A 115,343-nucleotide genomic window follows, 5' to 3' on the forward strand; every position below is an offset into this window, starting at 1 on the left:
ACGTCATACTTCTTCAGCACCGCCTGGATCTTCTCCCAGTAGCCGGCCGGCGGCGGCACGATGCCGCCAGTACCGAGGATCGGCTCGCCGATGAAGGCGGCGACGGTTTCGGGACCTTCGGCCAGGATCATCTCTTCCAGTCTGTCGGCGCAATGCTGCGAGAACTGCTCCTCGCTCATCGAGCGGTCGGCGCGGCGGAAATAGTAGGGCGCTTCGGTGTGCAGGACCGGCGCGCGCGGCAGGTCGAAGGCGTTATGGAACAGGTCGAGCCCGGTCAGTGATCCCGTCATCACGCCCGAACCGTGATAGCCGCGCCAGCGCGAGATGATCTTCTTCTTCTCCGGCCGCCCAAGCACGTTGTTGTAGTACCAGATCAGCTTGATGTTGGTCTCGTTGGCATCCGAACCCGAGAGGCCGAAATAGACCCTCGACATGCCCTTCGGCGCGCGGTCGATGATCATCTTGGCCAGCGTGATCGAGGCCTCGGTCCCGTGGCCGACATAGGCGTGGTAGTAGGCGAGGTTCTTCGCCTGGGTGGCGATCGCGTCGGCGATCTTCTGGCGGCCATAGCCGACATTGACGCAATAGAGACCGGCAAAGGCATCGATGCTCTTCCTGCCATTGTTGTCCCAGACGGTGACGCCTTCGCCGCCGGCCATGATGCGGGTCGGCGATTCACCCCGCGCATGCGTGCCCATATGGGTCGAAGGATGGAAGAAGTGGTCGCGATCCCAGGCATTGAGTTCGTTGGATTGGTCGAGCATTTTTTGACTCCTTGAGAGATGGCCGGACGGACTTATGCGACGTCCAGGCAGAGGTACTTCAGATCGGCGAAAGCTTCGAGCCCATGGCGCGAGCCTTCGCGGCCGATGCCGGATTGCTTGACGCCGCCGAAGGGGATCGGCGCTCCGGTGATCTTGACGCGGTTGATGGCGACCATGCCGTAGTCGAGCGCGCGGCCCATACGTTGCTGGCGGGCGCCATTCTCGGTAACGACATAGGCGACGAGGCCATATTCTGTGGCGTTGGCACGGGCGATCACCTCGTCCTCACTGTCGAACGGCGTGACTGCGGCGACCGGCCCAAAGGTTTCCTCGCGCATGATCAGCGCTTCGTCGCTGACATCGGCCAGCAACGTCGGCTGGTAGAACAGCGGCCCGGCCTGATGCCGCTTGCCGCCGGTGAGGCAGCGCGCGCCATGGGCGACGGCATCGGCGACCTGTTCCTCGACCTTGGTCACGGCGCGCTCATGCATCAGCGGTCCGATATCGATCTTTTCGACAAGCCCATTGCCGGTCCGCAGCGCCTCGATGCGCTCGGCAAAGGCGGCGCAGAAGCGATCGTAGATCGGGCGCTGGACATAGATGCGGTTGGCGGCAAGGCAGTCCTGGCCTGACGTTGCAAACTTGGCATCGATGGCAATGCTCACTGCGTTGTCGACATCGGCGTCGGCAAAGACGATCAGCGGCGCATGGCCGCCAAGCTCCATCACCAGCCGCTTCATCGTCGGAGCACACTGTGCGGCGATCAACCGGCCGATCTCCGTCGAGCCGGTAAAACTCATGGCGCGGACGCGCGGGTCTTCGCACATGCGCCCGACGATCGTCGCTGCCTTGCCGGTGATGACGTTGAAGACACCGGCGGGCAGGCCGGCGCGCTCGCCGAGTTCAGCCAGCGCCAGCGCCGACAGCGGCGTCTCCGAGGATGGGTGTGCGACGATGGTGCAGCCGGCGGCGAGTGCGGCGGCCGCCTTGCGGGTCAGCATCGCCGCCGGAAAATTCCAGGGCGTGACGACGCCGACAACGCCGAGCGGCTCGCGCCTCACCATCATCTCGGCATTCGGCAGATGGCTGGTGACGCTCTCGGCGTTAGGGCGCTTTGCCTCTTCGGCATACCATTCGACGAAGGAGGCGGCGTAGTCGATTTCGCCGAGCGATTCCTGCAGCGGCTTGCCCTGTTCCAGTGTCATCAGCAGGGCCAGATCATCCTTGGCTGCAATGATCAGCTCGAACCATTTTCGCAGAATTTTGGACCGCTCCTGCGGCAGCAACGAACGCCAAGCCGGAAAGGCACGTGCGGCGGCGTCGATTGCTTTGGTCGTCTGCCCGGCATCGAGCGCCGCGACAAATGCGACAGTGGTGCCGGTCGCCGGATCGGTAACCTCGAAACTCTTCGCCGCTCCGCTTGCCGTCCAGTGACCGTCGACATAGGCGAGCTCGCGCAGCAGCCGGCGGTCGGCGAGGCGGTCGAGCGCTTCGTGGCGATGCGAGCGGGCGAAATTCGCGGACATGGTCGAGGCCTCCCGGTTCGGACTGATGCGGGAAGACTATCGGCCAGAAGCAGACAGAGAGGCTGTTTGCATGGCTTGAAGGAGAGAGAGTCTCTCTATTGTGCCGTCCCGACAGACATTCTCTCCGGGCTTATGCCGACGCCGGCAGCAGGTCGGCTATCGGCAGCACGATTTCGTCCTTCACCGTCTTGGTGACGATGTAGGTGAAGTAGCGGTCGATGCCGATCTCGCGCTCCAGCAGGTCGTCGACCAGCCGCTGATAGGCGTCGATGTCGCGCGTCATCACCTTCAAGACATAGTCGACGCCGCCGCCCACCGACCAGCAGGCGACGATTTCGGGCATGTCGCGGATGACGCGTTCGAAGCGGTCGAAATCGGCCTGGCGATGGCTGGCCAGCGTCACCTCCATCAACACGGTGGCGACCGGCGCCACCACGCGCATGGCGATCCTGGCGTGGTAGCCCGAGACGATGCCTGCCTTCTCCAGCTTGCGCAGCCGCATCCAGCACGGCGTCGGCGACAGCCCGACCTGTTCGGCCAGCGCCAGCTTGGTGATGCGCCCGTCGCGCTGGATGGCGTCGAGTATCCTGAGGTCGACCGCGTCGAGTTTCGATGTCATCGGCGTCCGCTTTTTGTCGGCATCACCATGACGGCGCATTATTTCGATTGTCAATTGCACTGATTTCGATCTCTATTAAGTCATGACATCATGGCAACCCGACCCTGCGCTCATCCGCCGGCCAGCCTATCAAACGCTGGCCGACCAGTTCGCCCGCGCCATTCATGACGGGCGGCTGGCCAACGGCGCGCGGCTTCCAACGCATCGAAGGCTGGCAGACGATTTAAAACTGTCGGTGCAGACGGTCAGCCGCGCCTACGAAGAACTGATCCGGCGCGGCCTGATTTCGGGCGAGATCGGCCGTGGCAGCTTTGTCCAGACGCAGCGCCGCGACCCGGAGCCGCCCTATCTGCCGGAGCGCCTCGGCGAGGTCATCGATCTGTCAATCCTGAAGCCGGTCTGCGAGCCGATGCATTTGGAGCGGCTGAAGCAGGCGCTGGGCTGGCTGGCCGAAAACCTGCCATCCAGTTCGGCGTTGTCGTTCCGGCCCAACATGGTGTTCCCGCGTCACCGCGCGGTGGCTGTCGAATGGCTGAAACTGTGTGGGCTCGACACCTCCGCACAGAATATCAGCCTGACCAATGGCGCGACCGCCGGGATGACCGTGGCGCTGATGAGCGTTGCGCCGCCGGGATCGACTGTCGCCACCGAGGCCATCGGCCACCACACGCTGGTGCCGCTGGCGCGCTATCTCGGCTTCAACCTGGAAGGCCTGCCGATCGACGGCAATGGCCTGATCCCGGAGGCGTTGGACGAGGTCTGCCGGCTCACCGACATTCGCGCGGTATTCGTGCAACCGTCGGTGATCAACCCGACGGCGACGCTGATGGACGCTCGGCGGCGCGAAGAGATCGCCGCGGTCGCGCGCAAGCACGACATCGCCATCATCGAGAACGATGTGCTGGGTCCGCTGATCGAGGACCGGCCGCCGCCGGTCGCCGCCTTTGCGCCGGAGCGCACGCTCTACGTCACTTCCTTCACCAAGATCACCGTACCTGGCCTGCGCATCGGCTATCTCGCGGCGCCCGACCGCTATGTCGCCGCCGTTGCCAACCGGCATCTGGTGTCGAACTGGATGGCGACGCCGCTGGTGGCCGAGATCGCCACCAAATGGGTGACCGACGGCACGGCGATGGAACTCGTTCGCTGGCAGCGCGCGGCATTGCGCCGCCGCCAGGACATCGCAGCCGAGGTGCTGGGCGGGGTTGGTTATCGCGCCAGGCGCGACGGGCTGCATGTCTGGTTGCAACTGCCCGCGGACCGTGCCGAGGAAAGCTTCGTCGCCCAGGCCCGCCTGCAAGGCGTGGCGATCGCGCCCGGCACCTCCTTCCGCATCTCGGATGCGCCCTGGCATCCGGCGGTGCGCATCTCGCTCGGCTCGACCACCGAGGGGGAACTGCGCGCCGGCCTCGGCGTTGTCACCAAGTTGCTGCTTGGCGATCCGGAGCATCTGCTGCTCGCAATCTAAGCGGGAATTGCTCTGGAATCATGCAGTGCCGGAAATATTGTCATGATTTTATTTTCCCAATTGACATGATTTGGCGCGTTCCGCATCGTTAAGGGCACAGGCTTCTCCAGCAGGGGAAATTCATTTGTCCTCACCCATCATCAAGGTCGACGCCATTTCGAAGAGCTTCGGCTCGTTCAAGGTACTGGACGGCCTGTCGATGCAGGTCATGCCCGGCGAGAAGCTGGCGCTGATCGGCCCGTCCGGCTCGGGCAAGACGACGATCCTGCGAATCCTGATGACGCTGGAGAAGATCGACGGCGGCCATATCCAGATCGATGGCGAGCAGCTCTATCACATGGAGCGCAACGGCCAGCTGCTGCCCGCCGACGAGCGGCACCTGACCAAGATGCGGCAGAAGATCGGCATGGTCTTCCAGCTGTTCAATCTGTTTCCGCACAAATGCGTCATGGATAACGTCACGCTGGCGCCGATGCTGACCAAGGGCACGCCTCGCGCCGCCGCTGAAAAGCGGGCCATGGAACTGCTCGACATGGTCGGCATGGCCGACAAGGCGAAGTCGATGCCGGCGCAGCTGTCCGGCGGCCAGAAGCAGCGCGTGGCGATTGCCCGTGCGCTGGCATTGTCGCCGAAGATCATGCTGTTCGACGAGGTGACGTCGGCCCTCGATCCGGAGCTGGTCGAGGAGGTGATGAATGTCATGCGCAAGCTCGCCGCAGAGACCGACATGACCATGCTGCTGGTCACCCACGAGATGGGCTTTGCCCACGACTTCGCCGACCGCGTGCTGTTCTTCGACCGCGGCAAGATCGTCGAAGAGGGCAAACCAGACGAGATTTTCCGCCATCCAAAGCAGGAGCGCACGCAAGGCTTCCTGAAGAAGATCATCGCAGCCGGACATCGTGTCTGACCGCTTTGCGGGGCGGAAGACCGCCCCAGACAAAACCAAGAAGACAACAAGGAGTTGGGAACAATGAAGAAACTTGGCATTCTGGCCGGCGTCGCCGGTCTCGCACTGACGGCGGTGCTCGCCGCGTCGAGCACCGGTTCGGCCGATGACAGCAAGCTCGAGCAATTGAAGGCGCAGGGCTTTGCCCGCGTCGCGATCGCCAACGAGCCGCCCTATACGGCGGTCGCCGCCGACGGCAAAGTTTCGGGTGCGGCGCCCGACGTGGCGCGCGAGGTCTTCAAGCGTCTCGGTGTTGCCGACATCGTCGCTTCGATCTCCGAATATGGCGCGATGATCCCCGGCCTGCAGGCCGGCCGCTTCGACGTCGTCACCGCCGGCCTGTTCATGAAGCCGGAGCGTTGCGCGGCGGTCGTCTATTCCGAGCCGGTGCTGTGCGACGCCGAGGCGATGCTGGTGAAGAAGGGCAATCCGAAGGGCTTCAAGAGCTACGAGGACGTCGCCAAGGACACGTCAGCCACCATCGGCGCGCCCGGTGGCGGCACCGAGGAGAAGCTGGCGCTCAACGCCGGCGTGCCGCGCGAGCGCGTCATCGTCGTGCCGGACGGCCAGAGCGGCCTGAAGATGCTGCAGGACGGCCGCATCGACGCCTATTCGCTGCCCGTCCTGTCGATCAACGACCTCGTCAAGAAAGCCAACGATCCGAACCTCGAAGTCATCGCCCCGGTGGTCGGCGCGCCGGTCTATTGCGACGGCGCCGCCTTCAAGAAAGGCGATGAGGCCCTGCGCGACGCCTTCGATGTCGAGCTCGCCAAGCTGAAGAAATCCGGCGAGTTCGCCAAGATCATCGAGCCCTACGGCTTCTCGGCCGCAGCCGCGATGTCGACCACGCGGGACAAGCTCTGCGCGGCGAAATAGCGCCGTTTTGCCTTCTCCCTGTTCACGGGGAGAAGGTGGCCCGAAGGGCCGGATGAGGGGCGGCGCCAGGTTCTGAGAATTTAGCGCTGCCCCTCATCTGCCTGCCCGTCCTCCGCAGCAGCTGCGCTGCAGCTTCGGAGGGTGGACTGGCATCTTCTCTCCGTGAACGGGGAGAAGGAAGCTAACCGCCAACGTTGGAACCCGAATGACCCAGTGGTCCGGCTACCTCGGCCTGATATTGCAGGGAGCGCTTGTCACCATCGAGCTGACGCTGATGGGGTCGGTGCTCGCCCTGATCATGGCCTTCCTCGCCGGCATGGGCCGCGTGTCGCGCTTCTTTGCTCTGCGCTGGCTGGCAACCGTCTATATAGAATTCTTCCGCGGCACCTCGATCTTCGTGCAGCTGTTCTTTGCCTATTTCGTGTTGCCGTTGATCGGCCTCGAACTGACCCCGCTGCAGGCGGGTGTGCTGGCGCTGGGCCTCAATGTCGGCGCCTATGCGGCCGAGGTGGTACGCGGCGCCATCCAGTCGGTCGGCCGCGAACAATATGAGGCCTGCATCGCGCTCAACCTCGGCCGCTGGCAAGGCATGCGCCATGTCATCCTGCCGCAGGCGCTGCTGATCATGCTGCCGACCTTCGGCAACAATGCCATCGAACTGCTCAAGGCGACCTCCGTGGTGTCGCTGATCTCGCTCGCCGATCTCACCTTTCAGGCGCAGGTCGTGCGCTCGCAGACCGGTAACACGCTGGCGCCGTTCACCACCATCCTGATCATCTATTTCGCCCTGGCGCTGATCATCTCCTGGGGCGTGCGTTCATTGGAACGCCGCATGGCGCGCGGCCTCGACGGGGTGCGCGTCTGATGGATTGGGACTGGAACTTCGTCTGGGAGATCCTGCCGACGCTGATCCAGGGCGTGAAGATCACCATCCTGGCAACGCTGCTCGGCTCCGTGCTGGCCGCTGTCGTGGGTCTGGGCATCGCGCTAGCACGACGCTCGCCCAACAAGGCGCTGTCGCGCACCGTTGGTTGGGCGGCCGAATTCATCCGCGGCACGCCGCTTCTGGTGCAGCTCTATTTCATCTTCTACGTGCTGCCGGATTTCGGCATCCTGTTGCCGCCGCTGGTCGCCGGCGTTATCGGGCTCGGCCTGCACTACGGCACCTACACGGCGGAAGTCTATCGCGCCGGCATCGACAACGTGCCGCGCGGCCAGTGGGAGGCGGCCAAGGCCTGCAATCTGAGCGCCACGCAGACCTGGACCAACATCATCATTCCGCAAGCGATCCCACCGATGATCCCGGCGCTGGCCAATTATTTCATCGCGATGTTCAAGGAGACACCGCTGCTATCGGCAATCACCGTGCTGGAGCTGATGAACCAGGCAAAGAGCGTCGCCAACACCTACTATCGCTACATTGAGCCGATCACGCTGGTCGGCGCTTTCTTCCTCGTCATCAGCCTCTTCTCGGTCGTGCTGCTGCGCTGGCTGGAACATCGCTACGGCAAGATCGAAAGGTAATTCTCAAGATGAAACCGCTGCCCGAAATCAGGCTGATGCCGACAAGGCCGGCGCTCGATGCGCGCCCGCTGGAAAAGCGCGTCGGCCTGATCATCCTTGCCACCGACCACACCAGCGAACCGGATTTCCGCCGCATGGTGGCGAGCGAGCGCATCGGCGTCTATGTCGCGCGCATTCCCTACAAGAATCCGACGACGCCGGAAAACCTTCGCAAGATGCAGCCGGAGCTGGCGGCGGGCGCCGCGCTGATCCTGCCAGACGAGCCGCTCGACGCGATCTGCTACTCCTGCACCTCGGCCTCGGTGGTGATTGGCGACGCCGAGATCGAGGCGGCGATCCAGTCTGCCAAGCCGGGTGTTCCTGTGGTCACGCCGCCCATGGCAGGCGTGCGCGGGCTGAAGGCGCTGGGTGCCAAGAAGATCAGCATCCTCACCCCTTACACCGTAGAAACCTCCAGACCGATGGCGACGTATTTCGCCGAGCGCGGCTTTGAGATCGTCAGCTTCACCTGCCTCGGCTTCGAGGACGATCGCGAGATGGCGCGCATTGCGCCGGCAGCGATCGCCGACCTGGCTCGTGAGGCGACGAATGCGCAGGCCGATGCACTGTTCGTGTCCTGCACCGCATTGCGCGGAGCGCTCGCGGTTCCCGGGATGGAACAGGCGATCGACCGCCCGGTCGTCACCAGCAATCAGGCCAGCGCCTGGAATTGTTTGCGGTTGTGTGGCGACGGGACGTCGCATCCCGAATTTGGCCGTCTGATGACGCTGCCTTTGCCGCGCGATTGACGATCATGACGACAGTCACCCTTAACGATATTCGTGCCGCCCGGGAGCGAATTGCCGGCAAAATCGAACGCACGCCGACAGGGTTATCTCACAGCCTTTCCGAACGACTGGGCATCCCCGTCCACCTCAAGCTTGAACACCGCCAGACCACCGGCAGCTTCAAGCTGCGCGGCGCCTCGAATGCCATTGCTTCGCTGAGCGCCGAGGAGAAGGCGCGCGGCGTGGTCGCGGCGTCGACCGGCAATCATGGCCGTGCGTTGGCCCATGCCGCGAAGCTGGAAGGCATGCGCGCGGTGATCTGCATGTCGCGACTGGTGCCGGGCAACAAGCTCGACGAAATCCGTCGGCTTGGCGCGGATGTCCGCATCATCGGCAACAGTCAGGACGAGGCGCAGCAGGAGGTCGAACGGCTGGTGGCGCAGGAGGGACTGGTGATGCTGCCGCCCTTCGACCACCCGGCCATCATCGCCGGGCAAGGCACGCTCGGACTGAAGATGATCGAGCAGGTCCCGGACGCCGCTCTCGTCCTGGTGCAACTCTCAGGTGGTGGACTCGCCTCGGGCATCGCCGCCGCCGTCAAGGGCGTCAGCCCCGGGACAAAAATCATCGGCGTTTCGATGGCGCGTGGTGCTGCGATGAAGGCGAGCCTAGATGCCGGTCGCCCGGTCGAGGTGGAAGAACTGCCGACGCTGGCGGATTCGCTCGGCGGCGGCATCGGTCTCGACAACCGGCTGACCTTCGCCATGTGCCGCGATCTGCTCGACGACGTCATCCTGCTCAGCGAGGACGAGATCGCCGCCGGCATCCGCCATGCCTATGAACAGGAGCGCGAGATCGTCGAAGGCGCCGGCGCGGTCGGCATCGCCGCGCTGCTTGCCGGGAAGGTCAAGGCGACCGGGCCGGTGGTCGTTCTTCTCTCGGGCCGCAATATCGACATGAACACGCATCGCAAGATCGTCTGCGGTGACGCAATCGCGGAGCGCGCGGCATGAAAACTCTCCCACGCCGAATTCCCGCCCACCCCCCTCTGTCCTGCCGGACATCTCCCCCGCAAGGGGGGAGATCGGCAGCTTCGATGCGGTCGCTGTTCTTGCTGCGCTGGAGATTGGCGAAGGCAGGAGTGCAGTCCAATCTCCCCCCTTGCGGGGGAGATGGCCGGCAGGCCAGAGGGGGGTGTGACGGAACACTATCCTTCGTGGTGCGCGCTAGCACGGAGCGCGACACATGAGTCCGATGACCATCCTCACCGAGAAGGAACTGCGCACAATCGTGCCGCTCGATCTCGACGCGGTCGCCTGCGTCGAAAACGCTTTCCGCGCGCTCGCCACATTGCCGGTGGCGATGCCGCCGATCCTGCGGTTGGACATTCACGAGCAGCGCGGCGAGGTCGATGTGAAGTCGGCCTATGTGCCTGGAATAGACGGTTTCGCCGTTAAGATAAGCTCCGGCTTCTTCGACAATCCGAAGCTCGGTCTGCCCAGCGGGGGCGGCATGATGGTGTTGCTCTCGGCAAGAACCGGTGTGGTCGACGCGCTGCTGCTGGACAATGGCTATCTCACAGATGTCCGCACCGCTGCTGCCGGCGCCGTCGCGGCGAAGCATCTGTCGCGGCCGGATTCGTCCGTCGCCGCAATCTTCGGCGCCGGCGTGCAAGCCGGGCTGCAACTCGAAGCGCTCATGTTGGTGCGGACGATCGCCGAGGCACGTATCTGGGCGCGCGATGCGGTCAAGGCGGAGACGGCCGCAGGCGCGCTGCGCGAAAAGCTCGGCATTCTCGTGCGCGCCGAGCCGGATGCAGCCAAAGCAACCATCGGCGCCGACATCATCGTCACCACCACGCCGTCGACCGAGCCGCTGATCAAGGCCGGCTTTGTCGTTGCCGGGCAGCACATCACCGCTATGGGCTCGGATGCCGAACACAAGAACGAGATCGCGCCGGCGATCCTGCGCATGGCCGATCTCTATGTCGCCGACAGCGCCAAGCAGACACGGCGTCTGGGAGAACTGCATCACGCCATCGCATCGGGCGTGATGGGAGCCGATGCCGCGGTCACCGAACTCGGCCAGATCATCGCCGGCGAACGGCACGGAAGGCGCTCACCCAGCGACATCACCATCGCCGACCTCACCGGCACCGGCGTGCAGGATACGGCGATCGCCACGCTCGCTCGCAACCGGGCGCGGGCGGCCAATGCCGGAACCATTTTTGAAAGCTGATGCTGGCCAAAGCGTGATCCGGAAGTGGAACCCGGTTTTTCCCAGAGATCACGTTCAAACAAGAACGACGAGCCTGTTTCCAACAAAGTTGAAACAGGCTCCAGGCCCAACAAACGAGGACCAAGAACAATGCAGCCGAACCTAAAATTCTCGCGTGGCGAATTTGCGGATCGCCTCGCCAAGACGAGAAAAGCCATGGAGGGGAAAGGCGTCGATCTGCTTGTTATCAGCGACCCATCCAACATGGCCTGGCTGACCGGCTATGATGGCTGGTCGTTCTATGTGCATCAGGCGGTGATCGTGCCACCATCGGGCGAGCCGGTCTGGTACGGTCGCGGCCAGGATGCCAATGGCGCCAAGCGCACCGCCTATCTCGCGCATGACAACATCGTCGGCTATGCCGACCACTACGTGCAGTCGACCGAGCGCCACCCGATGGATTTTTTGGCCAGAGTGCTCAGTGATCGCGGCTGGGGCAAGCTGACCATCGGCGTCGAGATGGACAATTACTGGTTCTCGGCTGCCGCCTTCGCCGCGTTGCAGAAGCACCTGCCCAACGCCCGCTTCGTCGACGCGACAGCGCTGGTCAACTGGCAGCGCGCCGTGAAGAGTTCAACCGAGATCGACTATATGCGCAAGGCGGCTCGGATCGTCGAAGCCATGCACCAGCGCATCGTCGACAAGATCGAAGTAGGCATGCGCAAATGCGATCTGGTCGCCGAGATCTACGATGCCGGCACGCGCGGTGTCGATGGCATCGGCGGCGACTATCCGGCGATCGTGCCGCTGCTGCCGTCGGGCGCCGACGCCTCGGCGCCGCATCTCACCTGGGACGACCAGCCGATGAAGTCGGGCGAGGGCACCTTCTTCGAGATCGCCGGCTGCTACAACCGCTACCATTGCCCGCTGTCGCGCACCGTCTTTCTCGGCAAGCCGACACAGGAATTCCTCGATGCCGAGAAGGCGACACTGGAAGGCATGGAGGCGGGGCTGGCGGCGGCAAAGCCCGGCAATGCCTGTGAGGACATCGCCAACGCCTTTTTCGCCGTGTTGAAGAAATATGGCATCGTCAAGGACAACCGCACCGGCTATTCCATCGGTCTCTCCTATCCGCCGGATTGGGGCGAACGCACCATGAGCCTGCGCCCCGGCGACCGCACCGAACTCAAGCCTGGCATGACCTTCCATTTCATGACCGGTCTCTGGCTGGAGACCATGGGACTGGAAATCACCGAATCCATCCTGATCACCGAAACCAGTGTAGAGTGCCTCGCCAATGTACCGCGCAAACTGGTGGTGAAGAATTGAGCCCGATGCCTAGCCTTCGCCCATCCCCGATCGCCCCGACCGTCGATTTCGACAAGGACGGCGTGCAACATGGTTTCCTGCGCCTGCCCTACAGCCGCAACGACTCGGCGTGGGGCTCGGTGATGATCCCGATCTGCGTCATCCGCAACGGCAAGGGGCCGACTGCCCTGCTCACCGGCGGCAATCATGGCGACGAGTATGAGGGGCCGCTGGCGCTCTACGATCTCGCCCGCACGCTCGATCCCAAACAGGTCAGCGGCACGGTGATCATCGTGCCGGCGATGAACTATCCGGCCTTTCGCGCCGGCACCCGGACATCGCCGATCGACAAGGGCAATATGAACCGCAGCTTTCCCGGCCGTCCCGACGGCACGGTGACGGAAAAGATCGCCGACTATTTCCAGCGCGAATTGCTGCCCCGCGCCGACCTCGTCTTCGACTTCCACTCCGGTGGCAAGACACTGGATTTCGTGCCCTTCTGTGCCGCCCACACGGTGCCCGACAAGGTGCTGGAGCAGAAAGCCTTCGATGCGGTCGCGGCGTTCTCTGCCCCGTTCTCGATGCGCATGATCGAGATCGACTCCGTCGGCATGTACGACACGGCGGCGGAGGAAATGGGCAAGGTCTTCGTCAGCACCGAGCTTGGCGGCGGCGGCACCTCGCGCGCACAGACTGTGCGGATCGCGCGGCGCGGCATCAGCAATGTGCTGCGCCATGCCGGCATTGTTGATGGTGCGGTCGAGAAGGGCAGAACTCAGTGGCTCGACATGCCGTCAGGCGATTGTTTCTCCTTCGCCGAGGAGGACGGCATGATCGAAACCATGGTCGATCTCGGCGAGCCTGTGAAAGAAGGCTCGGTGCTGGCGCGCATCCATTCCACCGGCCGCACCGGCATCGCTCCGCAGGAAATCCGGGCAAAAATGTCCGGCATTCTGGCGGCGCGGCATTTCCCCGGCCTGGTCAAAGCCGGTGACTGCGCCGCCGTCCTGGCCGTTGTGGTTTCATCGTGATTCGCAGAGTACGCCGCGCGAATATCAGTCGGTCTGGATCCAGACCGACTTGGTCTCCAGATACTCGTGCAGATGCTCGATGCCGCCCTCGCGGCCATAACCCGACATCTTCGTGCCGCCGAACGGCACCGCCGGGTCGATGGCATGGTACATGTTGACCCAGACCGAGCCGGCCTTGACGCGGCGCGCAAGCTTGTGCGCGGTGCCCAGATGTGTTGTGAAGATGCCGGCGGCCAGGCCATAGGGCGTCGCATTGGCACGCGCCACCGCTTCGTCGAGCGAGTCGAAGGGCATCGCCGAAATGACCGGGCCGAAAATCTCCTCGCGCGCGATGGTCATCTGGTCCGACACGGCGCCGAAGACCGTCGGCGCAATGAAGTTGCCGCCATCGTAGAGCTCGCCGGTCAGCCGCGAGCCGCCGGCGACCAGTTCGGCGCCTTCGTCGCTGCCGGCCCTGATATAGCCCTCCACCTTGGCTGCCTGCTTGGCATTGATGAGCGGTCCGATTTCCGTCTCTGCCTCGATGCCATGGCCGATCCGCAGTCTGCCGGCGAAATCGGCGAGCCGGCGGACGAACTCGTCATGGATTTCGCGCGCCACGAACAGCCGCGAGCCTGCAATGCAGATCTGGCCCGAATGCACGAACACCGCCATCGCCGCGATCGGAACAGCCTTGTCGATGTCGGCGTCGCGGCAGACGATGATCGGCGACTTGCCGCCGAGTTCCAGCGAAACGCGCTTGAGGTTGGCCACGGCTGCCCGCGCAATGGCCTGGCCGGTCAGCGTCGATCCGGTGAAAACGATCTTGTTGACGTCTGGATGTTCGGCGAGCCGCGCACCGGCTTCGGCCCCGGTGCCGGTGACGACGTTGACGACGCCGTCGGGCACGCCGGCTTCCTGCATCAGTTGCGCGATCAGCAGCGGCGTCAGCGACGCATCCTCGGACGGTTTCAGCACGATGGTGCAGCCCGTCGCCAGCGCCGGCGCGATCTTCCAGATCGAGGCGGCGGTCGGCGCGTTCCAGGGAATGATCGCACCAACGACGCCCACCGGCTCGCGCCGGGTGAAGGTGACGATCTCGCCGGGAATCGAATTGTCGATCGTCTCGCCATGCAGCGCCGTCGCCATGCCGGCATAGAAGCGCAGCATGCCGATGACGCGGCGCCGGTTAGCGAGCGTGCGCGTGATCGGCAGCCCCATATCCAGCGTGTCGGAAACGCTGAGCTCTTCCCAATGCGTCTCGAAGAGATCGGCGATCCTGAGCAGCACGCACTGCCGCTCGTAGGGCGAGAATTTGGACCATGGGCCTTCGAAGGCCGCGCGCGCGGCGGCCACCGCCGAGTCGATATCGGCAGCCCCGCCGCGCGGCACTGTCGCCAGCACCTCGCCTGTTGCCGGATTGAGTGCCTGCATGCCGTGGCCGGACTGCGCCGCGACCCACTTGCCGCCAATGAACATCGGTCGGAATTCGCCATGGTACAACGCCGTGGCCTTCGCCTTCGGGTCGAAGTTCAGCGTCATCTCTTCCTCCTCGCAATTCCGTGGCGACTATTACTCCCGCCGCCGACCTCAAACAAGGAAAGCTAAAGGGCGCTCAGATAATCAGGTTGTGCGCGTGACTTCCGATCACGCGAGCAACAAGAAACAGACAGCCGCTAGAGCATGATCCCGAAAAGTGGGAACCGGCTTTCGGAAAAGATCGTGCTTCGACAAACGGCATCTAGAAAAATCATCCGGCATCTAGAAAAATCATCGCGAGTTGTCGGAGCGCGTCGCTGAAAGCTCAACGAGGCAAGCCGATCATTGCCCACGGCGACCGCGATGCCGGCATTGCAGACGAGAGCGCAACAGGTAGTCGCCCGCCGCCACCCAGCGCTCACCCGCGGCCGGATCGATCGTTGGCCGTTCCAGCCGGCTTCACCGTGACAGAGGTTTCGCGCGCCGCTTCGCTGCAATCGCTGTCGGATGACTGCTCGCGGAAGCAAGATCGGTCAGCGGCCTCGCGACTTGCAAACATTGGCAGTTGAGCCGCAACCGACGGTGCCTGCATCGATCGAGCACGCCGGTCCGTCACTCCGGAAGTCCGGCCTTTCGGAAGCCATCGACGAAATGGTCGAGCGTGGCCGTGTCGCGGAACGGCTCCGTCTCGACCCAGTGGCGGGTGGTGAAATGTGGGTTCGCGACAAGGAACAGGTCGACCTCGGCGCGCGCCTCGTCGATCCGGCCGAGTTGCGCAAGGCTTGCCGCAAGGAAACGGCGCGAGCTTGTCCGATACGTCTCGTCCCGGCGCGTCGTCTCGACGGCGGCTTCATAGTCGCGCGCCGCATATTGCGCCTGGCCGAGCGTCAGATAGTACCAGCTTGCCGGAAACGGGTTCAGCCGGAACGCCTTGCTGATATAGTCGAGGCCCTCCTCGACGCGCCCGGCCAGGACCGCGATGTCGGACAATGTCGCCCAGGCATCGGCCTCGTTCGGGTCGAGCTCGAACGCCTTGGCAAATCCCACATCCGCTTCGTCGAATCTGCGCTCATAGGCAAGCAGGTTAGCAAGCACCCAGTGGCAGCCGGCATCGTTGGGATCGATCGCCACAGCCTTGCGCGCCAGTTCCAGGGCAAGGCCGCGGGCAGGCTCAATGGGCTCTCCCCAATGCACCCATCCCATCCAGTGGTTCATGGCAAGCCAGCGATAGGCTTCGGCATAGTCCGGATCGAGCGCAAGCGCGCGCGTCAGCAACAGATGCGCTTCGCGCGCCGTCTCCGGCGAGACGTCGATCAGGTTGCGGGCTCGCACGCACAGATCGTAGGCCTCGAGATTTCGGGGCCGGTTGCGCGGCAGCGGCGCGCGCAGCCGGCCAAGCAGCGCCTCGACGATCTTGGCCGTCACCTCGTCCTGAACGGCGAAGATATCTTCCAGGCCGCGATCGAAGCGGTCTGCCCACAAATGCTCGCCGCTCAGCGCGTCGACCAGCTGGGCGTTGATGCGCACGCGCCCGGCGGCGCGTCTGGCGCTGCCCTCCAAGAGATAGCGCACGCCAAGTTCTCTGGCGACCTCGCGCACATCCACCGCCTTGCCCTTGTAGGCAAAGGTCGAGTTGCGCGCGATGACGAACAGGCCGCCGATCCTCGACAGGTCGGTGATCAGGTCTTCGGTCAACCCGTCGGCGAAGGCTTCCTGCTCGGGGTCGTTGCTGAAATTGGCAAAGGGCAGCACGGCTATCGACGGTTTGGCGGGCAGCGGCAAAGCCTGTCGCTTCTCGTCGCCGAGCTGTTCGATGGCGCCGGCGAAGCGATAGCCGACGCGCGGAACGGTCGATATCCATTCTCCGCCGTTCGTGGCCGGACCCAGCAGCTTGCGCAATTGCGCAATCTGGACGGTGAGGTTGCCTTCCTCAACGGCGGTGCCTGGCCATGCCGCATCCATCAACTCGGCCTTGGCCACGATCTCGCCGGGCCGGGCGACGAGCGCCGCCAGCAGCTGCAGTCCGCGGTGGCCGGCGGCGACGGGAACTTGGTCCCGAAGGAGCGTTCCCGCACCCGGATCAAGCACGAACGGACCAAAGGCAAAGCGCGATCCCTGCATAACGCGCATCTATAGAGCAATTCCAGGAAAGGTGTGAAGGCGGTTTTCCCACGGGAAAGCGCGGCGGAGCGCTTCACGGACGTATGGCGTCAAAACAAAGAGTTGAGCACCTCGCCGTTTCCATGAAACGGCGAGGTGCTCTAGCCAGTTTGGAACTTTTGAGAACTATTTGGCCGGGCTTAATTACGGCGCCGTCCGCATGCGGCAGAGTTCAACCTCTTGCAAGCCGAGGGCTGTCGCCCGTTAAACCGAATGGAGGTTGCCATGAACGATACCCTTGCTTCTGCTGGTGCAGCCTGGCCGGAAAAGGCGGTGTCGCCTCGCCCGCATCTGACGAGCCCGCGGGGCATGATCGCGGCCTGGCGCGAGCGGATACGCTTTCGCTGGGACCTCAAGCAGATGGCGGAGACCAATCCGCACCTGATCGACGATATCGGTCTGACCAGACGCCAGGTCGAGGCCGAAATCGTCAAACGCTTCTGGCAAGTGTGAGCTGATGTCGCGGATAAGACCCGCCCGCCTGTTTGGGCGTACCGCGGCGTTTTGCCGGCATTTGCACTTGCCGGAACGTGCCGATCCTGCTTCGAAGTCGGCATGAGCGCCGAAGACGCGACGTCACCGCCGGAGAACCACATCGCATGGGCCGCGATGGCCGGCATCATCGCGACAGTTACGGTGTTCGCCATAGCACAGGGGCTGACGTATCCGCTGCTCAGCTTCATCCTGGAACGGCAAGGGACGACACCGGGCCTTATCGGCCTCTCGGCCGCGATGACGCCTCTGGGTTTCATTATATCGTCGCTCTTCACGCCGGCGCTGGTCCGGCGGGTGGGCGCGGCGCGCTTTGCGGTTGTGTGTTCGATCCTGGCAGCAACCGTCCTGATCGCGATTGCCTGGACGCAGGATGTATGGGCCTGGATGCCGTTGCGCTTCCTGCTCGGCTTCTTTGCCAATCCGCTTTACGTGATCAGTGAAACCTGGCTGGTCTCGATCACACCCGCCGCACGCCGAGGCCGCATCATGGGCCTATACTCCTCCATCGTTTCCGCCGGCTTTGGCCTCGGCCCGCTGTCGCTAGGCTTGGTCGGCACGCAAGGATGGCCACCCTTCATCATCGGCAGCGCGGCCTTCCTTGTCTGCGGCCTGATCGTGCTTGCCGTCGCGCCACGCCTGCCCGACATGCCGCGTGAGGGCGAAGCGGTGTCGGTCGGCGGCTTCTTCGCGCTGGCGCCGCTGTCCTTGTTCGCAGTCTTCACGGCTGCCGCCTTCGAGCAAGTCCTGCTTTCGCTGTTCGCGGTCTATGGTGCCGCGCTCGGCAGCACTGAGCAGCGCATCGCTTCGCTCATCACCTGTTTCATCGCCGGCAATGCCGTGCTGCAGGTCGTGCTTGGGCGCGCCGCCGAACGGTTTGGCTCGAAGCCGATGATGCTGTTCTGTGTCCTGGCTTGCCTGGCCGGTTGTTTGCTGTTGCCGTTGCTCTTCGCTACATGGCTTGTCTGGCCGCTCTTCTTCGTCTGGGGCGGGGTCTCGTTCGGGATCTACACGCTGTCGCTGATCCAGCTCGGCGAGCGTTTCACCGGTCAAGCCTTGATCGCCGGCAATGCCGCCTTCGCGTTCGTATGGGGGGTAGGCGGCATCGTCGGCTCACCCGTGGCCGGGCTGGCGATGCAACTGACCGGACATCAGGGACTGCCATTGTCGCTTGGCCTGCTGTGCTGCGTGCTGGTGGTGTTTCTGCTGGCGGAGTTACGGCGGGTTGACCGCGTTCAGGCGTAAGGCGTGCCTGCCATTGCGGCCTTCAGGCCGATGCTGCCCTTGTCGACAATAGCGAGAAAGGCCGGACCCGCCTCGTCGCCGTCCTGGGTTTCTCGAAGCGTCCGATCCGCCTCGATGAACGCCACGGCCGCCAGGCGGGTGTCGGGGTCTGCAGCTTACGCCCGCCGCCTTCGGATAGTGCCACCATTAGGATATCCCAGCTCGTCGCGTTCGCTCTCGCTCGCGCCGACGTCGGCCCAGTCCGGACCAGCAATGTCTTCAGCTGCCATGTCTTCAAACCTCGATGTCAGGCGAAAACGCGGCCGCCGTAGAAACTCGGCGGCCGCCAATGGCGACGCTATATTCGCCCGAGAACAACCAGAATGATCACGATGATCAGCACCAGCCCGAGGCCACCGCCGCCATAGTAACCAGTGCCGTAGAACGGGCCGCCGCCGAGGCCGCTGAAGCCGCCGAGCAACGCGATGATCAGGATGATAATAAGAATGGTACCCAGGCCCATATGCCGTCTCCTTCGCTGCCGCGCCGTTCACGGCGCGGCTCGAAGAACTAAACTCCCAGCAAGCCTTCCTGTTCCCCGGCGATTTTCATCCGACGGCTAAGGAACGAAAGCCATCATGACGGCGTTTGCTGAGGTTCCGGCGCAAGCTGCGCGTGCATCGCGCGCCAGGCGGCGCGTAGAATTCAGAATTTACGCGGGATTGCCCTTTAGGCGGCCGGCCGCTCCTCCACCTGAACGCGCGGCAGGCGTGACGCCGGGCTTACGCTGGAAGGCGAGCTGAAACGTGTCGTCATCTGAAGCCGAATTGGTCGACGACGAGTTTTGGCCCCGCACCATTCCCAGTCGAGCTGAACCGGCAGCAGCTCACGTCGCCTTGCCGGCCGGCGCGCCTATGTCTTCCTCGGCAATATCGTCGAACGATGCGTAGTTCATGTTGTAGAGCCTGGCATAGAGGCCCTTGGCCGCCATCAGCTGCTCGTGATTTCCGCTCTCGACGATCTCGCCGTTCTGTAAGACGATGATGCGGTCGGCGCCGCGTATGGTCGCCAGCCGGTGCGCGATGACCAGCCCGGTGCGGCCTTCCAGCAGCGTGACCAGTGCCTTCTGGATCAGCATCTCGGTGTAGGAATCGATGCTCGCCGTCGCCTCGTCCAGCACCAGGATTTTCGCATCCGCCACCAGTGCGCGTGCAAAGCTGATCAGCTGGCGCTGGCCGAGGGACAGATTGCCGCCGCGCTGTTCGAGCTCGGTGTCGTAGCCGTCAGGCAAATGCTCGATGAAGTCGTGCGCGCCAACGGCTTGCGCGGCGCGCACAACCTCTTCGCTGGTAGCCGATGTCTTGTGGTAGCGGATGTTCTCCAGCACCGTGCCGGAAAACAGGAACGGCTCCTGCAGCACCATCGCCACCTGATCGCCGAGCGAATCCTGCGTCACGTCGCGCACATCGTGGCCGCCGACCCGCACCTCGCCCGACCAGACATCATAGAAGCGGTGCACCAGCGCCATGCAGCTCGACTTGCCCGAACCGGTCGGGCCGACAAGCGCAACCGTCTCGCCCGGATTGACGCGGAAGGAGATGTTTTTCAGCACCGGCTGGTTCTGCCGGTAGCCGAAGGTGACGTTCCTGAACTCGACCGAACCGTCCATGTCGCGCGTCAGCGTCACCGCGCCCTGTCTGTCGCTGACGTCGACCGGTACGTCGAGCACTTCGGAGATGCGTTGGCCCGACGCCATGGCGCGCTGCATGACCGAGTACTGCATGGTGAGCGAGCGGATCGGGTCGAAGAAGCGCTGGATATAGAACAGGAACGCCACCATGACGCCGATGTCGAGGCTGTGCGACAGCACCATCGAGCCGCCGACGACGATGACCGTCGCCATCGCAATGCCGGTCAGCGTGTCGACGATCGGCACCATCACCTGCGCATATTTGGCCGAGGTCAGGTGGGTCCTGAGATTGGCCAGCACCTTCTCGTCATAGAGGTCGAAATTGACATGCTGGCGTTCGAGACTCTGCACCGTGCGCACGCCATGGATGCCTTCCGCCAGCGCCCCATTGGCAATCGAGTTGGTCTCGTGCGCGGCCATGAAAGCGACCTTGGCGCGCGGCAACCAGAACAGGCGCACGACGAACAGCACCGGCATGGTCGACAGCGTCAACAGGCCGAGACGAAAATCGAGCCACAAAAGCACGCTGACGATGCCGAACAGAAGCACGATGTCGCCCACCGACATGACCGACGTCTCAAGGAATTCCTGCATCGAATTGACGTCGCCCTGCAGGCGCGACATCAGCCGGCCCACCTCGGTCTTGTCCATGAAGCTCAGCGAGACGCGCTGCAGATGGCTGAACATGGCGCGGCGCAAATCCGACAGCACATTCTCGGCCACCTTGCCGACGACACTTTCCTGGACATAGCTGGCGCCATAATTGATCAGGATGATCAGAGCGAAGGCGCCGATCGCCCAGTTCATCACCGAGCGGTCGGCCTTGCCCGCCGCCATGCCGTGGTCGATAGCGTAACGGATGACCAGCGGGATCGCCAATTGCGTCAGAGTGAACACCAAAACGGCGGCGACCGAGATGAAGATCCGGCCCTGATACGGTCTCACGAAGCTCCAGATGCGGCGCACGATGCGCGGATCGTAGACCTTGCCGAAGACCTCTTCCTCGTCGCGGTGCGAACCGACGACGGCCCTGGTGGGCCGCCGGCTGGTGTCTTCCTTCTGGTCGTCGTTCTGTGTCGACATCATGCGGCTCCCACCGCCACCGGCAAATCGTCGTCCGGCCGCAGCTGCAGGTCGTAAAGCGCGCGGTAGCGTCCACCCAGCGCCAGCAATTCCTGGTGCATGCCGCGCTCGGCGATGCGGCCATTCTCGACGAACAGGATCTGGTCGGCATGCATCAGCGAGCTCAGCCGGTGCGAGATGATCAGCGTCACGCGGTCCTTGGCGAAGCGCTTCATCGCGGTGCGGATTCGCTGCTCGGTGCCGGCGTCGACAGCCGCGGTGGAATCGTCGAAGACCAGCACCGAAGGCCGCAGCATCAGGGTGCGGGCGATGGTCAGGCGCTGCCGCTGGCCGCCGGAAAGCGATGAGCCGCGCTCGCCCACGACCGTGGTGTAGCCGGCCGGAAGCCCGATGATGTAATTGTGCAACTGGGCGTATTCAGCCGCCTGCCCGATGCGGGTCTCGCGCGCCCACGGATTTCCATAGGCGATGTTGTTTTCGATCGAGGTGGTGAACAGGAAGGCGTCCTGCTGCACGACGCCGACCGCCTTGCGCAACGATTGCAGCGTGACCTCGCGTATATCCTGCCCGTCGATGGTGATCGCGCCTGACGTCACATCGTAGAAGCGCGGGATCAGATGCGCGATGGTCGACTTGCCGCTGCCCGGCGGGCCGACAATGCCGACGGTCTCGCCGGACCGGGCCTCGAAGGAAATGCCCGACAGTGCCGGCCGGCCGCCGGCGCCCGCGTAGCGGAAGCCGACATTGTCGAAGCGCAGCAAGCCTTCGGTGACCACGAGATCCTTGGCATCAGGCGCATCCTCGATGTCAAGTTCGGCGTCAAGCAGTTCGAACAGCCTTGTGCCGCAGGTCGAGGCGCGGGCGAACGAGTTGACCATCAGCCCGAGCTGGCGCACCGGCATCTGCAGGATGGTCATGAAGGTGAGGAACTGCGCCAGCGTGCCGACGCTGATCTGGCCCGCGATCACCTTCTGGCCACCGAACCACAGCACCAGGCCCATGGCCGCCAGGAAGGAAAAATTCATGGCGCTGGTGTTAGAGACGCGGATGTCGACGCGCTGGTCGGCAAGCTCCAGCGCCGACTTCTTGGCGCGGTCGAATTTTTCCAGCTCATGCCGCTGCGCCGCAAAGGCGCGCACGACGCGGATTCCGCCGAGGTTCTCGTCCATCACCCGGCTCAGCACTGACAGCCGCTCCTGCAGCGTCAGCCAGGTGCTGCGCAGCCTGAGCTGTGTGACCGAGGAGCGCCAGGCGACGAACGGCACGAAACTCAGACTGAGCAGCCCGAGCTCGAGATCGGTGCTGATCAGGAGATAGGAGCCGACGCCGATCAGCACGCCGAGCAGCACCACGCGCAATATGCCGGTGGAAAAGAACATGCGCACGCCGTCGAGGTCGAGCAGGCCAAGCGTAATCAGGTCGCCGGTATGCACCCGGTCATGGAAGGAGAAGCTCAGCCGCTGGATCTTCTCGTAGAAGGCCAGGCGCAGCTCATAGCCGGTGCGGTGGCCAACGGCCTCGCCATAATAATTCTGCGCCATGGTGAAGAGGCCGCGCAGAATGCTGACGACGAGCAAGGTGATCGCCGTCGTCCACAGCGCCTGCTCAGCCGCCGCGCCGCCGCCTCCAGCCATCACGCCTTGCGCCTGGTCGATGGCGTGGCCCAGCAGGCGCGGGATGAACAGCTGCAGCGTCGCGGCGATGAAGGTCGAGGCGATGGTGATCGCAACCTGCCAGGGATGGCGCAACGTCATGCGCAGGATGCGCAGCAGCGTGCTGAGGCCCTTGCCCCAGGACGCCTCCGCCACATGGGCAAACGATTTGCCGCGCATCGCTGCGCCGCGGGTTGCATCCATTGCCAAGGAAAATACCCAATCCGATCCGGACATTAGCCCAGACGAATGAAAACAGACTCAGTTTCAGATACCGCGATGGTACGCCTCGATTTTGACCGTTCAAGGGCCAATGGCGGCATCGCACTGTGCCTGGAAGCGTGAACATTCTGCTCGGGCCCAGCCGGATTGCCTGTGGGACGGCCATGCGGTCACCATCTGATCGCGCGTTGGCTCCTGCATGCTTTACGAGGCCAATCTCTGTCAGTTGCTGGCTATCCGTCTATTTGTTTCTGTTTCTTTCCTATTTCTTCTCTATAAACTTTCCCCGCATGACGATGTGATGTCAGAATTTATTGTCGCTGAGGGGCGATAACGTGTCACGCATTTTTTCAGCCATTCGAGCCGCAACAATGCCGAGGCGCGTGCCATACGCGACTGGCTGATTTCCAATGGCTGGGACGGCTATTTTCTCGATCTGGACCCGGAGCGCGGCATTGTCGCCGGCCAGCGCTGGTAGCGCGCACTGCACGAGGCGGCCAATCGCTGCCAGGCGGTGCTGCCTGCGGTAGAAAGAAAATATCCACTATAGGTAGCCGACTTTGGTACACCTATGCTTCGGGCCCTGGCGCAAGTGGATCTCCCGTATGTAGCGACTACCCACCAGAATGGAGGCAAGGATATGGTCCATGACATACCCCTCAACTTAACCCGGGACGATTTCTCCGGAAGCCGTGTTGCCGCGAACCAGCTGCGAGCAAGCGCAGTGCCGGCAGGAGACGTACTGCGCTGCTTCAGATCGAGGGATATCTCGCAGCCCCTATGATTTCATTGCGGCTGACGGGCCGGCGGCGGACCGAATGACACAGGCAAGAGAGCCGTAGGGACGGGGAACAAGACAATGGACGACTACAAGGAACTCATCGAACAGGCAATTTCGGCCAATCGCAGGTATGATCTGAGGGAACTGCGAGAACTCTGCGAGCGGCTGGGGATGGCCCTGCCGGAGCCTTCGGACAGCGCGGGGGCGCTTGGCGCGGCGCTGATGAAAGAACTTCGGCGCAACCGCAGGTACGACCAGATACAGATGCTGGGTGAGACGTTCATCAAGGCCGGTTACTGCACGCCGCGTATCTGGACCATCTATGCGCAAGCCCTGGTCGACCGCGGCAATCAGGTGGCCGCAATCGGCATTCTGGGAAATCTTGCTTTGGAGGCCTCGGCCGAGGAGTTCGCCAAGGAAGCGTCGGAGATTCACGGCATACGCGGGAGGGCATGGAAGGACATTGCCTATGAGGCGATAGGACAAAAGCGCCTCGATGTAGCAAAGAGAGCATTAAAGAGCTCCTACGAGTGCTACTCGAAAGGATTGGAAACCAATCCCGACGATGTCGGAATGCTGGCATGGCACGGGACGCAGATCGTTGCCGTGGCACATCTCGCTGAAAGCCACGAGCTGCCCCATGATTTCGGCTCGAAGACCGAGCTTGCCAAAGATATTCTGAAACGCATGGCAGCTGACTACCGCGGCGACGGCAACGATGACCCGTGGATCCCCACAGCGGCAGGCGAGATGTGCGTAGCGCTTCAGGACTATGCAGGGGCGCGTGATTGGTATCAAAAGGCGATCGGGTCCGAGCGCACCGACAATTTTACCCTTGCCAGCGCGCATCGGCAGCTTTCGCAAATATGGCGCATTGGCGAGATCGAGGAAGGCGCCATAATCGGAGGCCTCGTTCTGGACGCTCTCGTGGAGATGGGGGGAGGCTTCCATTTGACGAAAGGCAATGCCGACCAGCTTCAGGCCCTGATCGGCACAACTCCCCCGGTCTCACTCGTGGCGCTACGATTTGCGATGAAGTCGGCTGAATCGATCGCGATGATTCGTTCCGGCTTTGCCCCCCTTGGCACGGGCTTCCTCGTCTCCGCGGCCGACATTGGGCTCGACCCCGCAATCGGGCAGGTCGTGATAACCAACGCTCACGTGGTCAGCGATCCATCGCAGAGCGGGGCCGCATTGCCGGGAGATGTTCAGGTCACGTTCCAGCTTCAGCCCGGCAACAAGGTTTACACGGTGGCGAAGATTGTGAAGTGTCTTTCCGTAGGAACTCACGATTGCAGCGTGTTGAAGCTCAACAACGACGTATCCGACATCGATCCTTTGGAAGTGGTGGATTTGCCGTTGGTGATGCCGCCCGATCCAACCGCGGTCGTTATTGGCCATCCGTTGGGGCAGGAAATTTCTTTTTCGTTCCTCGACGGCCGGCTTGTGGCGTTCGAGCCTCTGGCGGAAGCAAAGCCGCAGCGCATGCACTATCGATCGCCGACCGACAATGGCAGCTCAGGCAGCCCGGTGTTCAATCGCAATTGGAAAGTCGTGGGCATCCATCACAAATATGTCGAGAACGCATCGCCGCTAGACGGCAAGGCGGGGGTTTATTCTGCCAATGAAGGCATCTCCATGGGATCGATCTGCCGGGCTTTCAAAGCTGGCCTGGGATAAGCGATCCGGTTGTCATGCCGTTGCGCGAATCCTGCCTCGGTTTGTGTAGAACAAAGCGGCTCCATTGTGAGGAGACAATCCGGGCTTCACTCGGCACGTTACTCCACGAAATCGGGACGGACGTTGGCTGTCGTGGCGCTCGGTGGCGGTTCGACGCTGTGCTGAGCCTCAGTTGCGGCCAATATGATCGGCTGCGGGACCGAGCGCCGTGAGCAGCGCCTTGCCGCTTTCCAGCGTTGCATTCTGGTGCGGGGCGCGCAGGTTCAGCCAGCGTTTGTCGCCGGAGCGCACCGCCAGCACGGCCTTCGTTGCCGGGATCAGGCCTGCATCCTGGATCACCTTGCGGAACGCCCTGATCGCGGCGTCCGCTTCCGTGACGTCTTGGCCAGCGATCGTCGCGTCGTAGAGGTCGCGGATGGCCGCGGCGTTGAGATTGACGGTCGCGGAGATACAGCCCGCAGCACCACTGGCAAGCCCCTTGGTCAGTTGCGCCTCCGAGCTGGGGAACACCGCGACGTCGGGTGCGGCGGCAATCACCGCCGCCGTGTTGTTCCAGTCGCCGGCGCTATCCTTGTAGGCGACGACCGTCTCTGGAAACGCCGCGCTCAACCGGGCGGTCAGGGCAGGGCTTACCGGCACGCCGGAGTTCTGCGGGATGTGGTAGAGGATCATCTTCAGCGCCGGGTTGGCCACCCTTTCGATCAGCTCGCTGTAGTAGCGCGCCTGGCCATCGTCCCCGGCGGCCGTGTAGAAGAACGATGGCAGCACCATCACGGCGGCGCAGCCGAGGCCGACCGCGTGCTTCGACAGTTCGACGGTTTCGGGCAGTGCGGTGACGCCGGTGCCGGGCATCATGCGCCCCGGCGAAATGCCTGATGCAACCAGCCATTCCAGCGCCTGCATGCGCTCGTCGAGCGAGAGCGACAGTGCCTCGCCCGTGGTGCCGAACGGCGACAGCAAATGGGCGCCCTGGCCCAGCACCCATTTGGCATGTGAGATCCACAGGTCACGGGCAATGCGGCCATCGTTCTCGAACGGCGTCAGGATCGGGGCGATGGTTCCTTGCGGGCGGGGCATGTCGGTCCTTCCATCGGTGCTGGAAATCAGCTTGGCATAGAGCATACGTGCGATGCGATCTGCCAGAGGCGATCTCTTGGGCCACCGCGCCGGCCGTGGGAAAACTTGCGGGTCATTGCCGCGAAATTCTGGCCCCTTGGTCTGCCGCAACCAGATGACGCCGGCGTCAATGGGTTGCAAATGAACCAGGGTTGCAAATGGACCGGCCAAGCCCGAAATATCGGACTGAGACCAGATCCGGAAACGGCATGCACCCACGATTGCTCAAGACCTTCCTCGCCGTGGCGCGGCACCGCAACATCACCCGCGCAGCGCGGGAGGTTCATCTGGCGCAGTCGAGCGTCAGCGACCAGATCCAGTCGCTGGAAAGCGAACTTGGTATCGTCCTCTTCATCCGCTCGCGCCACGGCCTCGATCTGACGACGGCCGGCGGCGCGCTGAAACCCTATGCGGAAGAGATTCTGCAACTGGCGGAGGAGGCGCGTATTGCCGTCGAGGCAACGCCGGGAATGACCGCCGGAACGGTTACGGTCGGCGCGCTGGAGACGATTGCCACTGTCAAACTTCCGCAATGGCTGGCGGCCTTTCGAGGCGACCACCCGGAGATCGGTCTGCGGCTCAAAATCGCCGGCAGCGATGCCCTGCTGCGGCAGCTCGAAGAAGGCGAGATCGACGTCGCCTTCTGTTTCGACAAAGGCGGTCTGGACGAACGTCTGACCCGGCGCACGATATCGGCCGAGCCGCTGGTCCTTGTCGCCTCACCCGAACATGCGCCCGCATCGGGGCAGAGCGACCTGGCCACGCTCGCCGCGATGCGTTTCGTGGTGACGGAAACCGGATGCGTCTACCGGCATATGTTCGACACTGCCTTTGCCGAGATTGCAGCGCCAGAACTTGCCGCCGAAGTCGGCAGCATCGGCGCCATTGCGGGCCTGGTGGCGACTGGTGTCGGCATGGGCCTGGTGCCGCGGCTGGCCGTTGCCGACGCGCTCGATCGCGGCGAGATCGTCGAATTACCATGGCCGGGTTCGGCCCGCACGGCGTCGCTGGTCATGATCTGGCGCCGCCGGCGGGTGCAACCGCCGGCGCTGAAACTGCTGCTGGCTGCCGCGGCCAGGAATTTCGCTGCGCTCAGATCAGCCGGTGACCGCCCTCGACATGCAGAACCGTCCCTGTCGTAAAACCGTTGCTCATCAGGAAGGCGATAGCATCGGCAATGTCGTCCGGTTGCCCGACGCGGCCGACCGGCAGGCGCCTGGCCATTGCATCGAGCGTCTCGTGCTTCTTGTCGCCGGCCACAAAACTCCAGATCGGCGTGTCGACCCAGCCCGGCGAGACGGCGTTGACGCGGATCGGCGCCAGCTCGACCGCTAGCGCCCGCACCAACCCTTCCAGCGCAGCGTTGACGGCAGCGACGACGGAGCCGCGCGCGGCAGGTCGATAGGCGGCGATGCCTGAGGTGAAGGTGATGGAACCGTTGGCCGAAAGCTGCGGCGCGCCATGCTTGGCGAGCAGCAGCGGCCCGTAAAGTTTGCTTTCGACGACCCGCTGCGCCGCCTTCAGGTCGACTGAAGGCAATAACTCATAGGCGCCTTTGATATCGGCGGCGGTGCTGACGATATGGTCGAGCCGGCCAATTCGCTTGAACAGGTCAGCGACCTGATCCTCCCTGGCGATATCGGCCGCGACGGCGCTCAAACCGGAAGGGTTCTGCAGCGCCTCGCCGGCACGCTCGAGCCTGGCTTCACTGCGGCCGACGATGATGACTTCGGCGCCTGAGTCCAGGCACCGCCTTGCCAACGCCAGCCCCATTCCGGAGCTGCCGCCGACGATAGCGATTTTCGATTTTGAGATGTCTGTGTCTGCCATGTTTCCGTTCCTGTCCTGAACCGCTCCGGGCGAGAGTTCGCAGACCGGCGGCAGGAGCGGAAACGGAAGAAAGCGATAGTGCAATCGGAGGCTCCGATGGCACTATCGTCGATAAGGACCGACGCCGGCCGCTCCGTCGAGTGGCCCGCCTGTCAATGAAGTGCGCTCAGTAGCCGACGGTAAAGCGCTGGCGGATATGCGCCGGCTTTTCGATCTCGTCCGCCATGACGATGGCATAGTCCTCGAAGGAAATGCTGCTGCCCTTGTCGGACGTCAGCAGCGTGTCCTTGCCGATGCGGTATTTGCCGGTCCGCTCGCCGGCGACGAACAGCGCCGAAGGCGACAGCAAGGTCCAGTCGAGATCGTCGACCATCCGCAGCGTGTCGAGGAAGTCGGCGCCCTTCTGCGCCTCGGCCTTGTAGATATCAGGGAAGGTCGGCGTGTCGACCAGGCGCTTGCCGGGCGCAACCTCAAGGCTGCCGGCGCCGCCGACGACGAGGTAGCGTTTGACGCCGGAAGCACGCACGGCTGCGATGAGCGTATCGGGATCGCTGTCGAGAAAATGCACCGAGGAGATCACCGCGTCATGACCCTTGATCAGGGCGGCAAGGCCATCCTTGTCGAAGACGTCGCCCTTCTTGGCAGTCACGCCCGGAAGTGCCGCGATCTTGTCTGGATGCCGGGCAATGGCGGTGACGCTGTGACCGCGATCGGAGAGTTCCTTAAGCAGGCGCGAGCCGACTTGGCCGGACGCGCCGATAAGTGCGATTTTCATGGGGATTTTCCTTTCGTCTGGGGAGAATTTCGTCTGGGGAGAATTTCTGGGACTACGCCGCCTCGATGTGAGCGACGAGATTGTCGTAGCTGCCGAACAGCGCGTTGGCGCCGATCAGGCGCGGCGCCGTTTGGCCGATCACCGCCAGCGCGGGAACGCCATTGGCATGCAGCCGCTGGAACAATGTCCGCCCGCGGCTGACCAGGTCGTCATGCTTCGCCAGAAACGCCTGCGTCGGCGCTTTCAAAAGCTTTGCCGCGTCGCTCATGCCGGCGTCGGCCAGTACCGCGGCGACGCCGTCAACCGTCACAATATCGCGGCCGTCGACATAGCGGGCATGCTGGATCGCCTTCAGTGCCGCAAGTCGCTGGCGCCAGTCGTCCAGTCCGGCGGCGCTGATGCCCATGGTGGCAGCGGAAGAATCGAGCAAGGTGCCGCTGACATTGAGCACATTGTCGAGATAGGCCTGGCTGAAGCGCTGTCCGCTCAGCCGCGCGATGCGCTGGTCATTGTCCCAGGCGTGGGCGGCAAAACCAGCATCCAGCGGCCGCGCGCCGGCACCGGAGAAAAGCCCCACCGGCAGCAGTTGGAGCGCGGTCCCGCCGGCGGCCAGTCGATCCAGCATCGGCGTGGCGCCATAGCACCAACCGCAGAGCGGGTCGAAAAGATAGGTTAGGGTTGCATTGGTCATGGCGGCCTCACTCTGTTGCCCAATAGATGACAGCTGGACCGCTTGCGAAAAATAGCGATCAATCATACAAACTGTCTGATAAAATCAGACAATGAGCGGCCTGTGACCGAACTCCTCAATCTCAACCGGCTCGTCTACTTCGCCACCGTGGTGGAGACCGGCTCGTTCACGGCCGCTGCCGACCGTCTCGATGTTGCCAAGGCTGTGGTCAGCCATCAGGTCGGCAAGCTCGAAGAAGAGCTTGGCGCTACGCTGTTGCGGCGCACGACCCGGCGCGTGACGGCGACCGAAGAGGGTCGTCTGTTCTATGACCGGACCGCGATCATCCTGCGCGAGGCGGAGGCAGCCTATGGCGACATTTCGCAGCGAGCGGCGCAGCCGACGGGGACGCTGCGGCTGACGGCGCCGCTCGATTATGGCGAGAAGGTCGTGGCGCCGACCATCGCCGCCTACATCAGAAAATACCCGAAAATGCGGGTCGAGACGATCTTCGACGATGCGGTCAGCAACCTGGTCGACGAGCAGATCGATCTTGGCATCCGCGTCGGCTGGCTTGCCGATTCCAGCAATCTGGCGCGGCGGCTGGGCAGCCTGCAGCAATTCGTCGTCGCCAGCCCGGAACTGGCCGCCAGGCTGCCTGGGCAAGCCAGCCCCAGGCAGGCGAAGTCGCTGCCCTGGGTCGGCAACGCCCAGTTGCGCGGGGTCGGCCAATGGCTGTTCTCGAGGGGCACGGAAACGGTGCTGGCCGAACTCAACCCTGTCGTCAGCTGCGACAAGACACCGGGCGTGCTGTCCTGCGTGCTGGCCGGCATCGGCCTCGGCATCTTTCCGGACTACAGTGTCGCCGACGACATTGCGCGGGGACGGCTGGTGCGGGTGTTCGCGGATTGGACCTTGCCGTCCGGGGGCATCCACGCCGTCTTCCCGCCGGCGCGCTTCAGGCCGGCCAAGGTGCGCGCCTTCGTCGACTTGCTGGTTGCGGCGGAAAGGCGGCGGGCGCGCAGTGCCGTTACAGGCTGATTTCGGCGCTGGCTATGGTAATCAGGGAACCTTTGTTCGGCCCACGCTTTTGGATATGCTGCGATTCCGAACCGTCAGAAGGGTATTGCCGATGACCATCAAGATCCTCGCGACCTCCGCCCTTGTTCTCGCGCTTGGCTGCAGCCTGTCTACCGCAGCGCTCGCCAAGGAGAAGAAGCACCGCCATCGCCAGCCGGAACCGGAGCAACGCTACGTTCCCGCCCATCGCGACCTCTTCTATGCCCTGTTCGGCGGCCCGCGCTACTATGATAAGATGCTGGTCACCACGGCTGCCGGCCCCTGCTCCTACGACAGGGTCGGGCCGGACGCGAATGCGCTGAACAAGGTCAACGATCACCATTGCGGGAAGTAGAACGGCCCCAAAAGCGGGGCTGTCCTGCGCCTGTCGCGGGTTCTACCGGATGCCGGCCACCGCGAACTCGATAGAGATAGCCGATGACCGTCGAAAAATGGTCTCCGTCCGAAAGGAAGGCCGCTCGCAGAGCCTATGACGCAGCGCTGAAGGTGGCGCTCGACAAGACGCTGGCTGAACTCAAGAGCAGGGCCCACGTTGCGGCAACGCCTTCCGAAATGTGGGACGTCGAAGACTTTCTGCGGCAGCAGCGACGGAAGATCGACCAGATGTTCGACTATCGCTATTCACAGCTAATACAGGTCTTCGCCAATCTCATCCGGCAAGGCTATCTCGAGGAGAATCTCCTTGTTGGCTTGTCGGAAGACAAGCGGCAAACGATCCGAAAATACGCCAGCTGGAATCGCGAAGGGTAGGGGTCCTCTTCGGGGACCCTGGCGCTGCGCGCCGCGCAGTTTGAGCTCAGCCGTGGCTTGCCTCTCTGGCATCGGCGGTCGCGCCTCTGTCCTTATCGTCCTGCGCCATCGCCAGCGGCGCACCCGGTTCGCCTTCCCACAGGATCAGGCTGGCGGCGCCGATCAGCCCGGCGCGGTCGCCGAGTTCAGCCTGCACGATCGGCACGTCGCGATAGGCCGGCATCGCCCGCTGCTGGATGACCGCTCTGATCGACGGTGCCAGAAGGTCGAACCCGTTGGAAAGGCCGCCACCCATGACAATCAGATCGGGCGAATAGAGATGCAAGAGATTGGTGAAGCCGATGCCCAGCCATTGTGCTTCCGCCTCGATCAGGTCGAGAGCGTTGGCGTCGCCGGCCTTGGCAGCCTCTACGACATGCCTGGCCGAGACGTCGCCGTCATTTGACAGCCGTCGTAAGAGCGAGCCGTCGCCCGGCACGGTCAGTCGCGTGGCGCGGCGGCCGAGCGCGGTTCCGGAGGCAACGGCCTCGAAGCAGCCGATGGCGCCGCAAAAGCAGCGGTCGCCTTCACCGGTGATGGTCATGTGGCCGATCTCGGCCGCCAGTCCGCGCCTGCCGTGATAGATGTGGCCATCGGCGACGACGCCGCCGCCAATGCCGGTGGACACAGTCACGAACACCAGCGATCCGCTGCCACGTCCGGCGCCAAAACGCCATTCGCCGAGCGCCGCCGCATTGGCGTCGTTTTCCAGCCGCACCGGCAGCCCGAAGTGCCGCCCCAGAATGTCGATCAGCGGCACATCATGCCAGCCGGCCAGCGTTGGCGGCGCAATGACGATCCCCGCCTTGGGGTCGAGTGGCCCCGGCGCACCGACGCCGATGCCGGCGACGTTTGCCTGCGGGTGTTCCCTGAGGAGCGTGCCTGCCAGAGCGACGATCTGGCTGATCACCGCCTCCGATCCCGCACCGGCAAGCGTCGGCGCCGAAGCATGAGCGACGATACGGCCATCGCTCTCGACCAGCGCACCGCGCAGCGCCGTGCCACCGAGATCGAAGGCGAGCGCAAGCTTGGTCATCAGGCGGCGACCTCCAGCCCGTGCAGCCAGGCCATGCGCCGGGCAAGGTCGGGATCGCCGAAGGCCAGCGAGCCCAGCACCACGGTCTCCGCACCTGCGGCGCGCAGCAGCGGCACGGTCTCGTGGCGGATGCCGCCATCGGCGGCAAGCACGATGTCGGCCTCGCGGCCGGCTTTGCGCATCAGCGCGCGCGCCTCGATCAGGCGCGGACACGCCTGCTCCGACAGGCTCTGGCCCTTGACGCCGATGGAGGTGCCGAGCAGCGTCACGAACGCCACTTCCGCCAGGAAGGGCGTGACGGCCGCGACCGGTGTTTCCAGCCGCAGTACCACGCCGGCCTCGGCCCCGAGTTCATGCGCCAGTTTCACGGCGCGCAGGCCGGTCTCGCCGTTTTCGGCGTGCACGCTGATCAGGTCGGCGCCGGCCTCGATGAACTGGCGCGTCTGTTCTTCGACGATCTCGGCTTCGACCATCAAATGGACATGGATCGGCTTCGCGGTGAGCTTGGCGATGCGCGCCACCAGGTCCGGGAAGAACAGGAAGCCAGGGGTGAAGCGGGCGTCGGCGACGTCGATATGATGGACATCGGCATGGGTCTCGATGCGCTTCAAATCGCGCTCCATGTTGGCGAGGTCGGCCGACCACAGCGAGAACTCGCCGATCAGCCGGTTGCGCGGCAGGGCAGCGATCGCGGCGGGGCCGGACAGGGGCTTGTTCGTCGTCATCGTCTCAGGCTCCGTAGCCGCGCATTGTCTGGCGGTTGGTTTTGACGGCGCCAGCAGGGTCGGCGGCGGCCGTTTCGGACTCTTCCTCCAGCACCAGCCAGCCGTTGAAATTGGGTGCAGCACCAGCGATCTCGATCACCTTCGCCGTGTCACAGACGCCCTTGCCGAGCATCGCCCAGGTTCCATTCGCGTCGACATCCTTCAGATGCACATAGCGGATGCGGTCGCGATAAGTGGTGAGCGTATCCGCCATGTCCTGGCCACCGCGCAAGATGTGGCCGGTGTCGGGCACCCAGCCCACCAGCGAGGCGTCGAGCAGCCCGAAGATGCGGTCGTAGTCGGCGCGGTCGAACAGCAGCGTGTTGTGATGCGAGCTTGGATGCACCGCGACCTGGACGCCGGCCTCGCGCCCGAGCTCGCCGGCTTTGTTGTAGACCTCGGCGGCGATGGCAAACTTGTCGTCGCGCGGCCCGTCGGAAACGATCGTGGCCGAGCCCATCGACACCAGCGCGCCGGGAAGGGCGGCGGCGAAGTCGATCCAGCGTTTGGCGGTCTCGAGGTCGGCGCCGATCTCATCCCTGAGCGTGAAACCGCTCTTGGAGCCGAAGGCGAAGGAGACGAGCGTCAGCCCGGATGATTTCAGCGCGGCCGCGAACTCCTTTGGCTTGCCGGCATAGCGGCCGATCATCGTGTCGGTAATCTCGATGCCGGCATAGCCGCCATTGGCGATCGCCTTGAGCAGATCGTCCGGGCCGCCGGCAAAACGGTCGCCCAGCATTTCCCAGGTAAAGGTCTGGCAGCCGACTTTCAGGTCTTTCACGGTCATCCTTTCATTCCTTGATTCCACCTCCGTTGGAGGGACATCCTACTTGACCGACCCTGCGGTCATGCCGGCGAGGAAGAACCTCTGGGCAACCAGGTAGATGACCAGGAGCGGCAGCGAGCCGAGCACGCTCATCGCCATCATCTGGTTCCATTCGAAGGCGTGTTGCCCCATCAACAACTGGATGCCGATCGGGACGGTGCGCATGGATGTCGACTTCGTCAGTGTCAGCGCAAAGAGAAATTCGTTCCAGCACAACAGGAAGGTGTAGACCGACGTCGCCACGATACCAGGCAGTGAAATCGGGACGATCACCCGCCACAGTGCGGTCCAACTGGTGCCGCCGTCGACAGCCACCGCTTCATCGAGGTCGCGGGGCAAGGTGTTCAGATATCCCGTCATCAGCAGGATCGCATAGGGCAGCGTAAACACCAGATAGGTCAGGATCAGCGCGACATAGGTGTCGAAGATGCCATACGAGACGACAAGCCCGAAGAAGGGGATCAAAAGCGTGATCGGCGGGATCGTCTGCGTGCTGATGATGAGCGTGTTGAGGCTGCCCTTGCCGCGGAAATTGAAACGGCTGAACCCATAGGCCGCCAGCAAGGCGATCAGCACCGTCAGCACGGTCACTGCTCCGGCCACGAAGTAGCTGTTGAAGAAGAAGCGCAGCTTTACCGGGTCGCCAAGGATGGCCGCATACGCTTCCAGCGTGAAGGCCTTCGGCAGGATGGTTGGCGGCAGGGCAAAGATTTCGGTGTTCGACTTGAACGAGCTGCTCAGCATCCAGTAGATCGGGAAGGCCGCGAAAAAGAGCCCTGCGGCAAGCGCGACATGGAGCGCGGCGGTGATCAGCCTGTCTTTCGGCGTGTGCCTTTTCCTCATGTGACTACCGAGCCTTTTGATAACGGATGTAGAACAGCGTCAGGCCGAGAGAGATCAGCAGGATGACCACGGCGCTCGCCGAGGCCTGCGACAGGTTGTAGCTCGAAAACGCCAGCTTGTACGTGTAGGTGCTGAGGACCTCGGTCGAGTAGATCGGACCGCCACCCGTCGTTATCCAGATCAATGGAAAGACCTGCATGGTCCAGATGAAGTCGAGCAGCGAGATGCTGATGATGATCGGCATCAGCTGCGGGATGGTGATGAAGATCAGCTTCTGGTAGGCCTTCGCGCCGTCGATATCGGCGGCCTCGTAGAAATCCTTGGGAATGCCCTGCAAGCCTGCGAGCAGGCTGACCATGAAAAGCGGGTAGCCCGCCCAGATGTTGGCGAAGGTGACGGCGTGCAGCGCGGTCGCGGGCGAGGAAAACCACTCGACCTTGGAACCGATGATGCCCATCTGCATGAGAACACTGTTCACGACACCATTCGGCTCGAGCAGAAGGCGCCAGATCACCGCGATAATCACCGCGGTGAACAGCCAGGGCAGTATGTACAGCACGCGCAGAATGTTGCGCAGAGTCGGATTGATGCGGTCGCTGTTCAGCATGAGTGCGAAGAGCATGCCGATGGTCATATGGAAGACGACGCTCATGCAGGTGAAGTAGAGTGTGTGCCACAGCGAGGCCCAGAACACCGGATCGGCAAAGATCGCCTGGTAGTGTTTCAATCCGGCAAAGGACGGGTCGCGACGCAGCACCGCGCTGTTCTGGAACGAATAGCCAATCACCGTCACCATTGGCAGCAGCATCAAAAGGCCGATTATGAGGAGCGAGGGTGATAGATAGAGATAGGGTGCGACCGCTCGTTTCAGTCGATGGTGGGAGCGCTTCTGCCCGGTCATGTGCGACCCCTGGGATGTGCCTTCAAGAGGAAGGTGCGCTTCAAAAACAGGTCCATCTCAAATTGCCGATCCGTTGTTGACGGGTGGCCTGGCCGAGGCCGGGCCACCCGGTGGAAGATAGCAAACGAGCAATGGGCCGCTCAGAATTTCGCCGTCCAGCCCTTTTGAGCGTTGGTTGCGGCTTGTTCCGGAGACTGCTCGCCGGCAAGCATCTTCTGAGCCTCCACGTCGAACTGGGTCATCAGGTCTTCAGCCACCGGCAGGCCCGTGAACTCGTTGGCGAGATAGCCGGTCTTGAAGATTTCGAAAGCCTTGGCGAAAGCCTTGTCCGAGGTCACGAAATCGGGCTTGGCGTTGACGTTGCCCGGGAAGGCATTTGCAAGCGACACGAGCTTGGCATTCACCTTCTCGCTCATCAGATATTGGACGAGCTTCCAGGCTTCATCCTGATGTTTCGAGGCGGCGGAGATGCCGATGCCCCAGGAGGCGTAGGGAAGGCCGCGCTTGCCGCTGTAGTCCGCCACGACCGGGACCGGGATGAGGTCGAAGTTCAGCTTGGGATTGCGTTTGCGGATGAGGTTCACATGCGCAAGCGAGTCGATCATCATTCCGACCCGATCGTTGACGAATTCCTCGACCTTCTCCTGCTCGGTCTTGGTGGCAATGCCGGGCGAGATGACGCCGGCGTCGTTCAGCGATTTGACGAAAGTGAGCATATCGACGACCGGCTTGCCCTCGAGAGCCGGCTTGCCTTCAACCATCATCGATTGGCCCGAGGCCCAGACCCACGACATCAGGTCGTTCTGGACACCGGACGGCGTTTGCAGCGACAAGGGCAGCACCCAGCCATACTGGTTCTTGTCGGCGTGGGTCATCTTCTTGGCGGCTTCGAGAAACTCCGCGCGGGTCGACGGCAGCTTGGTGACGCCTGCCTGGGCGGCGAGGTCCAGATTGACGAAGACCGGATAGACGAACGAAGCCACGGGAAACATCACCGCCTTGCCGTCCACCTTGATGATATCCGCGACCTGGGTCTTGTCGAACCCGCTCGCATCCATCATCGGGTTCATGTCGGCCAGCGCACCCTGCGCGTTCAGATTGTTCACCCAGGCGCCGTCGAGACCGACGACGTCGCTGAGCGTTCCGGTTGCGGCGCCGACCGAGATCTGGTCTCGCGTGGTCGCATAGGGACCGCTGACCAGCGTCACCTTGATGCCGGGGTTTGCAGCCTCGAAGTCGTTCATGATTGCCCTGAGCGATCCCGCCGGCAATTCGGGCTCCCACCATTGGGTGAATTCCAGCGTCGTGTCCGCCATGGCGCCGGTTGCACCAAGCAACCATGCGGCCGCGGCTATTTTCAGCATCTCGGGTCGTATCCGAAACATCATTTTCTCCTCCTTCTTCAAGATCGGCCGCACAATGCGGACGATCGTCTGTTCATTCAGAAGCCTTCTTGTATCTTCCGCAGGCACCTCGCTCCCGCCCGCGGTCTTCCGCAGATCTTCAGATCGCCAGATGCGTTTCGGGATCGAAGAAATGGAACTTGGCATCATCCACGGCCAACCGGATTTCCGAGCCGGAGCGGACGGCGCTGATCGGCTCGAACCTCGCCACCGCGTTCGACGCCAGGCCGAAATCATCCACCGCATCCGGATCGCCGGAGTCCACCCGGACCGCGTCGATGTTCATGTGGACGATCTGTTCGGAGCCGAGTTCCTCGATCGAGGTCACCCTGGCCGGTATCGTCTGATACTTGCGACCGGATTCAAGGCTGCTGTCATAAAGATCCTCCGGTCTGATCCCGAACACGACCTTGCGCCCCGCATACGACCTCAAGGCCGGCCTGCGCACGAGGGCTGCATCCTGCAGCCGGACGGCGAAGTCGCGAAAAGCGAGCTCGCCGCCCTTCAGGGTCGCCTCGAAAAGGTTCATCGAAGGAGAGCCGATGAAGCCGGCAACGAAGGCGTTAACCGGCGATTCATAGAGCCTCTTGGGGGTGTCGACCTGCTGCAGCACACCGCCTTTCAGCACCGCGACCCTGTCGCCCATCGTCATCGCTTCGATCTGATCGTGGGTCACGTAAATGGTCGTGACGCCGAGCTGCTTTTGCAGGCTGGTGATTTCGGCGCGCATTTGCACACGCAGTTTCGCATCCAGATTGGAAAGCGGCTCGTCCATGAGAAAGGCGGCCGGCTCGCGCACCATGGCGCGGCCCATGGCAACCCGTTGACGCTGCCCGCCTGACAGGTTCGCGGGTTTGCTGTCCAGCAAAGACGTCAGCTGAAGAGTTTTGGCGATCTCGTCCACGCGCTTCTTGCGCTCGGCCTTCGGCTTGCCTGCCAGCCGCATCGAAAAGGCGATGTTTTCGGATACCGTCATATGCGGGTAGAGCGCGTAGCTCTGAAACACCATCGCGATGTCGCGGTCCTTGGGCGGCATGTCGACGACGTCGACCCCGCCGATCCGAAGGCTGCCGCTGGTGATGTCTTCCAACCCCGCGATCATTCGCAACGCCGTGGATTTGCCGCAGCCGGAAGGCCCGACGAGGATCAAGAACTCGCCGTCCTTGACCGACAGGTTCAACTGGTCGATTGCGCGAAAACTGTTCCCGTAGGTTTTGCAGATCTTCTCAAGAATGACTTCTGCCATATTCCTCCCTCCACAAGTATAAGCCCTGATTTTTTATGATTCTCCTGGGCTTGTGTTCGCCTGCGAAATGTTTCGTCGGATCGTTTCAGGTCATGCTCCAGCATCCACATGCGCATTTTTCAGGTCGACTGCTGACGGCGCGTTCGCCGATGCCAGGAGTTGCGTGACCTGGTCCTCGGTCGGAAGCGCCTCGCGCCCGCCACGCCCCGTTATCGAAACGGCCGCCGCCGCGGCCGCGAATGCGATCCGGCCCGCGGTGTCGGCTCCGCGCGTCAACGCATGGGCATAGGCGCCATGAAAGCAGTCACCCGCGCCTGTGGAGTCGATGACCGCAACCCGGTGCGGGGGCAGGTGCCAGAGACCTGTCTCTTCACGGCCGCGATAGTACACACCTCTGCCGCCATCGGTCAGAACCACTGCGGACCGCGATGGCAACCACAAGGCATCGAGCATCTCGGCAGGCGATCGGCGCCCCGTGGCAGTCCGTGCAAAGCTAAGTGGAAGGATGAGATGGTCGCAGAGCGCGATCAGCCGCTCCGTGGCGGGACCGCTGCTCCATTCGATGTCGCCGAGGATCGCAAGGCCGAGATCGCGAGCCCGAGCCACGACATCCAGCGACCCGGTCGCATAGCTGTCTACGATCAGGACGGTTGCGCGGCTGAGGATATCGTCCGGAAAGTCCGGAGCGGTGCCCAGCATCGCATCGTCGTCATACGCGATGAACCTTTCCCCGTCCGAGCCGACGGTGATCCGCGAGTGCACCGGGCGCGCGTCGGGATGGCGCGGCGCGAATGCGGTTTCAATACCGCTCGCCACGAGATCGAGCTGCACCGCGTCGTCCGCGGCACTGGCCAGCCATCCGACGAACCCGGCGGTTCCGCCGAGCCGCGCGACGGCGGCCAGCGCCGTCGCGACATTTCCCCCGAAGGCGCGGGTACTTTGCAGAACCTTACCCTTGCCCGCCGACAATGGCTGATCGACGTAGACGATGTCGTCGATCGCAATAGCGCCGAAGCCGAGGATCGAGGGGATGGTGGGCATCGTTCAGGCACCCGCCTTCGCCAGGGCGTCTTGCGCCGAAAGGCCGTCATGGATGACGCCGCGAAAGGCAAGCGCTGCCTTCTCCGGATCGCCGTGCCCCCAGAGATTGCGGCCGACCACGGCGCCGTGCGCGCCGGCACGGATGGCGTCCGCCGTCTGCTGAAGCGCGCCGAGCAGCGTATCGGTCTTTGGACCGCCCGCGATGACAACCGGCACCGGGCAGGTCCGGACGGTCTCCCGGAACGACTCGAAATCGCCGGTGTAGCCGATCTTGATCACGTCGACGCCGGACTCGTAACCGATGCGCGCCGCATAGGCGATCTCGTCGGGGGTGAAGACGATCTTTGCTCCGTCGGTGAAATCGCGAGGGTAGATATGCGCCACCACAGGCATGCCGTAGCGGGCCGCCGCATTCACCGAATCGGTCAGCCAGCGTATGTATTTGCCCTCCGTCGCGCCGCGCACCGGAATGGCCACGGCCAACGCATCGGCCCCCGCGCGCACCGCGTCCTCGGGCGTTGCGATCAACTCGCTGATGCGATCGTCCGCAGTGAAGCAGCCCGCCTGAATCACCAGGGAAGCTTTGCCCGCATATTGCGGCCACAGATGGCGCGCGGTGCCAGGCTGGATGCTGACATAGTCGGGTTTGCCCGCCATGACGCGTGCGAGCGCACCCGGCAGGTCGGCAAGGCCGCCTTTGCGCACGTCGCCATAGCCGACGAAGTGGTCAACCGCGCCGCCAAAGAGGTTCCCCGATGGATGCGAGAAGAGGCGCGCGAGACGCACCTTGGTTCCTAGGCTCATGAGTGCAAAATTCCCTGATCGGTTGATTTAAAAAAGCTCAATCCAGTGTTTCCGAAAGAAAAAAGAAAAACAATCTTTCGAAAGCTTTCGAATCTGCATATTTCCGGTAAGGTGAGCCGAGGCCGGCGCGATTGCTCGGCGCAGGCAGGCAAGGGCAGGGCAATGTTGTCGGAGCAGAGACGCCAATCGATCTTGGGCGAGGTGCAACGCAGCGGACAGGTTCGCATCAAGGACCTGTCGGACGGGTTTGGCGTGTCGGAGGTCACCGTGCGCTCCGACCTCGAAATACTGGACCGCAAGGGACTGCTGACCAAGACCCGTGGAGGGGCGGTGACCCGGACCACCGATTCGACGACGGCCGCGTTCGCCCGCCGGATGCAAACGAACCTCGACGCAAAGAAGCGCATCGCCCGGGCGGCGCTGGACCTGTTCGAGGACAACCAATCGGTCATCTTCGACGGCGGCTCAACCTTGATGCAACTTGCCATGCAGTTACCGCCGCTCAGCAATGTCGTGGTCGCGGCCACGGCCATGAATATCGTGCAGCATCTTATGCATCGTCCCGGGCTCGACGTTCATATGATCGGCGGCCGGGTCTATCCCGACACGGTGAGCACGCTGATCACCGATGCCGATACGGCTCTCGGCGGCCTGGTAGCGCATCAGGTATTTGTTGGAGCGCATGCGATAGACTCGTCACTGGATGTGGTCGACGTGAACGAAGACATGGCGCGAACGAAGCGGAACCTCGTTCGCATGGCCCGGCGCGTTGTCCTGCTCGCCGATTCGAGCAAATGGGGCGTCAGCGGGACGTCCAAGGCATTTTCGCTGTCGGCCGTCGATGTGGTGATCACCGACGATGGCCTGCCCGGTCCAATACGCGGTGAGCTTGATAGGGTCGGGGCCAAGGTGATCTATGCCTGAAGCCGTCCCGGTCTCTGATGCGCGACGGAAGACGCGCATGACCCATGGGCTTCGCAGCGGCCGTCGGCCGTTTTTCATGCCGGTCATGTTCTCCTCCTCGCGCTGGCGGCCTCCCAATGCGCGCCAGAATTCTCATAAGCTCTATAAAAATTTTACGCGCGTCAACATTTAAAATCCTGTATAGCGGATTGCGGGGACGGATCGTGGGAACCGCAACGGTTCGCGCAGCATGCCATTGGCTCGGAGGAAAGCTGGAAATGCACGGAAAATCAGAGACAAAGCTCGGCATCGGTGTCATCGGCTGCGGCAACATCTCGATGACCTATCTGCGCAATGCAGCTTTCTTCGGCGGCGTCGAGTTGCGTGCCTGCGCCGACATTTCCGCTGACATGGCTGAGCTGCGCGCCAGGGAATACGGCATCCGCGCCCTCGGCGTTGACGCGCTGCTGGCCGACCCCGATATCGACCTCGTGCTGAACCTGACAATCCCCGCGGCGCATTTCGACATTTCGTTATCAGCGCTCTCGGCGGGCAAGCACGTCTTCACCGAAAAGCCGCTGGCAACGTCGGCCGCGGACGGCCACCGCCTTGTCGCCGAGGCCGCGAAGCGCGGCCTGCTGATCGGCTCGGCGCCGGACACATTCCTGGGTGCAGCCGGCCGCCGCGCGCGCCGGCTGATGGATGACGGCGCGATCGGCAAGCCGGTGACCGGCACCGCTTTCATGATGGGACGGGGCATGGAGCACTGGCATCCCAATCCGCAATTCTATTATCAGCCCGGCGGCGGTCCGGTGTTCGACATGGGTCCCTACTACCTGACCATGCTGGTCAACCTGCTCGGACCGGTCGAGCGCGTCATGGCGATGGCGACGCACGGCCAGGAGGAGAGGCTGATCACGGCCGACGGGCCGTTCAAGAACACGACATTCAAGGTCGGCACGCCGACCAACATAGTGTCGCTGCTCGAATTCCGTTCCGGCGCCACCGTCACCTTCGGCGCCTCCTGGGACGTGTTCAAACACTCCAACCATCCGATCGAACTGCACGGCACCGAAGGCTCGCTCAGGCTGCCCGACCCCGACACGTTCGGCGGCACCGTTTCGCTGTCGGATCGTGGCGCCGACTGGGCCGATTTCGCCAGCGAGAGCGAACTCTATGGCGACCGCAACTGGCCCTATTCCGCGCCCGACCGCGCCAATTACCGCATGCTCGGCGTCGCCGATCTGGCGCGCGCGCTGGCCGCGGGCAGAAAGCCGCGCGCCTCCGGTGAGCTGGCGCTGCATGTGCTTGAGATCATGGAGGCGATCCTGGCTTCGGGCGAAAGCCGTGGCTCGGTTGCCGTCAACGGCACGGTCGACCAGCCGCCGCTGCTTGGCGAAGACGAAGCCGCAACCCTGCTTGCCTGACGGAGGTTCGCCCGTGACGCCATCGCCACCGTCCCCGTCGCCCCTAGATCCGGAGGCCCGGCATGTGCTCGAGCTCGGCAGCCAGGCCGGCGCGCCGCCGTTCGAAACGGGAACGCCTGAGCAGGCGCGCCGCGCCTACAATGAAGGCTTCCCGACCCTGCAAGGCGAGCGCGAGCTGGTCGCGTCGATCAGCGAGCGCATCATTGCAGGACCCGGCGGTCCGCTGAGGCTCAGGATCTATCGCGGGCAGGGCGCGCCTTCGGCAGGCGCTCCGGCGCTGCTTTATCTCCATGGCGGCGGCTGGGTAATCGGCAATCTCGACTCGCATGACGAGATCTGCCGCTGGTTCGCCAACGAGGCGGGCGCAGTCGTCGTTTCCGTCGACTACCGGCTGGCGCCGGAACACAAATTCCCGGCGGCAATAGAGGATTGCCGCGCAACGCTCAACTTCATGCAAAGCGCGGCGGACGAACTCGGCATCGAGGCTGCCCGCATTGCGGTTGCCGGCGACAGCGCCGGCGGCAATCTCGCTACGGTGCTCGGCCTGCTCACGCGGGGGGACAAAAATCCGCCGGCAGCGCAGCTGCTGTTTTATCCCAACACCGATGCCGGGCAGACGACGGACAGCTATCGCCGCTTCGCCATAGGCTTTGGCCTGACCGCCTCGACCATGGCCTGGTTCCGCGACCATTATGTCCGCAATGCCGCCGACATCGGCGACTGGCGTACCTCACCGCTGAAGGCGGAAAGCCTCGCCGGTGCGCCGCCCACCTTCATCGCCATCGCCGGTCACGACATCCTCGCCGACGAAGGCGAGGCCTATGCCAGGCGTCTGCAGCAGGCCGGCGTGCCGGTCGTGCTGGAACACTGGCCCGGTCAGATCCACGGCTTCGTCTCTATGGGTTCTCACGGCCCGGCAGCGAGACAGGCGGTTGCCGCCGCCATTGCCGCGTGGCGAAGCTTCGATCCTGCCTTTGGAAAGGCTCAAGCGGACTGACGCATCACCAGGGCGGCGTCGAGGCTGACCTTCGGCGCGACGTTTGCCGTATCCTCGTTGAGCAAAGCGAGCAGTGTCTCGACGCTGCGCCCCGCCATGGCGGCAAAATCCTGCGCGATGGTGGTCAGTGCGGGGCAGGTGTAGCGGCTCAGCGGATGGTCGTCATGGGCGGCGATACGCAGGTCGCAATCGGCCTTGCGGCCGATCTTCAGCCCTTTCGCGAAGGCTGCCGCCATCACGCCGAAAGCCAGGCGGTCATTCGCACACAGTATGGTCTTGCCGGGCAGACCTCCGGTCTTGCCGGGCAGACCCCCGGTCTTGCCCGGCAGGCCGCTGGCCCCGAGCATCTGTTCCATCTGCTTGTAGCCGATGCGCTCGAAATCCCATGTGTAGTCTCGGGTGTTGCCGATAACCACCGGCTCCTGGCCAAGTTGACGCATCGCGGCGACGTAACTGTTCAGGCGCTCCGGCGAATTGTGATTGACATGCGGGATGTCGAAATAGACCGGGGCGTCGCCGGAGCGGCAGAGATAGTCGACGATGGTCGAGACGCTCTGGGCATTGTTGTTGCCGACAAAGGGCGTGCCGCCTTCAAGATAGGTGTCGAAATAGACGACCGGCATTGTCTGGGTCAGCTTCTCCAGCGTGCGCCGATCCGAGCGCAAGCCGAGCGGCGCGATCAGCGCGCCCGAAACTTTCAGCGACAGGATGGTACGTGTCGCCTCCATTTCGAGCTCGGTTGAGCCATGCGAGGAGATGACGATCGGCCAGTAGCCCTCGTCGCGCAGCCTGAGCTCGATGCGGCTGACCATTTCGGAATAGAAGGGATCGGTGACCGTCGGTACGACAATGCCGATGGCGCGGGTGCGCTTGCGGTTGAGGTTGCGGGCAAACAGATTGGGCTGGTAGTCGGACGACCGCAACGCCTCTTCGATGCGCTTGCGCGTTGCCGGCTTGACGCTGGTCGGATCGTCGAAATATTTCGACAGCGTCGGCCTGGAGACGCCGCAGGAGCGGGCGAAATCCTCCATCGTCTTGTGCGTCATTGGCATTCAATCCTCGTCTGGCACGCGCCAGAACCTCGGTCATCCCTTGACGCTGCCCACGGTCCTGCAGCCGGCGCGTCCGCCACGCAACGGCAGACGAAATTTACAGGAAACGTCAGTGGGTTCAACGCGCAATGACAGATTATACCGTGCGTAAATTTGTTCAATTGACGCGAAAATTGTCGCGCATCAAAGTCTCGGTCACAAAGAGCGCTGAAAAGTCCAGGCACCATGACACAACAGATCGATCGGCTTCTTTCCCAGCTATATCGTCGGCTCGATGCCGCCGCGATTGTGATCTGCGATGCTATCGATCCGCGCTATGGCGACGACCTCTCCGGCAAGGGCGGCGGCCAGCCCGAACTGGTCTTGCGTCCGCGCAACGCCGCCGACGTCGCCGAAATCCTGCGCCTATGCAGTGGTATCGGCCAGAAGCTGGTCGTCCATGGCGGCCGCACCGGGCTGGCCGGCGGCGCGCGCGTGCAGCCGGGCGAAGCGGTGCTGTCGCTGGAGCGCATGACCGCGGTCGAAGCGCCCGACGGCGCCGCGGCAACCATCATCGCGGAAGCCGGCGCGCCGCTGCAAATGGTGCAGGAAGCGGCCGATGCGTCCGGCCTGATGTTCGGCGTCGATATCGGCGCGCGCGGCACGGCGACGGTCGGCGGCAACATCGCCACCAATGCTGGCGGCATTCGCGTGCTGCGCTACGGCATGTACCGCGCCCAGGTGCTGGGGCTGGAGGCCGTGCTTGCCGACGGCTCGATCCTGACTTCGTTGCGTGGCCTGGCCAAGGACAATTCGGGATACGATCTCAACCAGCTTTTCATTGGCAGCGAAGGCACGCTGGGCGTGGTTACTCGCGCCTGCCTGCGGCTGCATCCCAAGCCCGCCACCGAGGTTGCCGCCTTTTGCGCACTTGGCTCGCTGGAGGCGGCGATTGCGTTGCTGGGGTTGCTCAAGCAGCGGCTCGGGCCCTTGCTTTCGGCCTATGAGGTAAACTTCTCGCCGCTCTACGGCGCCATGATTGCCGGCATGGCCGCGCCGGCGCCGCTGCCTGCCGGCGCGCCGGTTTATGTTTTGGCCGAGATCCAGGGCAACCAGGCCGAGCTGGACGGCGAGCGTTTCGCTTCGGTGCTGATGCAGGCGGTCGAGGACGGCATCGTCGCCGACGTGGTCGTCTCGCAGTCGCCGCGCGAATTCCGTGCGCTATGGGATGTGCGCGAAGAGGCCAACCGCTTCCTGTTTGCGATCGAGGGCATGATCGGCGTCGACATCAGCATCCCGTTGGCGACCATGGCGGGTTTCCTGCGCAACGCCGAAGCCGCGATCCACGCCGTCGACAGCCGCGCCGAGATCTACGTCTTCGGCCATCTCGGCGACGGCAATCTGCACTATCAGGTCGACACCACGGAACCGGCGGCCGCCTATGAGATCATCTATCGCGGCGTGGCGGCATGCGGTGGCGCCGTCTCGGCCGAGCACGGCATCGGCCTCGACAAGAAGAAATGGCTGAACCTCGTGCGCAGCGACGCCGAAATATCAGCCATGCGCCGGCTGAAGGTGGCGTTCGATCCGCACAACATTCTCAACCCAGGGCGGATTTTCGATATCATTTGATCGCCAGGAGAATCTAGCTTGCAACTGGCGAGAGCAGCGCGTGTAAGTCGACCGTTCTCATCTGCTCGACGCCGTCCAGAGTCATATTTCCCGCGACATAGACGATGATTGCCAGACCGAGCCAGCCGATCCAGCGATACCTGGCAAGCAGCGCCGCCACCAGCGTCGAGGCGACCGCCATCAGAACCACCGACAGGATGAGACCGAACACCAGCGCATTCATGTCGTGGGCGGCGGCGCCCGCCACGGCCAGCACATTGTCCAGCGACATCGAGACATCGGCGACGACGATCTGCAGGATCGCGGTGCGCAGCGCCTTGGCCGGCCGCGCCGTCGCAAGTGCTACGGCTTCAGTGTCGACGTCCTCGCCGTCGCCGGCCGAGCGCAACTCCTGGAACATGTTCCAGCACACCCAGAACAAAAGCATGCCGCCGACCAGCATGATCCCCGGAATTTCCAGCAGTTGCACCGCGATCACCGCAAAGACGACGCGGATCACCGCCGCCGCGGCAATGCCGGCGATGATCGCCTTCTGCCGCAACGCCTTGGCGAGGCCTGCGGCCGCCATGCCGATCACCACGACATTGTCGCCAGACAGCACAAGGTTGATGGTGATGACTTCCAGATAAGCGGCGACAGTCGTCTGGTCGAAACTCATAGAGCGGTCTCCCCGGAAGGCTCCGGCTGGTTGCGGCGGATCGGACCGATGTCTGCGCAAACGCGAAGACAGCTGATTTGAGTGCAGCCCGGCATTGAAACAAGACGCCAGCGCGGCCAATCGGTCCTCATCCACGGAATTCATCGCCGGGTCGTGATTTCCGACCAGAAATGCCCGTCCCAGAATGCCCATCATGGAAGGGAAGACAAAAGCGTTCCGCTTGCCTATCAATATTGCCGACCAAAGGAGAGACGAGCATGAGCAAGACGGCACTGATTTTCTGGGGCGGATGGGAGGGTCACACGCCGGCCCGCAGCTCCGCTGTCGTCAGCGAGATATTGACGGGGCATGGCTTCGAAGTGCGGATAGAAGAGGGCACATCGGCGCTCGCCGATCCGCAGCTCCCGGCCATCGATCTGATCGTGCCGGTGATCACCATGTCGACGATCGAGAAACCGGAGCTGCAAAACCTCACCGCCGCCGTCAGCGGCGGAACCGGCCTTGCCGGGTTCCACGGCACCATGGGCGACAGTTTTCGCAACGAGCCGGCCTATCAGTTCATGACCGGCGGCCAATGGGTCGCGCACCCCGGCGACATCATCCACTACCGTGTCGACATCATCAGCGACGATCCGATCGTCAGGGGTATCGAGGGTTTCGCCTACCATTCCGAGCAGTATTACATGCATGTCGACCCGAGCAACGAGGTGCTGGCGACGACGACGTTCAGCGGTGAGCATCTCGACTTCATCGACGGCGTCGTCATGCCCGTGGTCTGGAAGCGCCGCTACGGCAAGGGCCGCGTCTTCTTCAGCGCGCTCGGCCACACCGCGGATGAGTTTTCCGTCCCGCAAATGCGCACCATCTTCGAGCGTGGGGTGCTGTGGGCCAGCCGATAACCGGGGCCTGTCCGAGCAAGCAACGGCGATATCACGCCTCCGCTACTCGCTAAGCCGCGGCTAACGCTCTATGCTGGCTGAGGTCACGGCGTTCGACCGCCATCATCGCAACTGAAATGTGTTGTCACGGGGGACATGCATGTTCGGGGTCGTCGGATTAGTAAGGCATGGAAAGTCGTCGCAGCGCTGGCGTCGGCCCGCTCTGGTGGTCGTGGTGTTCGGTCTGTTGCTGCTTGCGCCGCAGGCGGCCAACGCGCAGCCGAACTGGACGCTCGATCCGGCGAATTCGACGCTCACCTATCAATCGGTGAAGAAGAACACCATTGTCGAAACCAACAAGATCAGGAACCTCTCGGGCACGCTGACATCGGATGGCGCCGCCAAGGTCACGTTCGACCTCAACTCGGTCGACACCGGCATCGACCTTCGCAATGTCCGCATGCGCTTCCTGTTCTTCGAAACCTTTAAATTCCCGACGGCGGAAGTGACGGCGAAAGTCGATCCCGCCGCTTTTGCCGATCTCGCCACCAAACGGCGCATGAGCGCGCATATCCCGTTTCGCCTGAGCCTGCACGGCGTCGACAAGGACCTTGAGGCCAATGTCGTGGTCACCATGATCACCGACAGCATGGTGTCGATCGCCTCGGAGGCGCCGGTCGCCGTGCATGTCGAGGATTTCGGCCTGTTGCCCAACATCGAAAAACTCCAGCAGGCGGCCAATGTCAGCAGCATCGTCCCGACGGCTTCGGTGTCGTTCGACTTCGTCTTCACCGCTGATGGGGCCAAGCCGGCGGCGGCGCCTGCCGTCGCAGCCCCAGCCGATGCCGGGCCGGTCGCCACAGATGCAGGCAAGACGTCCTTCAGCGACGATGAATGCCTGAACAGGTTCGAGGTGCTGTCGCGCACCGGCGCCGTCTATTTTCGCCCAGCCAGCGCTCGGCTCGATGAAAAGAGCCGCCCACTGCTGGCCGAGGTGGTCGGCGTCGTCGGCAAATGTCCGAAACTGAAGGTCGAGGTTTCGGGCCATACCGATTCCGACGGGTCGCCGACGGCCAACAAGAACCTGTCGGAACGGCGCGCCAAGGCGGTCGCCGACGCGATCATCGCTGCGGGCATTCCATCGGCGCAGATCACGGCTTCCGGCTATGGCGAGGAAAAGCCGGTGGCGCCGAACGATACGCCGAAGAACAAGGCGCTGAACCGGCGGATCGAGTTCTCCGCCACGCCGCTCGCCAACTGAGCCGGTCCTTAACTGAGAAGGCCCGTCAACCGAAAAGGAATCCGGTGCGTTTGGACATGATTGCAAGTTGCGGCAACTTCATGCGCGGCATCGGCCTCGCGGTGCTGGCGCTTGCGTTGACCATGACCATTACCATGACCGCGGCCAGTGCCGAACGCCGCATGGCCCTGGTGCTCGGCAATTCCCATTACCGGAACGCGCCGGTGCTGCCCAATCCGGTGAACGATGCGCAGGCAATGTCCGATCGCCTGAAGGGGCTGGGCTTCGAAATCGTCTCCGGCCTCGATCTCACCAAGGCGCAGACGCAGGAAAAGATCGCGCAATTCGCGCGGCAGGTGCGTGGCGCCGATATCGCGCTGTTCTTCTATGCCGGTCATGGCCTGCAGGTCTCGGGCAGGAATTACCTGCTGCCTGTCGATGCGGCGCTGGAGGACGAGACCTCGCTCGACTTCGAAGCCGTGCAGGTGGACTTCATCCTGCGGCAGATGTCGCGCGAGACCAGCATCAGGCTGGTGTTCCTCGACGCCTGCCGCGACAACCCGCTCGCCGATGTGCTTGCCAAGGAGACTGGCGGCGACAGCACGGCAAGCAGCGGCCTTGCCGAAATACCGATCGAGAATGGCGGCGCCGGCACGCTGGTCGCCTTCGCTGCCAGTCCCAACCAGCTCGCCTATGACGGACCGGGCGAGCACTCGCCATTTTCGGCGGCGCTGCTTGCCCATATCGGCGAGGTCAACGTCTCGATCACCGAAGCGATGAACCGGGTTACGTCGGATGTGTTCAAGGCCACAGCCGGACGCCAGCGGCCCTGGATCAACGTTTCGCTGACCACCGATGTCGTGCTTCACAAGGTCGATCTCAAGGCGCCGCTGATCGTCGGCGATTCCGGCGCGGCTGCGCCCGAAGGCGATACGCAGGCGCGCACCGGCGCGGCCGCCAATCCGCCGGGTACGGACGCCGGCGAGCAGGCGCTGGAACAGCTGCGTGAGGAAATTCCGAAGCTGGGCTCGGACGCGCCAATCCTTTTCGATGTTCCGGTCAATTTCGGCGACCCGGCGATCGACGGCAAGAGCATCGCCCAACTCATCCAGGGCAAGCCGCACTTCAGTCCGGTCGAGGGCCTGGAAAAGTCCGTCTGGGACAACCAGTGCAGCAACTGTCATCAATGGACCGAGGAGCGGCTGTGCGACCAGGCCAAGACCTACGTCACCAATGATGCCTCGGTGTTGCGCCTGCAACACCCGCTGGGCACGCGCTTCAAGGTGGCACTCGGCAAATGGGCGCAAAACGGCTGCAAATGAGACCGCCAACAATGGGTTGGATCAGATTTCAATGAAATCTCATCACGATCCAGAGCAATCAGGCTCGGCGCAGCGCCTCGGTTTCGGCCAGATGGATGCCCATCTCGACAAAGGCGGTGAGCACGGAGAAACGGTCCGCCACCGCAACCCGCGCCAGTCCGGCCAGTATGCCGGCATTGACGGCATGCGCAGCCGGCAGCGGCCGCAGCCTCGACCCGTTGGTCTGCGGCGTCAGGCCATTGATGTGCCGTTGCGACGCTAGCGCGATCCAGCCGGCAGGCGTGTGCTGCTGCGTCATCGCCGCCCCGGCGACAGCCTCCCGGCGGGTTGCATTGTTGGGGTCGCCGACCCACTCCTGGATCAGTGTCAGCGTTGCGAGGTCCTGCTCTTCGAGCAGCTCGGTCAGATGCCCCAGGCACTCATGGCCCCACCAGATTGCGGCCCGGTCAGGCAGGAGATAGGCGCAAAAGGTAATCGCTTCCTCGGGGATGCGCCCGGCCATCAGCCGGCGGCAGAACTCGAGCGAGGGTTGGTCGGTCGGAACGGCCGTCATGTCCCGAGCGACAGCCGTGTTCGCGGCGAAGAGATCGCGTGCGGTCTGGAATCGAAGCCCGTTGACCATCGCTGCTGTTATCCTCCCCCAGCCCTCACTCAACCCGCCTGCGAGGCGCGGGTCAAGTCTGTCGACCACCACATGTCCATGACGTTGTTCACAGACAAACGCCTCACGGTTTGGTATATTCCACAGCCGACCGTGATCTCGACAGATCATTGTCGAACAGGAAGAGTTGGCCCGGATCCATGGATCGGGCCTGAGTGAAAATCGGATGCTCGAAACGGGAGTAACCGTTATGCAGCGGCACATTTCAGTCTTGGCATTGGCGACCGTGCTTTTCTCGACTCACGTCTATGCCGACCCACTTCAGAAATCGGAAGACATTGTGAAGTTCTTTGCCGGCACGATCGATCACGGCGCGGCACGCGGGATTTGTGTCGGCACCGAGGACGAGTGCAAGAGCAAGACCGGCCAGAAAGAAAAGCCTCCGGAGAAGACCGGCCTCGATATGCTGATCAATTTCAGCCTGGATTCGTCCGAGCTCGACGCCAAGGCGCGCAGCGAACTCGACGAATTCGCCAAGGCGCTGAAGGACGATCGGCTGAGCAAGCTGTCCTTCGTCGTCGAAGGCTATACCGACGCATCCGGCTCGGCGACCTACAATGAGGGGCTGTCGCAGCGCAGGGCGCAGTCGGTGACGGCCTTCCTCGAATCCAACGGCATCGAAGCCACCCGCATCAAGGCGGTCGGTCTCGGCGAGGCCAATCCACGCAACCCCGACCCCTACGATCCCGTCAATCGCCGGGTCGAGATGCGGATCAAGGCGCAGTAGCGTCGCCGGCTGCGTTTTCCGGCCATCAACGCCGCGCGTCCAACGGACACGCGGCGTTTTTGTCGTTCGATGTGATCGATCAGTTCTTGAGCACGCCGCCGACCGCTACGCCGGTGCCGAAGATCAGCGCCTTGGTCAGGAAATCATTGTTGTCCCGCGGCGGCGGCTCATCCTCGCGCACGACCTCCCGGTTGCGCCTTTTCTGCACGAACTGCTGCTGTCGGCGCGGCTTCTGGGCGTACTGCTTCTTGCGTGGCTTTTCCGCCACCGGCTTCAGCGTGCGGGCCTTCTGCACCATCTGTTTTTTCGGCTTGTCCACGCCGGCCTGGTCGGCCTCATGCTTGGCACGCACGGCCTCCATCATCGGATCCGTCTGGATAACCAGGAATGCCAGTTGCTCGCGCGTCAGGAAGGTGGTCGGAGGCAGCCCGTTCCCCTCTTGCCAGTCGCCGATCGCTTGCCGGGTCTTGGCGCCGATATTGCCGTCAACGCGGCCAAGCTCGTTGCCCAGCGCCTCGACGCGCAATTGCAGGTCGATGCGGCCCTGGCGATCGAGACCGATCGCGTTCTCCGTCGCCTCGGTGCCCAGCACCTTCTTCATGTCGTCCGAAATGCCGACCGAGGTGCGCACGGCAGAACCCGAGTTCGCTTCGTCGGCATCGAGCGCTGCCACCTGCCGTTCCTGGGCTTTCGGATCGTTCAGCGCATCGATGTTGAGCCGCGCCACCGTGGCGAAGCGGCCATTCGGGAACTGTTCGAGATAGGCTTCGTAGAATGGCGCGGTGTTGCGCTTCGAGGCCTCGTCCCAAAGCCGCTGCTCGACTTCCCACGAAGGCGGTTCGCTGGTGACGGGGGCAGGGGCGGGCGCTGTCGCGGCGTTCGCGTCGTCGGCGGCCGGTTTTGCCACCGGCACGGCTTCGGCGGCCGGTTTGCCAAGGAAAACCTCGCGGCCCAGCGATGCGTTGTGCCATGGCCGCTGGCGGCCTTGCGTGGTCTCGGCCACTTCGCCGCGCACCCGCGTCAGCGCGCTCTGGATCTCGACGCCGGGTTCGGTCAGGTGCCTGGCGAGCGCGGTCGAGTAGGGGCTGTCGACGCCGTTGCCGTCAAAGGCGATGGCGCCCGGGTCGGTGGCATAGGCAATCAGGATGCCGCCGGTGCCGACGCCCTCTGATTTAGGGTCGATCGGCGCCAGGCCGGTGCCCAGCGCGGTGGAGCGGGTCTTCGGCATCGCGGCCGCCAGCGTCCGTGCCAGCGGATTGTCGCGGCAGGCATCGAGGATGATGACGCCGACCGCCGGGTCGGGCGGCAGTGCGGCCATGAAGTCGTCGATCTGGACGGTGCGGGTCTTGAGATAGGCAGGTGACGTCAGTTCGGCGTCGACCGGGATCAAAAAGTTCTTGCCGTCGACTTGCATGCCGTGGCCGGCATAGAAGATGACGGCGAGGTCGGCATCGTAGGACTGCTCGGTGAATTTGCTGATCAGGCTGTGCATGCCGGCATTGTCCTGGTCGACGCCCTCGATCACCTCGAAGCCCGCATTGCGCAGCGTCGATGCGATGAGATGCGCGTCATTGGCCGGATTGGGCAATTCGACGGCATGGACGTATTTGCTGTTGCCGATGACCAGCGCGACGCGTTTGACGCCACCGGCATCCGGCGCCGCCGCCTGGACGGTGCCAAGCGCGGTCAGCATTAACAGAAAAATCCGCTCAAAAGGACGGCAAACGCTTTCATGGGATCGGCCCTCCGCCCCAATGGGGCGCGTTATTGATGGCTGCGCATGCTAGATTTCACCAGCGACTGTATCGCTTCTGCCAAAATGGCTCTTGGGCGTATGTGATCCCAGCCACAGTTTTGGTTCACAAGGACCCAAAAACCTTCCCAAATATCCGCAAACATACCATTCGCAGGCCTCAGAACCAATCGGCTTGGCGAAAGCCGGGGCGAACTGCCAGCTCTAGCCCGGCTCAAGAGTATTTTGGATCGAGCCGACCAGTGCCGTTATCGCCTGCTTGTATTTTTGGAACTCCGGCGATGTCTGGCGGACTTCCGTCGTCGTCGGCTGGCCCGCATCGGTGGTGGCGGGCGTCGGCAATTTGCGGCCCATCTTCCGTTCCGCCCAGTCGACGACGTAGCTGGCGGTCTTGCCGGTAAGAAATGGGTTGGCCTGGATAACGGACGATCCGAGCACGGCGCTCAACTGCGCCGATCCCGGCGACGCCAGCACCTGATGGGCGCCTTCCATACCGAGGAAATGGCAGAGATAGAGCCGGCCGGCGGTGATCTGGTGGCCACGCGCCTTGAGATAGGCTTCGCCCTCGCGCGCCAGATTGCGCACCATCTCACGCGAGATGGTGGCGTCGTAGCGCAAAGCGAGCAGGTCTGCGGTCGACAGCGAGCGCGCCAGTTCGGGACGATAGGTGTTCATCATCCGGATCCAGGTCTTGGATATGAACTGGCCGGCGCCTGTCGCCGAAGACAGCGGGTTCTTGGCCCGCGCGCTACCGCCCGATTCGACGTGGACGATACGGTCGGTCAGCGTTTCGACGGCGGGATCGCTGGAAGTGACGGCGATTGCAGCGGTCACTGTTCCGAGCGGATCGATCGCCTGACCGCTTTGATAGAGTTCGAAATGCAAATGTGGCCCGGTCGACAGGCCGGTGGTGCCGATATAGCCGATGATGTCGCCGGCCTTCACCTTGGTGCCGACACCGCTGGCAATGGCGAATTTCGACATATGCGCGTAGCGCGTCTCGCGGCCGCCGCCATGGGCGATCTTGACCACATTGCCGTAGCCGCCGCCGTCGCCCTGGAAGATGATCTCGCCGTCGAAGGCTGCGGCGATCGGGGTCCCCACGGGTGCTGCCCAGTCGACGCCCTTGTGGATGCGAACAACGCCCAGGATCGGATGCTTGCGTGGCCCGAAGGTCGACGTCATGACACCGTTGACCGGCGTCACCATGCCCTTGGCCACCGTCAGCGAGCGCACCTGGTCGTCGCCCGAGACGCAGGAAAACTGGCCGTCGCTCTGCTGGAAAACGAAACAATCGAGGCTCTTTTGCGTGCCTTGGATGCCGACATAGAGCACCCGTCCGTCGGTCTCGTTCTTGCCGCGCGGCGTCTGCGAATAGATCAGCACAAGGCGCTGGTCCTCGCTGGCGAAAGCATCCAGATCCTTTCCGCGCGACAGATACATGATGGCTTCGCCGATGATGCCGCTCGGCACATTGTTGCGGGCCGCCGTCGAATAGATCGCGTCGAGCAGGCGGTATTGCCGTTTCTGCGTGCCTTCGGTCTCGGCGCCCGAATAATTGAACAGGTCCTCGCGCACCCACGGGTCGACGCCCGACACGAAGGCACCGGCCGCGTTGCGTGTCAGCGTGCCGACAAAGACGTTCCTGGCGTAGATCGAGACCTGCATCAGCGACATCGTCGTGGTCTCGCGCGTCGGCCTAAAGCCGCGCATCGCCACGACATAACCAGGCTGCAGGCCGTTCTTGTCGAACAGCGCCTTCAGCGCCTCGCCGGCAAGCTTTGCGTCGTCGGCGGAAAAATGCGCATCGAGCGCCACGCTGTCCAGGCTGCGGTCATTGAGGATTTTCACGAAAATGTCCTGGGTCGCCTCGAAGCGCTGGTATTCCGAGCTGACGGTGGCAACGCTGGTGTTGTTTTCGACCGGTGTCTTCTGAAAGGCGGGGAGTGCCGCTTCGCCCTCATCGATGGTCTCGCCCCAGCCGGCCTCGGGGTCATCGGCCGCCGCCGATGCACCCGGAGCAGCCTGCGGGTCAGGAGCTGGGCCGGAGGCCGCCGGAGCCCCGTCCGCGCCGGGCGATGGTTGAAGATCGTTCTGCAGGTCATTCTGCGGATCGTTGGGTTCGGCGGGTGGCGCGACCGCGGTCTTCCGCTGCGCCTGGAAGAAGGCGAAATCCTCCTGCGTCGAGGGGATCGTCGTCATGAATTTTTCGCTGGCGCTCAGCATCACGTCGGAGAGAACCATGATCTGAGGGGAGATGCCGGCCTGGTCGAGCTCCGTCGGGCGCGGCATCCCGCGGCTCTTGGCGGCGCCCGCCTCCGGCGCCAGTGTGATCCACATCGGGTCGCCGGCAAGGTCGATGATGGCCGGCACGTAGACCGATGCGTCGGCCGGCACGTCGTCCGAGCCTTCGACGGCATGCAGTTCCTCGTCCTCGTCGCCGAACGACCAGTAGTCGGCGGTAAGATAGAAGCCGGTGGCAATCGCGGCGAGGACGATTGTCGCCAGGCCAGCCGCCAGCCCGAGCCAGATCCTGCGCCTGCGTAGCGCGGCGCGCGCCTGCTTCTTTGCCTTGAAGCTGGTGTCGATGCTGTGCGTCACGGTGCGCTTCCGGTCAGGAAGAAGGTCCAGCGCACCTGTTCCTGCGTGTCGACTTCGAGAAACTTCGCCGCGATATGGCCGCGCTGCCAGCATTCATCGATGCCGCGGATCGAAAACCGCCGCCGCTCGATGCACATGTCGGTGGAGCCTGCCAGAATGGCGTGGCCGAAGACATCCGTCGCGTAGATGTAGATGTAGCGGTTGGTCAGCTCCTCGCGGATGACGTTGACGCATTGATTGGCGCCGATGGTCCACCAGCCATCGGTCTGGTCGGCATCGTCGACCTTCTGACCGACGGCAAGATTGACGACGTCGAGCGTCTGGTTGCAGACGGTGAATTCGGCGCGCGCATGCCCGGTGGAAAGAAGCGCCAGCAACAGCGTCGCGACCGCGCTCGCGGCGAGCTTCACGCGCACGTTCCGGGCAAGCAGGACGGGATCTCGGCGACGGCGTTGCATCGGCGTCGGTGCTAGCCGCCGAGGCGGAAGTATTTGGCGGTCGCCGAAAATGCCGAACTCCTGGCGCCGATCTCGTCGAGGATCCTGGGCAACAGCACCGAGGCCGGCGTCGGCGTTGTGAAGTCCGCCGCCTTTATGTCCTGCGGCCCGGTGATCACCATGATGATCTGCGGCAACGCCTTGCCTGCCGCCTTGTCGGCGGCGCCGAGCCCGATCGGGATCGAGAAGGTCGCCTTGTCGGCTTGTACGACAACATGATCGTCGAGGTTGAACGCGATGCCCCTGTGGTCGATCAGGAACACGCTCGACACCAGCCCGCCATGCGTCATCAGCGTGCCGTCGATCGGCGAGCCGTCCGGCACCGATGTCTGGTCGAGGACAAGCTGCGGCCTGTCGGCCGTGCTCGCGCCCATGAAACGCAGGAAGCCGGTGATCCCGCATTGCGGGGGCTGGATAAGGCGGACGCTGATATCCGGCTCGACATGGAACTTCGCCTGGAATTCCCCAAGCAACTGTTCGAAGGGTGGCACCGACGTGCCGAAGCCCTCGATCGCGACACCCTTGTCGGCGACCGACGTCACCGTCGCAAAAAAACAATCACCACCATTGAAGGCGCGTACCCAGGTGACCCGCTCCGCGGCCGCATCGGCCGGTGGCGGCACCTCCGGCTTGGGCACGTTCATGGCAATGTCGGGCTCTGCCGGCTTGTCGGCCTGCTCACCGCTGGCGATATCGGGCTGGCTCGGCTTAGGCTCCGCGGTCGGTTCAGGCGCCTGCGTGTCCGGCTTGGGCGCCTGCGCGGTCGGTTCAGGCGCCTGCGCCTTGGGCTCGGGCGCTTGAGCGGTGGGTTCCGGCGTCGGTGCTGTGGGTTTGGGGGCCTCGGCCGTCGGTTCAGGTGTTTGCGTGGCTGGCGCTGTCGCCTTGGGCTCTACCGGCGGACTGACAGGCTCGGGGTTCTTCGCGGCATCGGACTGTGACGGGCCGGATGGCGGTTGCAGCGCGACGGTCTTGTCGGTTGGTGCGGCCGGCAGCGGGGCCGTGGCGCTCGACGCGACTGGCGGCGTCGGCTGCGGCTCGACCGGCGCTTTGGCCTGATCTTCAGCCGGAGTCTCCGCTGGTTGCGGCTTTGGCACCGTCTTCTCGACCGGCGCAGTGTCCGAAACGGGCTTGTCAGCGACGATCGGCTTTGTCAGTCCGGGTTGGAGCGGCTTGCCGGTGTCGGTGAGGCGAGGCCGGTCTCCGAATCCCACGATACCCGATGCATAGAGCCCTCCAAGCGATACCATGACCACCGCCGCCAGCACCGCGATCGTCAGATTTCTGCCTGTAGTAGCACGCTTCGGCGGTGTGCTTGCTCGCTTGGGAGTTTCAGCAGCCGGTTTCGGCTGCGACAGGTGCGCCGGGCGCACGTGCGGCACGAAAGACGGCTCCGCCGTGCCGCTTGGCGGGGCCGAACCGAAGCCTTGGGCCGGCGAGTCCCCGATCTTCGAGACAGGCCCTGCGGTCTGCCCGGTTCGCGGCAGACCGGGCCGGGGCGCGAGCGATGCCGGCGGCAAGGTCGCGTCGCTGTCGTCGCGCGTCAACCGGGCGATTTCGGCCATGCTGGCCGGTCGATCATCCGGGTCAGGCTGCAGCATCGCTTCGACGATGTCCCTGAAATCGGCATCGATGCCGGAGAGATCAGGGACGGTCCGCCGTTTTTCGACGATCTCGTATTGCGAGCCGCCCATATCGATCGGCTTGCCGCGCAGCGCCGCCGCCAGCACCAGCCCCAGGCTGTAGATGTCGGACTGTTCGCTGACCTCGCCGCCATAGAGCCCGAGCTGCTCGGGGGAGACGTAATTGTATTTTCCGGCAAACTTGCCGCCGATCAGCGTCTCGCCACCGACCGCGGCCGATCGCGCAATGCCGAAATCGATGATTTTTGCCCGCTCGACCCGGCCTCCCGGCAGGATGATGTTGTCGGGCGAAAGATCGCGGTGGATGGCGCCGGCCTGGTGCACGGCGCTCAGGCCCGAGGCCAGCCGGTGGCACAGTTTGCGCACATCCGGAGTCGCCATCGCCCCGCCGCGCATGATGTCGTAGAGCGACTGGCCGTCGACGAATTCCATCGCCAGATAGGGCCGCCCGATGCCGGGATCTATGGTGAAGACGTGGTAGCGCACGACCGCGTCATGCGACAGATGGTTGAGGATCGAGGCTTCCTTGCGAAACAGCGACAGGATCGTCTGATCGCGGGCGAATTCCGGCAGCACGATCTTGATCGCGACATGATCGCCGGTCTGGATGTTGTGGCCGCGATAGACTTCGCCCATGCCGCCCGACGCGATGCGTTCGTCGAGCTCGTAGATGCCGCTGAGCTGCGTGCCGACGCTGGTATCCGCCATGTTGGGCAATAGCCGGGTCTTGTCGTCGGAGCTCATCGGTCGTGGCCTCCTGCTCGGGACAGGCCATTGCCTTTGTCTCTGATCTTGACCAGAACGATGGTGACGTTGTCGGTGCCGCCGCGCTCAAGCACCATGGAAAGCAGCTTTTCGCAGGCAGCCTGCGGCGCTCCCGAGAGCACTGCTGCCGCAATTTCCGCGTCGCTGACATGCGCCGTCAGCCCGTCCGTGCTGAGGATGAAGATGTCGCCGGCAAGGGTCTCTCCCTGCTGGAAGTCTATGGCGATTTCGTCGTTGACGCCGATGGCGCGGGTGATGACGTTGCGGCGCGGCCAGTTCTCCGCTTCGGCTGCGCTGATCGCGCCGCTGTCGAGCAGTTCCTGCACCTCGGTGTGGTCGCGCGAAATCTGCGAGATCGCGGCGTTGCGCACGAGATAGACGCGGCTGTCGCCCGACCACAGGCAGGCGAACCTGCCGTCCATGGCCAACAGTGCGGCAACGGTGGAGCCGATGGTCACGCCGCGTGAGCGCGAAATCCGGCGAATCTCGGCATGCGCCCGGTTCAGCCGATCCTCAAAGCGGGCGCGCAGATCCGGCGCCGAACTGGCGATGCCGATCGTCGCCAGATGCTCGACAATGCTTGCCGAAGCGACTTCTCCGGCCTCGTGCCCGCCCATGCCGTCGGCCACCACCCAGAGGCCGATCTGCGGCTCGACCAGAAAGCTGTCCTCATTGTGGTCGCGCACGCAGCCCTTGTGGCTCACGCCGTAGCTCTCAAAGGCGGCATCGTTCACTTGCCTACGCTCCGCAACGCCTTGGCTGACGTGCCTGGCCAGTCTGCCACAGCCCCATTCATTAGAGTATCGAAATCTAAGCCGCTGATGACGGACGGTGTGGTGCCGCCGCTGTCTCTGCGTCCTGCAATCTTTGGTCCTGCCATGCAATTCCCCATCAGAAAGCCTTCGGACAGCTGAACGCGGAGAGCGCCGGCAGCGTGAACGGATTACCGTCCTTCCCGGTCTTGATCGTGTAGGCGACATCGCGCCCGCCGATGAGGAAATGCGCTTCGAGACTGTCGCCATTGGCGGTGACCTGCCCCTTGTCCAGCAATCGTTTCAACGCCCAGGGACCGTCGAACTTGATTGCGGACTCGCGGCCGGGCAGCTCCGGCGTCAGGCTGAGACTGGCCGAACCGGTCTTGCCCGGCCACGGAATCAGGCCCGGCGTGTTGCCGGCTTGGGTGGCCTGCAGCACCTGGCCGTCGATATTGAGCAGCGCCATGTCGGCATCGCCATGCAGCGACAGCGGCGTGAAGGTGATGTTGATCGACGGCACCGGCCCGCCGAGCGGAAAGAAAGCCGCGCGGATTTGTGCCGCGAGCTGAAAGTTCTTCAGCGTCGATTTCGCCAGATTGCGGCCGAACCTGGTGTCCTGTTTCCAGTCCCAGTCCTGGCCGCTCATGTCGACCAGCGACGCCAGGTTCTGCGCGAAAAACCGGTCGAGAACCCCGCCCGGAGAAAACAATCTGGCAAAATCCGCCATGGCGACATCGTCGGTGCCGGCGGGGGCGAATGGAAAGCGCCCGGCAATCACCTCTTCGCACGGACGGCCGACGGTCTCCTCCAGCATCTCGTTGAGACGCGTGGTCGATGTTTCGGCGACGGTGCCCTCGAAATCGTCCGCCGCCGCGCTCACCATCCTGGCCAGCGCCTTCGGCAGCCGCGAAGCATTGGCGCGCAACGTCGAGATCTGCAGCTGCAGATTGGCGTTGGCCTGGTCCGTCTGGGCGGGGACATCGGCGGCCAGCCGCACGCTCTGATAGATTTCGCGGAAATTCTGGGTGAGGGCGTCGAGCGGCCGCTGCCCCGGCGCCCCGGCCACCAAAGCCTGGAAAGACCGGAACTGGGCTTCGATGTTGGCGCCGGGATCCTGGTTCTGCGTACTGACAAAGGCGGTCCCGGCCCTGCTCTGCGATTTGCGCGCTGCAAGCTCGATGCCGATGCGGGCGAGGCCCTTGGCGCGTGCCGCGATTTCCTGGCCGCTGTCTTGAGACGGCGCAGCCGGATTGCGCTCTTGCGTCAAAGCTGTTTCGCGCGCGATCGCCTCGAACAGCTGCATCAGCGGCGAACTCGGTGATCCCGCTGCGGACAGCGCCAGATATTGCGGTTTGTCGGCGGCCATTGCCTTGAACTTCAACCTGTCGAGCACCTCGTTCCACGCCGCCGCAAAGCCCTTGCCATAGCGATCGAGCAGCTCCGGGCCGAGCTTGAGCAATTCCTGGTCGAAACCGCCTTGCTCGCCGCTCGAGCCGATCACCCATTGATCGTCGACCAGCGCCTGCGCGCTCCTGGCAAGTTGCGCCAGATAGAAGTCGAAGCCGGCATGGGTGTAGAGACCGGGGACGCGAAGGCCGGCGAGATCGTTTCCGTCATTGCGCTCGAACAGCATCGGCGCCTCCGCGCCGGCTTGCGATGACACCGAAAAATCGTCCAGCGCCGCCGCATAGGTGGCCGACTGGATGAGCGCGGTGGCGCGATCGGCAAGGCTCATGCGGCCGAGCGAGCGCTGGGCGGATTCGACCAGCGCGCGGTTGAGTTCGAACGAGGGATCCTGGTCATCGTCGAGCGCCAGCATGGCGCGCAAATGCTTCTCCAGTTGCGCCCGGCCGTCGCGATTGTGGGCGCCGGGATAGCGGTTCTGTTCCCAGTCCCGCTTCAGCCAGGTGACGACCAGCTCGTCATCCACTTTCGGCGCCTTGCCGCCCAGCATCAGGTAAATCTTCAACGGCTCGTACAGCGCCATCGGATCGGCCATCCTGGCCTCGATCGTGCGTTCGAGCTGGAACAGCAGGCGCGAGCGGAACATCCGCTCCAGCCCCTGCCGGTAGGCGGTCTCGGAGGCCGAAAGGATACGCTCACGCTGGCTGAGGCCGAACGTCGCCGTGGCCGGGGTGGGCTGGTCTCTCGTATCGTAGCCGGCCGGCAGGCCGCGCAGCGCATCGAGCGCGCCGATGACGGTTTCGAGGTCGGCATCCAACACCGTGGTGCTGGCCAGCAGCGGCGCGGCTGTCGCGCGGTATTGGCCTGCCGCCTGGCCGGTCGCGGCGACCAGCGATTTGTTGGTCGTAAAGCTCAGGCCGAGAACGCCAAGCGCGGCGATCGCTATGGCCGCGATCGCTGTCAGGCCGGCGTAGCGGGCGATCGCAACGCGCCTGTCGGCCGCCCTGTCATAGGACACCCAGCCGGACTCGGCGAAAATGACGCGGCTCAACAGATCGTGCAGGAAGAAGCTTTTGCCGGTGCCGGAAAGATGCGCCTGGGCATTCCTGCCGAAACTGCGGCCTATGCTGCCCAGCAACTGGTCGATCGGCGTGCCTTCCTGCGTGCCGGAAGAAAAATACAGGCCGCGCAGGGGGGCGTTCAGCTGCTTGCGCGTCGGCTCGAAAACGCCCTCGAGGAAATTCACGATCCGGCCTTTCAGCGCACCGAGCTGCGCGGCGAAGCCGAAAATGGCGATGCGCGCGACCGGATCGGTCTCCGCCTGCAGCCGCTCGCTCATCTCTTCGGTCAGGCGCTTCACCAGCGCGTCGAATTCGGCTGGCGCTTCCGCGACCATGTTCAGGCCGCGCTCGGCGGTCTGGAAGGTCGCGCCCCACACCTTGCGCCGGCGTGCTTCGTCGAAACCGCCGAAATATTCCATGAATCCGGAGACCAGGTCGGCCTTGGTGAACAGCACATAGACGGGAAAGCGGACCTTCAGGACCTCGTGGATTTCCTGCAGGCGGCTGCGGATCTCGGCGACGCGGGCCGCCTGCTCGCTGTCCGCCATCAGATCGGAAAGGCTGATCGCCAGGATGACGCCATTGATCGGCTGGCGCGTCCGGTGCCGCTTGAGCAGCGACAGGAACGCCAGCCAGCTTTTGCTGTCGGTCCGTGCATGGGAATCCTGCGTCGTGTAGCGCCCGGCCGTGTCGATCAGCACCGCCTCGTCGGTGAACCACCAGTCGCAATTGCGCGTGCCGCCGACGCCTGCCACCGGCTGCGCCTGGCCCGACCCGGCAAGCGGAAAGTTCAGGCCGGAATTGACCAGCGCGGTGGTCTTGCCGGCGCCCGGCGGGCCGATGACGATGTACCAGGGCACGTCGTAGAGGAAGTTGCGCTTGCCGCTCGATTGCCTGAGCGTCGCGACCGCTTCGTTCATGCGAGCTTCCAGCACCTTTGCATCGCTGCCGTCATCCTCGGCGCTGGCCATGGCGGCCTCCAGCGCCTTCTGCGCCTTGCGCCTGCGCCAGAACCGGATTGCATAGATGATCGCCACCGTTCCGACGACGATGCCGATGATCGCTGCCCGCAGCCAGATGGGATCCAACGGCCGGGCGCCGGCAAAGCGGATTAACGGGCCGGCGTACCAGACCGCGGCGGCAAAGCCGGCGAGCGCGAGCGCGCTGAAGATGCGCAGCAGCCAGCCGGTCACAGCATCTCCTCCCGCGGGATCATTACATCGACACGGCGGTTTTTGGCGCGGCCGTCCGGCGTTGCATTGTCGGCGATGGGCTCGTCCTCGCCCTTGCCCTCGACCTTTGTCCGCGACGGATCGCTGAAATGCGCTGCGATCATCTTTTCCACCGACTGGGCACGTGCGACGGAGAGGTCGAAATTCGATTTGAAGGCGCTGGTCTTCTTCGGCTTGACGTTGTCGGTGTGGCCGACGATCCGGATCGGCCCGCGCTCCGCATCGAGAGCCGCCGCGATGCTGGTGGCCACCGGCTCGAATTCCGGCTTTACCTCGGCTCGTCCGGACTGGAACAGCAGGGCGTTGCTGATTTCAACGATGATGAAATCGCCCTTGGTGCCGACGCTGACGCCGCCGCCTTCGATCTCCTTGGCCAAGGCAGTGCGGATGCGATCGACCTGCGCAATCGTCGTTGGCGCTGCGACGACTTTCACCTCCTCGGTCAGCGGCACGAAACCGGTGCGCTCGATGGTGACCGGCGTCGCCGGATTGAGCGCCAGCAACTCGCCGGCAACAGCCTCGCCATCATTGGTGATGAGCACGCGCAGCGTGAAAAAGGCTGCGGTCAAAACTGCCGCGGTTGCAGCGGCTATGGCCCAGAGCGGAACCCGCCTGGAGCCTTGCGCCGATGTGACCGACAAGCCTTGCCAGCGCGGCGAAATGTCGTCGTCACCGAGGACGCGGAAATAGGCTGATGTCTCGTAGGCGTCGCGGCGGACCCGTTCGAGGCTCTCGCGCGGCTGGCCGCGATACTGGCCTTCGAAGCCAAGCGACAGGCAGACATGCATCAGCTCGATGAGATTGCGATGAGGTTCCGGCGTCGCCAGCACCGTGTTCAGCGCCTGGAAAAAACCGGCGCCGGTGGGTTTGACCTGGAAGAAGCGCTGCAGCATGGCGTGCTGCGCCCACGCATCCCGGCTGGAACCGGGCAGATTGGCGACGATATCGTCGGCGGTTTCGCAAAGCACATAGCTGGCGATGCGCGCATCCTCTTCCGAGGTATCGGTCCTGGCGATCTTGCGGTCGAAATCCTCGATCAGGCCGGCGACATGCTGCGCCAGCGGCTCGGCCGGTCTTTCGACAGCCATCAGCCGCAGATGCCCAAGCAGTATCAGCAAGGGCGCCGCGGCAGCGACGATCGGGTTGGCCGCGCCATAATCGACGGCATCGCTGGCGCCGAGCAGCGCATCCCATGGCGTTTTCCCCGCCGTCCCGGCTGAGCCGTGAACGGGCGGATCGGCCGGCGCGTTGGCGAAGGGCGTTCCCTGATAGATCACCGTCCCCGTGACGTCGGACGGCGGCTGGCGGCCGGCGTTGGGATCGAAAACCGTGGGTTCCGGGACGCTGGCAGGGGCGATCACCGTACTGCCGGGGGCCGGCGCATCGCGGGCGAGAACCGTCTTTTGCTTGCGGCCGGGATTGGGGCGGCTGGGGCGGATGACGGTTTTGCCGGTCGGATCGAAAGGATCATCCTTCGAGCTCATCGCCGATCCCTGCCTCTACGCCCGCGCGCCGCGACGCACAGCGCCATGTCCGCGCAAACGCGGACCGCAGGACGCTATCTCGCCGTGACATGACATGTGCCGCAGACCCCCGAGGTCGACCAACCGTACCCGCGTGCTCAATCGTCGTATGTGATCGTAGTCTCAGAAGGTTGCGATGGAAACCCGGCGCAATTTTGGTGGCCGGCCCGTGCTCGGGTCGCCTTCACGGTGTCTTCAGCGGTGCGCGGGCTTAGCCCTTGCCGGTCTTCTGTTTGGCGGCCTTGGCATAGGCTTCACTGAAATAGGTGAGGAATATGTCCAGCATGCCGTTCTCGTGCGCTTCCTCCTTGGCCCGCCAGGTCGCGACCAGCGCGTCCCAGGCGCGCGTCTTCTTCGAGGCAAAGGAGGATGGCGGCAGTTTTTTCGCAATCGCCTCGGGCGACAGATCGTCAAGCAACCGCGACAGCGCTGCCTGCATGGCGGCGAAGGTGGCGAATTCATGTGTTTTGAGGTCGTGGAAAGCGTCTTCGATGCTGTGCCTGGCATCGAGATAGCCGGCCCTGCGCCGCGCGAACATGATGTCGAGGATTTCGTCTGTCCCGGGCACGAACTTCAGCGGATTGTTGTCGGCGGAATTGATCATGGTCCGGTCGCTGGTCTTGGCCAGGACTTTTGCAGCGGCGCGCGCCTTCAACAGCAACACCAGCTCGTCGACGACGATGCGCAGCACCGCGCCGATCTCGCCGGCTACCTCCTGCGGTTGGCGCAGCAAAAGCACCTCTGGCGGAATGCCGGCGCCGGCGGCAATCGCGCGCAGGATCTCGTCGGCTTGCTGCGGCCGTCTGGAGACCGAAGCGGGTGGCGCGGTCGGTGACCGTGGCGATGCGACATGGTCTGGAAAGGATCCGGCAACGGGCATCTGCCGTTGCGTCGAACCATGGCCACCGAAGGCTGGGTTCCCGTCATCGATCGACACCGAGACGATATAGCGGCCGATCCGGAGCCGGTCACCTTGCGCCAACCGATGCGGGCCGGTCAGGCGCTGGCTCGACCCGTTGACGAATGTGCCGTTGCGCGAGACGTCGTGGAGAAAAAAGGCGCCGCCTTCGTAGCGGATTTCGCAATGTCGGCCGGAGATGAACTTGTCCGGATCGGGCAAGGTCCAGGCGCAGTTCTCCCGCCCGATCTCGAAGCCGCGGTCGCGCGATGCGTAGCCGGGCGGCAGCCCGGCAGGCAGGACATCGACATTGCTGATCTGCAGACTGATGAACATGCGCTATGGACCGTCGACCGCTGCCGTTTCCATTGATCCGATGTGCCACAGTCTAGCAGCTTGCGGGCACAGCGGGAGAGCGGCGTTTCACACTGGCGAAAGCGGCGCAAACAGCAACGGCCTGCCGCTTGTCCTCTTTGGTCTGCCATAGAACATGTGGTAGGCTCAACATGGCTTGGGTGGCAAGTTGCGAAATATCCCTGAACGTGAGGTCGTTAACACAAGAAGGGCTTCGAACCTGCCACACTAGCGCTCAGGAGGGGCACGACCCATGCCGAGTGAACAACGCGCCGCGCTTGTGCAGACGCCGGTCGGCGCCGAACTGTTGACTTTCACGCATCTCGTCGGCCGCGACGAGATCAGCCGCTGCCTTGCCTACACCGTTGGATTTGTTTCGACCAATGCCGATATCGACCCGCTGAAGATGCTGGGCGGCGCCGTTTCGATCGAAGGCGAGGCCGACCCCAAGCGCTGGTTCAGCGGCCTCATCGCCGAGTTTCGCCTTACCCGCATCGAAGATCGGCTGGCTCACTATGAGGCGGTCGTCAGGCCGTGGCTGTGGTTCCTCGGCAATACCACCGACTGCCGCATTTTCCAGGACAAGACCGCCGTCGAGATCGTGGAGGAGATTTTCTCCAAATATGGCGGCATCGCCAAGTTCGAGAAGCGCTTGCAAGGCTCCTATCCGCCGCGCGAATATTGCGTGCAGTACGACGAGAGCGACCTCGATTTCGTGCAGCGGCTGCTCGAGCATGAAGGCATAATGTACTTCTTCGAGCATGCCGAGGGTGAGCACACACTGATCCTGGCCGACGCCATGAGCAAGCTCAAGCCGGCGCCGGGCTATGAGACGGTGCTATATCAGTTCGAAGGGCAGGGCTCGCGCCGCGACGTCGAATACATCACCGACTGGATTCCAGGCAGCGCGGTGCGCCCCGGCGCCTATGCCCACACCGATTATGACTTCGAAAAACCCGCCGCCGATTTGATGGCGAAGTCGGCGCAGCCCTTCGGCCACAAGCAGGCCGCGGGCGAGAACTATCGCCACCCCGGCGCGCATCTGGAAGTCGGGCGCGGCGACAGCCTGGCGGCGATCAGGCGCGAAGAAATCCAGGCGCCACACCTGCGCATTGCCGCCGTCGGCACGGTGCGCGGCCTGTTCTCCGGCTGCACCTTCAAGCTCGACGGCTTTCCGCGCGACGACCAGAACAAGGAGTATCTGGTGATCAGCGCCGAGTACCGGCTGTTCGATCCGGGCTATCGCGCCGGCGTCGACACCGATGGCGAGAATTTCAAGGTGGTGCTCGGTGTGGCGCCGACCTCAGTTGCTTATCGGCCGCCGCGCATCACGCCAAGGCCGATCATGCGCGGGCCGCAGACGGCGACCGTGGTCGGTCCGTCCGGCGAGGAGATCTTCACCGACAAATATGCCAGGGTGAAGGTGCAGTTCCACTGGGACCGCCTCGGCAAGAAGGACCAGAAGAGCTCCTGCTTCGTGCGGGTGTCGCAGACCTGGGCCGGCAGCGGCTGGGGCTTCATCCAGATCCCGCGCATCGGCCAGGAAGTGATCGTCGATTTCATCGAAGGCAATCCCGACCTGCCGATCATCACCGGCAGGGTCTACAACGCCTCGCAGATGCCGCCTTACGGGCTGCCGGGCAACGCCACGCAATCGGGCTGGAAGTCCAACTCGTCGAAGGGCGGTGGCGGCTACAACGAGCTGATGTTCGAGGACAAGGCCGGCTCGGAGCTGGTCAACTTCCAGGCGCAGAAGGACCACCACCTTCTGATCAAGAATGATCGCAAGAAGCTTGTCCAGCACGACCAGTCCGACCGCATCGACCACGACGCCAAGCACTCCGTCGGCCACAACCTCGACGAGGACGTCGGCAACAACAAGACGGTCAAGGTCGGTGTCGACCAGACGACGAATATCGGGTCGAACGACACCGAGACGGTCGGCAAGAACCGCTCACTGAGGGTGGGGGCCAATGAGACGATCAACATCGGCTCGAACTCCACCGAGACCATAGGTGCCAACCACACCCAGACGGTTGCAATCGTCCAGACAGTGACCGTTGGCGCGGCCCGGGTCGATTCGGTCGGAGCATCCGAGACCCGAACTGTGGGCGGTCCGCAGACGAACACGATCGGTGCGACGCGGTCGGTCACCGTAGGTGCTGCGCAGAGCCACGATATCGGCGCGGCTGATAGCTGGAACATCGCGGCGGCGCAAAGCGTCAATGTTGGCGCCGATCAGAGTTTCACCATCGGCGGGGCACAGTCGTCGCAGATCGGCAAGGGCAGGTCGGCAAAAATCGCTGCGGACGACGCAACCGATGTCGGCGGCGGGCACGCGCTCAAGGTCGGCAAAGGCAGCGGAATCCAGATAGCCGAAGACAGTGTGATCAAGGTCGGCAAGAATCTGATGATCGAGGCGGCCGACTCGATCACGCTCAAATGCGGTTCGGCCTCGATCACGATGAAAAAGGATGGCACCATTGTCGCTGATGGGAAGGATATTACCCTCAAGGGCAGCGGCAAGATCACCGTCAAGGCCGACGGCGAGGTGATCGTCAAGGGCAGCACGATCAACAACAATTGAGGGCATCATCATGGAAGTGCTGGAGCGTATCGACGGCGTCGTGATCGGCCTGCTGATCGGCTTCCAAGGCGGGGCGCCGCTGGTTGTCTTCGTCGGCAATCCGCGCGAGACCGCGATAGCGGCGCGCAGCCTGACGGAGCTGGACGTTTCGGCCGTCGGATCCGAACTGGCTTTGCTTTTCGAGGGCGGCGACCCGGCGCGGCCGCTGGTGGTCGGGCGCATCGTCGATCCTGCGCCCCGCGGCAGGAGCCTCGAAGTCGTCCGCGACGGCGAACGTGTCGTCATCAACGGCGATGAGCGCATTGAACTGCGCTGCGGCCTGGCATCGATCATTCTGGAGAAGAATGGACGCGTGACCATTCGTGGCACCCAGTTGACCAGCCAGGCCAGTGGCACCAACCGCATCCGCGGCGGGGCCGTGCATCTTAACTGAGGCATTGCCGATGCACAGCATCGCGACCATTGCGGCGATCGTGGACCAACACGCCGAGGACGCGGCGTTCCTGTGGCTTCGACGTCGTCTGGAGATCGACGGTCCAATCCTCGACGAGACCGATATCGGCCGCATCGACCAGCGTCTCGAAGCCAATCTCGAAGGGCTCATGGCAGCCGGCAAGGCCGGTTGGGAAGCTGCTCAAGCGCGCTTCGCCGACTACGCCGAACCGGGCGAGATTTTCGTGCTTGGCACTCTGGCAATGCGTTGGAGCGATGCCAAATTGGTGACCTCTGCAATCGACGCGGGCGCAAGCCTAGGTGACGCCGGCATATCGAGCCTGTCTGCCGCGATCGCGCGCACGCCGGGCGAAAACCTGCGCCCGTTCGTGGCGCAGTGGCTGGACACGCGCGACGCGCGGCTGCGCTGTCTTGGGCTATCTGCGCTCTGGCATCATCGCGTCGATCCGGGACAGCGCCTGCATGATCTGGCCAGCCATTCCAATGCGAACGTGCGTTGGCGCGCCGTCCGGCTCGCCGGCGTGCTCAGGCGGCGCGACCTGCTTCCGGAAGTCCTGGCTGGGCTTGACGGCGAGACAACGAAAGAACGTCTTGCGGCCGCCTTCGCTGCTTGCCTGCTTGGCGAGGCTCGGTCCACGCACTCGGTGATCGACAAGATCGTGCTGACGGAGACGGACCATGCGCAGGCGGCGATCGAGTTGCGCCTGCTGACGACGCCGCCGAAGGCCGGCAAGGCCTGGCTGCAATCACGTCTCGGACAGCCTGTCTTGCGCATCGCGGCCACGGCATCGATCGGGCTGCTCGGCGACCAAGCGGTGGTGCCGTGGCTGATCGAGAAGATGCGCGAGCCGGAACTGGCATCCGCAGCGGGTGCAGCACTTCGCGATCTGTTCGAGGTGGACTTCGGCGACACCGACCTTTTCGTTGCCGATCCAGCTGTTCTTGGCGAGGGCTTTGCCCAACTCGACGACAGCTCGCTGCCGGCCGCCGATCGCGTCGAAGCATGGTGGGACGAAGGGCGCGGCGGGCGCAACCATCGTCTGTTCCGTTCGATGCGCAGGCTCAGGGTGGATGCGTTGCGCGCGGCAATCGCCACGCCCGAGGCGCCGCTGGCAGACTGGCGCAGGACACGCAAGTTCCCGGCGTGGATGTGATCGCTTTCGCCGAGGGAAGGCTTGTCCCTCCGTTCAGCGTTGGCGGAGGTCGGTAAGCGCGATCGCCGACCGGTTGCCACCCTCGGATGCAAGCTCGCAGGCTGCGACGCGGCCCGGCGCGTAACCGCTTATAAAACTGTCGGCCGCCAGCATCAGAACAAGTGCCGCACTAGCGGCTCCAATGTCGCCGACCGTCATCGCAGGGTAGGCTGTCGGGAATATCTCGCGGTGCGTGCGGTAGAAGCGCGAGCGACCGACCAGTTGTTCGAGCCCGCTGTACCGTTCCCCGTTTCCATTGCTGACAAGGAACTCGATATCGGGTTCCTTGGGTCCGGACCCGCTGAAGGCAGCAAGCAGCGAAGCCACCATCGCACGGCCTTGACTCTGGCGTTCGGAAAGAACGCTGTCGATCTCTTGAGCCAGGCCCGCCCCGCAAATCATTGCAGCCGGCCCGCTCCCCGGCGCTCGCGTCAGGCGCACGAAGACAGCGCCCTCGCCAGGGACTGCCCCTTGAGCATTGTTTTCGGATTTCAGACGATTGGCTCGCATCAAGCGCGCAATGTCGGTCCCGTTGACGAGGCTGTCCACACCACCCAGCAGCACCTGCGCGACGGTCCCGGATTCTAGCATGTCGCCGGCATAGTCGAGCAGTCCGGCGCTGGCTGCGGCACCGCCGTCAAATACGCGCGAGCCGGCATTGAAGCGCAGGCCGCATCGCTCGAAAATGGCATTCAAAAGGCGCCCCCGCTCGACCTCTTCATACGCCGGATGGTCGCGGAAACTCTCCGGCAGCGCGAGCAGAACAGCGGTCTGGTCCGGCGTTGCCTTGTTGTCGAGCATCGCCTCCTTGAGAGCGCGGGCGCCCATGCTGGCGAGCCATACCCCGTCATTGCGTCGCAGGCCCGCCTTGGCTGGAATGCGTGCCACGATCTGTGTGGTGGGAAACGGCTCTGAAAGAGGCACCTCCTGAAATGCTGACAGGTTGGCGCGAATGGCTGAGATGGTCTGGCGCGCGTTCAATCCAGCAGGCGTGACGGCGCCACCAACCGAGATGTAGAGCGGCCGCTTCACGGCTGCCACGCCGAGCGATCGCGCAGGGCCCCGTCGCCGCCGAGAAGATTGAGATAGAGTTTTCGCTTGCGGCGCGCATTGATCCAAACAGGAGAAATGTGGCCGAAGGCGATTTCCCGCAGCGCCGGCACGTTGCGCCGGATTACCACTGCCAAACGAGCCTTAAGGGTCACGCGCTTCAAGTCAGGCTCGATGAGCACGGTGTCAGGCTTGAACGCGTTTTCTTCTACACGATCGTCATAAATGAGCCGAAGCGGGGCCGTGATGCGCGGCAGGCGGAAATCCCATCTGCCCGAAGCCGTCATGCCGATCACCGTGATATCCTCGCCGTTGCCGATGCCGGCCATCTGCTGATCGGCTGGGGCGCACATATAATGCCGCGTGTCGAAGTCTTTGGGAGCGAGCGGCCATTGGGATTCGAGCCAAGCCTTGTCGTAGGTTCCGGCGAAAGCCAGGCGCGGTTGCCAGCCCCGGCCAATCGTCCCGAATCCCGCCGGCCTCAGGGATTCCCCAGGTCGGGCTTGCGCTTCGCCCGGATACATGACGTTGGGCGCCTCGGTTCTGACCGCAGGATCTGCAGACCGGGCGTTATGGTACCCCACGCCGACTGGGTTGCGCTGGTCCGTGCGCAAGTCTTCCAAAGTGCCGCCATAGGTGCGTTCATAGACGATCGGCATGGTCCGGAAAGGCGCCGGTGCGCTGTAGCCGCCGGAGTCGTAGATCCGGTCCCCGACGACCTGCAATACCTTGCGGATCGAGTTACCGACACGCAGGCCAACCTGCATCTCGCGTACCGGCCTTCCATCCGGCGCGTGCGCGACGCCATTCACGATCACCTCGGCGCCAGGCTTGACGGGCGCGATGTCCGCTTCGTAGCGGGTCGATGAAAGGGCCGGATCGCCAAAAGGCTCATCGCCAAAGATCACCGGCACCTGTTCGGCCGCTGGCTGGAATTCCTTTCCTTCATCCGTCGCCGTGAAACTTGCCGATAGCATGACAATCAGAGTTTCTTGGCCGTCAGCATTCAATTGGACGTGCGTCGCGGCGGCGAAGGGTGTCCTGTTTTCCAGCCAGACATCGAAGGCCATCGTTCAGCACCACCGGCCGTTTTCATCAAGCCCGATCGGCCAATAGGGCATGGCCGTCAGCAGTTCTACATATTCCTTGTTGCCTTCATCGACGACCCATTGCAGCAGGAACACCTCAGGCGCGAGGCGGTCGGCCGCGGGCAGCGTTTCCCCCACCGCAACGCATCGCAGCCAGTATTCCCGCACGAGCCACACCACCGCCGGATGATTCGCCGGGCCGGCCGCTGCATCATCCAGCTGGGCCGTGATCGCTTGATTGACGGTCAGGCCGCCATCGACCAGTTCGTCGAGGCCAGCTTCCCAGATCTCGGAAGCCACCTCGAACGTCTCCTGCAAGTCAGCGAGGTAGGCCTTGAACAGGGACCTATAGGCAGCAGAGGCCTCGCGGCGCGAAAGGCGAATTCCATGATCGGGACCGACAACGTCCTGGGGTGCGTTGAGAAGCCGGTTCAGGCCGAGTTCGACACTATGATCAATCCGCATTGCCATCTTCTTCTAGCCTCAGCACATTTCGAGAGATGGATCCTCGCCGATCGGGACATAGACGAAGTACTTGAAGTACTTGAATAGTTCCGTGTCGTATTCGGACATCATTTCGACCAGCAGCAGATTGGGCGGCACGGGACCGCTGGCGTCCGCTTCGTCGCCATCCTCACCCCAGTTCGATTCATCGTCCTCGTCGTCATCATCGGTCTGTCGGGCGTACCGTTCAAGGTTCAGGCCATGAACCTTGAAGTAGTGCTTGCGGTAGATCGCCAGAATCCGTGGATGGGCCACCAGCCCGGCGGGCCAATGCAGATTGGCTATGTTCTCACCGGAGGCGTTCAGGCGCTGCTGCAGTGCGCCCCACCATTCCTCGATCGCCGGCATGACGGCGTGGAGCTCTGCGGTCCACGCATCGATTATCGCCGTATAGTCAGCGTCGAGATCGGCAAAACCCGTTGCACTCATCGCCTAGATCCCCCGAGCGTTCATGAACTTCCTAATCGCCTTGTTGTCCACCTTCGACTGCCGGCCCGGCTGGCTGTTGCTGTGGCTGGAGCAATGCGGCCTGACGTAAAGCGCTTTCATCGCATCCTTGAAGCCTTGTGGGACGATCTCTATATTGCATCCACCCGCGTACCACGCTGCCTTCTGCGTCGGCTGGTGATCGGCGATCAGCGGGGCTTCCTTCCCCGAAATTTGCCGGTTGACCTTGGCCTCCAGTCGCTTGATCGCGGTCTTGTTCTTGCCGGTCGTGCGTTTCTTCAACCTGTCAAGGTTACGTTTGCATTCCCAGCATGGCCGGTTCTGAACCTTGGCTTTCTGCGGGCCTGTTGGCTGGGTGTAATGATCGTCGTAGCAATAATCGGTCGTGCATTTCTTCTTCTCTTTCACCAGAAGAGCATTGCGGAAGTTGACCAAGGCGGCGGTATCGATGGTGTTCGGGAGTGGACTTGCCGTGTTCTGCTCCATGGTGTCGCCATGGCGGCAGACACCCTTACCCTCCACCTTGACGACGAACGACCAGAGCTTGAACACTCCCTTGCCCTTGATCTTGTGCGTTATGACCCCCGCGCCGAGGCCTTGGGTGGCCGGCTCGTTGCCGGTGCTGGTCGCAACCTCCGACGAGCTTTCGAGCGCGGTCGGATTGCCTTCGATCTTGACGCTCTTACTGCCTTTGGTGAGATCGCTGGAAGACAGCATGTTGACGTATGGAACCGGAACCGGGCCTGCCGGCGGGGAAGGCGGGCTCAAGCACACATCTCCCGGCGCCACGCCCTTGCCGCCGCTTCCTTTGTGGAAGAAGCCCATGCCTTCAGCAAAGACTGTGCTGCCCATCAGAGCTATTCCGTCTCAGGGCGCGGGGCGCGCATTTTCGGCAGGGCGTTGGCCGCCAGGTCGTGAATATCCGAGAACGCGAACTCATGCACCGACCAGTCGTCGAGCCAGAAGCCAATCCGGTTCGGATCGCCATGGCTGTTGCTGGGCGCGGCAAGGTTGGCCAAGCCTTCGGCTATCCAGGACTGCGTCCTCTGCAATTCGACCGCTTCATCAACGATTGACGCAACGCCGTCGAACCATGCATCGTCAGGTGCCGGTGTAGCCCCAATCCCGATGATCGCGAACGGATAGCGGCGTCCCACGCGGTCCTCGCTCATGCGCCATGCGCCGGCACAGGGCCGGTCGCCGAAAATGCCGCTCTTGACGATGAAGCGCCAAACACGCGAATCCAATTCCCCCTCGTCTGGCCTCTCGCGCAACTCCATCGACATCCAGCGGTCCCAGCGGTCGATGAAGGTCCGCGGCAGGTTTACGGCAACGAAATCTCCGGTCGCCGGAATCTTGCCGAAGAAGCCGATGTTCAGATCTGCGGCGGACATGAGAATTTCTTGAACATCTGGAGGTTGTAGGGATTTTCCACGCTCGCCGCCTTGAGCTTGAAGTCGGCGTACATGCCTTTCGTCCCCAGCCGCAGGCTGTAGACGTCGGACAGCGAGGTGCCGGTAAAGCGGCCGCCGCGCAGCATCCTCAGCCACGCCCAGCTACCCGTCTCGTTGAGCATGATTTCGGGCGAGCCGTCGATCGGCTGGAAGGCGAGCGAGATGACGCCGGTGCCGTCCTTGCCGGGCCAGGTCATCGGTTGCGGCCGCGTCGCATTGTTGAAATAGACCAGGTTCTGGCCGTCGAGATTGAGCGTGACACGGGTGACGTTGGGCGACAGGTCTGTCGGCTCCAGCGTAAAGGCCATCACCGGGCCCTGGCCGCCAGGGAAGAGATCGTCGCGAATGCGCCGCGCCTGCTCGAAGGCGGCAAGCGCCGACGGATCGAGTCCGAAATCGGCGCGCCATTTCCATGGCTGCGCCGATGTATCGACATAGCCGAGCAGATGGTCGTTGATGAAGCCGTCGATCATGCCCGCCGGTCCGAACAGGCGGGCGAAGTCGCGCACATTGACGTCGACGGCGCTGTCTGGGCTGAACGGATAGCGGTCGTTGAGCGCGGCCTGGCAGAAGGGCAGGATATCGGCGCGCCAGATGGCGTTGAGCTCGGAGGCCACGGCCTTCTGCGTCAACCCGCTGGTGTCGCCGGCAATGCCGCTCAGCCAGGTGTTGACCGGGTCGGGCAGGATCTGTGCCTGGCGGGCGACGGCGCCGGTCAGTTCGGCCAGCCCGCCCTGTTTCTTGATCGCGTCCTGCGGGTCGGGATTGGCGGTCACCGTTTGCAGCACATTGGACAGCGCCGTCAGCGCAACGACCGCGGCATCGAGCGCCGGCGGCTGGCCGTCGACCTCGGCAATCGTGCTCTTGAGCGGCTTGAAGTGTTCGGCCACCAGCGTGCCGGTCAGGTCGACTTCGCTGGCCGATCCTGCGCGCGGCAGCAGCTTGGCGCCAGTCTTGACGATCTTGCCCAGTTTGCCGAGTTTGCCCAGCAGTTTCGAGCCGCCCTTCGCCGCCGCCTTGTCGTCGGTCGGCGCCTCGTCCGAGCGGGTGAGGTCGACCTCCTGGACCACCGCCGTCAGCAGCCGCTTCAGCGCGGAATCGGCGCTGGAAAGGTCTTTCAGATTCTCGCTGGCAATGTTGAGGTCGCTGAGCGGCGCCAGCCGCATGTCGCGCAAAAAACTGTCCCACTGCGCGATGTAATCGTCATAGTAGAGCTTCAGGATATCTTCCGATAGCGCCGACACCGAGGTCTCGGAATTTTCCGAGCAACCGCCGGCAAACACCGCGCGGTCGAGTGCCGCCTGGGCGGCCACATCCTCGACCCGGTCGAGGATCGCGTCGTGGAAGCCGTCATAGGTGAAGGCGCCTGATATGCCGACGCGCAGCGTCTTGTCGGAGCGTCGCGAAAACACCTTGGCGCCGTTCGGCCCGGCGAAATTGGCGGGGATCCATTCCTTCAATCCGGCCACCGCCGGATCGGCCAGCAATTGCTTGTAGGCCCGCGCCGGCAGCGAGATCGTGCAGACCGTTTTCAGCGCTTCGGCGACCAGCGCCTGGTCGGGCGCGATGTAGCTGTCGTCAACCGCCATGCGCCGGATCGCGGCCAACTGGTGTTCTTCCGCATCGGCGGTCGGGAAGGGCGCGGCCGGCGCGAATTCGGGCAGGTCGTTCACCCACCAATTCTCGACGAAGTCGGAGTCCATCTGAGACAGGCCGGTCATCATGCGGTAGGTCTTGAGTGCGCCCAGCATGAAGTCCGGATCGCGGATCTGCCGCCACATGGTCGCTTCGAGCAGCGCCACCATCCGCGGCTCCAGCACGTTGCGCAGAGCGTGGTCATAGGTGTCGGTCTGCGCCCGCATCATCTCGGCCGAAGCCGATGGTCCGAGCAGGTCCTGTGCCTTGTTCGGAGGCGCAGTCCTGGCATTGACGACTTCGTCCATGGCGGTCAGGGCAACGTCCATCGCCGGCTGCAGCACCGAGGCGGGCGTCGCCGCGGTCGACGTCAGCGGCGCCTGCAGCGCTTCGAACTGGCCGGCTTGCGCGGCGATGGCGTTGCGATTGTCGTAGTAGGACCAGGTGAACAGGCCGCCGGCGAGTATGGCCGCAGCCGCGCTGGCAGCGGCGGCACCGCGCCAGATCCAGCTGCGGCGGCGCTGCGCCAGCGGATCGAAAGTGCCGAGTCCGGCCTCCTTGAAGATCACCTCGGTCAAAAGGTTCTTGAGGAAGAAGCTGCGCTTCTCGAAGCGCTGCGCCGGCATCGTGCGTCGTGCCGGCAGGCCGAAGGAGGAGGCGAGCGCCGCGGTCAGCCGGTCGATCGGCGCGCCTTCCTGGGTCGCCGAGGTCAGATAGAGGCCGCGCAGCCAGGCCGCCTCCTCGTAGCGGCTCTCGCCGAACATCGCCTCGACCAGCACCTGGATCGGCTCGGACAGGCTTTGCAGCTGTGCGGGAAAGCGGAAGATCTCGGCCCGTTCGGCCAGCTTGTCCTCGTCTTCCAGCCGCGGCACCAACCGCTTTTCCAGCTCCCTCGACAGCGTCGTGATTTCGCCCGCGATCGTCTTGGCGTCGACGCGTGCATCGAGCGGGAAGGTCGTCCCCCATACCTGTTCGCGCGCCTGTGTCGACAGGCCGCTGAAGAAGGCCTCGAAGCCTCTGATCAGATCGGCCTTGGTCAGCATGAGATAGACCGGCAAGCGGATTTCCAGCCGCTCCTCGAGCTCGGCCAAGCGCCTGCGGATCTTGCGGCCATGCGCCTTGACGGCTTCGTCGCCCTCGGACAGCGCGTCGATCCCAAGCGCAACGATGACGCCGTTGAGCGCACGACGGCCACGATGCTTCTTCAACAGATCGAGGAAACCCAGCCATTCCACGGCGTCGACATCGGGCTGGCTTTCCTGCTGGACATAGCGCCCGGCGGTGTCGATCATCACTGCGTTTTCGGAGAAGAACCAGTCGCAGTTGCGGGTACCGCCGATGCCCTGCAGATCGTCGGTGAGGTCGATCGGAAAGTTGAGGCCGGATTGGCGCAAGGCCGTCGTCTTGCCGGTCGCCGGGGGGCCGACGATCACATACCACGGCATCTCGCGCAGGAACTTGCGGCCGCCGAGCTTGCGGCGCTTCAACTCGACCATGACGTCCTGGAACTTGGCGCCGACCGCGGCGACGTTTTCCTCGCCCGGGCTGAGCCGCTTTTCCTCGACCGGGGCGGAAATCTCGGCGACGAACATGCGGTTGGCGCGGATCGCGCGGCGCTGCGCGACGATCAGCCAGATCAGCCAGAAGATCACCAAAAGCGCGATGATGACGATGCGCACCGTCTCCGACGCCATCGGCACATAGTCGCCGACCCGTACGATCGGGCCGAATACCCAGATGATCAGCGACAGCAGCGCCAGGCCGATCAGCGTCCACAGGAAACGCGAAGTCAGGACCGCCCAGAGGAAGCGCAGGATGAACATGTCACAGCCTCTTTTCGACCAGCACTTCGACGCGGCGGTTCAAGGCCCGGCCTTCGCGTGTGCCGTCGTCGGCCACCGGATCGGTGGCGGCCCGGCCTTCGGAGCGCACGCGCTCCTTCGGCACGCCGTTCTGAATCAGGATATCGGCAATTTCCGCGGCGCGGGCTTCCGACAGCCGCTGGTTGGTGGACAGTGGGTTGGTCTTTTGCAAGGGAACGCCGTCGGTGTGGCCGACCACGGTGATATCGCCGATCAGATCCTGGTTCTCGAGGATCACCTTGGCGACCGAGGCGATGAGCGGATCGAAGCCGTCTGTCAGCTGCGCGCGCGACGACTGGAAGAGTTCGGGATTGGAGGCCTGGATGACCAGCCGCGCCAGCGACACGCTCTCCGTGCCGCTCAGCGCTCTCTTGAGCTCGTCCGGCGCCGCGGCCTGGAATTCCGGCAGCAGCGCGAAATCCACCGCCACCGGCGGCGGCGCGTCGACCTTCGGCGAAGCGCGGGTGACATCCGTACGCGTCGGCGGCGGCAAGGCGCGAACCAGCGCCGAAAGCTCGACCGCCTGGCTGCTCAGGCTCATCGACAGCCCGATATGAATGGCGGTGGCGATCACCGCCGCTGCCGCAACCATCACCCAGATCGGCACGATGAAGCGCTGCGGCTCGTCGGAGGCGATCACGCCCTTCCAGTTGGGCGAAAGCTGTGCGCCTTCGGCGTCGCTGTCGCGCAGGAAACGCGCCGCGGCCACACGCACCGCATTGAGCGAACGGTCGCCGGAGCGGCCCGGAACGCGATATTTGCCGCGGAAGCCGAGCGCCATGCAATGATATTGCAACTCCAGCATTTCGCGGTCGCGATTGGGATGGCGTTCAAGCTCTTCGAGCCGGGCGAAGAACTGCGCGCCGGCGTCGACGTCGCCGCGCAGCATCACCACCAGCGGCTGGCGCGGCCATGCGCTGGCGCCGCCCCACGGCGTGTTCAGCGCCAGATCGTCGAGCAGGGCCGCCACCAGCCACGCGGCCTGGTCGGCGCGCTCGAGCGAGGAGCCCTGCGCCATGGTGGTGTCGCGGCAGCGCACAAGTTCGTCGAGCAGCCTGGTGCGCAGGGCTTCCGGGTTCTCCGGCGGCTGCGCGTTTTCGAGTTCTGGTGCAAATTCCAGCAGCGGCGAGAACGCGTTGACGAGCACGTTCGAATGCGCGCGCGCGGTGCGTTTCGCGGTCACCCCTGACGCCGGCAGCGGCATGGCGCGCGGCGTTGGCGCTCCGCTCAGCCGAATGCGCGTCCGCTCCCGATCCTCGGACAGTCCGAATGGATCGTCCCTGCTCATCATCTCACCTGTTGACCGAGTAGCAGTCGACCTGCGGTTCGCTGGGCAGCACGCCCGAAACGCCGATCACAAAACCCGGCGCTTCGAGCAGCGAGGCCCAGTGCTCGCTTTTCTGGTCCAGTTCGAGACACAGCCGGTCGCCGTCATAGGGAATTTCGCGCGGCTGCGAATGCAGGGGCTTCAGCGGAATGCCGGGCAGGCGTGATTTCCACAGCCCTTCGAATTCGCTGGCCGAGCCGACGGTCGCCTGGTTGACGAAAATCTTGCGCAAGGCATCCTCCGAGAGTTCGGAGCCGATCCGCACCACGATGCGGCTCGCCACCAGAAGTTTCGGGTTGTCGATGCGGATCTTCCACACATTGGTGGCATGGCGCATGACCGGCAGGGCGCGCGATTTCGGCTCGATGTAGCGCAGGCTGAGGATCAGCGAACGCAGCGCATCGGCCAGCGCCGAATAGGCGGGTCCGGGCGCCATGTGGTCGTAGACAGGCAGTTCGCCGAGCCGCCTTGCGCTCGAGCCATAGGTCGCCATCGAGCCGGCTAAGCCAGCCAGCTCCATATAGACCTCGGCTGGATGGAAGACATCCTGCACAAGCATGTGCGCCAGCCGCGGCCGCGCGGCGTTGACCAAATTGAGGATCAGAAGATCCTCGACGCTGCGCCCGGGGCCGCCCAGCACCATCTTGCCATGCGCCTCGGCGATCTGGTCGAGGCCGGTGACCACTTCCTGCAGCAGCCGGCTGTACCAGGACGCCGCGCCGATGACCAAGGTCGGCGGCAGGAAGGTGTCGTCCAGGGCCACGCCGCCATCGGCGCGCACGCCCTTGAGTTCGGCCACCGGCAGCGCGGTGTAGCCGCCGACGGCGGTGCCCGGCGCCAGCAACAGCGCCTGCGGCCGTGCGATCTCGATTTCCTCTGGATCGGAGCCGCCATGCACGGCGTCGCGCACCGACACGATCCGGCCGCGATAGCGCGCGCCGGACGGCTCGGCGTGAGCGGGGTCGAAGCCGACGCCGCCTGGCGGTTCGAGCGGCAGCGCTATCAGCACCGGTCCAGCGCCCATCTCCGGCGTCACCGCCAGCGGCCGCGGCGCATCCATCGTCTCGGGGATCGAGAACGGCGTCCCGTCTGGAAAGATGCCGCGTGCCGAGAGCACCGAGATCTGGCCGGCATCGAGCTGTGCCTGATCGAGCATCAGCGTTCGAAAGCCGAACGTATGCAGATGCCCGGCCTGCAAGGCGCCGCGCACCGTCGCTTCGAAGAAGCGGTCCTGTTGCTGGAAATGCTGGGTGCGGAGGAACAGCCCCTCCGACCACAGCACCCTGTTTGCATCGCTCATGCCGCCACTCTCTGCTTCCTGCTCATCATGTTGCGCGGCTTGCGGACTTTTGCCGCCAATGCATGTCGCTCAAAAGTGGTCACGGTTTTGAGAGAACGACATGCATAAAAACAAAGACCTAAAGCGCGTCGCCTGAATCCGTTCAAGCGCGACGCGCTTTAGGCGGAAATCCCGCCGCTGCCGAGCTTCACATTGACCGTGAACTTCGATCCCGGCGAAACCGATTTGGTCGTGCGCCAGTTGCGTCCGCCGGGTTCCCTGATCAGCGCGACGAAGCCGAGTGCTGCCACTTCTGGCTCGACCGTGATGGTCTTCGATGCGGTCTTGCCGGGTCCGACGGAAACCGTGTCGGAGCCGATGAGATCGCCGCCAAGTGCCGCGCCGGCACCGCCCTGCAGGGCAAAATAATCGGCCGAATTGAAGGCGCCGGTGCTCTTCAGCCGTAAGACCATTACCGTTACCGGCCTGTCGCCGCCGCCCGGTCCCGGGTTCATGCCGGCCCCACCGGCCAAATTGACCGTTATGACGGAGGGTTTAGGCGGGCCGCTCTGGCAAGCCGTCAGCAGTCCCGTAGCCCCGATGGCCAGAATGAATTCGCGTCTGTCGATCATGTCTCAGTCCTCCTCATATGCGTCCCTAAAATCAGCGCCGATCTCGCCCAGAAAGCGCGTCTCGGCGCTGTGAGCGATTTCACGGTGGCGTTTCTGGTACAGTTCCCAGAGTTTTGCGCCGCGCCCGCCGGTCAGCAGATTGCCGATCGCCGAACTCGACTTCAGTTCCTGCTCGATCGCCGCCGGATCGAAGCGGTCGATCATGCGCTTGAGCGCGCCCTGCACGCCGCGCCAGGCGCGAACGTGATGCTGCGCCAGATCGCGCACCGCGTCCTTGATCGCCGCCTCGGCGCCGAGGAAACCGGGGCTGCGCTCGGCCAGCATGGTCACCAGAGCATCGTCGACCGAGGGCAGGAATTTGAGCGGGTTGACCTCGGACGCGCCAACCACGGTCTGCGCGACGCGAGCGTTGCCCTTCTCTTCGGCGCGCTTGCGCAAAAGCTGCATCAGCCCATCCATCATCAGCCGGTACTCGCGGCCGAATTTCTCCATGTCGGCAACCGGATTGCGGCCGGGAAAGCCGGCCTCGTCCATACCCATGCCGCGCAGGAAAGCAGCGCGAAGGCCCGCGTCCGGCTGTCCGGTCGATGGCCGTGCTGCAGCTTGCCGGACAGGAGGGCGGGGCGGTGGTTGCGGGGTTGGCTTTGGCGATGGCTCGGCCGCGCGAGCCGGCAGCTCCCACGGCGCCGCGGAGGGAGCAGGCGAGGCCGCATCGATTGCGCCGCCATCCGTCGCGCCAACGTCGAGGCTGGTGGACTCGGCCGGGCCAAAACCAAACCCGTCATCGTAGGCCGGCGGCTGCTCGGAATTGGATCTGCTAGGCTCTCTCGACAGCGGCGCGGAGTCGAGGCCGAAGGGGTCGTCGAACAGCGGCTTGCCGCCGCTTTTGTCGGTGACGGCCTCTGGCGCCGGCGTCGCCACCGGGTCGAGGCTGAATGGATCGTCGAACGCCTGCGAGCTGCGTTCATCCGCACGCGCGAACGCGCCGGGCACCGGCTTTTCGAACGGATCGGGCAGGTCGGCAGGGCGTGGCCGTCCCGGCTCTTCTTGGGTCGTGGACGAAAAGAAATCGTCGCCACCGAGACTGACCGGCGCCCGCGACGCCACCGGCTTGCTGGCGGGCATCGAAGGCCTCAAGGCCGGCGCCTCGGTCTTCGCCGTCTGCAAATCGACGCACACCACATAGTCGCCCAACCGCAGCCGCATGCCGCTTTGCAGGCGCTCGGTATTTCCCGCGCCGAGTGGGCTGCTGGCATCGTCGATGAACAGCCCGCTGCTGGAAGTATCGGTGACGAAATAGCCGCCCTGCTTGCTGGTGATCTTGCAGTGGGCGCGCGAGACGAACATGTCGGGATCGTTGATCTGCCAGTCGGCGTCGGCGCTGCGGCCGATCACCAGCTCACCCTCGTCCAGCCGCGCCTGCCGCGTGACTTGCGCGCGGGGTCCCTGTTCGAGCGTCAGCAGCAGGCTCATGCCGCCACCTCTTCGCGCCAGCCGACGATGGTGCGCAGCCGCATGTCTTCGGCATCGCCTCGCGCAGGGTTGCGCGCCAGCCAGGTGGTGCGGGCAAGCTGGACGGTGCCGAGCTTCGCCGGCGGCACTGCCTTTGCCGCAAGCACGATCCTGAGATCGACATCGATGGTCTCGCCGATCAGGTCGCGCACCGCCTGCTTCAACAGCTTCAGCCGCTCACCGCCCGGCAGGAAGGCCTTGTAATCGATATAGCTGAGCGCGCCGATGCGCAGCTCGATGCGGCTCTGCCGGCTGAAGCTGCGCGGGCCGATGGTGGCGCTGCGGCCGAGCGTGGCATAGCTGCCGGCAAGCCGCGTCTGCAGCGCCTTGGGGATGGTCATCCAGGCCGCGACGAACTCCTTCAGCACCACCGGCACTTTGAAGGCTTCGGCCAGGAACAGCGTCAGTCGCTCGGGGCCGTCGACTTGGGCAGCGAGCGAGGCGGCCTGGCGAAGTTTTACTGTATCGAGTTCGGCATCCTGCGTGCCCGGCAGCCCGATGCCGGCCATCGCTTCCAGCATGGAACGGACGCGGCCGCCGACACCGCGTTCGACCTGCACAGCCGGATGCGCATCCGCCCAGGCCCGATAGTAGAGCGCGATCATCCTGTGCTGCAGGATATTGACAAAATCGACGAAGGTCGTGTCGCTCGTCTGCCGCGCCTCGGCGCCGGCATACCAGCGTTGCGACAGGCGATCGAGCACCCAGCGCGTCAGATGCAGTGGCATCGGCCCTTCGGGTCCGAGCAGGCCGAGATTGTTGACCGTGACGCGTGCCGGCGACTTGTCCGTCGGCTCGCGGAAATCCACCACGTCCTGCACTGCGAAGGACAGCCGCACATTCTGGCCGAGCCTTGCCGGCTCGCGGTCCGGCCGGCCGGAATGGCCGAACAGGCCGCCTTGCCGTTCGAGCCGGCGCAGCAGTTCGAAAAAGTCGAAACTCTCGGACAGGGTTGCGGCTCGCTCTAGATCAGGTAGCGATTGCCGGGCGTCATCGGCCATGGCACATCCTCCTGTTTCTGGAGCAACCGCGTGCGCGTGCGCACGAACCCGTTAATGCCGGCATGGCGGGCAAACAGCCGCGACAGCAGGCCCGACAGCAGCAGAGTGCTCTGTCCCGCCAGCACCGACTGGTCGACATGCAGCGTCACTTCCGTGCCGCGGCCGAAGCACATCGGCCCTTCGATCGCCAGCCTTTCGATCACCGCGCGCGAGTCGATGCGCACGATCGAGCGCACATTGCGGGCGAGCCCGGGGTCGCCGCGCTCGGCATAGAGATCGAGCAGCGCGTGCAGCGGATCGACGCCGCGGCCTTCCTTGGCCAGGCTGAGGAAGTTGAGCGCCAGCTGTGACACCAGCCGCCAGGCCAGGTCGTCGGCGCGCGACTCGCCGTCGGCGCCGGTCGGCAGCGCTGCCGGGATCGCCGGCTGCGGCGAACGCAATGCGCCGAGCAGCCGGACCGTCTCCACAGGGTCGCCGGCTTCCAGCGTCAGGGTCGGCGTGTCGTCGAGGATGGCCAGGTCGCGATTGGTGCAAAGCGCCATGATATCGACGCGCTTGAGCGGCCGGTTGGCCTGACTGTTGACTGGGCGCGACACCGCCAGGAAGACGTCGTCGCCGGCATAGGAGGTCCGCGTCACGCCCTGGCGCCGCTCGTCCTCGGTCGGCCGGCGCGGCCGCCGCTCCGTCGAATAGACCCAGCCGCTGCCGCGATTTTGCCCAAGGCTGAAGAGTTCCGGTATCTCCGCGTCGGGTCCCTCGGCATCGGCGTCTTCGACGCGGATGACGCGGTAGATTTCAAAGTCGCGCGCCCGCGTGCGGTCGGCATGCAGCACCTGGCGTGTCTTGCGCTGGTCGAGCTCGACGATGTTGCACTCGCGCTCGAAGAGATTGATGATCGGGGTGGCGAAGAGATCGAAATCCGCCGGCGTCAGATCGGCGAGTTCGGGCACCGGACGCCGGAACAGGAAGATGATTTCGAGCCCGGCCTGGCATTTGCGCACGACCGGCAGCAAGCCGGTGACGCGCCCATAATGGAAGCGCTCGGGCATCATGAAATATTCGCGCAGCAGGCGGTAGCCTTCGAAGGTCGGCCGCGTGCGCGGCATCAGCGCCTCGGCATCGGCAATGCCGACCATCTCCGGCGGCGGTAGCGGCGACAATGGATTGGTCTTGCCTTCCGGTCGAGCGCCGACACCAGAGCAGACTCCGAAGATGGCGTCGAAGATTAGCGGCGCCTTGGTGCGGTTGGCGAAATAGAAGTCGAGCCGGTCGAGCGCCAGTTCGTCGAGCTTGCCTTTGCCGGTCCGCGCCAGCGTGATGCGAAGTGCCGCTTCGCCGGCCTTGCCGGCGATCGGGCCGATGCCGGCGGCGGCAAGCGCGCTGCGGTCCTGGAAATAGCCGACCGAACTGATCGCGATCGGAAACAGCGTCATGTCCTGCGCGGTGGTGAAGGTGCAGCGTGTCGACAGGCCGGCCTGCAGGCTGGAGACCAGCCGCGTGCCGCGCTTGACGACGTGGCCGGCAAGCATTGTCTGCACCTGCTGGCCGGGCTTCAGCACCACCATGGCGGTTGCCGGCACCGGCGTGACGAGATCGGGATAAAGCACGTCGAGGATGCTGCGCGAAAACCGCGAGCGCTCGGCATCCACCTTCAGGCGCGTGCGCGCGGCAAGGAAGGCGACGCCGTCGAGCAGCCGCTCGACATAGGGGTCGGGACACGGCACCGTATCCAGCGACAAATTGCGGGCAACCGCCGGATGCATGTCGGCGAACTCCGCCGCCAGCCCGCGTATGTGGGACAGTTCCTCCTCGTAATATTCTACGAAGACCCGGTCCATCTCTCAGGCTTCCCTGAACTCGGTGCGCGCCAGTCCGTTGTCGAGATTGATCGTCGTGCGCAGGCGCATGCGCTCGGGCGTCGGCGTCATGATCAGCACGGCGTCGATCTCGATCTTCAGGCCGGTCTTGTCGCCGAGGTTGACCGTGACTTTCGTCGCGCTCTCCTTCAGCCGCGGCTCGAAAGTGGCGAGCACGGCGCGGATCTCGCGTGCCAGAACATCGCGATCGAAGTCGCGCGACGACCGGCCGGAGAAGGACGGCACGCCATAATTGACAACGCTGCGGCGCACCTCCGGAAAGTCGGCCAGCGATGTCGGACTGTCGGTCATCTGCTCGGCCTCGAGATCGGATAGCAGCGGCGCGGATTCGAAACGCTCGGTGTTGAACAGCGCCTCGATGTCGCGCCGCACGGCCTCGCGCAGCACATCGGGCGACACCACGATGCCTCGGCTTTCAAGCTCGCCACGGTGCCGGTTCTGAAACGCCAGCCGGTGCAGCCGGCGCTTCTGATCGGGGTTCAATGCGTCATCGGCGTCGATGCGCCTCGGTCCGTCTGCCAGCAGCTCGTCCAGGCGCTCTGCGCCAAGCTCCTCCTGCAGAGCCTGCCTGAGCCCGTCTATCTCCGAGCTCAGGCCCGGCAGGTCGTTGACGAGGCGGTCCCACAGCGAAGGCTGTACCGCCTCGCGCTTGGCCCGTGAACCGCCCGCCTGTACCTTGTCGGCGGCAGGGCGCTTTGCTCGCCCCTCACTTGCCGACATAGACATCCATTTCGGCTTCGTCATTGTCGTCATAGACGAACTTGATCTTCTTGTAGGCGAAGGAGACTTCCTCCTGGATCAGGTCGGCTTCATCATCGGCCTGCGACATGTCGTATTCCATGATCGAGGCGTCGGTCAGGGTAACGACCAGATAGTCCTTGCTCTCGCCGTCGATGGTCCGCCGCGCGGAGAATTTGACCTCGTCCAGCGCCTTGTTTTCGAACAGGGCCTTGGCCAGATAGGGTGAGGCCTTGTCATAGTGCTTGGTGAACTTGATCATGCCCATCGACACGCGGCCTCGGCGCGAGAGGGAATTGGGGTCGTAGGGCGCGACCATCTTGTAATCGACGCCATGGATTTCGATCTCGTCGTCATGGCCGTCGCGTGTGCTGGGCCCCTTGATATCCGGAACTTTCAGAAAACCGTCGATCTTCATTGTGGGCATTTTCGTTCTCCACCGCTTTCAAACAAAGGTTTGGTTGCTGCAATCAGGTCTTCACGGACGGCAATTCCGACACCAGCCTGAGCGAGGCGTTGATGCCCTCCAGCTGGTAGTGCGGGCGCAGATAGAAGCGGGCGTTGTAGTAGCCCGGCCGGCCCTCCACGCTGTCGACCTGCACCTCGGCGGCGGCAAGCGGACGCTTGGCGCGCGCCTTGTCGTCGGCGAAGGCCGGGTTGGCCAGCACGTACCGGTTGATCCATTCGGTCAACCAGATCTGCATGTCGGTGCGTTCCTTGAACGAGCCGACCTTGTCGCGCGCAATCGCCTTGAGGTAGTGGGCGAAGCGCGAGACCGGGAACAGATAGGGCAGGTTGGCGGAGAGCCGCTCGTTGGACTGGGCGTCGGGGTCGACCAGGCGGCCCGCCCGCGTCTCATCGTCCTGCAGCGAATGGGCGCCGATGAAGGCCGCGAGATCGGTGTTCTTGCGGTGCAGGATCGGCATCAGCCCGAGCTTGGCCAGTTCCGCCTCGCGCCGGTCGTCGATGGCGACTTCCGTCGGGCATTTCATCGCGATCGAGCCGTCATCAGTCGGGAAGGAGTGCACCGGCAGGTTAAGCACAGTGCCGCCATTTTCGACGCCGCGGATCTGGGTGCCCCAGCCATAGAGCTTGTGGCTGCGGTTGATGTTGACGCCCATCGGGAAGGCAGCGTTCATCCAGACATATTTGTTGTGATCGCCCTGCACTTCCTCCTCGAAGGAGAAGCCCTTGACCGGGACTGTCTCCGAGCCGTAGGGCAGCCGCGCCAGCACGCGCGGCATGGTCAGCCCGATATAGCGCGCATCCTCGCTCTCGCGCAGCGATTGCCACGAGGCGTAGGCCGGGTTGGAGACGATCTGCTGCAGGTCCTGCGGGTTGGGCAGTTCCTGCCAGCTGTCCATGCGGAACAGCCGTGGCGAGGCGGCGGCGATGAATGGCGTGTGCGCCGAGGCGCAGATGCCGGAGATGTTGCGCAACAGGCCGACGTCGCGCGGGTGGTTGGAGAACTCGTAGGCGCCGATGACGCAGCCGATCGGTTCGCCGCCGAGCATCGAATACTCGTCGGTGTAGACCTTCTTGAAGATCGGGCTCTGGTCCCACATCTGGCCTTCATAGTCTTCGAGCGTATCGGCCAGCTGCTCCTTGGAAATGTTCATCACCCGGATCTTCAGCTTCTGATCCGTCTCGGTGTTGTTGATGAGGTACCAGAGGCCGCGCCAGGTGCCTTCCATCTGCCGCACTTCCGGCGCGTGCAGGATTTCGTTGACCTGGGTCGTCAGCATCTTGTCGATGCCGGCGATCAACGACTTGATCGACTTGATCGAGTTGGACGAAATCGTCGTCGTCTCGGAGCGCGACTGCGCCGCCAGAGCCAGGTTGCGAACCAGCTGCTGCAGCTTCTCGCTGTCGTCCTTCTTGACCTTGAAGTCCTTCTCCAAGAGCTGGCTGAATTCGCCGAGATCGACGGCCTCGGCCTCGGCGACGGATGCTGCGGTCTTTTGCTGTTCGGCCATGATCTATTCCTCACCCTTGTCGTCGGACAGCGCCTGGGCGGCGATCTGGCCAAGCAGCGGCTGATTGTTCAGCAATTGGGCGATGCGCTTTTCGGCATCGACGCGGCCGTCCATGAAGCCGAGCAGCTCCTCGAGCTGGCGCCGCATCTTGAGGATTTCGGCCAGTTGCGGGACCTGTTCGGCGATCTTGTCGGGGGCGAAATCGCCCATCTTGGTGAAGGTCAGGTCGAGCGCCAGTTCTTCGTCGCGCTCCTGTCCCTCGGCCTGCGGCAGCGTGTTCTTCACCCGCGCCTTGACCCTGGGTCCCAGCGCTTCCATGAATTTGGGGAAGCGGTTGGCATCGGTCTCGACAAAGGAACGGTCGAGCACCGTCTTGGACGCTTCCCTGGTCTGCGATGCGCCCGACAGGTCGGCCATCACGCCCATGACGAACGGCAGTTCGATCGTCGTCGGGCTGCCGTAGGTTTCGACATCGTAGGCGATCTGCACGCGCGGGGCGCGATTTCGCTCGATGACCTTCGCTTTGCTTTCGGCTGGCATGTGTTGCTACCTTTCATCCTTCTGGGCAGTCTTCTTGGCGTCGGGAACGCCGGCGAGCAGCCGGAATTCCTTGAGCCCCGACGGGGCGAGGTCTTCCATCAGTTCAACGAAATCCATGTGCACCATCCTGCGCACCCGGCGGGCGAGATGCGGGATCGGACTCGACGGCTCGGTGCGGTCGTAGAACGCGACCACAAGGTCGAGGCACTTCACCACATCGTCGCGCGAGGAAATCCTGTCCGGGAGCCCCGCACCGGTCTCCGCGTAGCTTGCCATCGTCTCGGCTCCATGACCGTTTCTGACCGGCGCGGCCGGGCTTGCCGGGGGAGCAGCCGGGCTGGCAGCCCCCTTCGTCGCTGCCTCTTCCGTGATCTCGACCGCCGTGTTGCGTTCCAGCGTCGTCAGCACGCGCTGCAAAAATCGTTTCAGGTCCGGGACGGCAGCCCCGTTGCTGTCAAGACGGGCATTCAGGGCCGTATCGACCGCGTCGAGCGCCTCGATCGCTGCGTGCGCCCCGGCGATGAGCGCCGTCATCTGTTCACCGGCCTGGTCCTGATGGGCGGCACAACCGCTGCCCACCCGGTTCAGGAGCTGTCCGTGCGCGCTGACCAGCGCTGCCTTCTCCGTGGCATTCAATCCCGACGCCGCTTCCTGAAACATGACGCGATCGTCGAGCGCACCCTGTTCGAGATCGCGTCCGCTGATCGGCCCGATGGGACGCGGCGCGAAGAAGACCATTTGCCTGAGGTTCGCCAGCAGGCCTTCCTGGCCGTTCTGCAGGTCGGCGAGCGCGTTGAGGCGGCGCAAGGCGGCCTCGCGTGGTTGGGGGCTGGCCCGCAGCGCCGGGTGCATCGTCTCCCAATGCGTCTCGAAGGTCCTTGCAATCAGGGTCAGGCCCTGTGCCAGTCCGGCCAATCCCTCTTCATTGGCCAGCGCCCGGGCGACAATGACAAGCAGGCGCAGGTCGCGGCCATGCGAACGCAACTCCTCGGCCTTGCCGAGCACGGCAGGCCAGTCGACCGGAATGGTCGATTGCGCGGCTGGCTTGTTGCGCCCGTCATGGACGACCTTGACCTGCGGCTCCGTGAGCCGCTCCAGCTCATGAAAAGCCGGATCGTTGCGCAAGTCTTCGCCTGACGGATTTTCACCGTCCAGCGGAGCAAGCCAGAGTGCGAGATCGATCACAGATACCCCCGGCGACCGGCTCTAAAACCGTACGTGACCCAACGTTAGCACACGGTTGCATATTCCCACAATTCGCCATCCGCTCAAAAGTTAACGAGCGCTAATGAATGTCGGTGCAACTGCGTCTCGGATGGCGCAATTCATGGCGTGCTTGGCCAACCTCGTATGTGAAGCGCATCGCATAGGATTAGAAAAAATCGTGGTTGTCTGCATTTGGCGGCGCGGGACTCTCCACAAAGGGAAAAGGCCGGCTGCATCAAGCGCTTTGTCAAGCGGCTGCTTATGTGGCAGGCTGTCGACGGGCAGATTGCAGGAGCACGTTCGATGGAACAGCGCCGGTCGTCGCAGGGGTTCAAACGCAAGGAACTGGTTGGCAAGCTCAATCCGGTCTGCCTGCGCGCCTTCAAGGCCGCCGCCGACAGCGCCAAGCTGCGCGGCAATCCTTACGTCGAACTCGTCCATTTCATAGAACAACTGGTGCTGTCCGAGCGTTCGGATGTGCAGATGATCATTGCCGATGCCGGCGTCGATGCCAGCCGGCTTACCAGCGAAATGACCCGCGCCGTCGACAAGCTGCCCTACGGCGCCACCTCGATCGAGGAATTTTCCGACCACATCTTTCACGCCATCCAGGAGGCCTGGAACCTGGCGACGCTGGAATTCGGCATGGAGGAGGTCCGCAGCGCCCATGTCGTGCTCGCCTGCCTGAAGACGCCGGTGCTGGAAGGCCTGGTGGCGAAGATCAGCGGCGAATTCGACAAGATCGACGCCGACGGGGTCATCGCCCGCTTTGCCGAGGTGGTGGACGGTTCGCTCGAAGCCGGCGCCACGGCAGCAGTGGCTCCCACCGCGGAGGCGCCGCGGCGAGCTCCGGGCGGGGATTCCGCGCTGGCCAAATACGCCACAGACCTCACCCAGCGCGCCCATGACGGCAAGATCGACCCGGTCGTCGGCCGAGACCCGGAGATCCGGCAGATCATCGATATCCTGATGCGGCGCCGGCAGAACAACCCGATCCTGACCGGCGAGGCCGGTGTCGGCAAGACCGCGGTGGTCGAGGGCTTTGCCCTGCGCATCGCCCAGGGCGACGTGCCGCCGCCGCTGCAAGGCATCAGCGTGCGCATGCTCGACGTCGGCCTGATGCAGGCCGGGGCCAGCGTCAAGGGCGAGTTCGAGAAGCGCCTGAAGGCGGTCATCGACGAGGTCCAATCCTCCGAGACGCCGGTCATCCTGTTCATCGACGAGGCGCACACGCTGATCGGCGCCGGTGGTGCCGCCGGAACCGGCGACGCCGCCAATCTCTTGAAGCCGGCGCTGGCGCGCGGCGAATTGCGCACCATCGCTGCAACCACCTGGGCCGAATACAAGCAGCACATCGAAAAGGACCCGGCGCTGACCCGCCGTTTCCAGGTGGTCAAGATCGACGAGCCGTCGGAAGCGGTCGCCGTGCTCATGCTGCGCGGCGTAGCCGGCGTGCTCGAACAGCATCACGAAGTGCAGATCCTGGACGAGGCGATCGAGGCGGCGGTCGGCCTGTCGCATCGCTACATCCCGGCGCGGCAATTGCCCGACAAGGCGGTCAGCCTGCTCGACACCGCTTGCGCCAGGGTGGCGATCTCGCAGCATGCGACGCCGGCCGAGGTCGAGGACATTTTGCGGCGCCGCCAGGCGCTGGAAGTCGAAAGCGGCATCATCGGCCGCGAGGCCGCGATCGGCATCGAAGTAACTGACCGGCAGGCGCGGGTCGAGGCCGGGCTCACTGAGGCCGGGACCATGCTCGCCGCCGCCGAGGAGCGCTGGGAGCGCGAAAAGGCGCTGGTTGCCGAGATCCTCGAACTGCGCGCGCGGCTGCGCGGCGACGGCGTGCCGCTCGATGCGGTGGCGACAACCGAGGCCGATGCCGAACCAGCAGCGCCGGACGAAGAAAAGACCAAGGTGCCCAAGGCTGAACCGCCCAAGGCCGAAACGTCCAAGCCTGAAAAGCCGAAGGCCAAAGCGTTCGAGACCGAAGCGCCGGCTGCCGAAGCTGCGCCAGATCCTGCCGCCGATCTGGCGCGGCTGCGTGAACTCATGGCCGAGCTTGCCACCGCGCAAGGCGAGACGCCGCTGATCCTGCCGTCGGTCGACCGCAATGCGGTCGCTGCCGTGGTCCAGGACTGGACCGGCATCCCGACGGGCAGGATGCTGTCCAGCCAGACCGAAAAGGCGCTCAAGCTCGCCGACACTTTGTCCGAACGAGTCGTCGGCCAGGATCACGCCATGGAGATGATCGCCAAGCGCGTGCAGACCAGCCGCGCCGGGCTCGGAGCGCCGGAAAAGCCGGTCGGCGTGTTCCTGCTCTGCGGCCCCTCGGGAGTCGGCAAGACCGAGACGGCCCTGGCGCTGGCCGAGACGCTCTATGGCGGCGAGCAGAACCTGATCTCGATCAACATGTCCGAATTCCAGGAGGCGCACACCGTCTCGACGCTCAAGGGCGCACCGCCCGGCTATGTCGGCTACGGCAAGGGTGGCATTCTCACCGAGGCCGTGCGCCGAAAACCCTATTCGGTGATCCTGCTCGACGAGGTCGAGAAGGCGCATCCCGATGTCCACGAGATCTTTTTCCAGGTCTTCGACAAGGGCATGATGGATGACAGCGAGGGAAGGCGCATCGACTTCAAGAACACGCTGATCCTGCTGACGTCCAATGTCGGCTCCGAAGTCATCATGGAGCGGACGCAAAACGGCACGGTGAGGGCAGGGCTCGACGGCCTCGATGCTGCCCTGCGCGCCCCACTGCTGAAGGTGTTTCCAGCGGCCTTCCTCGGCCGCGTCGTGACCATCCCTTACTATCCGCTCTCGGATTCGATGATCGAGGCCATCACCCGCCATCAGTTCGGCAAGATCGCGCGGCGGCTGCGCGCCAGCCACGACGCCGAACTGGTGATCGGCGACGGCGTCATGGCGCTGGTCAAGGCGCGCTGCACCGAAATCGAGTCCGGTGGCCGCATGATCGACGCCATCCTCACCAACACGCTGTTGCCGGAACTCAGCCGCGGCGTGCTGAACCGGTCGCTCGACGGCGAGAAGATGACCAAGGTGACCGTCAGCGCTTCCACTGACGGGTTTGCCTATTCGTTCGAATAGTCAGGCCTGACTGCTCGGCTCCGTCTCGGCGCGGATCAGCTTGATGTCGGCGCCGGCTGCCCAGGCGCCGATATCCTCGCGCCGCAACGCCGCCGCCATCATGTCGGGAAACAGGTCCGGCGTGCAGGCGAAGACCGGTATGCCAAGTGCCGCGACCGAAGCCGACATCGCCGGATCATAGCCCGGCCGGCCCTGATCGGTCAGCGCCAGCAGCACGATGACATTGACGCCGGACCGGACCAGCGCCGCAAGCCGCCGCAGCAAGTCCTGGCCGTTGCCGCCCTCATAGAGGTCGGTGATCAGCACGAAGTGGGATTTGGTCGGCCGCTCGATGCGGTCGGCGCAATAGGCGACCGCCTGGTTGATGTCGGTGCCGCCGCCGAGCTGCACGCCAAACAGCACCTCGACCGGGTCGCTGAGCTCTTCGGTCAGGTCGACGATGGCCGTGTCGAAACAGACCAGCTTGGTGCGCACGACCGGCAGCGACGCCATCACCGCGGCGAAAATCGAGGCGTAGATCACCGAGCTCGCCATCGAGCCGGACTGGTCGACGCACAGCACCACTTCGTCGAGATCGACCAGCCGGCGTTGCTTGCGCATGAAGCCGACCAGTTTTTCCGGCACGACGGTTTTGTGCTCAGGCTGGTAGTGGCGAAGATTGGCCGAGATGGTGCGCGGCCAGTCGATGTCGCGTTGGCGCGGCCGGTTGGTGCGTCGCGACTTGTCGAGCGCGCCACGGATCGCCTCGGCGGTCTTCTGCTCCAGCCGCTGCATCAGCTTGGCAACGATGTCGGCGATGATGGTGCGGGCGATGTCCTTGGTCTTGGCCGGCATCACCGAACGCAGCGAGATCAGGTCGGCGACGAGGTTGACGTCGGCCTCGATCGCCTTGAGGAATTCCGGCTCCATCAGCATCTGCTTCAGGTTCAGCCGCTCAAAGGCATCCTTCTGGACGATCTGGACCACCTGGGCGGGAAAGAAGGAGCGGATATCGCCCATCCATTGCGCCACGCGTGGCGCCGAGCGGCCGAGCCCGCCGCGCCGCTTGCGCGGGTAAGCATCGGCATTGGCGCCGTCGCCGTAAAGCGCATCGAGCGCCGAAGACAGTTTTTTGTCATCACTGGAAAGGGCGGAGGAAGCCTCGTCATCGGCGCCGATCGCCAGCCGCCAGCGGCGCTCGCGCCCGCTATCGGAGGATGCTGGGCCGGGTTCGGGCACTTCGGCTTCGTCATCCATTGTCACACTCCGCCCGCCAGCAATGGCCCAAGCCGCTCCAGGTGACGGCGCCAGCCCTCGCCGCCATCCGGCGCCGGCGTCAGGCCGGCCGGCAACCTTGCGGTGCGGCCGAGCACGGCCTCGATCAACCGCTGCCGCTCCATCGAGTCCAGATTGGAGAAGACGCGGCGCAGCAATGGCAGATGCGCGATGAAAGCGTCCTCGCCGAGCGATTTCAGCCACCCATCGACGGCGCCGCGCAGGCCCTCGTCGTAGATCAGCCGCTGGCCGGCAGTGCTGAAGAAACCTTCGAAGAACCCCGCTGCCTGGGCGACCGGCGTCCCCGGCGACAGCCTGCGTCCGAGCAGCCCGGCGGCGTCCTCTGCCGACAGTTGGCCGGCTTCATAGAGCAGATGCGCGGCGCAGCCGGCGAGCAGCGCCGTCGAGCCCGGACCTTCCAGCACGCCGGTCAGGCCGTTGCGCCATGCATCGAGCACGCCTTCGCCGGGCTCGACCAGCCGGATCGCCGTGTCGGCCTTGCGCACAGCACCGACCAGCGTGGTGGCGGCCTGCTCGTCCAGGTCGCGCACCGCATAGGGCAGCGCGATCGCGCCTTCGACGATCAACCGTTCCAACAAACCGGACAGCCGGTTGGTTTCGGTCTTGCGCGCCTCGCCGTAACGGATGATGTCGGCAAGCGGCGGCACCGAGGCCAGCATCTCCAGGCATTCGCTGCTGTGCGCTGCGCGCGCCTCCAACGCTACAAGGCCGGCGCTCGCGGCCTCCGACAGATCCGCCGTAATGGCGCTCTGGACAAGGGCGGCAAGCGTGTCGAGGCTCGCGGCCGCACCGAGCATCTGGATCAGGCGGCCATTGGCGGCCTTTTCGATAGTCGGGCCGTAGATCAGGTTCTCGACCAGGCGCACGGCATATTCCGGCTCCCAGGCCAGCGTCCATTTTTCGCGAAAGGTGCCGCGGCTGCGGCCGGCGTCGGCCAGCCTGCCCCATTGCACGCCAAGCACGTTCAGCCGGTGCAGCAATGTCGAACGAAACAGTCCGCTTTCGCTGCGCAGATCGACCGACAGCTCGCGTTCCAGCGCCTCCGGCTTCAGCCGCGCCGCCTTCTGGTTCCGCTGCAGGTCCTCGATCAGCGGCGCCAGCGGCGTGTCGGGCGGAATCTCGCCGACATCCGCGCCCAAAAGCAGCTCGGCCTCGACCAGCGCCCACAGCACCGCTTCGCCGTTGAACAGCGCCGCGATCGCGGCATCGCGCAATTCCTCGAAGCCGGGCTTCGGCCGCTCGCGAATGGCAGCCAGTGTGCGCGCAAGCCGCTCGGCCTCGATCAGCGACGCGGTCGACACCAGATGGCCCTTCGCCCGCAGCACCGCCGCGATCGTCGCCAGCCACAGCGTCGCGGCGTCGCGCCGCCCTCGTGTGCGCCACAGATGCTTGCACCAGCCGGGCGCGACGACGCCAGCGCCATAACCATAGCCCAGCGCAAGACGCGGCCCGGTCCATGGCGCCCATGTCATGATGCTTTTGCGCCGGGCAATTCCCTTGATCAGCGCCTGGTCGTTCTTCTGCGTGTGCGCGGCCTGCAGGGCCGGCACATGCCATGCGCCGCAGACGACGGCGATCGGTCCGGCGAATTCCTTGCGCGCGGCGGCGATTTCCAATCGCATATGCGCTTCACGCTTGGCCTCGAACGGCGCGATCGCACCTTCGCCGTCGCGCAGCGTCGTCATCGCATCGGTGATGGCAGCGAAGATTGGACCCGGCTGCGGATTCTGCTCGATAATGTCGGCCCACCAGCTTTCGCCATCTTCATAGCCGGCGGCCGCAGCCAGCGTGCCGATCGGGTCGCGATGCGATGCGGGCTCGCCATCCTCACCGGTTTCGTCCTTGGGTTCGGGCTTGTCGGCGTCAGCCGTTTTGTCGGGGTCGTCGGTTGCCGGTGCCGCGAACCGTGCCGATGACGGCAGGTCGATGAACCGCAATGCCGCCTTGTTCGCCACCGCCCACACCGCCGCCTGGTATTCCGGCGAGAACTCGGCGAACGGCCAGAAACTTGTCGCGGCCGGATCGTCCTCGGGGTAGCAGAGCAGCGCCACCGGCGGCTGCATCTGCGGGCGCGCCAGCAATGGCAGCAGGGCGGACGCGTCGCTCGGCCCTTCGATCAGCACCGCGACCGGCTGCAAGTCCCGCAGCGCCTGCACCAGGCTGTCGGCGGAGCCCGGCCCGTGATGGCGGATGCCGAAATAGGCGACGTCGCTCATGACCTCAGATCGCTGCGTTCAGCGCCGCGTAATAGCCGGCATAGTCCGGCCGCTTCTTGAGCACCGTTTCGAGATATTCCTCCAGCACCACCTTGTCCTGCACCGGGTCCTTGACGATGGCGCCGACAAGGCTGGCGGCGAGGCCTTCGGCGCCGAGCTTGCCGCTGTCGAACCACGCCGCCTGGCTGAGGCCGCCGACCATGGTGGCGATCGCCTCGGCGGTCGAGAGCGAACCCGAAGGCGTCTTCAGCGTCACCTTGCCGTCGGCGGTTGCGCCCGAGCGCAGCTCGCGGAAAATGGTCAACACTCGAGCGATCTCCTCGCCGACATTTTTCGGCACCGGCAGGTCGAGCCCGCCGGCCAACTCGTCGACCCGCTTGGAGACGATCGCCACCTCTTCGGCCATGTCTTCGGGCAGCGGCAGAACCACCACATTGAAGCGGCGCTTGAGCGCCGAGGACAGCTCGTTGACGCCCTTGTCGCGATTGTTGGCGGTGGCGATGATGTTGAAGCCGCGCTGGGCATAGAGCGAGGTGTTGAGCTCCGGGATCGGCATCATCTTTTCCGACAGCACGGTGATCAGCGTGTCCTGTACATCGGAGCCCATGCGCGTCAACTCTTCCAGGCGGCATAGCTTGCCGCTCTCCATGGCGCGGTAGAGCGGCGTCGGCACCAGCGCCTCCTGGCTCGGCCCTTTGGCCAAAAGCTGCGCATAGTTCCAGCCGTAGCGGACCTGGTTCTCGTCGGTACCGGCCGTGCACTGCACGATCAGCGTGGAATTGCCCATGATGGCGGCGGCGAGATGTTCCGACACCCAGGATTTTGCGGTGCCGGGAACACCGAGCAGCAGCAGCGCGCGGTCCGTGGCGAGTGTCGCCACCGCCGTTTCCATCAGTCGGCGGCGGCCGACATATTTTGGCGATATCACGGTGCCGTCGCTTGCCTTGCCGCCGAGCAGGTAGGTCAGAACGGCCTTTGGCGAGAGGCTCCATCCCGCAGGTTTTTGCTTGTCGTCATTGCGCGCCAGCGCCTGCAGTTCAGCGGCATAGGCCTGCTCGACGGGGAGGCGGATGGCTGCGTTCATGGTGCTGTTCTCCGGATTGTCATGGGTTGGTTCCCGTCAGGGCCGCGTTGAGGCGCAGGAAAGCGAGCGAGGCTGCCGCCGGCGGCATGCCGGCCGCAACGACATGCTCGATCAATTTTTCCGCTGTCGCCGCAGTGGCCAGAAAGCCCAAAGTTTCCAACAGGTCGTCGACGGTTCGCTTCATCGCGTCATCATTGCCGGCGACAGCCGAACGCAACACCGCCAAGCTCTGGCCGTTCGTCAGGTCGGGCCAATCCAGCCAGTTGGCTTCGAAGCCCTCGGCAAGGGTGAGCGTGCTAACATACTGCGGCGTATCTTTCAGGATCAATCTGACCAGGACACGCTTCCTGCGGCTATCCAGGCGCGGTGTCAGGTGCAGCACGAACAGTGCCGGCTTGCCACCCTCGGCGATCAGCGTGTCGGCCATCTGCGTTACTGCAGCGTCGCTGCCCGACGCGGCGACCATTCGTGAGATCTGGATGTCGGCATTGTTGTCGGCACCGAACTGCCAGGCTGCAATGAAATCGGGTTCGCTGACCCCAAATCGGGAAGCAAGGTCGACCAGATTGCAGGTCTCGAACAGTTCGGCGCGGCGCTTTTCCTGCGCCGGGGATTTGAGTTTTGCCGGGGTGTAGGTGGTGCGGCGGCGGATAAAGCCGGATTTGCCTTCTGCGATGAAGGCGGCAAGTTCGGCAACGGGATCGTCGGCACCGCCACCAACACGACCGTGCTCGCCCAACCTCGCCAGCAGCCGGCTCGCCAGTTCCTGCACCTTGCCGGAGCGGTCAGTGGCCAGGCTTTTCAGGAACGGCGCGTCCTCAGGCGTCAGGCCGAAATGCATGAGTTCGATCAGTGCCAGCCGGACTTCCGCCGGCTCGCCGGGCGCCTTCGCTTCCATCAGGCTGCGGGCCGTGGCCGGATCGCGACGGCGCATCTCGGTCAACGCGATACGGCGCGCGGCGGGGTAAAAGTCATCCCAGTTCTGCACCGTCAGTTGCTCCTGCGGCGCAATCTTCAGCCCCTCGACGCTGGCCTGCCAGTCGATCCACGGCGCATAGATGTCAGGGCTGTTCTGGTCTGATGCCGACGGCATCCAGTCCATCGGATGCAGCACGTAGCCACGGCCGGCGACGAGCGTCGCCACGCGCGCCTTGCGCCGCGCATCGGCGGTGTTCTTCAAGGCAGCCCGCAACAGCGGCCGCAACCGCTCCGGCAGCAGCGGCAGGCCAAGCCTCGGCAGCGGCGGGCGCCGCTTCAGCGACTTCGGCGCGGCTGGCCTTAAGCCCACATCGAGCGCCTGCGCGGCGATGGCCAGCAACAGCCGCTCCCGTTCGTCCGGGCTTGCGCCGCCGGCGATTTCCTTCCACGCGGCTGGCGCCAGATCGAACGCAGTTCCGCCGGTGATCCAGCAGTCGCGCATCGTCGCCAGGCCGGTTTGCTCGAGCTCGTTCATGACAGATCGAGCCTCCCGAAGCCGCTTTGCGCGGCGAGCAGATCGAGCCGCGCGCCGTTCCACAGGGCTGCCGTTGCCGAAAGGTCGAGACCGAGCACGGTTTGATCGACGGTTCCGGCGACAGGCAGGGCGATCCCTTGCGGGTCGTGCGCCGCTTGCCACCAGGCGGTGCCGCGCTCATCGAGCAGGATCGCGCCGGCAGGCAGCATCAGCGGGCTATCGGTCGACCAGGGTGCTGCGTCCTGGTGCGCCGCATGCGCCGCCAGCGGATCCTTGACAATGCCGAGGCCGAAATCCGGCCAGGCGCCCGACACGACATCGCCCTTGCGCTCCGCTACCAGCGCCCGCAGCCGTTGGCGTGACGGATAGAACACCAGCCTTGCATCGAACCGGTCGCCAGGTGTGAACGCGGCAGAGCGGCGGCCGGCCGAGGCCGGAAAGAAATCGAGTAGCAGCGCAAATTGCGGCGTCGGGCTTTTCAGGTCGAGCAGCCAGGTAGAATGGCTGACAAGGCCGTCGCGGCGGGTCTCGATCTTCTCGCCGATGACTTCCCACTGGCTGTCGACCTGTCTTGCATCGGGATTGGCCAGCACCTGGTCGCGGGTTTCGGATGCCGACACCAGCCGCTTCAATTCGGGATCGTCTGGCGCCGAGCGCCAGGCCTTGGCCAGCAAAACCAGCTTGCCGAGTTCGCGGATCGCCGCGTCCGGCCGTTCCTCGCTGCGCAGCGCCATTAGCCGGGCCGGGATTTCGTCGATGCGTCCCGCAAGCGCCGTTGCTTTCATGTCGACCAGCCTGGCGGCAATGCGGCGGCAGCGCTCGCTGCTGGCGTCGGCAAAGGCGGAAAGGCCGAGCCGCAGCTGGTCGGCAATCCACTGGTCGAGTTCGTCCAGCGCGCCTGCCACCGCGGTGCGCGTATCTTCCGCCCGCTTGCGCTGCGCCGTCTCGCGGCGCTCCGTCGCGGCGGCGTCATCGACGGTGCTTTCCTCTGCCTGCGAGGCCTCGCCAATGCTCTTGCCAGACGCGCCCCTGCCAGACTTTGCGTCGACCGGCGGGGGCGCACTCTTCCTGCGCCGGCCAAGCCAGTCATTGACCCATTCCGGCGTTGTTTCGGCTGATGTGAAGCTGGCCGGCGCCGTGGCGGCGATCCACATCAGCGCCAGCGTGTGCTTGCAGGGAAATTTTCGCGACGGGCAGGTGCATTTGTAGCCGTGGTCGCCGGTGTCGACGACGGTGCGATAGGGGTTGGATCCCGAGCCCTGGCATTCGCCCCAGATCAGCGCCTGCTGCTCGTTCTTCTCCAGCCGCGGCCAGTTCGAGCGCTTGGTGAGCTTCGAGGCGGCGCTTAGCGACGCCTGATCGGGGGCCAGCGCCTCGATGGTTTTCAGTTCGAATTCCAAGCCGCGCCTCTCGTCACCCCAAATCAATGCCTGGCATCAATATAGGGTGCCGTTTGTGAAGGATTGTTGTGGCCCCGGCAAGACGAAGATAGCGCAGATCAGTACAACGGCGTGGCCATATGCCGGGGCGTCGGCCATTGCGCGGTGATCTCGGGCTGCACCGGGCGCTCGAGATAGGTCGACAGCACGACATAGCTTCGCGTCGAGGTGACGCCGGGCGTTTCGTAGAGACGCGCCAGCAGGCCTTCGAGCGCCCTGGTGTCCTCGGTGCGGACCTTGAGCAGCAGGCAGGTGTCGCCGGCCACCGAATGGATTTCCTCGACCTCAGGATATTGCGAAACGGCCATCAGCTCCGGCGTCTTGCCCCAGCCCTTGGTATCGATATGCACGAAGGTGAGCAGCGGCTTTTTCACCGCCTTCGGGTCGATGATCACAGCCGTGCCGCGGATGGCGCCGCTGCGCCGCAGGCGCTTGACCCGCTCATGCGCCGCCGGCGGCGACAGGCAGACGCGTTCGCCAAGTTCGGCGTAGCTGATCGTCGCATCCTCGACCAGCACGCCTAATATTTTTCGGTCGATTGCGTCGAGCTCTCGGGGAGCTACCTTATTCTGCAGAACCCCATCTGTTTCTTCGTCCATATCGAAATTCCTTGTTGTCGCGGAATTCAGTTCGGCCATTATGACCCGATGACGAACGCGCATCAAGCTGCAACGCTCCATCAGCCGATCCCGGCGCTGGCCTATCTCCTGACCGGCTGCATCGCCGTCATCGGCTCGAACTCGCTGGTCCTGGGTCCAATTGCTCCGGCAGTCGCCGCATCCTTCGGCACCAGCGTGCCGGCGGTGATGGCCGCGTCGGCTGCCTTCGGCCTCGGCACTTCCGCCAGCGCTTTGTTCCTCGCCCGCTATATCGACGGCGTCGGCGCCCGCCGCATGCTGCAGGGCGCTCTGCTGTTGCTGACGGTCGGGCTTCTCGCCAGCGCGCTGGCGCCGACGGTGATCATGCTGGTCGCGGCCCAGGCCGTCGCCGGCATCGCCGCCGGCGTCGCCATGCCGGCCATCTATGCCAGTGCAGCGGCAATTGCGCCGCCCGGCCGCGAAAGCGGCACGATCGGCGTCGTGCTGACCGGCTGGACGGTCTCCATGGTGGCCGGCGTGTCGCTGTCGGCCGTGCTTGCCGATCTCGTGCACTGGCGCGCCGTCTTCGCCGCCGTCGCGGTGCTTTCCGCCATTGCGCTTGCTGCCTTGTCGATGACCTCGCTCAGCGACGTCAGGAAGAGCGGCCCGGCGCCGTCGCCGTTCGTTGCGCTGGCCATTCCGGGCATCGTGCCGCTGCTCATCGCCTGCACCGCCTTCATGACCGCTTTTTACGGCGTCTACGGCTATCTCGGCGATCATCTGCACCAGGATCTGGGCGAGCCCGTCAGCGCCAATGCGCTGGCCGCACTCGCCTACGGCGCCGGCTTCGGCGCCGCGGCCTTCCTCGACGGCGTCATCGACCGCATCGGCGCACGGCGCGTCATGCCTTTCGCCTATCTGCTGGTCGCCGTCGTCTATGTCGCGATCGCGCTCGCAAGCAGCAATTTCGTGCTGATCTGGCTATGATCGCCATCTGGGGCCTTGCCAATCATTTCGGCCTGAACGTGCTGGTGATGCGCCTTACCGCGCTCGATCCGTCGCGCCGTGGCACCATCATGGGCCTGAACAGCTCGGTCACCTACCTCGCCGTCTTCATCGGCACCACCAGCTTCGGGCCGCTTTATTCATCGTTCGGCTTTGCCATCTGCGCCATCGTCGCCGCCGTGCTGATGCTGGTTGCGGCAGCAGCGGGGTCATGGCGATCGCCGCTGCCCATCAAGCCGTAAAGCTTGCGTTCTCATCCCGTCCTTCGCTAGAGCTTGGCTTGCCATGCGAGCCCCGCCCGGATGAAGACGACGCTTGAAACCACTGCCGACCCCTCGTCAGACGACCTCGCCTTCCTGGCCGAGCGGCTGACGGCGTTCAATGACGGCGATGTCGGCCCCTCCGGCCGCAAGCCGATCGCCGTCTTCGTTCGTGATGAGCACGGCGCTGTCGTCGCCGGCATTTCGGGATACACCGCCTGGGGCTGGCTCTATGTGCAGTGGCTGTGGGTCGACGAACGCCTGCGCGGCCGGCATATGGCCGGCGACATGCTGGGCGCTGCCGAGGAGGAAGCGGTCAAGCGCGGCTGCCAAAACGCCTGGATTGATACGTTCAATCCGACAGCGGCCAAAGTCTATGAGCGGCAAGGCTACCGGCGCTTCGGCGAACTGCCTGACTTTCCCGTCGGCCGCAGCCGCATCTTCCTGCAGAAGAAGCTCTAACCTGCCAGCCGCCCGCCTTGCATCGGCCGCGGCACGCCGGTGGTGCTGGGAAAGCTGATCGGCAGGCCGCGCAGCACGCGCACGGCAAGGAAGGCAAAGCATTCGGCCTCCACCGCATCGCCTTTCCAGCCCAGTGTCTCGGCCTGCACAACCTCGACGTTGGCGCGCCTCGCCAGCATCGCCATCATCGTCGGGTTGCGGCGGCCGCCGCCACTGACCGCCAGCCGCTTCGGCCGGCGCGGCAACAAATCGAGCGCCTTGCCGACGGCCGAGACGGTGAAGGCCGTCAGCGTCGCCGCCCCATCCTCTGCGCCGAGGCCGTCGGCCATGGCGGCGCCGAAGTCGAAACGGTCGAGCGATTTCGGATAGGGCTTGGTCAGATACGGATGCTGGAGCAATTTGGCCAGCCGCACTTCATCGACGGTGCCGGCCGCGCCCAGTGCGCCGTCGCGGTCCATCTCGCCGAGGCCGTTTGCCTTGATGAAATCGTTGAGCGGCGCGTTGGCCGGGCCAGTGTCGAAGGCGACGATGTTGTCCTTGCCGTCCCACCAAGTGACGTTGCCGACACCGCCGAGATTGAGCACAGCGGTGTCCCCGCTGGCGTCGGCTTCCCTCAAAAGCGCCGCGTGGTAGGCAGCCGCCAGTGGTGCGCCCTGGCCGCCAGCGCGCACATCGTCCGAGCGGAAATCATAGGCGACCTTGGCGCCCAAAATGGAATGCATCAGCGCGCCATCGCCCAACTGGCGCGTATCGCCGCGCCGCCCGGGTTGCGGGGCACGATGCAGCACGGTTTGGCCGTGAAAACCGACCACGCCGATATCGCCCATGGTCAGGCCGTAGCTTTCGACAAGGTCCTTCACCGCCGCCGACTGCGCCCGCGTCAGCGCCTCCTCGGCTTCGGCAAAGATCGCCGGCTCCGGCCCGTCGAAATTCCACACCCGGGCCTGACGCAGCGTCTCCTCCAGCAAGGCACGGATCGCTGCGGGGTAGGGGGCCAGCGTATAGGTGCCGAAATCGGCGATCCGCTCGCCATCGGTCTTGATCAGCGCCACGTCGATATTGCCGTCAAGCACGGTGCCGGTCATCAGGCCGACGGCCCAGATTGGTTCCACGGTCGACTCCCTTGCGACACCGTTTGCGATTCCAACGCAATCACCTGTCGGACGGATTGTCTCGCCAGGCAAGACCCTGGCCGCGGTCGATTGCTCCGAACCTGCCGGCAGGGTTTTTCACCGAACAGCGAAAATCGAGCAACGTCGTTCTTGCGTCTCGCCGCTCAAGACGCCAGCTATGAGACGAACACGTCATCGCCAAGGAGAAACGACATGGCATCCGAAGTCGCAGTGATCGCCGGCGCGGGTGCGGGCCTGAGCGCCTCTTTGGCACGCCTTCTCACCACGGAAGGCTATCGTGTGGTGCTGGCCGCCCGCAACACGGCCAAACTCGCGGCGCTGGTCGGGGAAACCGGCGCGCTGGCCGTCGAAACCGACGTCGCCGATCCGGCCTCCGTCGCCGGCCTGTTTGACGCCGCCGACAAGCAAGGCCCGCTGGCCCTTGCCGTCTTCAATGCCAGCGGCCGCACGCGCGGCCCGATCGCCGAGGTCGATCCCGATGCGGTCAAACAAGCCTTGCTTGTCGGCGCCTATGGCGGCTTCCTGGTCGGCCAGCAAGCGGCGCGGCGGCTGCTTGCGCGCGGCTCCGGTTCGATTCTTTTCACCGGCGCCTCCGCCAGCATCAAGGGCTTTCCCAACTCCGCCGGCTTTGCCATGCCGAAATTCGGCCTGCGCGGTCTGGCTCAGTCGATGGCGCGCGAACTCTTCCCGAAGAACATCCATGTCGCCCATTTCATTATCGACGGCCAGATCGAGCCGGTCGGGACGAAGCCCGAGCGACCGGACAGCCAGCTGTCGCCCGATGCGATCGCGCAGACCTATCTCGCGACCCATCGCCAGCATCGCAGCGCCTGGAGCTTCGAGGTCGAGCTGCGGCCCTTTGTCGAGACATTCTGACCGGTCCGGCGTGACCGTTCTCGCAATTGCGAAATCTTTGAGAGAATATTCCCGGCTTCGTGTTTGAGAAGAAATGCGGTTCTTTGATCCGGCAAGCAGCATTGCCGATGATGTCGTCAAGGCTTGGTATTCCACCTCGCCGCAATGACTTCAGGATTACGAGGGATCGACAATGTCCGAACGCGGAAACGCTTCCAGCTCTCTTCTTTTTTCAGCCATCAGCCGGCGAGCTGCCCTTGCGGCACTTTTTGCCTCGGCCGTCACGCTTGCCGGTCTGGCTCAGCCGACGCCGTCCTTCGCCGAGGACAAGAAGTCTATCAAGGTCGGCATCATCAGCGGCGAGGATGAGGATGTCTGGCGCGTCGTCGTCGCCCAGGCCGCCGAAAAAGGCCTGACCGTCGAGACCGTGGTGTTCAACGACTACACCCAGCCCAACGAGGCGCTCGAGCGCGGCGAGATCGACGCCAACGCCTTCCAGCACCAGCCCTATCTCGACAACCAGATCAAGACCCAAGGGTACCACATCGTGCGCGTCGGCTACACCGGCGTCTGGCCGATCGGCCTCTACTCCAAGAAATACACCAAGGTTGCCGACCTGCCCGAAGGCGCCGTCATCGGCTTGCCCAACGACCCCTCGAATGAGGGCCGCGCGTTGCGCGTTCTGCAGAACGAAGGCGTGATCAAGCTGAAGGACGGCACCGGCATCCTGGCGACCACCGCCGACATTGCCGAGAACCCGAAGAAGGTCGTCATCAAGGAACTGGATGCCGGCATTGTCGGGCGCTCGGTCGAGGATCTCGACGCGGCTGTCGTCAACACCGACTGGGCGCTGAAGAGCGGTCTCGGCCCGGACAACCGCATCGCCCAGGAGCCAGTGGCCGACAACCCCTACCGCAACTTCATCGCCGTGAAATCCGGCAACGAGAACGAGGCGTGGGTGAAGACGCTGGTCGCGTCCTACCAGAACGAGGCGGTCAAGGCCGAGTTCGACAAGGTCTACAAGGGCACCGGGATCAGCGCCTATTGATCGGCGCCTGGTTGTCAGGAGCAGGCGGCCCGCTGTTGAGCGGGCCGCCGTCGCATTTGTCGAGCATCGAAACGGACAGTGAGATGAACCAGCACGTCACGGCCGAAGCATCCGGTCCGGTCAATATATCGGCCGGGCAGGAAGATGTCGTACGCCTGGTCGACCTCAAGCGCCGCTTCGGCGCGACGCCTGCGCTCGACGGCGTCTCGCTGACGGTGCGCAAGGGCGAGATCCTCGGCATCATCGGCCGCAGCGGCGCCGGCAAGTCGACGCTGATCCGCTGCCTCAACGGGCTGGAGCGGCCGGACTCCGGCGACGTCTTCATCGAGGGCCGCGAGATCGGCCGGCTCGGCGAGCGTGAATTGCAGCCGCTGCGGCGTCGCATCGGCATGATCTTCCAGCACTTCAATCTGCTGTCGGCCAAGACCGTGGAGGACAATGTCGCGCTGCCGCTGAAGATCGAGGGCCGCCCAAAGGCCGAACGGCTGGCGCGCGCCGCCGAATTGCTCGACCTCGTCGGCCTGTCGGAGAAGGCGAAGGCCTATCCGTCCTCGCTGTCGGGCGGCCAGAAGCAGCGCGTCGGCATCGCCAGGGCGCTGGCCGCGCGGCCGGCGCTGCTGCTGTCCGACGAGGCGACCTCAGCGCTCGATCCGGAGACGACGCGCTCCATCCTGGCCTTGCTGAAAGACATCAACCGGCAGCTCGGCCTGACCATCCTGCTCATCACCCACGAGATGGAGGTGATCCGCTCGATCGCCGACCGCGTCGCGGTGATCGATGCCGGGCGCATCGTCGAACAAGGCCCGGTGTGGTCGGTCTTTGCCGAGCCGCGTTCCGAAATCACCAGGAGCCTGCTCGGCGGCATCCGCCCGCAACTGCCGGCCGAGATTGCCGGCCGGCTTGCTCCCGGAGGCGGCGCCGAGCTCATCCTCAGGGTCGACGTTGCAGGTGAGGCCGCGCGCGGTCCGCTGCTGTCCGATCTTGCGGTGGCCGTGCCGGGACGGTTCCGCCTCGTCCATGGTGGCATCGACCATGTCCAGCAGCAGCCGGTCGGCACGCTGTTCCTTGCGGTCGCGGGCAACGATCCGAAACATCTGTCCAAAGTAATCGCATTCCTGAAGGCCCGCGACGCACGGGTGGAGGTGCTTGGCCATGTCGCCGGTTCTGTTTGAACTTCTGCTGCGCTCGATCTGGGAGACGGTCCTGATGACGGCGGCATCGGGCCTCATCTCGCTCGTCTTCGGGCTGCCGCTCGGCCTGGCATTGATTGCCACCGAGCGCGGCGGCATTGCCGAAAGCCTGTGGGTGAACCGCGCGCTCGGCGCCGTCATCAACGGCTTCCGCTCGGTGCCTTTCATCATCCTTCTGGTGGCGCTGATCCCGGTGACGCGGCTGATCGTCGGCACCTCGATCGGCACCTGGGCGGCGATCGTGCCGTTGTCGATTGCGGCGACGCCCTACTATGCCCGCATCGCCGAAGTGTCGCTGCGCGAGGTCGATCGCGGCCTGATCGAGGCGGCACGCGCCATGGGCGGCAATCGCTGGACGATCATCCGCGAGGTGCTGGTGCCCGAAGCTTTGCCCGGCATCGTTGCTGGTTTCACCGTGACGCTGGTAACGCTGATCGGCGCTTCGGCCATGGCCGGCGCCATCGGTGCCGGCGGGCTCGGCGATCTCGCCATCCGCTATGGCTACCAGCGTTTTGAGACCAGCGTCATGGTCGCCGTGGTCATTGTGCTGATCATTCTCGTTTGCGGCATCCAGTGGGTCGGCGACCGGCTGGTCGCCAGGCTGGACCGGCGCGGATGAGCGGCCACGAACGTTATTTGCCGGCAGGCTGCCAAACGCAGCGCCGGCTTTCTCTATCGGCGCCGAGATTGGGTTGCGCGTTGCTTTGATCGGACCGGCCTGCGTGCCACCGTGACAGCGGAACAAGGAGCTTGACCATGCCCAGGATCGTACCCGTGCTTGATCTCGGCCGCCTCGAGCAGGGCGCTTCGGAACGGCGAACGTTTCTCTTCGACCTGCGCACGGCCGCGCGCGATGTCGGCTTCTTCTATTTGACCGGCCACGGCATATCGGCTGCGGATACCGCAGAAGTGCTCGACGCGTCGCGCCGCTTCTTTGCCCTGCCGGAAGCCGACAAACTGGCAATTGAAATGGTCAAGTCCTCGCAGTTCCGCGGCTACACGCGCGCCGGCGGCGAGCTGACCAAAGGCAAGGCCGACTGGCGCGAACAGCTCGACATCGGCGTCGAACGCCCGGCCATCGAACAAGGCCCCGGCGTGCCCGCCTGGACGCGGCTGCAAGGGCCCAACCAGTGGCCGGCCACGCTGCCCGAGCTGAAGCCGGCGCTGCTCGCATGGCAGGCCAAGGCGACGGCGGTGGCGATCCGGCTGCTCCGGGCCTTCGCTTTGTCGCTCGATCAGGCCGAGGACGCCTTCGATCCCGTCTACCGGGCCGAGCCCAACCATCGCATGAAGATCGTGCGCTACCCCGGCCGCGACGCCACCGGCGACAACCAGGGCGTCGGCGCGCACAAGGATGGCGGTTTCCTGACGCTTCTGCTGCAGGACGAGAGCAAGGGCCTGCAGGTCGAATATGACGGTGCCTGGGTCGACGTCGATCCGCTGCCCGACACGCTGGTGGTCAACATCGGCGAACTGCTCGAACTGGCGTCGAACGGCTATCTCCGGGCGACAGTCCACCGTGTGGTGACACCGCCAGCCGGCGTCGAGCGCGTCTCGGTCCCGTTCTTCTTCAGCGCCCGGCTCGACGCCACGATTCCGCTGCTCGACCTGCCCGAGGAACTGGCGGCCGAGGCGCGGGGTCCGGCCAGCGATCCCGACAATCCGCTGTTTCGCAATGTCGGTACCAATGTGCTGAAGAGCCGCCTGCGCTCGCATCCCGACGTGGCGCGCCGGCACTACGCCGATCTCCTGGAAACCGGCGCTCAGCCGGCTGAAATCTTGGAAGACAAGAACGAAATTTCCGCATCCCGCATTGTTTTAGAAAGCCGTTCGTCGCCAACCGCAGCGAATGCGCGCATATAGGAATTATCGTTCGGCGGTTTCCTCCCATTCCACCGAACGGTGTTCCCCTCTGAAGGTTCTTGACCTTCTTTTGGCCGGGCCGCTTTCGCGCCCGGCCTTTTTTATGTCAATAGCTCTTCTTTCTTCCCCACAAGGGGAGAAGGAAGAGGCGCCAGGGGACTTCACCCAAACTTCGGATCAAGGCTGCCCGACTTGTAGCGCTTGGCCATCTCAGCTACCGGCAGCGGCTTGATCTTCTGGGCATTGCCGGCGGTGCCGAACTGCTCGAAGCGCTCCTTGCACAGCTTGCGCATCGCCGCCATCGCCGGCGTCAGATATTTGCGCGGATCGAACTCGCTCGGGTTTTCGGTCAGCACCTTGCGGATGGCGCCGGTCAGCGCCATGCGGTTGTCGGTGTCGATGTTGATCTTGCGCACGCCGTGCTTGATGCCGCGCTGGATCTCTTCCACCGGCACGCCCCAGGTCGGCTTCATCTGGCCGCCATATCTATTGATGATTTCCTGCAGGTCCTCGGGCACCGAGGACGAGCCGTGCATGACCAGATGCATGTTGGGCAGGCGGCGGTGGATTTCCTCGATGACGTTCATCGCCAGCACCGCGCCGTCCGGCTTGCGTGAGAATTTGTAGGCGCCGTGGCTGGTGCCCATGGCGACAGCCAGCGCATCGACATGGGTGTCCTTGACGAACTCGACCGCCTGTTCCGGATCGGTCAAGAGCTGGTCGTGGCTGATGGCGCCTTCGACGCCGTGGCCGTCTTCCTGCTCCCCGCCGCCGCTCTCAAGCGAACCGAGCACACCGATCTCGCCTTCCACCGACACGCCGCCCCAATGCGCCATGTCGACGACGCGCCGGGTGATGCCGGAATTGTAGGCATAGTCGGCCGGCGTCTTGCCGTCCTCTTTCAGCGAGCCGTCCATCATCACCGAGGTGAAGCCGTACTGGATGGCGGTGACGCAGGTGGCTTCGTTGTTGCCATGGTCGAGATGCATGCAGACCGGGATGTCGGGGTGGATTTCGACCAGCGCGTCGATCAGCTTGGCCAGCACCACATCATTGGCGTAGGCGCGGGCGCCGCGGCTTGCCTGCAGGATGACCGGCGACTTGGTCTCCTCGGCCGCCTCCATGATGGCGAGGCCCTGTTCCATATTGTTCATGTTGAAAGCGGGTACGCCGTAGCCGTACTCGGCGGCGTGATCGAGCAATTGTCTCAGTGTTATGCGAGCCACCCAATAGTCTCCCGTATCTGGTTTCAAGCGCAACGTCGCGGGCCGGCCGATTGCCGGCCTAGATGCTTCTGGCCGGATTTCGCCAGAACCGCAACCGTCAGCGGCCATCGAGGCCGCAATTCTTGTTGCAGGGCTGAAATCCGGTAGCCAGCCGGTGAGGCGCTAATCTCCCCCATTGAGGGGGAGATGGCCGGCAGGCCAGAGGGGGTCGGTTCGACTGGAGCGCTAGCATCATCTGTCGCTGCTGGGAGGTCGCGTCAGGACGCGCCGGCCCCCTCTGTCGCCTTTGGCGACATCTCCCCCTCAAGGGACCCTCAAAGGGGGGAGATTATCCGCGTTCGGGGAACATCGCCTTCAACCCTTCGCGCGAAGCCTTGGCCACACCGCGCTCGGTGATCAGCCCTGTCACGAGCCGTGCCGGCGTCACATCGAACGCCGGATTGGCCGCCGGCGTCGCTTCGGGCGAAACCCGCACCTGCGCAATCTTGCCGTCCGCCGTCTTGCCCCAGACCAGCGACACCTCGTCACCGGAGCGTTCCTCGATCGGGATTTCGGTCAGCCCATCACCCACCGTCCAGTCGATGGTCGGCGAGGGCAGAGCGACGTAGAAGGGCACCTCATTATCGGAGGCGGCGAGCGCCTTGAGATAGGTGCCGATCTTGTTGCAGACGTCGCCATTGGCCGTGGTGCGGTCGGTGCCCACGATCACCATGTCGACCGCGCCACGCTGCATCAGATGGCCGCCGGCATTGTCGACGATCAGCGTGTGCGGCACGCCGTGGCCGGCCATCTCCCAGGCGGTCAGCTGGGCGCCCTGGTTGCGCGGGCGCGTCTCGTCGACATAGACATGGACCGGAATGCCGGCCTCGACGGCGAGATAGATCGGCGACGTGGCGGTGCCGTAATCGACCGTCGCCAGCCAACCCGCGTTGCAATGGGTGAGGATGTTGACCGGCTCGCCCGGCTTCTTGCGTGCCGCGATCTCCTTGATGATGGCAAGCCCGTTCTCGCCGATGGCGCGATTGAGATCGACATCCTCGTCGGCGATTTCCGCGGCGCGCTTATAGGCCGCCTCCGCGCGCTGTCCCAATACGATCGGCCTGAGGAACCGCCGCATCTCGTCCAGTGCCCAGCGTAGATTGATCGCAGTCGGCCGCGTCTTGTGCAGCGTCTCCCAGGCCGCGTCGAGCGCTTCGTCAGACGGATCGTCCGCCATCTGGATGGCGACGCCGTAGGCCGCGGTGACGCCGATCAGCGGCGCGCCACGAACCCACATGTCACGGATCGCGGTGGCGATGCCGTCGACTGTGCCGATCCTTTTGACGCGGAACTCGTGCGGCAGCCAGCGCTGGTCGATGATCTCGACCGAACGCTGGTCGTCGCTCAGCCAGATGGTGCGGTAGTGGCGCTCGCCGACGTTCAAATCCTGCTCTCCCGTTCGATCAAAGCGGCCAGACTATTAACCTCGTCCATGCCGTGAATCTGGCGCCGGTTGACGGCGATGTGACGGCCGAATTTCAGCGCCTTGGCCTCGCAGGAGGCCCGCAGATCCTCGTCCTCGATGGTCTCGAAATCGGCATTGTGGGCGAGGCCGAGGATGCGCCGGTGCACCTCGATGCCGGCAAAGCCCAAGAGGTCGGTCCAGATCTGGTGCAGCACATGGTCGAGCGCCTGCTCCGAGGCGAGAATGTCGCCCTGATCCTCGAACAGGCTCTTCTGGTAAAGCATGCCGGTGCGCTCGGTGCGCCATAGATGCGAGAACTCGGCGCGGAACACCGTCCAGGTGTCGTTGGTCACCCCGAGCAGATAGGCACGCATGGCGTCACGCTTGCCCTTCTGTTCATGGCCGCGCTGCGAGAAGTAGGACATCCAGAAATTGGCGAGCAGCATGCCGACGTCGAAGGCCATCGGACCGTAGAAGGCGAATTCCGGATCGATCATCCGCGTCTCGGTGTCGGTGACCATGATCGAGCCCGAATGCAGGTCGCCATGCAGCAGCGTCTCGGCATTGGCGGCGAAGATATGCTTCAGCCGCTGCGCTTCGACCTTGAGGTCGCGGTCGGCACGCAGTTCGGCAACCAGGCCGTCCAGTTGCGGCGACGTATGCCGGTTCAGCTTGGCATCGAAATATGGGTCGGAAAACACCAGGTCTTCGGTGATGCCGCAGAGCTCGACATTGTCGGCAAACAGCGCCAGGTCGGCCTTGCGGTCCTTGGTGGGCATGGAGAGATCAGAGCCGCGGAACAAAGTGCGGGCCATGAACAGGCCGATGTCGCGGGCGATATTTGGCAACTCGCGGCCGTCGATCAGGGCACGGCGCAGGATGATGTGCGGCGGCGCCAGATATTCCATGATGATCAGCGCCTGGGCTTCGTCGAAATGGAGGATCGCCGGCACCGAACCCGGCGCGCGCGCCTCTTGCCGCGTCAGCGCGTGATATTCGAAGAAGGAACGTTTCAAGGGCAGCGGCCAGCTGTCGCCGACGAGGCGAACATAGGGCAGGGCTTGCTTGACGACCGCAGCACCCGAGCCGCCTTCGACGATGAAGACGAGGTTCAGATTGCCGTCGCCGACCTCGCGCACCTTCCAAGGGCCTTTGCCGATTTTGGCGCACAGCGCTTCGTTCGTACCGAGGCGCGTTGCAAGCGTCTCCACCGACAGTGCTTCAAACGGCAATTTCGCAGTCATTCCTCACCCTCCCGCTTGCTCGCTCCAATCATAGTGGAGCGATGGCGGTGAGGCCAAGCTAGGAAGCTGACTGGCAATTGTCAATCGAGTTGACAATTGATGACGTAGCCCATAGCGTCATCGTCAGGGAGGAACGAATGGGCAATGATGCCGTGTTCCGCGTGGACGGGCTGAGGAAATCCTTCGGCCATATCGAGGTGCTTGGCGGCGTCTCGCTCGAATTGCATGCCGGTGAGATCACTGTGCTGATGGGCGCCAATGGCGCCGGCAAGTCCACCCTCGTGAAAATTATCAGCGGCGTCTATGACCATGCCGGCGGCACCATTCACCTGGCCGGTCATGATTTCGCGCCGAACACGCCGGCCGAGGCGATCCGCGCCGGTGTCGTTACCGTGCACCAAAACATCAATGACGGCGTCGTCGCCGATCTCGATGTCGCCACCAATCTGACGCTCGACCGGCTGAGCGGCAAGGGCGCGCCGCTGCTGTTCAACCCCGGCCGGGTGCGCCGCGAAGCCAAAGCGGTGGCCGACCGCATGGGGCTCGCCATCGACCTCAAGGCCCGCATCAGCGACCTGTCGCTGGCCGATCGCCAGATGGTGGCCATCGCGCGCGCCATGGCGCACCAGCCGAAAGTGCTGATCCTCGACGAGCCGACCTCGTCGCTGTCCAGCGCCGAGGCCGACCGGCTGTTTGCGCTGCTCGACCGCTTGCGTGAGCAGGGCGTTGCCATCCTCTACATCTCGCATCGCATGTCGGATATCAGGCGGCTGGCCGACCGCATCGTCTCGATGCGCGATGGCGTCATCTCAGGCGTATTCGACAGCAAGCCTCTCGACTATGAGGGCGCCGTTAACGCCATGCTCGGCCGCAAGATCCATCTTGACCGCATCGAAGCCAGGAGTTCTGCCAAGCCGATCCTGACCGTCGATGCCTTGCGCATCGCCCCTGGTGCCCGGCCATTCTCGCTGACTCTCGGCGACGGCGAGGTCGTTGCCATCACCGGCCTCGTCGGCGTCGGCAAGACAGCGCTCGCCGAGACGCTGTTCGGCCTGCGCAAGCCGCTGTCCGGCACGATGACTTTATATGGCAAGCCCTATGCGCCTGGGTCGACGGGCGAAGCCATCGCCGCCGGCGTGTTTCTGGTCGCCAAGGACCGTGCCGAAAACGGCATCGTCGGCGGCTTCAACATCCAGGAAAACATCAGCCTGCCCTTCCACAAGCGCATGTCGCGCTTTTCAGTTCTCAAACGCGGCCTTGAACGCACTATTGCCCGCCGGCAGATCGAGGATCTCGGCATCGTCTGCCGCTCGGAGAAGGACGAAATGAATACGCTCTCGGGCGGCAATCAGCAAAAGGTGATGGTCGCGCGCTGGATGGCGCAGGACGCCCGATTGTTCATTCTCGACGAACCGTTCCAGGGCGTCGATATCTCCGCCAGGCGCGACATCGCCGCCAAGCTGAGGGCCAGCGCCAATGGCCGCGCCACGCTGCTGTTCGTCACCGAACTCGACGAGGCACTGGAGAC

General features: G+C 64.2%; 97 protein-coding genes and 1 pseudogene (2 of these 98 cut by a window edge). 37 read left to right on the top strand and 61 right to left on the bottom strand.

Going from position 1 to position 115,343, the window contains the following annotated elements:
- From NKK52_RS01440 to NKK52_RS01450, 3 genes are all read right to left on the bottom strand, one after another.
- Window positions 1-764: the 5' portion of an aspartate aminotransferase family protein gene (locus NKK52_RS01440; RefSeq protein WP_023682678.1), read on the bottom strand. 616 nt of this gene lie to the left of the window's left edge; the window shows 764 of its 1,380 coding nt (coding positions 1-764); it begins with the start codon at window positions 762-764; its stop codon lies beyond the left edge, outside the window.
- A 32-nt stretch (window positions 765-796) separates the two neighbouring features.
- Entirely contained in the window at window positions 797-2,290 is a 1,494-nt protein-coding gene (locus NKK52_RS01445; RefSeq protein ID WP_023714889.1) for an NAD-dependent succinate-semialdehyde dehydrogenase, read from the bottom strand.
- Between the two features lie 130 nt (window positions 2,291-2,420).
- Window positions 2,421-2,909, bottom strand: a complete 489-nt coding sequence (locus tag NKK52_RS01450) for an Lrp/AsnC family transcriptional regulator (RefSeq protein ID WP_023682677.1) — start codon at window positions 2,907-2,909, stop codon at window positions 2,421-2,423.
- Window positions 2,910-2,991: 82 nt separating this feature from the next.
- On the opposite strand from NKK52_RS01450, the gene ehuR reads away from it, so the two are divergent.
- The 10 genes from ehuR (at window position 2,992) to doeB (ending at window position 13,049) form a co-directional block, all read left to right on the top strand.
- A complete protein-coding gene (gene ehuR, locus NKK52_RS01455; protein ID WP_023682676.1) occupies window positions 2,992-4,377 on the top strand; it encodes a MocR-like ectoine utilization transcription factor EhuR in 1,386 nt (461 codons plus the stop codon).
- A gap of 124 nt (window positions 4,378-4,501) precedes the next feature.
- The gene (ehuA, locus tag NKK52_RS01460; RefSeq protein ID WP_023682675.1) at window positions 4,502-5,287 is read left to right on the top strand and encodes an ectoine/hydroxyectoine ABC transporter ATP-binding protein EhuA; all 786 of its coding nucleotides are present in this window, start codon (window positions 4,502-4,504) and stop codon (window positions 5,285-5,287) included.
- A gap of 63 nt (window positions 5,288-5,350) precedes the next feature.
- Entirely contained in the window at window positions 5,351-6,202 is an 852-nt protein-coding gene (gene ehuB, locus NKK52_RS01465) for an ectoine/hydroxyectoine ABC transporter substrate-binding protein EhuB (RefSeq protein ID WP_023682674.1), read from the top strand.
- A gap of 205 nt (window positions 6,203-6,407) precedes the next feature.
- The gene (gene ehuC / locus NKK52_RS01470; protein ID WP_023682673.1) at window positions 6,408-7,067 is read left to right on the top strand and encodes an ectoine/hydroxyectoine ABC transporter permease subunit EhuC; all 660 of its coding nucleotides are present in this window, start codon (window positions 6,408-6,410) and stop codon (window positions 7,065-7,067) included.
- Window positions 7,067-7,726 carry an ectoine/hydroxyectoine ABC transporter permease subunit EhuD gene (gene ehuD, locus NKK52_RS01475; RefSeq protein WP_023709687.1) on the top strand — a complete coding sequence of 220 codons (660 nt, stop codon included), beginning with the start codon at window positions 7,067-7,069 and terminating at the stop codon, window positions 7,724-7,726. The genes ehuC and ehuD overlap by 1 nt, the downstream gene beginning before the upstream one ends.
- Window positions 7,727-7,734: 8 nt before the next feature.
- Window positions 7,735-8,514, top strand: a complete 780-nt coding sequence (gene eutA, locus NKK52_RS01480; protein WP_023682672.1) for an ectoine utilization protein EutA — start codon at window positions 7,735-7,737, stop codon at window positions 8,512-8,514.
- A gap of 5 nt (window positions 8,515-8,519) precedes the next feature.
- Window positions 8,520-9,506 (top strand): hydroxyectoine utilization dehydratase EutB, encoded by a 987-nt coding sequence (gene eutB, locus NKK52_RS01485; protein WP_023682671.1) that lies wholly within the window; start codon window positions 8,520-8,522, stop codon window positions 9,504-9,506.
- Between the two features lie 232 nt (window positions 9,507-9,738).
- Complete coding sequence (locus NKK52_RS01490; RefSeq protein WP_027050150.1) at window positions 9,739-10,731, top strand: cyclodeaminase; 993 nt, start codon at window positions 9,739-9,741, stop codon at window positions 10,729-10,731.
- Between the two features lie 129 nt (window positions 10,732-10,860).
- Entirely contained in the window at window positions 10,861-12,039 is a 1,179-nt protein-coding gene (gene doeA, locus NKK52_RS01495) for an ectoine hydrolase DoeA (RefSeq protein ID WP_023682667.1), read from the top strand.
- A 5-nt stretch (window positions 12,040-12,044) separates the two neighbouring features.
- Complete coding sequence (doeB, locus tag NKK52_RS01500) at window positions 12,045-13,049, top strand: N(2)-acetyl-L-2,4-diaminobutanoate deacetylase DoeB (protein ID WP_023682666.1); 1,005 nt, start codon at window positions 12,045-12,047, stop codon at window positions 13,047-13,049.
- Between the two features lie 24 nt (window positions 13,050-13,073).
- Here doeB and NKK52_RS01505 read toward each other — a convergent pair whose 3' ends face one another.
- A complete protein-coding gene (locus tag NKK52_RS01505; protein ID WP_023682665.1) occupies window positions 13,074-14,570 on the bottom strand; it encodes an aldehyde dehydrogenase family protein in 1,497 nt (498 codons plus the stop codon).
- 549 nt (window positions 14,571-15,119) lie between these two features.
- On the bottom strand, window positions 15,120-16,637 hold the full coding sequence (locus NKK52_RS01510) for a winged helix-turn-helix domain-containing tetratricopeptide repeat protein (protein ID WP_023714884.1): 1,518 nt from the start codon (window positions 16,635-16,637) through the stop codon (window positions 15,120-15,122).
- A gap of 255 nt (window positions 16,638-16,892) precedes the next feature.
- On the opposite strand from NKK52_RS01510, the gene NKK52_RS01515 reads away from it, so the two are divergent.
- Complete coding sequence (locus NKK52_RS01515) at window positions 16,893-17,120, top strand: DUF1127 domain-containing protein (protein WP_023682663.1); 228 nt, start codon at window positions 16,893-16,895, stop codon at window positions 17,118-17,120.
- Window positions 17,121-17,222: 102 nt separating this feature from the next.
- Window positions 17,223-18,404 carry an MFS transporter gene (locus NKK52_RS01520; protein ID WP_023682662.1) on the top strand — a complete coding sequence of 394 codons (1,182 nt, stop codon included), beginning with the start codon at window positions 17,223-17,225 and terminating at the stop codon, window positions 18,402-18,404.
- Here the strand turns inward: NKK52_RS01520 and NKK52_RS01525 are convergent.
- The 4 genes from NKK52_RS01525 to NKK52_RS01540 form a co-directional block, all read right to left on the bottom strand.
- Complete coding sequence (locus NKK52_RS01525) at window positions 18,395-18,529, bottom strand: hypothetical protein (RefSeq protein WP_023682661.1); 135 nt, start codon at window positions 18,527-18,529, stop codon at window positions 18,395-18,397. The two genes, NKK52_RS01520 and NKK52_RS01525, sit on opposite strands and share 10 nt — an antisense overlap.
- Window positions 18,530-18,741: 212 nt before the next feature.
- The gene (locus NKK52_RS01530) at window positions 18,742-18,906 is read right to left on the bottom strand and encodes a DUF3309 family protein (RefSeq protein WP_023667887.1); all 165 of its coding nucleotides are present in this window, start codon (window positions 18,904-18,906) and stop codon (window positions 18,742-18,744) included.
- 363 nt (window positions 18,907-19,269) lie between these two features.
- Window positions 19,270-21,156, bottom strand: coding sequence for an ABC transporter ATP-binding protein (locus NKK52_RS01535; RefSeq protein WP_023682660.1), 1,887 nt, complete (start codon window positions 21,154-21,156; stop codon window positions 19,270-19,272).
- Window positions 21,156-22,988: an ABC transporter ATP-binding protein gene (locus NKK52_RS01540; protein WP_245263069.1), complete on the bottom strand. Its 1,833-nt coding sequence runs from the start codon at window positions 22,986-22,988 to the stop codon at window positions 21,156-21,158. The genes NKK52_RS01535 and NKK52_RS01540 overlap by 1 nt, the downstream gene beginning before the upstream one ends.
- A gap of 901 nt (window positions 22,989-23,889) precedes the next feature.
- On the opposite strand from NKK52_RS01540, the gene NKK52_RS01545 reads away from it, so the two are divergent.
- Window positions 23,890-25,491, top strand: a complete 1,602-nt coding sequence (locus tag NKK52_RS01545; RefSeq protein WP_023682658.1) for a S1 family peptidase — start codon at window positions 23,890-23,892, stop codon at window positions 25,489-25,491.
- Window positions 25,492-25,659: 168 nt separating this feature from the next.
- Here NKK52_RS01545 and NKK52_RS01550 read toward each other — a convergent pair whose 3' ends face one another.
- On the bottom strand, window positions 25,660-26,568 hold the full coding sequence (locus tag NKK52_RS01550) for a dihydrodipicolinate synthase family protein (protein WP_023682657.1): 909 nt from the start codon (window positions 26,566-26,568) through the stop codon (window positions 25,660-25,662).
- A 248-nt stretch (window positions 26,569-26,816) separates the two neighbouring features.
- Here NKK52_RS01550 and NKK52_RS01555 point away from each other — a divergent pair, with 248 nt between their 5' ends.
- A complete protein-coding gene (locus NKK52_RS01555) occupies window positions 26,817-27,749 on the top strand; it encodes a LysR family transcriptional regulator (RefSeq protein WP_023682656.1) in 933 nt (310 codons plus the stop codon).
- Here the strand turns inward: NKK52_RS01555 and NKK52_RS01560 are convergent.
- The 3 genes from NKK52_RS01560 to NKK52_RS01570 form a co-directional block, all read right to left on the bottom strand.
- Window positions 27,700-28,437: an SDR family oxidoreductase gene (locus NKK52_RS01560; RefSeq protein WP_023682655.1), complete on the bottom strand. Its 738-nt coding sequence runs from the start codon at window positions 28,435-28,437 to the stop codon at window positions 27,700-27,702. The two genes, NKK52_RS01555 and NKK52_RS01560, sit on opposite strands and share 50 nt — an antisense overlap.
- 166 nt (window positions 28,438-28,603) lie before the next feature.
- Window positions 28,604-29,212: an NAD(P)-dependent oxidoreductase gene (locus NKK52_RS01565; RefSeq protein WP_023682654.1), complete on the bottom strand. Its 609-nt coding sequence runs from the start codon at window positions 29,210-29,212 to the stop codon at window positions 28,604-28,606.
- A 52-nt stretch (window positions 29,213-29,264) separates the two neighbouring features.
- Window positions 29,265-29,903 (bottom strand): DsbA family protein, encoded by a 639-nt coding sequence (locus tag NKK52_RS01570; RefSeq protein WP_023682653.1) that lies wholly within the window; start codon window positions 29,901-29,903, stop codon window positions 29,265-29,267.
- A gap of 102 nt (window positions 29,904-30,005) precedes the next feature.
- Between NKK52_RS01570 and NKK52_RS01575 the strand changes: the two genes are divergently transcribed.
- The 3 genes from NKK52_RS01575 to frp all read left to right on the top strand — a co-directional run bounded on the left by NKK52_RS01575 (window position 30,006) and on the right by frp (window position 31,712).
- Window positions 30,006-30,923, top strand: a complete 918-nt coding sequence (locus tag NKK52_RS01575) for a LysR substrate-binding domain-containing protein (RefSeq protein WP_023714875.1) — start codon at window positions 30,006-30,008, stop codon at window positions 30,921-30,923.
- A 91-nt stretch (window positions 30,924-31,014) separates the two neighbouring features.
- On the top strand, window positions 31,015-31,296 hold the full coding sequence (locus NKK52_RS01580; RefSeq protein WP_023686988.1) for a hypothetical protein: 282 nt from the start codon (window positions 31,015-31,017) through the stop codon (window positions 31,294-31,296).
- Between the two features lie 83 nt (window positions 31,297-31,379).
- The gene (gene frp, locus NKK52_RS01585) at window positions 31,380-31,712 is read left to right on the top strand and encodes a fluorescence recovery protein (protein WP_023682650.1); all 333 of its coding nucleotides are present in this window, start codon (window positions 31,380-31,382) and stop codon (window positions 31,710-31,712) included.
- Between the two features lie 46 nt (window positions 31,713-31,758).
- Here frp and NKK52_RS01590 read toward each other — a convergent pair whose 3' ends face one another.
- The 9 genes from NKK52_RS01590 to NKK52_RS01630 form a co-directional block, all read right to left on the bottom strand.
- The gene (locus NKK52_RS01590) at window positions 31,759-32,787 is read right to left on the bottom strand and encodes an ROK family protein (protein WP_023682649.1); all 1,029 of its coding nucleotides are present in this window, start codon (window positions 32,785-32,787) and stop codon (window positions 31,759-31,761) included.
- Window positions 32,787-33,512 (bottom strand): ribulose-phosphate 3-epimerase, encoded by a 726-nt coding sequence (locus NKK52_RS01595; protein ID WP_023714874.1) that lies wholly within the window; start codon window positions 33,510-33,512, stop codon window positions 32,787-32,789. The genes NKK52_RS01590 and NKK52_RS01595 overlap by 1 nt, the downstream gene beginning before the upstream one ends.
- Window positions 33,513-33,516: 4 nt before the next feature.
- Entirely contained in the window at window positions 33,517-34,338 is an 822-nt protein-coding gene (locus NKK52_RS01600) for a sugar phosphate isomerase/epimerase family protein (RefSeq protein WP_023682647.1), read from the bottom strand.
- A 39-nt stretch (window positions 34,339-34,377) separates the two neighbouring features.
- Window positions 34,378-35,220, bottom strand: a complete 843-nt coding sequence (locus NKK52_RS01605; protein WP_023682646.1) for a carbohydrate ABC transporter permease — start codon at window positions 35,218-35,220, stop codon at window positions 34,378-34,380.
- 4 nt (window positions 35,221-35,224) lie between these two features.
- Window positions 35,225-36,121 (bottom strand): carbohydrate ABC transporter permease, encoded by an 897-nt coding sequence (locus NKK52_RS01610; RefSeq protein WP_023682645.1) that lies wholly within the window; start codon window positions 36,119-36,121, stop codon window positions 35,225-35,227.
- Between the two features lie 140 nt (window positions 36,122-36,261).
- The gene (locus NKK52_RS01615) at window positions 36,262-37,509 is read right to left on the bottom strand and encodes an ABC transporter substrate-binding protein (protein WP_352628157.1); all 1,248 of its coding nucleotides are present in this window, start codon (window positions 37,507-37,509) and stop codon (window positions 36,262-36,264) included.
- 115 nt (window positions 37,510-37,624) lie between these two features.
- Window positions 37,625-38,770 (bottom strand): ABC transporter ATP-binding protein, encoded by a 1,146-nt coding sequence (locus NKK52_RS01620; protein WP_023682644.1) that lies wholly within the window; start codon window positions 38,768-38,770, stop codon window positions 37,625-37,627.
- Window positions 38,771-38,860: 90 nt separating this feature from the next.
- Window positions 38,861-39,811 carry a PfkB family carbohydrate kinase gene (locus tag NKK52_RS01625; protein ID WP_023682643.1) on the bottom strand — a complete coding sequence of 317 codons (951 nt, stop codon included), beginning with the start codon at window positions 39,809-39,811 and terminating at the stop codon, window positions 38,861-38,863.
- A gap of 3 nt (window positions 39,812-39,814) precedes the next feature.
- Window positions 39,815-40,615 (bottom strand): beta/alpha barrel domain-containing protein, encoded by an 801-nt coding sequence (locus NKK52_RS01630; RefSeq protein WP_023682642.1) that lies wholly within the window; start codon window positions 40,613-40,615, stop codon window positions 39,815-39,817.
- Between the two features lie 162 nt (window positions 40,616-40,777).
- On the opposite strand from NKK52_RS01630, the gene NKK52_RS01635 reads away from it, so the two are divergent.
- The 3 genes from NKK52_RS01635 to NKK52_RS01645 all read left to right on the top strand — a co-directional run bounded on the left by NKK52_RS01635 (window position 40,778) and on the right by NKK52_RS01645 (window position 43,942).
- Entirely contained in the window at window positions 40,778-41,539 is a 762-nt protein-coding gene (locus NKK52_RS01635; protein ID WP_023682641.1) for a DeoR/GlpR family DNA-binding transcription regulator, read from the top strand.
- Between the two features lie 257 nt (window positions 41,540-41,796).
- Complete coding sequence (locus NKK52_RS01640; RefSeq protein ID WP_023682640.1) at window positions 41,797-42,945, top strand: Gfo/Idh/MocA family protein; 1,149 nt, start codon at window positions 41,797-41,799, stop codon at window positions 42,943-42,945.
- Window positions 42,946-43,009: 64 nt separating this feature from the next.
- Window positions 43,010-43,942 carry an alpha/beta hydrolase gene (locus NKK52_RS01645; RefSeq protein ID WP_245263068.1) on the top strand — a complete coding sequence of 311 codons (933 nt, stop codon included), beginning with the start codon at window positions 43,010-43,012 and terminating at the stop codon, window positions 43,940-43,942.
- Here the strand turns inward: NKK52_RS01645 and NKK52_RS01650 are convergent.
- Window positions 43,930-44,994 carry a LacI family DNA-binding transcriptional regulator gene (locus tag NKK52_RS01650; protein WP_031197970.1) on the bottom strand — a complete coding sequence of 355 codons (1,065 nt, stop codon included), beginning with the start codon at window positions 44,992-44,994 and terminating at the stop codon, window positions 43,930-43,932. The two genes, NKK52_RS01645 and NKK52_RS01650, sit on opposite strands and share 13 nt — an antisense overlap.
- A gap of 225 nt (window positions 44,995-45,219) precedes the next feature.
- Here NKK52_RS01650 and NKK52_RS01655 point away from each other — a divergent pair, with 225 nt between their 5' ends.
- Window positions 45,220-46,605, top strand: coding sequence for an FAD-binding oxidoreductase (locus tag NKK52_RS01655; protein ID WP_023667911.1), 1,386 nt, complete (start codon window positions 45,220-45,222; stop codon window positions 46,603-46,605).
- Between the two features lie 13 nt (window positions 46,606-46,618).
- On the opposite strand, the gene NKK52_RS01660 is transcribed toward NKK52_RS01655, so the two are convergent.
- Window positions 46,619-47,263: a YjbE family putative metal transport protein gene (locus NKK52_RS01660; RefSeq protein WP_023667912.1), complete on the bottom strand. Its 645-nt coding sequence runs from the start codon at window positions 47,261-47,263 to the stop codon at window positions 46,619-46,621.
- A 257-nt stretch (window positions 47,264-47,520) separates the two neighbouring features.
- On the opposite strand from NKK52_RS01660, the gene NKK52_RS01665 reads away from it, so the two are divergent.
- The 3 genes from NKK52_RS01665 (at window position 47,521) to NKK52_RS01675 (ending at window position 50,703) form a co-directional block, all read left to right on the top strand.
- Window positions 47,521-48,162 (top strand): ThuA domain-containing protein, encoded by a 642-nt coding sequence (locus NKK52_RS01665; RefSeq protein WP_023667913.1) that lies wholly within the window; start codon window positions 47,521-47,523, stop codon window positions 48,160-48,162.
- 139 nt (window positions 48,163-48,301) lie between these two features.
- Complete coding sequence (locus NKK52_RS01670) at window positions 48,302-49,402, top strand: OmpA family protein (RefSeq protein ID WP_023682638.1); 1,101 nt, start codon at window positions 48,302-48,304, stop codon at window positions 49,400-49,402.
- 56 nt (window positions 49,403-49,458) lie between these two features.
- Entirely contained in the window at window positions 49,459-50,703 is a 1,245-nt protein-coding gene (locus tag NKK52_RS01675) for a caspase family protein (protein WP_031203852.1), read from the top strand.
- 58 nt (window positions 50,704-50,761) lie between these two features.
- Here the strand turns inward: NKK52_RS01675 and NKK52_RS01680 are convergent, their stop codons facing one another.
- Window positions 50,762-51,325, bottom strand: coding sequence for a DUF6931 family protein (locus NKK52_RS01680; protein WP_023682636.1), 564 nt, complete (start codon window positions 51,323-51,325; stop codon window positions 50,762-50,764).
- Between the two features lie 229 nt (window positions 51,326-51,554).
- Between NKK52_RS01680 and NKK52_RS01685 the strand changes: the two genes are divergently transcribed.
- Entirely contained in the window at window positions 51,555-52,091 is a 537-nt protein-coding gene (locus tag NKK52_RS01685; RefSeq protein ID WP_023682635.1) for an OmpA family protein, read from the top strand.
- 79 nt (window positions 52,092-52,170) lie between these two features.
- Here NKK52_RS01685 and NKK52_RS01690 read toward each other — a convergent pair whose 3' ends face one another.
- From NKK52_RS01690 to tagH (NKK52_RS01725), 8 genes are all read right to left on the bottom strand, one after another.
- On the bottom strand, window positions 52,171-53,784 hold the full coding sequence (locus NKK52_RS01690) for a caspase family protein (protein ID WP_023682634.1): 1,614 nt from the start codon (window positions 53,782-53,784) through the stop codon (window positions 52,171-52,173).
- Window positions 53,785-54,048: 264 nt separating this feature from the next.
- On the bottom strand, window positions 54,049-56,445 hold the full coding sequence (locus NKK52_RS01695) for a M23 family metallopeptidase (protein WP_023682633.1): 2,397 nt from the start codon (window positions 56,443-56,445) through the stop codon (window positions 54,049-54,051).
- Complete coding sequence (locus NKK52_RS01700; RefSeq protein WP_050485828.1) at window positions 56,442-56,903, bottom strand: DUF1036 domain-containing protein; 462 nt, start codon at window positions 56,901-56,903, stop codon at window positions 56,442-56,444. The genes NKK52_RS01695 and NKK52_RS01700 overlap by 4 nt, the downstream gene beginning before the upstream one ends.
- 11 nt (window positions 56,904-56,914) lie before the next feature.
- The gene (locus tag NKK52_RS01705; RefSeq protein ID WP_023682631.1) at window positions 56,915-59,326 is read right to left on the bottom strand and encodes a serine/threonine-protein kinase; all 2,412 of its coding nucleotides are present in this window, start codon (window positions 59,324-59,326) and stop codon (window positions 56,915-56,917) included.
- Window positions 59,323-60,081 carry a PP2C family protein-serine/threonine phosphatase gene (locus NKK52_RS01710; RefSeq protein WP_023682630.1) on the bottom strand — a complete coding sequence of 253 codons (759 nt, stop codon included), beginning with the start codon at window positions 60,079-60,081 and terminating at the stop codon, window positions 59,323-59,325. The genes NKK52_RS01705 and NKK52_RS01710 overlap by 4 nt, the downstream gene beginning before the upstream one ends.
- A gap of 157 nt (window positions 60,082-60,238) precedes the next feature.
- Window positions 60,239-63,760 carry a type VI secretion system membrane subunit TssM gene (gene tssM / locus NKK52_RS01715; RefSeq protein ID WP_023682629.1) on the bottom strand — a complete coding sequence of 1,174 codons (3,522 nt, stop codon included), beginning with the start codon at window positions 63,758-63,760 and terminating at the stop codon, window positions 60,239-60,241.
- Window positions 63,757-65,283 carry a type VI secretion system protein TssL, long form gene (gene tssL / locus NKK52_RS01720; protein WP_023682628.1) on the bottom strand — a complete coding sequence of 509 codons (1,527 nt, stop codon included), beginning with the start codon at window positions 65,281-65,283 and terminating at the stop codon, window positions 63,757-63,759. Before tssL ends, tssM (NKK52_RS01715) begins: the two co-directional genes overlap by 4 nt.
- Before the next feature lie 250 nt (window positions 65,284-65,533).
- Complete coding sequence (gene tagH, locus NKK52_RS01725; RefSeq protein ID WP_023682627.1) at window positions 65,534-66,556, bottom strand: type VI secretion system-associated FHA domain protein TagH; 1,023 nt, start codon at window positions 66,554-66,556, stop codon at window positions 65,534-65,536.
- Between the two features lie 271 nt (window positions 66,557-66,827).
- Here tagH (NKK52_RS01725) and NKK52_RS01730 point away from each other — a divergent pair, with 271 nt between their 5' ends.
- From NKK52_RS01730 to NKK52_RS01740, 3 genes are read left to right on the top strand one after another with little or no spacing between them, the layout of a single operon-like run.
- Window positions 66,828-69,161: a type VI secretion system Vgr family protein gene (locus NKK52_RS01730; RefSeq protein WP_023682626.1), complete on the top strand. Its 2,334-nt coding sequence runs from the start codon at window positions 66,828-66,830 to the stop codon at window positions 69,159-69,161.
- A gap of 7 nt (window positions 69,162-69,168) precedes the next feature.
- Complete coding sequence (locus NKK52_RS01735) at window positions 69,169-69,594, top strand: DUF6484 domain-containing protein (RefSeq protein WP_023682625.1); 426 nt, start codon at window positions 69,169-69,171, stop codon at window positions 69,592-69,594.
- Between the two features lie 10 nt (window positions 69,595-69,604).
- Window positions 69,605-70,768 carry a hypothetical protein gene (locus tag NKK52_RS01740; protein ID WP_023682624.1) on the top strand — a complete coding sequence of 388 codons (1,164 nt, stop codon included), beginning with the start codon at window positions 69,605-69,607 and terminating at the stop codon, window positions 70,766-70,768.
- 33 nt (window positions 70,769-70,801) lie between these two features.
- Here NKK52_RS01740 and NKK52_RS01745 read toward each other — a convergent pair whose 3' ends face one another.
- The 18 genes from NKK52_RS01745 to tssA all read right to left on the bottom strand — a co-directional run bounded on the left by NKK52_RS01745 (window position 70,802) and on the right by tssA (window position 90,914).
- Window positions 70,802-71,848: a hypothetical protein gene (locus NKK52_RS01745; protein ID WP_023682623.1), complete on the bottom strand. Its 1,047-nt coding sequence runs from the start codon at window positions 71,846-71,848 to the stop codon at window positions 70,802-70,804.
- A complete protein-coding gene (locus NKK52_RS01750; RefSeq protein ID WP_023682622.1) occupies window positions 71,836-72,927 on the bottom strand; it encodes a DUF2169 family type VI secretion system accessory protein in 1,092 nt (363 codons plus the stop codon). The genes NKK52_RS01745 and NKK52_RS01750 overlap by 13 nt, the downstream gene beginning before the upstream one ends.
- Before the next feature lie 3 nt (window positions 72,928-72,930).
- A complete protein-coding gene (locus NKK52_RS01755; RefSeq protein ID WP_023682621.1) occupies window positions 72,931-73,410 on the bottom strand; it encodes a hypothetical protein in 480 nt (159 codons plus the stop codon).
- A gap of 18 nt (window positions 73,411-73,428) precedes the next feature.
- Window positions 73,429-73,878, bottom strand: a complete 450-nt coding sequence (locus NKK52_RS01760) for a hypothetical protein (protein WP_023682620.1) — start codon at window positions 73,876-73,878, stop codon at window positions 73,429-73,431.
- 3 nt (window positions 73,879-73,881) lie between these two features.
- Window positions 73,882-74,721, bottom strand: a complete 840-nt coding sequence (locus NKK52_RS01765) for a DUF4150 domain-containing protein (RefSeq protein ID WP_023708137.1) — start codon at window positions 74,719-74,721, stop codon at window positions 73,882-73,884.
- A gap of 32 nt (window positions 74,722-74,753) precedes the next feature.
- Window positions 74,754-75,290, bottom strand: coding sequence for a type VI secretion system-associated protein TagF (gene tagF / locus NKK52_RS01770; protein WP_023682618.1), 537 nt, complete (start codon window positions 75,288-75,290; stop codon window positions 74,754-74,756).
- Complete coding sequence (gene tssM, locus NKK52_RS01775) at window positions 75,272-78,808, bottom strand: type VI secretion system membrane subunit TssM (protein WP_023682617.1); 3,537 nt, start codon at window positions 78,806-78,808, stop codon at window positions 75,272-75,274. The genes tagF and tssM (NKK52_RS01775) overlap by 19 nt, the downstream gene beginning before the upstream one ends.
- 1 nt (window position 78,809) lies before the next feature.
- Complete coding sequence (icmH, locus tag NKK52_RS01780) at window positions 78,810-80,135, bottom strand: type IVB secretion system protein IcmH/DotU (protein WP_023682616.1); 1,326 nt, start codon at window positions 80,133-80,135, stop codon at window positions 78,810-78,812.
- 4 nt (window positions 80,136-80,139) lie between these two features.
- Window positions 80,140-81,474, bottom strand: a complete 1,335-nt coding sequence (gene tssK, locus NKK52_RS01785) for a type VI secretion system baseplate subunit TssK (protein ID WP_352628167.1) — start codon at window positions 81,472-81,474, stop codon at window positions 80,140-80,142.
- Between the two features lie 158 nt (window positions 81,475-81,632).
- Complete coding sequence (tssJ, locus tag NKK52_RS01790) at window positions 81,633-82,085, bottom strand: type VI secretion system lipoprotein TssJ (RefSeq protein ID WP_023682615.1); 453 nt, start codon at window positions 82,083-82,085, stop codon at window positions 81,633-81,635.
- 3 nt (window positions 82,086-82,088) lie between these two features.
- On the bottom strand, window positions 82,089-83,558 hold the full coding sequence (gene tagH / locus NKK52_RS01795) for a type VI secretion system-associated FHA domain protein TagH (protein WP_023682614.1): 1,470 nt from the start codon (window positions 83,556-83,558) through the stop codon (window positions 82,089-82,091).
- Window positions 83,555-84,598 (bottom strand): type VI secretion system baseplate subunit TssG, encoded by a 1,044-nt coding sequence (gene tssG, locus NKK52_RS01800; RefSeq protein ID WP_023828000.1) that lies wholly within the window; start codon window positions 84,596-84,598, stop codon window positions 83,555-83,557. The genes tagH (NKK52_RS01795) and tssG overlap by 4 nt, the downstream gene beginning before the upstream one ends.
- Complete coding sequence (gene tssF, locus NKK52_RS01805) at window positions 84,562-86,436, bottom strand: type VI secretion system baseplate subunit TssF (RefSeq protein WP_023682613.1); 1,875 nt, start codon at window positions 86,434-86,436, stop codon at window positions 84,562-84,564. Before tssF ends, tssG begins: the two co-directional genes overlap by 37 nt.
- Window positions 86,437-86,439: 3 nt before the next feature.
- Window positions 86,440-87,195 (bottom strand): type VI secretion system baseplate subunit TssE, encoded by a 756-nt coding sequence (gene tssE / locus NKK52_RS01810; protein WP_023682612.1) that lies wholly within the window; start codon window positions 87,193-87,195, stop codon window positions 86,440-86,442.
- Window positions 87,182-87,631 (bottom strand): Hcp family type VI secretion system effector, encoded by a 450-nt coding sequence (locus NKK52_RS01815; protein WP_023673716.1) that lies wholly within the window; start codon window positions 87,629-87,631, stop codon window positions 87,182-87,184. Before NKK52_RS01815 ends, tssE begins: the two co-directional genes overlap by 14 nt.
- A 52-nt stretch (window positions 87,632-87,683) precedes the next feature.
- A complete protein-coding gene (gene tssC, locus NKK52_RS01820) occupies window positions 87,684-89,189 on the bottom strand; it encodes a type VI secretion system contractile sheath large subunit (protein ID WP_023682611.1) in 1,506 nt (501 codons plus the stop codon).
- Between the two features lie 3 nt (window positions 89,190-89,192).
- Window positions 89,193-89,729, bottom strand: a complete 537-nt coding sequence (gene tssB / locus NKK52_RS01825; RefSeq protein ID WP_023673718.1) for a type VI secretion system contractile sheath small subunit — start codon at window positions 89,727-89,729, stop codon at window positions 89,193-89,195.
- Window positions 89,730-89,735: 6 nt separating this feature from the next.
- Complete coding sequence (gene tssA / locus NKK52_RS01830; RefSeq protein WP_023682610.1) at window positions 89,736-90,914, bottom strand: type VI secretion system protein TssA; 1,179 nt, start codon at window positions 90,912-90,914, stop codon at window positions 89,736-89,738.
- Window positions 90,915-91,238: 324 nt separating this feature from the next.
- Here tssA and tssH point away from each other — a divergent pair, with 324 nt between their 5' ends.
- A complete protein-coding gene (gene tssH / locus NKK52_RS01835) occupies window positions 91,239-94,040 on the top strand; it encodes a type VI secretion system ATPase TssH (protein WP_352628171.1) in 2,802 nt (933 codons plus the stop codon).
- On the opposite strand, the gene NKK52_RS01840 is transcribed toward tssH, so the two are convergent.
- From NKK52_RS01840 to NKK52_RS01865, 6 genes are all read right to left on the bottom strand, one after another.
- A complete protein-coding gene (locus NKK52_RS01840) occupies window positions 94,041-95,276 on the bottom strand; it encodes a VWA domain-containing protein (RefSeq protein ID WP_023682609.1) in 1,236 nt (411 codons plus the stop codon).
- A 2-nt stretch (window positions 95,277-95,278) separates the two neighbouring features.
- Window positions 95,279-97,531, bottom strand: coding sequence for a DUF5682 family protein (locus tag NKK52_RS01845; protein ID WP_023682608.1), 2,253 nt, complete (start codon window positions 97,529-97,531; stop codon window positions 95,279-95,281).
- Window positions 97,532-97,535: 4 nt separating this feature from the next.
- Complete coding sequence (locus NKK52_RS01850; RefSeq protein WP_023682607.1) at window positions 97,536-98,615, bottom strand: ATP-binding protein; 1,080 nt, start codon at window positions 98,613-98,615, stop codon at window positions 97,536-97,538.
- A 19-nt stretch (window positions 98,616-98,634) separates the two neighbouring features.
- Entirely contained in the window at window positions 98,635-100,068 is a 1,434-nt protein-coding gene (locus NKK52_RS01855) for a DUF5691 domain-containing protein (RefSeq protein WP_023738416.1), read from the bottom strand.
- Window positions 100,065-101,468 carry an SWIM zinc finger family protein gene (locus tag NKK52_RS01860; RefSeq protein ID WP_023684463.1) on the bottom strand — a complete coding sequence of 468 codons (1,404 nt, stop codon included), beginning with the start codon at window positions 101,466-101,468 and terminating at the stop codon, window positions 100,065-100,067. The genes NKK52_RS01855 and NKK52_RS01860 overlap by 4 nt, the downstream gene beginning before the upstream one ends.
- Before the next feature lie 98 nt (window positions 101,469-101,566).
- Window positions 101,567-102,106, bottom strand: coding sequence for an Lrp/AsnC family transcriptional regulator (locus tag NKK52_RS01865; protein WP_023724276.1), 540 nt, complete (start codon window positions 102,104-102,106; stop codon window positions 101,567-101,569).
- A gap of 48 nt (window positions 102,107-102,154) precedes the next feature.
- On the opposite strand from NKK52_RS01865, the pseudogene NKK52_RS01870 reads away from it, so the two are divergent.
- Window positions 102,155-103,332, top strand: a pseudogene (locus NKK52_RS01870) (MFS transporter).
- A gap of 60 nt (window positions 103,333-103,392) precedes the next feature.
- The gene (locus NKK52_RS01875) at window positions 103,393-103,812 is read left to right on the top strand and encodes a GNAT family N-acetyltransferase (RefSeq protein WP_023684459.1); all 420 of its coding nucleotides are present in this window, start codon (window positions 103,393-103,395) and stop codon (window positions 103,810-103,812) included.
- On the opposite strand, the gene NKK52_RS01880 is transcribed toward NKK52_RS01875, so the two are convergent.
- Entirely contained in the window at window positions 103,809-104,924 is a 1,116-nt protein-coding gene (locus NKK52_RS01880; protein ID WP_023709949.1) for an anhydro-N-acetylmuramic acid kinase, read from the bottom strand. The two genes, NKK52_RS01875 and NKK52_RS01880, sit on opposite strands and share 4 nt — an antisense overlap.
- A gap of 213 nt (window positions 104,925-105,137) precedes the next feature.
- On the opposite strand from NKK52_RS01880, the gene NKK52_RS01885 reads away from it, so the two are divergent.
- From NKK52_RS01885 to NKK52_RS01905, 5 genes are all read left to right on the top strand, one after another.
- A complete protein-coding gene (locus NKK52_RS01885; RefSeq protein WP_023668581.1) occupies window positions 105,138-105,821 on the top strand; it encodes an SDR family NAD(P)-dependent oxidoreductase in 684 nt (227 codons plus the stop codon).
- 172 nt (window positions 105,822-105,993) lie between these two features.
- Entirely contained in the window at window positions 105,994-106,848 is an 855-nt protein-coding gene (locus tag NKK52_RS01890) for a MetQ/NlpA family lipoprotein (RefSeq protein WP_023668580.1), read from the top strand.
- An 83-nt stretch (window positions 106,849-106,931) separates the two neighbouring features.
- A complete protein-coding gene (locus NKK52_RS01895) occupies window positions 106,932-108,020 on the top strand; it encodes a methionine ABC transporter ATP-binding protein (RefSeq protein ID WP_023687042.1) in 1,089 nt (362 codons plus the stop codon).
- Window positions 108,001-108,657 carry a methionine ABC transporter permease gene (locus NKK52_RS01900; RefSeq protein ID WP_023668578.1) on the top strand — a complete coding sequence of 219 codons (657 nt, stop codon included), beginning with the start codon at window positions 108,001-108,003 and terminating at the stop codon, window positions 108,655-108,657. The genes NKK52_RS01895 and NKK52_RS01900 overlap by 20 nt, the downstream gene beginning before the upstream one ends.
- A gap of 137 nt (window positions 108,658-108,794) precedes the next feature.
- On the top strand, window positions 108,795-109,901 hold the full coding sequence (locus NKK52_RS01905; RefSeq protein ID WP_245263121.1) for an isopenicillin N synthase family dioxygenase: 1,107 nt from the start codon (window positions 108,795-108,797) through the stop codon (window positions 109,899-109,901).
- A gap of 161 nt (window positions 109,902-110,062) precedes the next feature.
- Here NKK52_RS01905 and fba read toward each other — a convergent pair whose 3' ends face one another.
- The 3 genes from fba to mtnK form a co-directional block, all read right to left on the bottom strand.
- Window positions 110,063-111,127 (bottom strand): class II fructose-bisphosphate aldolase, encoded by a 1,065-nt coding sequence (gene fba / locus NKK52_RS01910; protein ID WP_023687044.1) that lies wholly within the window; start codon window positions 111,125-111,127, stop codon window positions 110,063-110,065.
- 328 nt (window positions 111,128-111,455) lie between these two features.
- Window positions 111,456-112,550 carry an S-methyl-5-thioribose-1-phosphate isomerase gene (gene mtnA, locus NKK52_RS01915; RefSeq protein WP_023684453.1) on the bottom strand — a complete coding sequence of 365 codons (1,095 nt, stop codon included), beginning with the start codon at window positions 112,548-112,550 and terminating at the stop codon, window positions 111,456-111,458.
- Window positions 112,547-113,815, bottom strand: coding sequence for an S-methyl-5-thioribose kinase (mtnK, locus tag NKK52_RS01920; RefSeq protein WP_023684452.1), 1,269 nt, complete (start codon window positions 113,813-113,815; stop codon window positions 112,547-112,549). The genes mtnA and mtnK overlap by 4 nt, the downstream gene beginning before the upstream one ends.
- 137 nt (window positions 113,816-113,952) lie before the next feature.
- On the opposite strand from mtnK, the gene NKK52_RS01925 reads away from it, so the two are divergent.
- Window positions 113,953-115,343, top strand: the 5' portion of a protein-coding gene (locus tag NKK52_RS01925) for a sugar ABC transporter ATP-binding protein (RefSeq protein WP_023684451.1). 121 nt of this gene lie beyond the right edge of the window; the window shows 1,391 of its 1,512 coding nt (coding positions 1-1,391); the start codon lies at window positions 113,953-113,955; the stop codon falls past the right edge of the window.

Origin of the sequence: Mesorhizobium sp. C277A (assembly GCF_040324395.1) — a bacterium.
Lineage (GTDB): Bacteria > Pseudomonadota > Alphaproteobacteria > Rhizobiales > Rhizobiaceae > Mesorhizobium.

Bases quoted from the DNA above. Each gene is read 5' to 3' on its own strand.
- NKK52_RS01445 (WP_023714889.1), bottom strand. From the start codon at position 2,290: ATGTCCGCGAATTTCGCCCGCTCGCATCGCCACGAAGCGCTCGACCGC.
- NKK52_RS01450 (WP_023682677.1), bottom strand. From the start codon at position 2,909: ATGACATCGAAACTCGACGCGGTCGACCTCAGGATACTCGACGCCATC.
- ehuR (WP_023682676.1), top strand. From the start codon at position 2,992: ATGACATCATGGCAACCCGACCCTGCGCTCATCCGCCGGCCAGCCTAT.
- ehuB (WP_023682674.1), top strand. From the start codon at position 5,351: ATGAAGAAACTTGGCATTCTGGCCGGCGTCGCCGGTCTCGCACTGACG.
- ehuC (WP_023682673.1), top strand. From the start codon at position 6,408: ATGACCCAGTGGTCCGGCTACCTCGGCCTGATATTGCAGGGAGCGCTT.
- ehuD (WP_023709687.1), top strand. From the start codon at position 7,067: ATGGATTGGGACTGGAACTTCGTCTGGGAGATCCTGCCGACGCTGATC.
- eutA (WP_023682672.1), top strand. From the start codon at position 7,735: ATGAAACCGCTGCCCGAAATCAGGCTGATGCCGACAAGGCCGGCGCTC.
- eutB (WP_023682671.1), top strand. From the start codon at position 8,520: ATGACGACAGTCACCCTTAACGATATTCGTGCCGCCCGGGAGCGAATT.
- NKK52_RS01490 (WP_027050150.1), top strand. From the start codon at position 9,739: ATGAGTCCGATGACCATCCTCACCGAGAAGGAACTGCGCACAATCGTG.
- doeA (WP_023682667.1), top strand. From the start codon at position 10,861: ATGCAGCCGAACCTAAAATTCTCGCGTGGCGAATTTGCGGATCGCCTC.
- doeB (WP_023682666.1), top strand. From the start codon at position 12,045: ATGCCTAGCCTTCGCCCATCCCCGATCGCCCCGACCGTCGATTTCGAC.
- NKK52_RS01505 (WP_023682665.1), bottom strand. From the start codon at position 14,570: ATGACGCTGAACTTCGACCCGAAGGCGAAGGCCACGGCGTTGTACCAT.
- NKK52_RS01510 (WP_023714884.1), bottom strand. From the start codon at position 16,637: ATGCGCGTTATGCAGGGATCGCGCTTTGCCTTTGGTCCGTTCGTGCTT.
- NKK52_RS01515 (WP_023682663.1), top strand. From the start codon at position 16,893: ATGAACGATACCCTTGCTTCTGCTGGTGCAGCCTGGCCGGAAAAGGCG.
- NKK52_RS01520 (WP_023682662.1), top strand. From the start codon at position 17,223: ATGAGCGCCGAAGACGCGACGTCACCGCCGGAGAACCACATCGCATGG.
- NKK52_RS01530 (WP_023667887.1), bottom strand. From the start codon at position 18,906: ATGGGCCTGGGTACCATTCTTATTATCATCCTGATCATCGCGTTGCTC.
- NKK52_RS01535 (WP_023682660.1), bottom strand. From the start codon at position 21,156: ATGTCGACACAGAACGACGACCAGAAGGAAGACACCAGCCGGCGGCCC.
- NKK52_RS01540 (WP_245263069.1), bottom strand. From the start codon at position 22,988: ATGCGCGGCAAATCGTTTGCCCATGTGGCGGAGGCGTCCTGGGGCAAG.
- NKK52_RS01545 (WP_023682658.1), top strand. From the start codon at position 23,890: ATGGACGACTACAAGGAACTCATCGAACAGGCAATTTCGGCCAATCGC.
- NKK52_RS01550 (WP_023682657.1), bottom strand. From the start codon at position 26,568: ATGCCCCGCCCGCAAGGAACCATCGCCCCGATCCTGACGCCGTTCGAG.
- NKK52_RS01555 (WP_023682656.1), top strand. From the start codon at position 26,817: ATGCACCCACGATTGCTCAAGACCTTCCTCGCCGTGGCGCGGCACCGC.
- NKK52_RS01560 (WP_023682655.1), bottom strand. From the start codon at position 28,437: ATGGCAGACACAGACATCTCAAAATCGAAAATCGCTATCGTCGGCGGC.
- NKK52_RS01565 (WP_023682654.1), bottom strand. From the start codon at position 29,212: ATGAAAATCGCACTTATCGGCGCGTCCGGCCAAGTCGGCTCGCGCCTG.
- NKK52_RS01570 (WP_023682653.1), bottom strand. From the start codon at position 29,903: ATGACCAATGCAACCCTAACCTATCTTTTCGACCCGCTCTGCGGTTGG.
- NKK52_RS01580 (WP_023686988.1), top strand. From the start codon at position 31,015: ATGACCATCAAGATCCTCGCGACCTCCGCCCTTGTTCTCGCGCTTGGC.
- frp (WP_023682650.1), top strand. From the start codon at position 31,380: ATGACCGTCGAAAAATGGTCTCCGTCCGAAAGGAAGGCCGCTCGCAGA.
- NKK52_RS01590 (WP_023682649.1), bottom strand. From the start codon at position 32,787: ATGACCAAGCTTGCGCTCGCCTTCGATCTCGGTGGCACGGCGCTGCGC.
- NKK52_RS01595 (WP_023714874.1), bottom strand. From the start codon at position 33,512: ATGACGACGAACAAGCCCCTGTCCGGCCCCGCCGCGATCGCTGCCCTG.
- NKK52_RS01600 (WP_023682647.1), bottom strand. From the start codon at position 34,338: ATGACCGTGAAAGACCTGAAAGTCGGCTGCCAGACCTTTACCTGGGAA.
- NKK52_RS01605 (WP_023682646.1), bottom strand. From the start codon at position 35,220: ATGAGGAAAAGGCACACGCCGAAAGACAGGCTGATCACCGCCGCGCTC.
- NKK52_RS01610 (WP_023682645.1), bottom strand. From the start codon at position 36,121: ATGACCGGGCAGAAGCGCTCCCACCATCGACTGAAACGAGCGGTCGCA.
- NKK52_RS01615 (WP_352628157.1), bottom strand. From the start codon at position 37,509: ATGATGTTTCGGATACGACCCGAGATGCTGAAAATAGCCGCGGCCGCA.
- NKK52_RS01620 (WP_023682644.1), bottom strand. From the start codon at position 38,770: ATGGCAGAAGTCATTCTTGAGAAGATCTGCAAAACCTACGGGAACAGT.
- NKK52_RS01625 (WP_023682643.1), bottom strand. From the start codon at position 39,811: ATGCCCACCATCCCCTCGATCCTCGGCTTCGGCGCTATTGCGATCGAC.
- NKK52_RS01630 (WP_023682642.1), bottom strand. From the start codon at position 40,615: ATGAGCCTAGGAACCAAGGTGCGTCTCGCGCGCCTCTTCTCGCATCCA.
- NKK52_RS01635 (WP_023682641.1), top strand. From the start codon at position 40,778: ATGTTGTCGGAGCAGAGACGCCAATCGATCTTGGGCGAGGTGCAACGC.
- NKK52_RS01640 (WP_023682640.1), top strand. From the start codon at position 41,797: ATGCACGGAAAATCAGAGACAAAGCTCGGCATCGGTGTCATCGGCTGC.
- NKK52_RS01650 (WP_031197970.1), bottom strand. From the start codon at position 44,994: ATGCCAATGACGCACAAGACGATGGAGGATTTCGCCCGCTCCTGCGGC.
- NKK52_RS01655 (WP_023667911.1), top strand. From the start codon at position 45,220: ATGACACAACAGATCGATCGGCTTCTTTCCCAGCTATATCGTCGGCTC.
- NKK52_RS01660 (WP_023667912.1), bottom strand. From the start codon at position 47,263: ATGAGTTTCGACCAGACGACTGTCGCCGCTTATCTGGAAGTCATCACC.
- NKK52_RS01665 (WP_023667913.1), top strand. From the start codon at position 47,521: ATGAGCAAGACGGCACTGATTTTCTGGGGCGGATGGGAGGGTCACACG.
- NKK52_RS01670 (WP_023682638.1), top strand. From the start codon at position 48,302: ATGTTCGGGGTCGTCGGATTAGTAAGGCATGGAAAGTCGTCGCAGCGC.
- NKK52_RS01675 (WP_031203852.1), top strand. From the start codon at position 49,459: ATGATTGCAAGTTGCGGCAACTTCATGCGCGGCATCGGCCTCGCGGTG.
- NKK52_RS01680 (WP_023682636.1), bottom strand. From the start codon at position 51,325: ATGGTCAACGGGCTTCGATTCCAGACCGCACGCGATCTCTTCGCCGCG.
- NKK52_RS01685 (WP_023682635.1), top strand. From the start codon at position 51,555: ATGCAGCGGCACATTTCAGTCTTGGCATTGGCGACCGTGCTTTTCTCG.
- NKK52_RS01690 (WP_023682634.1), bottom strand. From the start codon at position 53,784: ATGCTGACCGCGCTTGGCACCGTCCAGGCGGCGGCGCCGGATGCCGGT.
- NKK52_RS01700 (WP_050485828.1), bottom strand. From the start codon at position 56,903: ATGCAACGCCGTCGCCGAGATCCCGTCCTGCTTGCCCGGAACGTGCGC.
- NKK52_RS01705 (WP_023682631.1), bottom strand. From the start codon at position 59,326: ATGAGCTCCGACGACAAGACCCGGCTATTGCCCAACATGGCGGATACC.
- tssL (WP_023682628.1), bottom strand. From the start codon at position 65,283: ATGAGCTCGAAGGATGATCCTTTCGATCCGACCGGCAAAACCGTCATC.
- tagH (WP_023682627.1), bottom strand. From the start codon at position 66,556: ATGTTCATCAGTCTGCAGATCAGCAATGTCGATGTCCTGCCTGCCGGG.
- NKK52_RS01730 (WP_023682626.1), top strand. From the start codon at position 66,828: ATGCCGAGTGAACAACGCGCCGCGCTTGTGCAGACGCCGGTCGGCGCC.
- NKK52_RS01740 (WP_023682624.1), top strand. From the start codon at position 69,605: ATGCACAGCATCGCGACCATTGCGGCGATCGTGGACCAACACGCCGAG.
- NKK52_RS01750 (WP_023682622.1), bottom strand. From the start codon at position 72,927: ATGGCCTTCGATGTCTGGCTGGAAAACAGGACACCCTTCGCCGCCGCG.
- NKK52_RS01755 (WP_023682621.1), bottom strand. From the start codon at position 73,410: ATGCGGATTGATCATAGTGTCGAACTCGGCCTGAACCGGCTTCTCAAC.
- NKK52_RS01760 (WP_023682620.1), bottom strand. From the start codon at position 73,878: ATGAGTGCAACGGGTTTTGCCGATCTCGACGCTGACTATACGGCGATA.
- NKK52_RS01765 (WP_023708137.1), bottom strand. From the start codon at position 74,721: ATGGGCTTCTTCCACAAAGGAAGCGGCGGCAAGGGCGTGGCGCCGGGA.
- tagF (WP_023682618.1), bottom strand. From the start codon at position 75,290: ATGTCCGCCGCAGATCTGAACATCGGCTTCTTCGGCAAGATTCCGGCG.
- tssM (WP_023682617.1), bottom strand. From the start codon at position 78,808: ATGTTCATCCTGCGCTTCCTCTGGGCGGTCCTGACTTCGCGTTTCCTG.
- icmH (WP_023682616.1), bottom strand. From the start codon at position 80,135: ATGAGCAGGGACGATCCATTCGGACTGTCCGAGGATCGGGAGCGGACG.
- tssK (WP_352628167.1), bottom strand. From the start codon at position 81,474: ATGAGCGATGCAAACAGGGTGCTGTGGTCGGAGGGGCTGTTCCTCCGC.
- tssJ (WP_023682615.1), bottom strand. From the start codon at position 82,085: ATGATCGACAGACGCGAATTCATTCTGGCCATCGGGGCTACGGGACTG.
- tagH (WP_023682614.1), bottom strand. From the start codon at position 83,558: ATGAGCCTGCTGCTGACGCTCGAACAGGGACCCCGCGCGCAAGTCACG.
- tssG (WP_023828000.1), bottom strand. From the start codon at position 84,598: ATGGCCGATGACGCCCGGCAATCGCTACCTGATCTAGAGCGAGCCGCA.
- tssF (WP_023682613.1), bottom strand. From the start codon at position 86,436: ATGGACCGGGTCTTCGTAGAATATTACGAGGAGGAACTGTCCCACATA.
- tssE (WP_023682612.1), bottom strand. From the start codon at position 87,195: ATGTCGGCAAGTGAGGGGCGAGCAAAGCGCCCTGCCGCCGACAAGGTA.
- NKK52_RS01815 (WP_023673716.1), bottom strand. From the start codon at position 87,631: ATGAAGATCGACGGTTTTCTGAAAGTTCCGGATATCAAGGGGCCCAGC.
- tssC (WP_023682611.1), bottom strand. From the start codon at position 89,189: ATGGCCGAACAGCAAAAGACCGCAGCATCCGTCGCCGAGGCCGAGGCC.
- tssB (WP_023673718.1), bottom strand. From the start codon at position 89,729: ATGCCAGCCGAAAGCAAAGCGAAGGTCATCGAGCGAAATCGCGCCCCG.
- tssH (WP_352628171.1), top strand. From the start codon at position 91,239: ATGGAACAGCGCCGGTCGTCGCAGGGGTTCAAACGCAAGGAACTGGTT.
- NKK52_RS01840 (WP_023682609.1), bottom strand. From the start codon at position 95,276: ATGGATGACGAAGCCGAAGTGCCCGAACCCGGCCCAGCATCCTCCGAT.
- NKK52_RS01845 (WP_023682608.1), bottom strand. From the start codon at position 97,531: ATGAGCGACGTCGCCTATTTCGGCATCCGCCATCACGGGCCGGGCTCC.
- NKK52_RS01850 (WP_023682607.1), bottom strand. From the start codon at position 98,615: ATGAACGCAGCCATCCGCCTCCCCGTCGAGCAGGCCTATGCCGCTGAA.
- NKK52_RS01855 (WP_023738416.1), bottom strand. From the start codon at position 100,068: ATGAACGAGCTCGAGCAAACCGGCCTGGCGACGATGCGCGACTGCTGG.
- NKK52_RS01865 (WP_023724276.1), bottom strand. From the start codon at position 102,106: ATGGACGAAGAAACAGATGGGGTTCTGCAGAATAAGGTAGCTCCCCGA.
- NKK52_RS01875 (WP_023684459.1), top strand. From the start codon at position 103,393: ATGAAGACGACGCTTGAAACCACTGCCGACCCCTCGTCAGACGACCTC.
- NKK52_RS01885 (WP_023668581.1), top strand. From the start codon at position 105,138: ATGGCATCCGAAGTCGCAGTGATCGCCGGCGCGGGTGCGGGCCTGAGC.
- NKK52_RS01890 (WP_023668580.1), top strand. From the start codon at position 105,994: ATGTCCGAACGCGGAAACGCTTCCAGCTCTCTTCTTTTTTCAGCCATC.
- NKK52_RS01895 (WP_023687042.1), top strand. From the start codon at position 106,932: ATGAACCAGCACGTCACGGCCGAAGCATCCGGTCCGGTCAATATATCG.
- NKK52_RS01900 (WP_023668578.1), top strand. From the start codon at position 108,001: ATGTCGCCGGTTCTGTTTGAACTTCTGCTGCGCTCGATCTGGGAGACG.
- NKK52_RS01905 (WP_245263121.1), top strand. From the start codon at position 108,795: ATGCCCAGGATCGTACCCGTGCTTGATCTCGGCCGCCTCGAGCAGGGC.
- mtnK (WP_023684452.1), bottom strand. From the start codon at position 113,815: ATGACTGCGAAATTGCCGTTTGAAGCACTGTCGGTGGAGACGCTTGCA.